Origin of the sequence: Tessaracoccus sp. MC1627, from assembly GCF_014164725.1 — a bacterium.
Classification (GTDB): Bacteria; Actinomycetota; Actinomycetes; order Propionibacteriales; family Propionibacteriaceae; genus Arachnia.
Genome location: NZ_JACJGA010000008.1, coordinates 57,672 through 171,713 on the forward strand (window position 1 = coordinate 57,672; position 114,042 = coordinate 171,713).

At 69.5% G+C, this 114,042-nt stretch carries 101 protein-coding genes and 2 tRNA genes (2 of these 103 running past the window's edge); 40 read left to right on the forward strand and 63 right to left on the reverse strand.

Annotated features, from left to right (window positions below):
* The 3 genes in view from H5399_RS15195 to H5399_RS15205 are tightly spaced (at most 47 nt apart) and all read right to left on the reverse strand, a layout consistent with a single transcriptional unit that may run on beyond the window.
* Positions 1-262 carry the 5' end (the start) of a homoserine dehydrogenase gene (locus H5399_RS15195; protein ID WP_182784137.1) on the reverse strand. The gene continues 1,043 nt to the left of window position 1, outside the view, so 262 of the gene's 1,305 nt are visible here — the first part of the coding sequence; it begins with the start codon at positions 260-262; the stop codon falls past the left edge of the window.
* Positions 259-1,662: a diaminopimelate decarboxylase gene (gene lysA, locus H5399_RS15200; protein ID WP_182784139.1), complete on the reverse strand. Its 1,404-nt coding sequence runs from the start codon at positions 1,660-1,662 to the stop codon at positions 259-261. The genes H5399_RS15195 and lysA overlap by 4 nt, the downstream gene beginning before the upstream one ends.
* Positions 1,663-1,709: 47 nt before the next feature.
* On the reverse strand, positions 1,710-2,204 hold the full coding sequence (locus H5399_RS15205) for a hypothetical protein (RefSeq protein ID WP_182784141.1): 495 nt from the start codon (positions 2,202-2,204) through the stop codon (positions 1,710-1,712).
* Positions 2,205-2,264: 60 nt separating this feature from the next.
* Here H5399_RS15205 and H5399_RS15210 point away from each other — a divergent pair.
* From H5399_RS15210 to galK, 5 genes are all read left to right on the forward strand, one after another.
* A tRNA-Arg gene (locus tag H5399_RS15210) sits at positions 2,265-2,336 on the forward strand.
* Positions 2,337-2,364: 28 nt separating this feature from the next.
* The gene (locus H5399_RS15215) at positions 2,365-3,690 is read left to right on the forward strand and encodes a glycosyltransferase family 87 protein (RefSeq protein WP_182784143.1); all 1,326 of its coding nucleotides are present in this window, start codon (positions 2,365-2,367) and stop codon (positions 3,688-3,690) included.
* A gap of 87 nt (positions 3,691-3,777) precedes the next feature.
* The gene (locus H5399_RS15220; RefSeq protein ID WP_182784145.1) at positions 3,778-7,509 is read left to right on the forward strand and encodes a multifunctional oxoglutarate decarboxylase/oxoglutarate dehydrogenase thiamine pyrophosphate-binding subunit/dihydrolipoyllysine-residue succinyltransferase subunit; all 3,732 of its coding nucleotides are present in this window, start codon (positions 3,778-3,780) and stop codon (positions 7,507-7,509) included.
* A gap of 4 nt (positions 7,510-7,513) precedes the next feature.
* Complete coding sequence (locus H5399_RS15225) at positions 7,514-7,693, forward strand: DUF6104 family protein (protein ID WP_182784147.1); 180 nt, start codon at positions 7,514-7,516, stop codon at positions 7,691-7,693.
* Positions 7,693-8,841 carry a galactokinase gene (galK, locus tag H5399_RS15230; protein ID WP_182784149.1) on the forward strand — a complete coding sequence of 383 codons (1,149 nt, stop codon included), beginning with the start codon at positions 7,693-7,695 and terminating at the stop codon, positions 8,839-8,841. Before H5399_RS15225 ends, galK begins: the two co-directional genes overlap by 1 nt.
* An 18-nt stretch (positions 8,842-8,859) precedes the next feature.
* Here galK and H5399_RS15235 read toward each other — a convergent pair whose 3' ends face one another.
* Positions 8,860-9,237 (reverse strand): hypothetical protein, encoded by a 378-nt coding sequence (locus H5399_RS15235; RefSeq protein ID WP_182784151.1) that lies wholly within the window; start codon positions 9,235-9,237, stop codon positions 8,860-8,862.
* A 168-nt stretch (positions 9,238-9,405) separates the two neighbouring features.
* Here H5399_RS15235 and H5399_RS15240 point away from each other — a divergent pair, with 168 nt between their 5' ends.
* Both H5399_RS15240 and H5399_RS15245 read left to right on the forward strand, forming a co-directional pair.
* Positions 9,406-9,657, forward strand: a complete 252-nt coding sequence (locus H5399_RS15240) for a WhiB family transcriptional regulator (protein WP_182784153.1) — start codon at positions 9,406-9,408, stop codon at positions 9,655-9,657.
* Positions 9,658-9,684: 27 nt separating this feature from the next.
* Positions 9,685-10,248, forward strand: coding sequence for a protein-L-isoaspartate O-methyltransferase (locus tag H5399_RS15245; RefSeq protein WP_182784155.1), 564 nt, complete (start codon positions 9,685-9,687; stop codon positions 10,246-10,248).
* A gap of 4 nt (positions 10,249-10,252) precedes the next feature.
* Here the strand turns inward: H5399_RS15245 and H5399_RS15250 are convergent, their stop codons facing one another.
* Positions 10,253-11,695 (reverse strand): sensor histidine kinase, encoded by a 1,443-nt coding sequence (locus H5399_RS15250; protein ID WP_182784361.1) that lies wholly within the window; start codon positions 11,693-11,695, stop codon positions 10,253-10,255.
* 97 nt (positions 11,696-11,792) lie between these two features.
* Between H5399_RS15250 and H5399_RS18655 the strand changes: the two genes are divergently transcribed.
* Positions 11,793-11,867: a 50S ribosomal protein bL37 gene (locus H5399_RS18655; protein ID WP_370585812.1), complete on the forward strand. Its 75-nt coding sequence runs from the start codon at positions 11,793-11,795 to the stop codon at positions 11,865-11,867.
* Between the two features lie 65 nt (positions 11,868-11,932).
* Here the strand turns inward: H5399_RS18655 and H5399_RS15255 are convergent, their stop codons facing one another.
* The 3 genes from H5399_RS15255 to H5399_RS15265 form a co-directional block, all read right to left on the reverse strand.
* On the reverse strand, positions 11,933-12,190 hold the full coding sequence (locus tag H5399_RS15255; RefSeq protein WP_182784157.1) for a mycothiol system anti-sigma-R factor: 258 nt from the start codon (positions 12,188-12,190) through the stop codon (positions 11,933-11,935).
* 14 nt (positions 12,191-12,204) lie between these two features.
* Positions 12,205-12,819 carry a sigma-70 family RNA polymerase sigma factor gene (locus H5399_RS15260; RefSeq protein WP_182784363.1) on the reverse strand — a complete coding sequence of 205 codons (615 nt, stop codon included), beginning with the start codon at positions 12,817-12,819 and terminating at the stop codon, positions 12,205-12,207.
* Between the two features lie 158 nt (positions 12,820-12,977).
* Entirely contained in the window at positions 12,978-13,673 is a 696-nt protein-coding gene (locus H5399_RS15265) for an SOS response-associated peptidase (RefSeq protein WP_182784159.1), read from the reverse strand.
* Between the two features lie 25 nt (positions 13,674-13,698).
* Between H5399_RS15265 and H5399_RS15270 the strand changes: the two genes are divergently transcribed.
* The 4 genes from H5399_RS15270 to H5399_RS15285 are packed head-to-tail and all read left to right on the forward strand — an operon-like array spanning position 13,699 to position 17,382.
* Positions 13,699-14,313 (forward strand): DoxX family membrane protein, encoded by a 615-nt coding sequence (locus H5399_RS15270; protein ID WP_182784161.1) that lies wholly within the window; start codon positions 13,699-13,701, stop codon positions 14,311-14,313.
* The gene (gene aroA, locus H5399_RS15275) at positions 14,313-15,569 is read left to right on the forward strand and encodes a 3-phosphoshikimate 1-carboxyvinyltransferase (protein WP_182784163.1); all 1,257 of its coding nucleotides are present in this window, start codon (positions 14,313-14,315) and stop codon (positions 15,567-15,569) included. The genes H5399_RS15270 and aroA overlap by 1 nt, the downstream gene beginning before the upstream one ends.
* A gap of 7 nt (positions 15,570-15,576) precedes the next feature.
* Positions 15,577-16,551: a ribosome small subunit-dependent GTPase A gene (gene rsgA, locus H5399_RS15280; RefSeq protein WP_182784165.1), complete on the forward strand. Its 975-nt coding sequence runs from the start codon at positions 15,577-15,579 to the stop codon at positions 16,549-16,551.
* Positions 16,552-16,581: 30 nt separating this feature from the next.
* Positions 16,582-17,382 (forward strand): inositol monophosphatase family protein, encoded by an 801-nt coding sequence (locus tag H5399_RS15285; protein ID WP_182784167.1) that lies wholly within the window; start codon positions 16,582-16,584, stop codon positions 17,380-17,382.
* Between the two features lie 276 nt (positions 17,383-17,658).
* Here the strand turns inward: H5399_RS15285 and H5399_RS15290 are convergent, their stop codons facing one another.
* The 7 genes from H5399_RS15290 to H5399_RS15320 all read right to left on the reverse strand — a co-directional run bounded on the left by H5399_RS15290 (position 17,659) and on the right by H5399_RS15320 (position 24,436).
* Complete coding sequence (locus H5399_RS15290; RefSeq protein WP_182784169.1) at positions 17,659-17,970, reverse strand: GIY-YIG nuclease family protein; 312 nt, start codon at positions 17,968-17,970, stop codon at positions 17,659-17,661.
* A gap of 347 nt (positions 17,971-18,317) precedes the next feature.
* Entirely contained in the window at positions 18,318-19,508 is a 1,191-nt protein-coding gene (gene serA / locus H5399_RS15295) for a phosphoglycerate dehydrogenase (RefSeq protein WP_182784171.1), read from the reverse strand.
* A gap of 59 nt (positions 19,509-19,567) precedes the next feature.
* A complete protein-coding gene (locus tag H5399_RS15300) occupies positions 19,568-20,341 on the reverse strand; it encodes an ABC transporter ATP-binding protein (protein WP_182784173.1) in 774 nt (257 codons plus the stop codon).
* Entirely contained in the window at positions 20,338-21,165 is an 828-nt protein-coding gene (locus H5399_RS15305; RefSeq protein WP_182784175.1) for an ABC transporter ATP-binding protein, read from the reverse strand. The genes H5399_RS15300 and H5399_RS15305 overlap by 4 nt, the downstream gene beginning before the upstream one ends.
* Positions 21,162-21,971 (reverse strand): ABC transporter permease, encoded by an 810-nt coding sequence (locus H5399_RS15310; RefSeq protein WP_182784177.1) that lies wholly within the window; start codon positions 21,969-21,971, stop codon positions 21,162-21,164. The genes H5399_RS15305 and H5399_RS15310 overlap by 4 nt, the downstream gene beginning before the upstream one ends.
* Positions 21,968-22,927, reverse strand: coding sequence for an ABC transporter permease (locus H5399_RS15315; protein WP_182784179.1), 960 nt, complete (start codon positions 22,925-22,927; stop codon positions 21,968-21,970). The genes H5399_RS15310 and H5399_RS15315 overlap by 4 nt, the downstream gene beginning before the upstream one ends.
* A 3-nt stretch (positions 22,928-22,930) precedes the next feature.
* Entirely contained in the window at positions 22,931-24,436 is a 1,506-nt protein-coding gene (locus H5399_RS15320; protein ID WP_220491055.1) for an ABC transporter substrate-binding protein, read from the reverse strand.
* Between the two features lie 118 nt (positions 24,437-24,554).
* Here H5399_RS15320 and H5399_RS15325 point away from each other — a divergent pair, with 118 nt between their 5' ends.
* Positions 24,555-25,721, forward strand: a complete 1,167-nt coding sequence (locus H5399_RS15325) for an aromatic acid exporter family protein (protein WP_182784180.1) — start codon at positions 24,555-24,557, stop codon at positions 25,719-25,721.
* 13 nt (positions 25,722-25,734) lie between these two features.
* Here H5399_RS15325 and H5399_RS15330 read toward each other — a convergent pair whose 3' ends face one another.
* Complete coding sequence (locus tag H5399_RS15330) at positions 25,735-26,712, reverse strand: LacI family DNA-binding transcriptional regulator (RefSeq protein WP_182784182.1); 978 nt, start codon at positions 26,710-26,712, stop codon at positions 25,735-25,737.
* Between the two features lie 572 nt (positions 26,713-27,284).
* Between H5399_RS15330 and H5399_RS15335 the strand changes: the two genes are divergently transcribed.
* Positions 27,285-27,683: a hypothetical protein gene (locus tag H5399_RS15335; protein ID WP_182784184.1), complete on the forward strand. Its 399-nt coding sequence runs from the start codon at positions 27,285-27,287 to the stop codon at positions 27,681-27,683.
* 1,151 nt (positions 27,684-28,834) lie between these two features.
* Entirely contained in the window at positions 28,835-30,253 is a 1,419-nt protein-coding gene (locus tag H5399_RS15340) for a plasmid pRiA4b ORF-3 family protein (RefSeq protein WP_182784186.1), read from the forward strand.
* A gap of 10 nt (positions 30,254-30,263) precedes the next feature.
* Here the strand turns inward: H5399_RS15340 and H5399_RS15345 are convergent, their stop codons facing one another.
* The 4 genes from H5399_RS15345 to H5399_RS15360 all read right to left on the reverse strand — a co-directional run bounded on the left by H5399_RS15345 (position 30,264) and on the right by H5399_RS15360 (position 35,142).
* A complete protein-coding gene (locus tag H5399_RS15345) occupies positions 30,264-31,415 on the reverse strand; it encodes a hypothetical protein (protein ID WP_182784188.1) in 1,152 nt (383 codons plus the stop codon).
* A 162-nt stretch (positions 31,416-31,577) separates the two neighbouring features.
* Positions 31,578-33,872, reverse strand: coding sequence for an ATP-dependent DNA helicase RecQ (locus H5399_RS15350; protein WP_182784190.1), 2,295 nt, complete (start codon positions 33,870-33,872; stop codon positions 31,578-31,580).
* Between the two features lie 128 nt (positions 33,873-34,000).
* Positions 34,001-34,077, reverse strand: a tRNA-Met gene (locus H5399_RS15355).
* Positions 34,078-34,140: 63 nt separating this feature from the next.
* Positions 34,141-35,142 (reverse strand): aldo/keto reductase family protein, encoded by a 1,002-nt coding sequence (locus H5399_RS15360; protein ID WP_182784192.1) that lies wholly within the window; start codon positions 35,140-35,142, stop codon positions 34,141-34,143.
* 48 nt (positions 35,143-35,190) lie between these two features.
* Here H5399_RS15360 and H5399_RS15365 point away from each other — a divergent pair, with 48 nt between their 5' ends.
* Genes H5399_RS15365 through H5399_RS15375 form a run of 3 tightly spaced genes read left to right on the forward strand, consistent with a single transcriptional unit; the run spans position 35,191 to position 38,397 of the window.
* Positions 35,191-35,775, forward strand: a complete 585-nt coding sequence (locus H5399_RS15365; protein ID WP_182784194.1) for a DUF1349 domain-containing protein — start codon at positions 35,191-35,193, stop codon at positions 35,773-35,775.
* A gap of 31 nt (positions 35,776-35,806) precedes the next feature.
* On the forward strand, positions 35,807-37,078 hold the full coding sequence (locus H5399_RS15370) for a pitrilysin family protein (protein WP_182784196.1): 1,272 nt from the start codon (positions 35,807-35,809) through the stop codon (positions 37,076-37,078).
* Positions 37,075-38,397, forward strand: coding sequence for a pitrilysin family protein (locus H5399_RS15375; RefSeq protein WP_182784198.1), 1,323 nt, complete (start codon positions 37,075-37,077; stop codon positions 38,395-38,397). The genes H5399_RS15370 and H5399_RS15375 overlap by 4 nt, the downstream gene beginning before the upstream one ends.
* A gap of 9 nt (positions 38,398-38,406) precedes the next feature.
* Here the strand turns inward: H5399_RS15375 and H5399_RS15380 are convergent, their stop codons facing one another.
* The 3 genes from H5399_RS15380 to H5399_RS15390 are packed head-to-tail and all read right to left on the reverse strand — an operon-like array spanning position 38,407 to position 42,831.
* Positions 38,407-41,280, reverse strand: coding sequence for a UPF0182 family protein (locus tag H5399_RS15380; RefSeq protein ID WP_370585801.1), 2,874 nt, complete (start codon positions 41,278-41,280; stop codon positions 38,407-38,409).
* Complete coding sequence (locus H5399_RS15385) at positions 41,277-41,792, reverse strand: PPA1309 family protein (protein ID WP_370585802.1); 516 nt, start codon at positions 41,790-41,792, stop codon at positions 41,277-41,279. Before H5399_RS15385 ends, H5399_RS15380 begins: the two co-directional genes overlap by 4 nt.
* Positions 41,785-42,831 carry a S16 family serine protease gene (locus H5399_RS15390; protein WP_182784200.1) on the reverse strand — a complete coding sequence of 349 codons (1,047 nt, stop codon included), beginning with the start codon at positions 42,829-42,831 and terminating at the stop codon, positions 41,785-41,787. The genes H5399_RS15385 and H5399_RS15390 overlap by 8 nt, the downstream gene beginning before the upstream one ends.
* A 103-nt stretch (positions 42,832-42,934) precedes the next feature.
* On the opposite strand from H5399_RS15390, the gene H5399_RS15395 reads away from it, so the two are divergent.
* From H5399_RS15395 to H5399_RS15405, 3 genes are all read left to right on the forward strand, one after another.
* Positions 42,935-44,269 carry a zinc-dependent metalloprotease gene (locus H5399_RS15395; protein ID WP_182784202.1) on the forward strand — a complete coding sequence of 445 codons (1,335 nt, stop codon included), beginning with the start codon at positions 42,935-42,937 and terminating at the stop codon, positions 44,267-44,269.
* Between the two features lie 206 nt (positions 44,270-44,475).
* Positions 44,476-44,637 carry a DUF5679 domain-containing protein gene (locus H5399_RS15400; protein WP_182784204.1) on the forward strand — a complete coding sequence of 54 codons (162 nt, stop codon included), beginning with the start codon at positions 44,476-44,478 and terminating at the stop codon, positions 44,635-44,637.
* A gap of 225 nt (positions 44,638-44,862) precedes the next feature.
* Positions 44,863-45,375: a hypothetical protein gene (locus H5399_RS15405; RefSeq protein WP_182784206.1), complete on the forward strand. Its 513-nt coding sequence runs from the start codon at positions 44,863-44,865 to the stop codon at positions 45,373-45,375.
* Here the strand turns inward: H5399_RS15405 and H5399_RS15410 are convergent.
* Positions 45,366-47,390 (reverse strand): ATP-dependent DNA helicase UvrD2, encoded by a 2,025-nt coding sequence (locus tag H5399_RS15410; protein WP_182784208.1) that lies wholly within the window; start codon positions 47,388-47,390, stop codon positions 45,366-45,368. The two genes, H5399_RS15405 and H5399_RS15410, sit on opposite strands and share 10 nt — an antisense overlap.
* Positions 47,391-47,491: 101 nt before the next feature.
* Between H5399_RS15410 and H5399_RS15415 the strand changes: the two genes are divergently transcribed.
* From H5399_RS15415 to recD, 3 genes are read left to right on the forward strand one after another with little or no spacing between them, the layout of a single operon-like run.
* Positions 47,492-50,530: an exodeoxyribonuclease V subunit gamma gene (locus tag H5399_RS15415; protein ID WP_182784210.1), complete on the forward strand. Its 3,039-nt coding sequence runs from the start codon at positions 47,492-47,494 to the stop codon at positions 50,528-50,530.
* Positions 50,527-53,688 (forward strand): UvrD-helicase domain-containing protein, encoded by a 3,162-nt coding sequence (locus H5399_RS15420; RefSeq protein ID WP_182784212.1) that lies wholly within the window; start codon positions 50,527-50,529, stop codon positions 53,686-53,688. The genes H5399_RS15415 and H5399_RS15420 overlap by 4 nt, the downstream gene beginning before the upstream one ends.
* Complete coding sequence (gene recD / locus H5399_RS15425) at positions 53,681-55,405, forward strand: exodeoxyribonuclease V subunit alpha (RefSeq protein WP_182784214.1); 1,725 nt, start codon at positions 53,681-53,683, stop codon at positions 55,403-55,405. The genes H5399_RS15420 and recD overlap by 8 nt, the downstream gene beginning before the upstream one ends.
* 14 nt (positions 55,406-55,419) lie before the next feature.
* Here recD and H5399_RS15430 read toward each other — a convergent pair whose 3' ends face one another.
* Positions 55,420-56,625, reverse strand: a complete 1,206-nt coding sequence (locus H5399_RS15430) for an amino acid aminotransferase (protein WP_182784216.1) — start codon at positions 56,623-56,625, stop codon at positions 55,420-55,422.
* 150 nt (positions 56,626-56,775) lie between these two features.
* Between H5399_RS15430 and H5399_RS15435 the strand changes: the two genes are divergently transcribed.
* Complete coding sequence (locus H5399_RS15435) at positions 56,776-57,918, forward strand: YbdK family carboxylate-amine ligase (protein ID WP_182784218.1); 1,143 nt, start codon at positions 56,776-56,778, stop codon at positions 57,916-57,918.
* Positions 57,915-58,649 (forward strand): glutamine amidotransferase, encoded by a 735-nt coding sequence (locus H5399_RS15440; protein WP_182784220.1) that lies wholly within the window; start codon positions 57,915-57,917, stop codon positions 58,647-58,649. The genes H5399_RS15435 and H5399_RS15440 overlap by 4 nt, the downstream gene beginning before the upstream one ends.
* Here the strand turns inward: H5399_RS15440 and H5399_RS15445 are convergent.
* Positions 58,637-60,037 (reverse strand): RNA polymerase sigma factor, encoded by a 1,401-nt coding sequence (locus tag H5399_RS15445; RefSeq protein WP_370585803.1) that lies wholly within the window; start codon positions 60,035-60,037, stop codon positions 58,637-58,639. The two genes, H5399_RS15440 and H5399_RS15445, sit on opposite strands and share 13 nt — an antisense overlap.
* A 184-nt stretch (positions 60,038-60,221) precedes the next feature.
* Here H5399_RS15445 and H5399_RS15450 point away from each other — a divergent pair, with 184 nt between their 5' ends.
* Complete coding sequence (locus tag H5399_RS15450; protein ID WP_182784224.1) at positions 60,222-61,154, forward strand: RNA polymerase sigma factor RpoD/SigA; 933 nt, start codon at positions 60,222-60,224, stop codon at positions 61,152-61,154.
* Positions 61,155-61,232: 78 nt separating this feature from the next.
* Here the strand turns inward: H5399_RS15450 and H5399_RS15455 are convergent, their stop codons facing one another.
* From H5399_RS15455 to H5399_RS15475, 5 genes are read right to left on the reverse strand one after another with little or no spacing between them, the layout of a single operon-like run.
* Positions 61,233-62,081 carry an acyl-CoA thioesterase II gene (locus H5399_RS15455; RefSeq protein WP_220491068.1) on the reverse strand — a complete coding sequence of 283 codons (849 nt, stop codon included), beginning with the start codon at positions 62,079-62,081 and terminating at the stop codon, positions 61,233-61,235.
* 21 nt (positions 62,082-62,102) lie between these two features.
* Positions 62,103-65,912, reverse strand: a complete 3,810-nt coding sequence (gene hrpA / locus H5399_RS15460) for an ATP-dependent RNA helicase HrpA (protein ID WP_182784228.1) — start codon at positions 65,910-65,912, stop codon at positions 62,103-62,105.
* Positions 65,909-66,781 (reverse strand): universal stress protein, encoded by an 873-nt coding sequence (locus tag H5399_RS15465; RefSeq protein ID WP_182784230.1) that lies wholly within the window; start codon positions 66,779-66,781, stop codon positions 65,909-65,911. The genes hrpA and H5399_RS15465 overlap by 4 nt, the downstream gene beginning before the upstream one ends.
* 9 nt (positions 66,782-66,790) lie before the next feature.
* Complete coding sequence (locus H5399_RS15470) at positions 66,791-67,195, reverse strand: pyridoxamine 5'-phosphate oxidase family protein (RefSeq protein ID WP_182784232.1); 405 nt, start codon at positions 67,193-67,195, stop codon at positions 66,791-66,793.
* A gap of 38 nt (positions 67,196-67,233) precedes the next feature.
* Positions 67,234-68,121, reverse strand: coding sequence for a hypothetical protein (locus H5399_RS15475; RefSeq protein WP_182784371.1), 888 nt, complete (start codon positions 68,119-68,121; stop codon positions 67,234-67,236).
* A gap of 73 nt (positions 68,122-68,194) precedes the next feature.
* On the opposite strand from H5399_RS15475, the gene H5399_RS15480 reads away from it, so the two are divergent.
* From H5399_RS15480 to H5399_RS15490, 3 genes are read left to right on the forward strand one after another with little or no spacing between them, the layout of a single operon-like run.
* The gene (locus H5399_RS15480) at positions 68,195-69,100 is read left to right on the forward strand and encodes an AEC family transporter (RefSeq protein ID WP_182784234.1); all 906 of its coding nucleotides are present in this window, start codon (positions 68,195-68,197) and stop codon (positions 69,098-69,100) included.
* Positions 69,101-69,144: 44 nt separating this feature from the next.
* Entirely contained in the window at positions 69,145-69,630 is a 486-nt protein-coding gene (locus H5399_RS15485; RefSeq protein WP_182784236.1) for a DedA family protein, read from the forward strand.
* Between the two features lie 35 nt (positions 69,631-69,665).
* The gene (locus H5399_RS15490) at positions 69,666-70,808 is read left to right on the forward strand and encodes a magnesium and cobalt transport protein CorA (RefSeq protein WP_182784238.1); all 1,143 of its coding nucleotides are present in this window, start codon (positions 69,666-69,668) and stop codon (positions 70,806-70,808) included.
* Positions 70,809-70,826: 18 nt separating this feature from the next.
* Here H5399_RS15490 and ilvD read toward each other — a convergent pair whose 3' ends face one another.
* The 8 genes from ilvD to H5399_RS15530 all read right to left on the reverse strand — a co-directional run bounded on the left by ilvD (position 70,827) and on the right by H5399_RS15530 (position 81,048).
* Positions 70,827-72,665 carry a dihydroxy-acid dehydratase gene (gene ilvD, locus H5399_RS15495; RefSeq protein ID WP_182784240.1) on the reverse strand — a complete coding sequence of 613 codons (1,839 nt, stop codon included), beginning with the start codon at positions 72,663-72,665 and terminating at the stop codon, positions 70,827-70,829.
* A 95-nt stretch (positions 72,666-72,760) separates the two neighbouring features.
* Positions 72,761-73,558, reverse strand: coding sequence for a sulfurtransferase (locus H5399_RS18660; RefSeq protein ID WP_182784242.1), 798 nt, complete (start codon positions 73,556-73,558; stop codon positions 72,761-72,763).
* A 76-nt stretch (positions 73,559-73,634) separates the two neighbouring features.
* On the reverse strand, positions 73,635-74,045 hold the full coding sequence (locus H5399_RS15505; RefSeq protein ID WP_182784244.1) for a pilus assembly protein CpaE: 411 nt from the start codon (positions 74,043-74,045) through the stop codon (positions 73,635-73,637).
* Between the two features lie 28 nt (positions 74,046-74,073).
* Entirely contained in the window at positions 74,074-74,796 is a 723-nt protein-coding gene (locus tag H5399_RS15510) for an amino acid ABC transporter ATP-binding protein (RefSeq protein ID WP_182784375.1), read from the reverse strand.
* 17 nt (positions 74,797-74,813) lie between these two features.
* On the reverse strand, positions 74,814-77,000 hold the full coding sequence (locus H5399_RS15515; protein WP_370585804.1) for an amino acid ABC transporter substrate-binding protein/permease: 2,187 nt from the start codon (positions 76,998-77,000) through the stop codon (positions 74,814-74,816).
* 131 nt (positions 77,001-77,131) lie between these two features.
* A complete protein-coding gene (locus H5399_RS15520) occupies positions 77,132-79,990 on the reverse strand; it encodes a vitamin B12-dependent ribonucleotide reductase (protein WP_182784246.1) in 2,859 nt (952 codons plus the stop codon).
* Positions 79,991-80,030: 40 nt separating this feature from the next.
* Complete coding sequence (gene nrdR / locus H5399_RS15525; RefSeq protein WP_182784377.1) at positions 80,031-80,546, reverse strand: transcriptional regulator NrdR; 516 nt, start codon at positions 80,544-80,546, stop codon at positions 80,031-80,033.
* A 163-nt stretch (positions 80,547-80,709) separates the two neighbouring features.
* On the reverse strand, positions 80,710-81,048 hold the full coding sequence (locus tag H5399_RS15530; RefSeq protein WP_182784248.1) for a hypothetical protein: 339 nt from the start codon (positions 81,046-81,048) through the stop codon (positions 80,710-80,712).
* A gap of 203 nt (positions 81,049-81,251) precedes the next feature.
* Between H5399_RS15530 and lexA the strand changes: the two genes are divergently transcribed.
* Positions 81,252-81,989, forward strand: coding sequence for a transcriptional repressor LexA (gene lexA, locus H5399_RS15535; RefSeq protein ID WP_182784250.1), 738 nt, complete (start codon positions 81,252-81,254; stop codon positions 81,987-81,989).
* A gap of 16 nt (positions 81,990-82,005) precedes the next feature.
* Here the strand turns inward: lexA and H5399_RS15540 are convergent, their stop codons facing one another.
* The 4 genes from H5399_RS15540 to miaA form a co-directional block, all read right to left on the reverse strand.
* Positions 82,006-83,916 carry an ATP-dependent DNA helicase gene (locus H5399_RS15540; RefSeq protein ID WP_182784379.1) on the reverse strand — a complete coding sequence of 637 codons (1,911 nt, stop codon included), beginning with the start codon at positions 83,914-83,916 and terminating at the stop codon, positions 82,006-82,008.
* A gap of 67 nt (positions 83,917-83,983) precedes the next feature.
* Positions 83,984-85,408 (reverse strand): GTPase HflX, encoded by a 1,425-nt coding sequence (hflX, locus tag H5399_RS15545; protein WP_182784252.1) that lies wholly within the window; start codon positions 85,406-85,408, stop codon positions 83,984-83,986.
* 75 nt (positions 85,409-85,483) lie between these two features.
* Positions 85,484-86,299 (reverse strand): diaminopimelate epimerase, encoded by an 816-nt coding sequence (gene dapF, locus H5399_RS15550; protein ID WP_182784254.1) that lies wholly within the window; start codon positions 86,297-86,299, stop codon positions 85,484-85,486.
* Positions 86,238-87,239, reverse strand: coding sequence for a tRNA (adenosine(37)-N6)-dimethylallyltransferase MiaA (gene miaA / locus H5399_RS15555; protein ID WP_370585805.1), 1,002 nt, complete (start codon positions 87,237-87,239; stop codon positions 86,238-86,240). The genes dapF and miaA overlap by 62 nt, the downstream gene beginning before the upstream one ends.
* 89 nt (positions 87,240-87,328) lie before the next feature.
* Between miaA and H5399_RS15560 the strand changes: the two genes are divergently transcribed.
* Complete coding sequence (locus tag H5399_RS15560) at positions 87,329-87,526, forward strand: antitoxin (RefSeq protein WP_182784258.1); 198 nt, start codon at positions 87,329-87,331, stop codon at positions 87,524-87,526.
* A 4-nt stretch (positions 87,527-87,530) separates the two neighbouring features.
* Here the strand turns inward: H5399_RS15560 and miaB are convergent, their stop codons facing one another.
* On the reverse strand, positions 87,531-89,021 hold the full coding sequence (gene miaB / locus H5399_RS15565; RefSeq protein WP_182784260.1) for a tRNA (N6-isopentenyl adenosine(37)-C2)-methylthiotransferase MiaB: 1,491 nt from the start codon (positions 89,019-89,021) through the stop codon (positions 87,531-87,533).
* A 66-nt stretch (positions 89,022-89,087) separates the two neighbouring features.
* Between miaB and H5399_RS15570 the strand changes: the two genes are divergently transcribed.
* On the forward strand, positions 89,088-89,966 hold the full coding sequence (locus H5399_RS15570; protein ID WP_182784262.1) for an aldose 1-epimerase family protein: 879 nt from the start codon (positions 89,088-89,090) through the stop codon (positions 89,964-89,966).
* Positions 89,967-89,972: 6 nt separating this feature from the next.
* Here the strand turns inward: H5399_RS15570 and rny are convergent, their stop codons facing one another.
* The 4 genes from rny to H5399_RS18260 form a co-directional block, all read right to left on the reverse strand.
* Positions 89,973-91,580, reverse strand: a complete 1,608-nt coding sequence (rny, locus tag H5399_RS15575; protein ID WP_370585806.1) for a ribonuclease Y — start codon at positions 91,578-91,580, stop codon at positions 89,973-89,975.
* 254 nt (positions 91,581-91,834) lie between these two features.
* Positions 91,835-92,356, reverse strand: coding sequence for a regulatory protein RecX (locus tag H5399_RS15580; protein WP_182784264.1), 522 nt, complete (start codon positions 92,354-92,356; stop codon positions 91,835-91,837).
* On the reverse strand, positions 92,346-93,389 hold the full coding sequence (gene recA / locus H5399_RS15585; protein ID WP_182784266.1) for a recombinase RecA: 1,044 nt from the start codon (positions 93,387-93,389) through the stop codon (positions 92,346-92,348). The genes H5399_RS15580 and recA overlap by 11 nt, the downstream gene beginning before the upstream one ends.
* Before the next feature lie 163 nt (positions 93,390-93,552).
* Positions 93,553-93,747: a DUF3046 domain-containing protein gene (locus tag H5399_RS18260; protein WP_370585807.1), complete on the reverse strand. Its 195-nt coding sequence runs from the start codon at positions 93,745-93,747 to the stop codon at positions 93,553-93,555.
* 163 nt (positions 93,748-93,910) lie between these two features.
* Here H5399_RS18260 and H5399_RS15595 point away from each other — a divergent pair, with 163 nt between their 5' ends.
* Complete coding sequence (locus tag H5399_RS15595; protein ID WP_182784384.1) at positions 93,911-94,669, forward strand: DeoR/GlpR family DNA-binding transcription regulator; 759 nt, start codon at positions 93,911-93,913, stop codon at positions 94,667-94,669.
* Between the two features lie 13 nt (positions 94,670-94,682).
* Here the strand turns inward: H5399_RS15595 and H5399_RS15600 are convergent, their stop codons facing one another.
* From H5399_RS15600 to H5399_RS17660, 10 genes are all read right to left on the reverse strand, one after another.
* Positions 94,683-94,958 carry a helix-turn-helix domain-containing protein gene (locus H5399_RS15600; protein ID WP_370585808.1) on the reverse strand — a complete coding sequence of 92 codons (276 nt, stop codon included), beginning with the start codon at positions 94,956-94,958 and terminating at the stop codon, positions 94,683-94,685.
* An 86-nt stretch (positions 94,959-95,044) separates the two neighbouring features.
* Positions 95,045-95,524 (reverse strand): CinA family protein, encoded by a 480-nt coding sequence (locus tag H5399_RS15605; protein WP_182784271.1) that lies wholly within the window; start codon positions 95,522-95,524, stop codon positions 95,045-95,047.
* A gap of 26 nt (positions 95,525-95,550) precedes the next feature.
* The gene (pgsA, locus tag H5399_RS15610) at positions 95,551-96,168 is read right to left on the reverse strand and encodes a CDP-diacylglycerol--glycerol-3-phosphate 3-phosphatidyltransferase (protein WP_182784273.1); all 618 of its coding nucleotides are present in this window, start codon (positions 96,166-96,168) and stop codon (positions 95,551-95,553) included.
* The gene (rimO, locus tag H5399_RS15615; protein WP_182784275.1) at positions 96,165-97,583 is read right to left on the reverse strand and encodes a 30S ribosomal protein S12 methylthiotransferase RimO; all 1,419 of its coding nucleotides are present in this window, start codon (positions 97,581-97,583) and stop codon (positions 96,165-96,167) included. The genes pgsA and rimO overlap by 4 nt, the downstream gene beginning before the upstream one ends.
* Before the next feature lie 14 nt (positions 97,584-97,597).
* The gene (locus H5399_RS15620) at positions 97,598-100,111 is read right to left on the reverse strand and encodes a DNA translocase FtsK (protein WP_182784277.1); all 2,514 of its coding nucleotides are present in this window, start codon (positions 100,109-100,111) and stop codon (positions 97,598-97,600) included.
* 69 nt (positions 100,112-100,180) lie between these two features.
* Positions 100,181-101,104 carry a thiamine-phosphate kinase gene (locus H5399_RS15625; protein WP_182784279.1) on the reverse strand — a complete coding sequence of 308 codons (924 nt, stop codon included), beginning with the start codon at positions 101,102-101,104 and terminating at the stop codon, positions 100,181-100,183.
* Position 101,105: 1 nt separating this feature from the next.
* Positions 101,106-102,221, reverse strand: coding sequence for a D-alanine--D-alanine ligase family protein (locus tag H5399_RS15630; RefSeq protein WP_182784281.1), 1,116 nt, complete (start codon positions 102,219-102,221; stop codon positions 101,106-101,108).
* A 31-nt stretch (positions 102,222-102,252) separates the two neighbouring features.
* A complete protein-coding gene (locus H5399_RS15635) occupies positions 102,253-103,047 on the reverse strand; it encodes a 1-acyl-sn-glycerol-3-phosphate acyltransferase (RefSeq protein ID WP_182784283.1) in 795 nt (264 codons plus the stop codon).
* Between the two features lie 26 nt (positions 103,048-103,073).
* Entirely contained in the window at positions 103,074-104,189 is a 1,116-nt protein-coding gene (locus H5399_RS15640; protein ID WP_370585809.1) for a cytochrome P450, read from the reverse strand.
* A 71-nt stretch (positions 104,190-104,260) separates the two neighbouring features.
* Positions 104,261-104,890, reverse strand: a complete 630-nt coding sequence (locus tag H5399_RS17660; RefSeq protein WP_220491056.1) for a helix-turn-helix domain-containing protein — start codon at positions 104,888-104,890, stop codon at positions 104,261-104,263.
* A gap of 68 nt (positions 104,891-104,958) precedes the next feature.
* On the opposite strand from H5399_RS17660, the gene H5399_RS15650 reads away from it, so the two are divergent.
* Positions 104,959-106,266 carry an MFS transporter gene (locus H5399_RS15650; RefSeq protein WP_182784287.1) on the forward strand — a complete coding sequence of 436 codons (1,308 nt, stop codon included), beginning with the start codon at positions 104,959-104,961 and terminating at the stop codon, positions 106,264-106,266.
* A 36-nt stretch (positions 106,267-106,302) separates the two neighbouring features.
* Here the strand turns inward: H5399_RS15650 and H5399_RS15655 are convergent, their stop codons facing one another.
* Positions 106,303-106,515: a hypothetical protein gene (locus tag H5399_RS15655; RefSeq protein WP_182784289.1), complete on the reverse strand. Its 213-nt coding sequence runs from the start codon at positions 106,513-106,515 to the stop codon at positions 106,303-106,305.
* An 85-nt stretch (positions 106,516-106,600) separates the two neighbouring features.
* On the opposite strand from H5399_RS15655, the gene H5399_RS15660 reads away from it, so the two are divergent.
* Entirely contained in the window at positions 106,601-108,340 is a 1,740-nt protein-coding gene (locus H5399_RS15660) for a histidine kinase (RefSeq protein WP_182784290.1), read from the forward strand.
* The gene (locus tag H5399_RS18665; protein ID WP_182784292.1) at positions 108,337-109,011 is read left to right on the forward strand and encodes a response regulator transcription factor; all 675 of its coding nucleotides are present in this window, start codon (positions 108,337-108,339) and stop codon (positions 109,009-109,011) included. Before H5399_RS15660 ends, H5399_RS18665 begins: the two co-directional genes overlap by 4 nt.
* 42 nt (positions 109,012-109,053) lie before the next feature.
* Here the strand turns inward: H5399_RS18665 and H5399_RS15670 are convergent, their stop codons facing one another.
* Positions 109,054-109,509 carry a MarR family winged helix-turn-helix transcriptional regulator gene (locus H5399_RS15670; protein WP_182784294.1) on the reverse strand — a complete coding sequence of 152 codons (456 nt, stop codon included), beginning with the start codon at positions 109,507-109,509 and terminating at the stop codon, positions 109,054-109,056.
* 90 nt (positions 109,510-109,599) lie between these two features.
* On the opposite strand from H5399_RS15670, the gene H5399_RS15675 reads away from it, so the two are divergent.
* Together H5399_RS15675 and H5399_RS15680 are read left to right on the forward strand one after the other, a co-directional pair.
* Positions 109,600-110,247 (forward strand): maleylpyruvate isomerase family mycothiol-dependent enzyme, encoded by a 648-nt coding sequence (locus H5399_RS15675; protein WP_182784296.1) that lies wholly within the window; start codon positions 109,600-109,602, stop codon positions 110,245-110,247.
* 4 nt (positions 110,248-110,251) lie between these two features.
* Positions 110,252-110,893: a disulfide bond formation protein DsbA gene (locus H5399_RS15680; RefSeq protein WP_182784298.1), complete on the forward strand. Its 642-nt coding sequence runs from the start codon at positions 110,252-110,254 to the stop codon at positions 110,891-110,893.
* Here the strand turns inward: H5399_RS15680 and H5399_RS15685 are convergent.
* From H5399_RS15685 to H5399_RS15695, 3 genes are all read right to left on the reverse strand, one after another.
* A complete protein-coding gene (locus tag H5399_RS15685; RefSeq protein ID WP_182784300.1) occupies positions 110,887-111,687 on the reverse strand; it encodes an MOSC domain-containing protein in 801 nt (266 codons plus the stop codon). The genes H5399_RS15680 and H5399_RS15685 overlap by 7 nt on opposite strands.
* A 176-nt stretch (positions 111,688-111,863) precedes the next feature.
* Positions 111,864-112,511, reverse strand: coding sequence for a response regulator transcription factor (locus H5399_RS15690; RefSeq protein WP_182784302.1), 648 nt, complete (start codon positions 112,509-112,511; stop codon positions 111,864-111,866).
* On the reverse strand, positions 112,508-113,629 hold the full coding sequence (locus H5399_RS15695) for a sensor histidine kinase (protein ID WP_182784304.1): 1,122 nt from the start codon (positions 113,627-113,629) through the stop codon (positions 112,508-112,510). The genes H5399_RS15690 and H5399_RS15695 overlap by 4 nt, the downstream gene beginning before the upstream one ends.
* Before the next feature lie 129 nt (positions 113,630-113,758).
* Between H5399_RS15695 and H5399_RS15700 the strand changes: the two genes are divergently transcribed.
* Positions 113,759-114,042, forward strand: partial view of an ABC transporter ATP-binding protein gene (locus H5399_RS15700; protein ID WP_182784306.1) — the beginning only. 439 nt of this gene lie beyond the right edge of the window; 284 of the gene's 723 nt are visible here — the first part of the coding sequence; the start codon lies at positions 113,759-113,761; the stop codon falls past the right edge of the window.

Below are 114,042 nucleotides of genomic sequence, written 5' to 3' on the forward strand. Positions count from 1 at the left end.
AGCGGGCGGGCTCGATCCCGCCGATCAACTCGATGACGATGTCGAGATCCGTGCGCGCAACCAGCGACTCGAGGTCTGTGGTGAGCAGCGCGGGGTCGATGCCGGGACGCTTCGCGTCCAGCCGCCGCACGCCGATGCCGACCAGTTCCAGCCGACGCCCGATCCGGGACTCCAACGTGGCGCCCTCGCTGAGGATGATGCGGGCCACCTGGGACCCCACCACGCCGGCGCCCAACAGCGCCACCTTGAGCGGCTTGCTCACTCTCCCACGTCCAATCTCATCAGGTCCTCAAGTGTCTCGCGACGCAGCATCACCCGGGTGACGCCGTCCAGTGCCGAGACGACGGGGGGCTTCGGGATCTGATTGTAGTTACTGGCCATGCTGCGCGCGTAGGCGCCCGAGCCCGGGACTGCGATGAGGTCGCCGATGGAGACATCTGAGGGAAGGAAGACGTCGCGGATCAGGATGTCGCCGCCCTCGCAGTGCTTCCCGACCACCCGGCTCAGCACCGGCCCCGCGCTGGAGGTGCGGTTGGCGATCGCCGCGGAGTATTCGGCCGCGTAGAGGGCCGGGCGGATGTTGTCGCTCATCCCGCCGTCGACGCTGACGTAGACGCGGGACCGGCCGCCCTCCAGATCCACCACCTTGACGGTGCCGACACGGTAGACCGCCACCCCTGCCGGGCCGCAGATCGCGCGCCCCGGCTCGATGGACAGGTGGGGGCGTTTCAGCCCGAACCCCCGGCATTCGAGGTCGATCATCTCTTCGAATCCGGCGGCGATGTCCGCGGTCGCCGCGGGGGTGTCGGCGGAGGTGTAGGCGATGCCGAACCCGCCACCCAGGTCCAGCTCGGCCAGTTCGACGCCGGTGGCGGTGCGGAACTGGGAGGCGAGCCGCATGGTGCGGCGGATCGCCACCTCGAAGCCGTGGGTGTCGAAGATCTGCGACCCGATGTGGCTGTGGATGCCGGCCAGATCCAGGTACTGCGAGCTGTGGCAGCGCACCAGCGCGGTGAGGGCCTGGCCCCCGGTGATCGAGAGGCCGAACTTCTGGTCCTCGTGGGCGGTGGCGATGTACTCGTGCGTGTGTGCCTCCACGCCCGTGGTGACCCGGACCATCACCTTCGCCCGGTGACCACCGTCGGCGCAGGCGCGTTCGAGGCGGGCGATCTCATCGAAGGAGTCGACGATGATGCGGCCCACGCCTTGGGCGAGGGCGAACACGATCTCCTCGTCGGACTTGTTGTTGCCGTGCAGGCCCAGGCGGGCCGCCGGCATGCCGCCGGCCAGCGCGATGCGCATCTCGCCCATCGTCGTGACGTCCAGGTTGAGGCCCTCCTCGGCCGCCCAGCGCGCCACCGTGCGGGTGAGCAGGGCCTTGCCCGCGTAGTAGACGTCCCACCCTGGGAACGCGGTGCGGAAGTCCGCGGCGCGGGAGCGGAAGTCCGCCTCGTCGATGACGTAGACGGGCGTGCCGTGCTCCTCGGCCACCTCCGTCAGGGCCACACCGGCGACGACGATGCGGCCCCGGTCGTCGCGGTGGGTCCCGCGCGGCCAGAGCTTGGTCTCCAACGCGTTGAGATCCGCGGGCACGTCGAGCCATTGCGGCCCCCCGTGCGCGGCGTCCGCGTGGATGGACCCGGCGATGTGCATGTGCGTCATGGCGCCAAGCCTGCCAGAGCGCCGCGCCCCGCCGCCATCCGCGCGCCTCAGGCCGTGACTGAGACGCTCGTGAGGCCGCGGAGCACCAGCTCCGCGGGGGCCTCCACCCGGCGACCGTCCGCGGTCACCATGAGGTCTCCGCACGCGGCGCCCAGGCACTCGTCGTCGAACCGCACCCCCCAGAGCGTGAAGAACTCCCCCAGCGTGATGTCGCGGTTGCCGTCGCCTTCGAGCCACACCTCGCCGCCGGGGTCGTGGGTGTGGACGGGCGCCTGGACCGCGCGCAGCCGGTCGGCTCCGATGAAGGCCGGGATGTCCACCGGCTCGCCGTCCACGGTGACCGTGAGGTCGAGCACCCACGGGTCTGTGTCAGTGCCCAACGGTTGTTCCGGGAGGCCGGCCGCACGGATGTAGGAGACGGCGTCACGCGGGGCGTCCCACGGCGGAGCCGTCTCCCGGAGCACCGCCGGGGCAGGGTCTGGGCGCGCCACGCACGCGGTCAGGATCAGGACCGTCAAGGATACGGAGAGGATCGTGCGCACCCGGCCACCGTAGCCGGAACTTACAGCCCCACTGAGGAGGTGCTAACCTTTCGTGGTCCAGCCCCCGTAGCTCAGGGGATAGAGCACCGCCCTCCGGAGGCGGGAGCCGAGGTTCGAATCCTCGCGGGGGCGCTCAGCGCCGGCTGGCAGGAGTTCCGAGATGACCCACACGCGGTCGCCGGCACCCGCCGGCCCGTTCACCAGGTGGCCGGTGGCCCTCGCGCTCATCGCGACGTTCATCCTCACCCGCTTCGTTTCACACCTCCTGCTGGGCCTGGACGCTGTTGCTTTCGTCGCCAACGACGTCTCCTACTACGGCTATCACCTCTTCCGCCTGGATGAGGGCGAGTCGGGGGTGATGACCGAGTACCCCGTGCCCGCGGTGTGGATACTTCAGGCCGTCTACCGCCTGGGCGGAGGGTGGCAGACCTGGACGGCGGTCTACGTGGGTGTGTTCGTCCTGCTGGACGCCGCCGTCGCGCTGACGCTGTACCGCCGCGACAACGCTGCCGGAGCGCTCTTCTGGATCCTGTTCACCGGCATCCAGGGACCCATCGTGTGGTTCCGTTTCGACCTGATCCCAGCGGCACTGGTGGCCTGGGCGTGCGTCTTCGTGACCCGGTTCCCGAGGCTGGCCGGCGGCCTCGTGGGTCTGGGGGCGGCGATCAAGCTGTGGCCGGCGCTCCTCATCGGACCGATGCTGGCCCCGCACCCCTGGCGGTCGGCCCGGGCGCGCGGCAGGGTGGTCGGCTTCGCCGTCGTGGGCTTCGGGCTTGCGCTGGCGTCGTTGCTCACCAGCGGGTGGGCCCGCTCCGCGTCCCCTGTCACGTGGCAGGGCGAGCGCGGTCTGCAGATCGAGTCGGTACCCGCCTCGCCGCTGATGTTCCTCAGAACCTTCACCGACAACCCGTCGTGGAACATCTTCCTGTCCCCCTACAACGCCCTTGAGCTCCAGGGTCCATACGTGGGGGGCCTCCTCACCGTGTCCACGGTGTTGACCGCACTGTCGTTGATCCTCGCCGGCTACCTGAGCTACCGGCTGATGCGTCACATGCACGACGACGACGAGCGCCTGCATGAGGCCATCCTGCTGGCCATCCTCACCATCGTGCTCGCCACGATCGTCGCCAACAAGACGCTCTCTCCGCAGTACATCCTGTGGCTGGGTGGCCCGGTGGCCGCGCTCCTGGTGGCCCGGACGAGTCACTGGCTGCGTCGTCCCCTCATCGTGTTGGCCGTCTCGTTGGTGATCGTGGGCCTGCTCACCCAGCTGACGTACCCGTGGGGCGCCTACGGGATCATGGCGATCCCCCTGGGGTCAGGGCCGGAGACCTCCATCCTGCTGCTGCGCAACCTCGCCCTTGTGGTGTTGACCGGGTACTCGTTCGCCCTCACCATCATGGCCAGCCGGCCTGCTCCGGACGTCTCCGAAGCACCGGGCGCGTCCATCCTCCCCGCTGGTCAGAGGTCCGCAACGCCCCTCTGATGTGGGTAAGCTGCCCGTAAGCAGCAGCCGCAGACGTCTGCGGCCACCAGGACTCACAGAGGGGATCGTGGCCACGGCCACTCACACATGTCAGCACCTGACTCACTGGACGCTTTCGGGGCAAATTCTTGGCTGATCGACGAGATGCGGGAGGCCTACGAGGCTGATCCCCACTCGGTGGCGGCCGAATGGCGCGAGCTCTTCGCCGCAGACGAGGCTCCCGCACCTCAGGCGCCCCCCTCAACACTGCCGGACCCCACCCCCAAGCCGGCCCCGGCCCCGGCACCGGCAACGACGCCCGCTCCCCCCGCTCCAGCAACGCCGGCCGCCGCCCCCGCGCCGTCGAAGTCCTCCAAGAGTCAGGTCGAACAGGTCCGCAAGGGCACCGGCTCCCCCGCGAATCCGGGTACCGGCTCCACGCTGTCTGCCAACGCGCCCAACCCGGCGCTGCGCCCGGCGCCGTCGGTGGTGGAGCCCAAATACACGGTGCTGCGCGGGGCGCCCATGCGCACCGCCAAGAACATGGAGTCGTCACTGGCCGTCCCCACGGCCACGTCGGTGCGTTCGGTGCCGATGAAGCTGGTCATCGACCAGCGCACCGTCATCAACAACTTCCTGCGCACCTCCAAGGGCGGGAAGGTCTCCTTCACCCATCTCGTCGGCTACGCCATGATCAAGGCCCTGCGCGCGCTGCCGGACATGAACAACGCCTACGATGTGGTCGACGGCAAGCCCACGCTGATCGAGAATCCCGGGATCAACCTGGGCATCGCCATCGACGTCAGGAAGGGCGAGACCCGCCAACTCCTGGTGCCCAACATCAAGGGCTGCGAGAACCTCAACTTCTTCCAGTTCTGGTCCGCCTACGAGCAGGTGGTGCAGAAGACCCGCGCCGGTGACCTTCAGGTCAGCGACTTCGCCGGGACCACCGCCTCCTTGACCAACCCCGGAGGCATCGGCACCAACCACTCCGTGCCGCGCCTGATGAGCGGGCAGGGCGTGATCCTGGGTGTCGGCAACATCGACTACCCGGCCGAGTTCCAGGGGATGAGCCCCTCCCGGCTGACGGACCTGGGCGTGTCCAAGGTGACCACCCTCACCAGCACCTACGACCACCGTGTCATCCAGGGCGCCACCTCGGGCGAGTTCCTCAAGAAGATGCACGAGCTGCTGCTGGGGCAGGACCGCTTCTACGACGAGATCTTCGAGGCCCTGCGCATCCCCTACGAGCCGCTGCGCTGGTCACCGGATGTGTCGGCGCACCGCGACTCTCAGGTCAGCAAGACCGCCCGCGTGCTGGAGCTGGTCAACGCCTACCGCACCTTCGGCCACCTCGTGGCAGACACCGACCCCCTGGAGTACCGGCAGCGCTCCCACGAGGACCTGCGTCTCGAGACCCACGGCCTCTCCATCTGGGACCTGGATCGGGAGTTCGCCGTCGGGGTGTTCGGCGGTCAGGACCGTGCGTACCTCCCGCTGCGCGACATCATCGGAATCCTGCAGGACTCCTACTGCCGCACGATCGGCGTGGAGTACATGCACATCGCCGATCCTCGCCAGCGGGCATGGTTCCAGCAACGCACCGAGCGGCCGCACACGCCGCTGGCGCACGAGGAACACATGCACGCCCTGGACAAGCTGAACGAGGCCGAGGTCTTCGAGACGTTCCTCCAGACGAAGTTCGTGGGCCAGAAGCGCTTCTCGCTGGAGGGCGGCGAGTCGCTGATCGTGCTGCTCGACGAGATCGCCCAGCAGGCCGCCAACGACTCGCTCGACGAAGTCTGCATCGGCATGCCCCACCGCGGGCGGCTCAACGTGCTGGCCAACGTCGTGGGCAAGAAGTACGCGTCGATCTTCAAGGAGTTCGACGGCCAGGTGGACCGCAGCGGCACGGGCGACGTGAAGTACCACCTGGGCGCCGAGGGCACGTTCGTCGCGGCCAACGGCGCCACCATCAAGGCCTCCGTCGCCGCCAACCCGTCTCACCTGGAGGCGGTCAATCCCGTGCTGCAGGGCATCGCCCGCGCGAAGCAGGACACCCTGGACGCCGACGACTACCCGGTGCTCCCGTTGACCCTGCACGGCGACGCGTCGTTCGCGGGCCAGGGGGTGGTCTTCGAGACCCTGCAGATGAGTCAGTTGCGCGGCTACAAGACGGGCGGCACCATCCACGTGGTGGTCAACAACCAGGTCGGGTTCACCACGGCTCCCACCGAGTCCCGCAGCTCCACGTACTGCACCGATGTCGCCAAGTCCATCTCGGCGCCCGTGCTGCATGTCAACGGCGACGATCCGGACTCCTGCATCCGGGCTGCGCGGGTGGCGTTCGACTACCGTCAGAAGTTCAACAGGGACGTGGTCATCGACCTCGTGTCCTACCGCCGGCGTGGTCACAACGAGGGCGACGACCCCAGCTTCACGCAGCCCAACATGTACGACCTGATCGAGCAGAAGCGCTCCACCAGGCGCCTCTACACGGAGTCGCTGATCGGCCGTGGCGACATCTCCCTCGCCGACGCCGAGGACGTCATGAACCGGTTCCGCTCCCGGTTGGAGAACGTGTTCCGCGAGGTGCGCGAGAGCACCGAGACCGACGACGACTACCGCAAGGTGCCCTACTACCCCACCAAGCCCGATGCCCGGCTCACGGAGATCACCCCCGAGATGCTGCGGACCATCGCCGACGTGCACACCCAGTTCCCGGACGGGTTCATGGTGCACCCGAAGGTGATGCCCCAGCTGGAGCGGAGGGCGCAGGCCATCCTGGAGGGCCCCATCGACTGGGCCACCGCGGAGATGATCGCCATCGGCTCGCTCCTGATGGAGCGCCGACCCGTTCGGTTGGCTGGCCAGGACTCGCGGCGTGGCACGTTCTCGCAGCGGTTCGCCGCCATCGTGGACCGGGTCACCAACGAGGCATGGGTGCCGCTCAAGCACCTCACCGGGGACCAGGGCACCTTCGATGTGTTCGATTCCCTGCTCAGCGAGTACGCCGCGCTCGGTTTCGAGTACGGGTACTCGGTGGCGCGCCCGGATGCGCTCGTGATGTGGGAGGCGCAGTTCGGTGATTTCGTCAACGGCGCGCAGATCATCTCGGACGAGTTCGTCGCCTCCGGCAACGCGAAGTGGACCCAGAAGTCCGGCGTCGTGCTCCTGCTCCCCCACGGCTTCGAGGGCCAGGGACCGGATCACAGCTCGGCGCGGCTCGAGAGGTGGCTCCAGCTCTGTGCCGAGAACGCGCTTGCCGTGTGTCAGCCGTCGACGCCCGCCAGCTACTTCCATCTGCTGCGCCAGCACGCCTACGTCAACTTCCACCGGCCCGTAGTGATCGCCACGCCGAAGTCCATGCTGCGCAGCAAGCTGGCCACCTCGATGCCGGAGGACTTCACCTCGGGCGCCTGGCACCCGGTCCTGGACGACCCCACCGTCGAGGATCCCGCCGGCGTGGAACGCGTCGTCCTCTGCTCCGGCAAGGTCCGCTGGGACCTGGTCGCCCGTCGCGACAAGATGGGCCTCCAGGGGAAGGTGGCCGTCGTCGCGCTGGAGCGCCTCTACCCGCTGCCCAGCGAAGAGCTGGCGGCCGTACTGCAGCGCTACCGGCATGTGGAGGACGTCCGCTTCGTGCAGGACGAGCCGGAGAACCAGGGCGGCTGGCCGTTCCTGTCCGCGCACCTCCCGAGGGGCGTCAAACGGCACCTGCCGGACTACGAGCTGCGGATGCAGCTGGTGTCGCGGGAGTGGTCATCGGCACCGTCGGTGGGGTCGCTGAAGGTCCACAAGGCCCAGGAGGAAGTACTCCTGGACGCGGCGCTAGGCTGATCCGGTGTACTTCACCGACCGCGGGCTCGAGGAGCTCGCTCATCGGCGCGGCCACGAGGAGTTCACCTTCGAGTGGCTCGCGGACCAGCTGCGCACATTCGTGGATCTGAACCCGGAGTTCGAGACTCCGGTTGAGCGCCTCGCCTCCTGGCTGGCAAGGCTGGACGACGAGGAGGACGACTGATGTTGAACCTGGAAGCGCTCATCGCGCGCTACCGCACCGTGGCCGGGGCGGATCCCGAGGGCCTGTGGTTCGCCCCGGGCAGGGTGAACCTGATCGGCGAGCACACCGACTACAACGACGGCTTCGTGCTGCCGTTCGCCCTGGAGCGCAAAGCCGTCATCGCCGGCGGACGCCGCGACGACGACCGCCTGGTGATGGTCTCCCTCGAGCTTGACGACGAGGTGGGTGTCGCGCTCGCTGACCTGGCCCCCGGCACCGAGGGGTGGGCCTCCTACCTGGCCGGCGTGGCGTGGGCCCTTCGCGAGGCGGGCCACGACGTGGGCGGGGCCACCCTGGTGATGACCTCGGACGTGCCCCTGGGTGCGGGCCTCTCCAGCTCTGCCGCCATCGAGTGCGCCACCGTCGCCACCCTGGCGGACCTGTACGGGCTCGACATCCCCAAGATGGACCGGGCCAAGCTCGCCCGGGTGGCGGAGAACGCCTACGTCGGCGCCCCCACCGGCCTGCTGGATCAGGCGGCCAGCACCTTGTGCGAGGCGGATTCCGGCCTGTTCCTGGACTGCCGGACGCTGGAGACCCAGCACGTTCCGCTGCCGATGGCAGAGCAGGGCTACGAGATCCTCGTGTTGGACACCAAGACCCCGCACAGCCACGTCGACGGCGAGTACGGGTCCCGTCGTGCCTCCTGCGAGGAGGCCTCGGCCATCCTCGGGGTCCCCGCCCTGCGGGACGTGACGGACCTTGAGGAGGCCCTGTCCCAGCTGGAGGACGAGACGCTGCGCAAGCGCGTCCGCCACGTCGTCACGGAGAACGAGCGGGTGCTGCAGGCCTTCGAGCTGGCCAAGCGCGGAGACCTGCCCGGCCTCGCGCCCCTCCTGGACGCCTCCCACGCCTCGATGCGCGACGACTACGAGATCACGGTGCCCACCGTCGACCTCGCCGTGGAGGCGGCACGGGCCGCCGGCGCCCTCGGAGCCCGGATGACCGGTGGCGGCTTCGGTGGCTGCATCATCGCCCTGACGCACGCGGGCGAGGCCGATGGGATCGGCAGGGCTGTCGCGGGGGCCTTCGCCGAGGCCGGCTACGGGACCCCGGAGTGGTTCTCAGCCACCCCGGCGCCCGGAGCCGGGCGGCTCCCGGGCCACTGACAGGGGCCTCACACCAGGTCAGGGGCGTCGTTCAAGCTCTCGACGGCCCACGGCGAGCACCGCTGTGACCGCCGTCGCGAGCACGAACGGGGCCACGATCAGGCTGCCGACGAACTGGGCCCGGTCCGCGGTGGTGAGGAAGCTGCCCACCACCATCAGGTGCAGCAGCGACGAGGCCACGATCAGTCCGAGCGCCCACGGAACACGCTTGACCACCAGCCAGGCGATCAGCAGCAGCCCCGCCCCGTAGGCGATCAGCACCGCCGCGATCCCGACGCCGAACAGCCTCGCGTTGGCCGCCACGGTGGCCACCCCGATGCCGATGGTGGCCACCCCCGCCGCGGCGGTCAGGATCACGCAGATCGCGAGCAGGGGGCTTCGGAAGACGGAGTTCACGCCCCGAGCCTGCCCGACTCGGACGAAATGCCACAAGTTGCCCGGCCATTGGGTGTGGATCACCGCGTGGCCAGCAGCTATTGCCTATCGTAGGTCGCGGGGGTAGCCTGCTTGAGCTTGACGGCTATCCTTGCCCTCGATCATCCCCAACACGAAGGAGCCCCCACTATGGATTGGCGCCACAAGGCCGCCTGCCTCACGGAGGATCCGGAGTTGTTCTTTCCTGTCGGGAACACGGGCCCGGCGCTGCAGCAGATCGAGGAAGCCAAGAAGATCTGCATGCGTTGCGTCGTCCGGGAACAGTGCCTGTCATGGGCGCTGGAGGCAGGTCAGGATCATGGGGTGTGGGGCGGTCTGAGCGAGGACGAGCGTCGGGCCATCAAGCGCCGCGCCGCTCGCTCGCGGTTGCGCAACTCCTGAGCCGTCCCTGCGCGGCACACTTGTGGGATGACGGACAGGCTTCAGAAGGCCTTCGACGCAGCCCCTCGGAGGCAGTTCCTCCCTCTGGATCAGCGCCACCTCAGTGACCTCGACGCCCCGCTGGCCATCGGCCACGGAGCCACCAACTCGCAGCCGTCCACAATGCGCTTCATGCTCGAACTCCTGGACGCGCAGCCCGGGCAACGCGTGCTTGACGTCGGCAGCGGTTCCGGGTGGACCACCGCGCTGCTCGCGGAGCTCGTGGGCGCCGATGGGCTGGTGATCGGCGTCGACATTACCCCTGAGCTGGTGTCGATGGGCCGCACGAACCTGGGCGGCGGGCGGCCGTGGGCCCGCGTCGAGCTGGCGCAACCAAGTGTGCTGGGGTGGCCCGCCGAGGCGCCGTTCGACCGGATCCTGGTGTCGGCCGATGGGGGCCGGGTCCCCCCCGAACTCGAGGACCAGCTCGCGCCGGACGGGCGCATGGTCCTCCCGGCGGACCGGGAGATGGTGGTGGTGCACAGGCGTCCCGACGGGGCCGTCCGTCGGCGTCGGGCCAAGGGCCTGTTCAGCTTCGTTCCTCTGCGCTGACCAGTCAGGCGACGACGGCGGGCACCTGAAGGGCGATCGTGGCCACCGTCCCCTGCGTGTCGTGCCGGTTCTCGATGGTCAGCGTGCCGTGCAGGTCCTTGATCAGGGTGGAGATGATCGCCAACCCGAGCGAGGTCTGATTGCCCAGGACGAAATCCTCCGGCAGTCCATGACCGGCGTCGACGATCCTGATCGTGAGAGCATCACCCACCCGCTCGGGCAGCACCTCGACATACCCGGAGGAGCCGTCCAGCCCGTGCTCGACGGCGTTCTGGCAGAGCTCGGTCACCACCATGGACAGAGAGGTGGCCATCTCCGCCGGGATCACCCCGAACGATCCACGTCGCACAGCTTTGACGATGCCGTGGGACGCCGCCAGGTCCCCCACCATGTCCAGGATCTTGTCGCACACCTCGTCGAAGGCCACCGCCTCGCCCAGGCTGTAGCTCAGCGTCTCGTGCACCATCGCGATGGAGGACACCCTCCGCATCGCGTCGCGCAGCGCCTCCTTGCCCTCGGGTGACGACAGCCGGCGCGACTGCATCCGCAGCAGCGCGGCCACCGTCTGCAGGTTGTTCTTCACGCGGTGGTGGATCTCCCGGATGGTGGCGTCCTTGGTGACCAGCATCCGGTCGCGGCGGCGGAGGTCCGTCGTGTCGCGGCAGAGCACCAGCATGCCGGCGGAGGTGTACTCGAGCCACAGCGGGAGCAGCACGAAGCGCATCGAGGCGCCCCGTGACTCGACGTCGAACTCCAGCGTGAGCCGGCCGTCGAGATCGGCGTCCACGGTCTGCCCCATCGATTCGACTCGGTCGCGCAGCTGGCGCGTCAGGTCGCGGAAGTGCTCCCCCTCGATGTCGCCGACGGCACCGAGGCGGCGGAAGCCGGTCACGGCGTTGGGGCTCGCGTACGAGATGACGCCGTCCGGCATCACCCTGAGGACGCCGTCGGCGGCGCGCGGCGCCAACGCCTTGTCCGACGGCGTGACCAGCGGGAACTCGCCGCGCATGAGCATCTGGGTGAGGATCTCGGCGGCCTCGATGAAGTTCTCCTCCAGCGCGCCGGTGGCCCGCATCCCCATCTGGTTGGTGTGGCGTTCGATGACCGCGATGGGACGGTCGTGCCGCAGCACCGGGATGGCCCACACATCCACTGGGATCCCGGCACCCAACTCGTTGTCGCTGGTCTCGGCGATGGCGTGCGTCATGAACGCGACCGTCACCTGATGATCGGGCTCGAACTCGATCGTCTCCCCGACGATGTCCTCCTCCAGTGCGGTCGGTCCCGTCACCGGCCGCACCTGCGCGGTGCACGAGAACACCTCGCCCTCCTCGGTGAGGGGCTTCCACAGCACCAGATCCGAAAAACTGAGGTCGGCCAGCAGATGCCACTGGGAGACGAAGGCGTCCAGCCACTCGTCGTCGGTCAGCTTTCCGAGGTCTCGCATCACGGACCCAGCTTGCCATGGATGGGCTTTAGCATGCGCGGGGGTCGATCTGGCACAATGTGGTGTCCTACAGCTACTGAAATACAAGGAGACTCTCATGGGTAAGACCGGACGCAAGCGTCGCGCTCGCCGCAAGAACAAGGCCAACCACGGCAAGCGTCCCAACACCTGAGCCGAGGCCCCGAAAACCAATAAGCCCCCGCGGATCCCTGCGGGGGCTGTTGCGTTGTCCTGTGATCAGTGGGTGCGGGTCACTCGCATCGTCTGGATCCGCGCACTCAGCGTGGCCGGCGCCTTGGCCGCCAGCTGACTGCGCTGGATCATCTCGGTGATCGTGGACTCGATCTCGAAGTTCTCCATACATCGCTCACAGGCGTGCAGGTGCAGCCGGATCAGGTCCGCGTCACCCTCGAGGAGCTCGTTGCGCAGGAACGAATGGACCTGCGAGAGCGCCTGCACGCACTCGTCCATCTCGTCGTGCTCGTGCGAGGACATGTCCGGATCCGCCATCACCGTCCCCCACTCCTGCGGCCGATGCCATTGTCACGTGCGTAATCTGCCAGCAGGTCCCGGAGCTGCGAGCGGCCCCTGTTGAGCCTGCTCATGACCGTGCCGATGGGCGTGCCCATGATCTCGGCGATCTCCTTGTAGGAGAAGCCCTCCACGTCGCTGAGCAGCACCGCCATCCGGAAGTTCTCAGGCAGCTGTGCGATGGCCTCGGCCACGGCCCCGTCCGGGGTCTGGTCCAGGGCCTCCATCTCGGCGCTGCGCAGTCCGGCCGAATCGTGCGAGGCCGCGCGGGCGAGCTGCCAGTCCGAGACCGCCTCGTCGCTGCTGGATTGTGGGGAGCGCTGCGCCTTGCGGTAGGCGTTGATGTAGGTGTTGGTCAGGATCCTGTACAGCCAGGCCTTCAGATTGGTGCCCGGCGTGAAGGTGCGGCGCGACGCGAACGCCTTGGCGTAGGTCTCCTGGACGATGTCCTCTGCGTCGGCAGGGTTGCGGGTCATTCGCATAGCGGCGGCGTAGAGCCGGTCCACATGGCTCAGCGCTTCCTCCTCGAACGCCTCTGCTTCGGCGTCGAGGGTGTCTGCGTCCCCGGGGGCCGCGGCGAGCTCGCTGTCCATCAGAAGAGAGAATAGCGCCCCCGCGACAATTGCCTCCGCCTCAGCCACCACGACGGCGTCAGCTGCGGGCCGGGCGAGCCGGGGCGCCAGGGGCTTGACGTTCATGTAGCACCACAACGCACACCCCCGGGGGTCTATTCCCGGCGGTGCCCACAAGGTCAGCCGGGCAGTGCCTCGATGAGCTGCGGGCCATCGGTGCCCACCGTGTTGACCGCCCGCGACACCTTCAGGTGTGCCAGCGACGTCGGCGCCTGCAGCAGCGACACCGCCGCCTGCGCGTCCGTCAACCCTGGATCCAGCCAGTGGTCCCAGGACTGGCGAGGGACGGTCATCGGCATCCGGTCGTGCACCCAGCCGAGCTCGTCGGTGGCCTCCGTCGTGAGGATGGTGGTGGAGGTCAGCCATCCGTCGGGCCCCCTCCAGAACTCATAGAGGCCGGCCATCACCAGAAGGCCTGACGACGGACGCAGGAAGTAGGGCTGCTTGACCGGCTTGGCTGCGCCCTCGGGCGTCTCAGAGCGCCACTCGTAGTAGCCGACGGCGGGCAGCAGGCAGCGGCGGGCCGCCGCCGCCTTGCGGTAGGCCGGCTTCTCGGTGACGGTCTCGACGCGGGCGTTGATCATGGTGGAGCCCGGAGCCTTGGCCCAGCTGGGCACCAGGCCCCAGCGGAGCGGCACCAGCTTGCGCGTCACCTGTCCCTCGGAGGCCCGGTCCAGGACGCCCGGAACCAGGTCCGTGGGGGCGATGTTGTAGCGGGGGGCGCACACCTCAGCCATCTCGTCGGCCACGAAGGAGATCTCGAACTCCTCGACAAGCTCATCGGGATTCGCGGTGGCCGCGTAACGTCCGCACATGCCTGAAGCCTAGTAGTGTGGCGGCATGAGTCTGCTGCGATTTGTTGCCCGGAGTCTGTTCGCCAGCTACTTCATCGCCGAGGGGGTGAAGGCTGTCACCAGGCCCGCTGAGCTCGCGCCCGATGCCGAGCGCTTCACCTCCGCTGTCTCGCCGCTCCTCCAGCGCGTGGTGCCGGCAGACGTCGCCTCGTACGTGCCTGAGAAGGCCGAGACGTGGGTGCGCCTCTCGGGCGTGGCGCAGATCGCCGGCGGCGCGATGTACGCCACGGGGATCGGCCGTCGCCTGGGTGCGCTGCTGCTGGCCAAGGCGTCGGTGCTGAACCTCGCCATCGCCCTGCCGGACAAGGACGCCACCAAGGTGGCCAAGGACGCGGCCCGGCCCGAGGTGATGCGCAACGCTGCGCTGCTGGGCGCCGCGATGCTCGCCGCGCAGGACACCGAGGGCAAGCCCAGCCTCTCCTGGCGGGCTGATCACGCCGCGAAGGTCACCGAGAAGAAGGCGGCCGCCCTGGGCGGGGACGTGAGCCGGTCGGCCCAGAAGGCCGCCGATCGCGCCGAGAAGCGGGCGAGGCAGCTCGCCAAGCGGGCACGCAGGTCGGCCAAGGCATTCAGCAAGAAGATCGAGGCCACCGTCAGCTGATGACGTACCCGCTACCCCGTGCCCTGACCCCCGTCGAGGGTCAGGTGCTCGTGCCCGGCTCGAAGTCGGAGACCAACCGGGCCCTGGTGCTGGCCGCCCTGGCAGACGCAGCCAGCACCCTGACTGGTGCTTTGGAGTCGCGGGACTCCGCGCTGATGATAGGTGCCCTCAGGGCTCTCGGCGTGCGAGTCGAGGACCGTGGGGAGACGCTTGTCGTGTCACCTCCCCAGCGCTTCAAGGGGGCCGCGCAGATAGACTGCGGGCTTGCCGGCACTGTGATGAGATTCGTGCCGCCGCTGGCGCTGCTGGCCGACAGTCCGTCGTCGTTCGTCGGTGACCCACACGCCAGCCAACGCCCCATGGGCCCGCTCCTGGACGGGCTGCGTCAATTGGGTGCGGTGATCTCCGGCGATGCCCTTCCCTTCACCCTCACCCCGCCCGCCGAGCCGCGTTCGACGGCCAACATCGACGCGTCGGGATCCAGCCAGTTCATCTCCGGTCTCCTGCTCGTCGGCGCCCGGCTTCCCCGCGGCCTGACGCTGAGACACACCGGAGACCGGTTGCCGTCGCGGCCCCACATCGAGATGACGGCAAGCATGCTGCGCGACGTCGGGGTGCAGGTGGTGGAGCAGGACGACAGGACCTGGCAGGTGTTCCCCGGCAGGATGGCGGCCCGCAGTCACACCATCGAGCCGGATCTCACCAACGCCGCGGTGTTCCTCGCGGCCGCTGCGGTCACGGGCGGGCGGGTCACCGTCCCCGGCTGGCCGAGGCGCAGCCTGCAGCCAGGCGCCGTGTTCCTCGATGTGGTCACGGCGATGGGGGCCACGGTGGAGCGCTCGGTGGGCACTGCGACGGTCGCCGGGACAGGGCGGCTCACGGGCATCGACGTGGACCTCACCACCGCCTCCGAGCTCACGCCCGTGGTCGCGGCGCTGGGGGCGCTCGCCGAGGGCACCACCAGCATCCGCGGCGTCGCCCACATCCGTGGGCACGAGACGGACCGGCTCGCGGCTCTGGTGACCGAGCTGCGCCGGCTGGGCGCCGAGGCAGAGGAGACCGAGGACGGGCTCCGGATCGTCGGCGGCGGGGAGCTCAGGCCGGCTGTCCTGCACACCTACGCCGACCACAGGATGGTGCACTTCGCGGCGCTCCTGGCACTCAGGGTGCGGGGGATCGAAGTCACGGACATCGAGTGCGTGTCCAAGACGATGCCGCACTTCGCGCGGGACTGGAACGGGCTGATCCGCCCGTGAGGCACCGGTGAAGTCCCTGCGCGAGGACGACCACAGCGGCTTCGACAGGCCCCGCCGTCGCTCAAGGCCCCGCACCAAGGAGCGGCCTGACTACTCGGAGCTCCCCGTGGCCCGCGTCATTTCCGTGGACCGGGGACGCTACCGCTGCACCCTCAACGGCAACGACGTCACGGCGGTGCGCGGACGGCTGATCGACCGCAAGGGCGGTGTGCTCGTCGGCGACAACGTCAGGCTGGACGGGGACTCCACCGGCGAGGAGGGCACCCTGTCGCGCATCGTGGAGGTGCTGGAGCGCACCACGGTGCTTCGCCGCTCCGCAGACGACGCCGACACCTTCGAGCGGCCCATCGTCGCGAACGCGGATCAACTGTTCATCGTCACGGCCCTTGCGGACCCTCCCCCACGGATGGGCATGATCGACCGGATCCTGGTGGCGGCCTTCGACGCCCGCATCAACCCGGTGCTGTGCCTCACCAAGGCGGATCTGGCCAGCCCCGTCGAGTTGCGGCACGCCTACGAGCCGCTGGGGGTTCCCATTCTGGTGACCGATCCGGAGGCGGACCTGACCGCCGTGCGGGAGGCCCTCCGAGACCGGGTGACGGTGTTCGTCGGGCACTCCGGGGTGGGGAAGTCCACGCTGGTCAACCGCCTCATTCCCGGCGCGGGGCGCGCGACAGCGGAGGTGAGCGAGCTGACCGGCAAGGGGCGGCACACCTCCACGTCGGCCATCGCGATGGAGCTCCCGGGTGGCGGCTGGATCATCGACACCCCAGGCGTGCGCTCCTTCGGCATCAGCCACGTGCAGACCACCTCGATCCTGGGCGCCTTCCCGGACCTGGCGGAGTTCGCCGAGGACTGCCCCCGTGGCTGCAGCCACCTCACCGGAGTGATCGAGTGCGCCCTCGACGATGCCGTCGCCGCGGGGACGCTGGCCCCTGAGCGGCTGGCCTCGTTCCGCCGGATGGGCCGGGCGTTCACCTGAATCGTGGGCCCGACGCGCTAGGTTTGGCCCATGGCTGTCTCGAAGGACCTCACAGACGATCTGCGCCTGGCGCACCTCATGGCAGACGACGCGGATTCGCTGTCGATGAGCAAGTTCAAGGCTCAGGATCTGAGGTTCACCAGCAAGCCGGACAACACCCCGGTGACGGAGGCGGACACCGCCGTCGAGGAGTCCATCCGCCGCACCCTCGCCCGCACCCGGCCCCGCGATGCGGTCCACGGCGAGGAGTTCAGTGACACCGGAAAGTCGTCGCGGCGCTGGATCATCGATCCCATCGACGGCACCAAGAACTACCTGCGTGGCGTGCCCGTCTGGGCCACGCTGATCGCCCTGGAGGTCGACGGGGAGATCGCCGCCTCCGTGGTGTCGGCCCCAGCGCTGAACAGACGGTGGTGGGCCAGCACCGGCGGCGGCGCCTACACGGGACGCTCGCTCCTCAGCTCGACCGAGCTGCGGGTGAGCCGCGTTGAAACCATCAGTGACGCGTCGCTGTCCTACTCGGACATCGCTGAGTGGGTGGACACCGGCCGCGGCCAGGGCTTCATCGACCTGATGCGCAGCTCGTGGCGGACCCGTGCCTACGGCGACTTCTGGAGCTACATGCTGGTGGCCGAGGGCTCCGTGGACGTGGCGTGCGAGCCGGACCTCGAGCTGTACGACATGGCCGCCCTCGAGGTGATCGTCCGCGAGGCGGGCGGCCGGTTCAGCAACCTCGACGGTGTCGACGGCGTGGGCGGCCCGGGGGCTCTGGCCACCAACGGTCTGCTCCACCACGCCGCCATGGAGTTCCTGCGCGCTCCCGTCGCTTAGTCCACCGACTCCTGAGGAGGCCCACGTCGCGAAGCGACCCCTCGGCCCCTCCCCCTCGCTCCCTGAGGAGGCCCACGTCGCGAAGCGACCGTCGGCCGTCTCGAAGGGTCGAATCGCAACCTGACAAGCGACCCCACCCAAGGGCCAGATACAACCCTTCGAGACGAGCCCCGCCGCTCCGCGGACGGCTCTCCTCAGGGAACGAAAGGCACGAGCCCCGCCGCTCCGCGGACGGCTCTCCTCAGGGAACGAAAGGCACGAGCCCCGTGAGAAATGTCAGCTCGCAGTTGTTCCGGCGGGGCCACTGTCGGCCGGACCTCCTCGACGCGCCAGCCGCGGCAGATCCTCGAATCGCCCGTCGATCAGCGCCTGCTTCTTCGCTCGACTCCAGCCGTGGAGCCTACGTTCCATGTCATAGGCCTCACCGATGTTCTCGAACTCCTGCGCCCACACCATCTTCACCGGTAGCCGCTTCGATGTGAATCGGGACCCGCCGAAGCCGTGCTCCCAGGCGCGCTGTTCGATGTTGCGCGTCGACCCGACGTAGAAGAACCCGTCGGCGCACTCGAGGATGTATGTCCATGCCATGTAGCCATCAGACCAGCGGCCCCGCGAGTCTTCAAGTGGTCAACCGGTGGCTGTGGATAACCCATGCGCTCCGCTGGACGGTCGCGTCACAACCCTTCGAGACGAGCCCCGCCGCTCCGCGGGCGGCTCTCCTCAGGGAACGAAAGGCACGAGCCCCGCCGCTCCGCGGACGGCTCTCCTCAGGGAACGAAGGCACGAGCCCCGCCGCTCCGCGGACGGCTCTCCTCGGGAACGAAGGCACGAGCCCCGCAGCTCAGTCCACCGATCCCTGAGGAGGCCTACGTCGCGAAGCGACCGTCGGCCGTCTCGAAGGGTCGAATCGCAACCTGACAAGCGACCCAGAGGCGTCAGAGGACGCGGACGCGCACCGTCTCGTCGAGCGCCTCAAGGTCCGCCAGCAGCCCGTCGTACTTCTCGCCCTGCACGTCGGTGACCACGTAGCCCAACTGGCCGCGGGTGGCCAGCGTCTGGGAACCGATGTTCATGTTGTGCGTGGCGAACAGCTGGTTCAGCCGCGCCAGGACGCCGGGCACGTTGTGGTGCAGGTGCACCACGCGCGCCGTCGACGTGGGGCCGGCCGGCACCTCGGGGAGGTTGACGCTCATCGATGTCGATCCGAGGGTCTCGTAGTCGTTGAGCTTGCCTGCGACGAAGCGGCCGATATCCACCTGGGCCTCCTGCGTCGAGCCTCCCACGTGAGGGGTGAGGATCACGTTGCTGAGTCCCTGCAGCTTGGAGACGAACGGCTCGTCCTTGGCCTTCGGCTCCGAGGGGAACACGTCGATCGCGGCGCCGGCGACGTGGCCGGAGACGAGGTTGTCGTAGAGCGCGTCAAGGTCCACCACGGCCCCGCGACACAGGTTGAGGAAGAGCGAACGCGGCCGCATCGCGGCGAACTGCTCCGCGCCGAACATGTCCTTGTTCTCGGGGCGACCGTCCACGTGCAGAGACACGGTCTCGGCCTCTCCGAGCAGCTCCTCGAGGGAGTCGACGCGGCGCGCGTTGCCGAGCGCCAGCCGGTCCACCAGGTCGTAGAAGATCACCCGCATCCCCAGCGACTCCGCGACAACCGACAGCTGAGAGCCGATGTTGCCGTAGCCGATGATGCCGAGGGTACGGCCGCGCACCTCGTGCGAGCCGACTGCGGACTTGTCCCAGATCCCTGCGTGCATATCGCGGTTGCGGTCCGTGAGCCGGCGGGCCATGGAGATGATCTCGGCGATGGCCAGCTCCACGACGGAGCGCGTGTTGGAGTAGGGCGCGTTGAACACCGCGACACCATGGTCCGTGGCCGCCTCCAGGTCGATCTGGTTGGTGCCGATGCAGAAGGCGCCGATGGCGCTGAGCTGCGGCGCCGACTCGAGGGCGGCACGCGTGACGTAGGTGCGCGATCGGATGCCGAGGTAGTCCACCCCCTTGAGGGCGGCCATCAGGTCCCGCTCGGCCAGCGCCCCGGGCCGGGAGTCGACCTCGTAGCCCTTGGCCTGGAGAGCCTTGACGGCGTCGGCGTGGATGTTCTCAAGTAGCAGTGCCTTCACGCTGGGCATTCTAGGGCCGCGCGACCCGGTGCCCCGAACCCGTCCGCTCGCGGCGTAGGTCAGAGGGTCAGGGTGGCGTCCACCAGGGCCGCGGTGTAGGGGTGCCTGGGCGCGCCCAGCACATCGGCGACGGTGCCCTGCTCGACGATCCGTCCAGCGTTGACCACCACCACCCGCTCGCACAAGTGCCGCACGATAGACAGATCGTGGGAGACGAGCACCAACGTGAGCGAGCGCTCCTGGACCTCCGCGGTGAGCAGGTTCAGCACCTGCGCCCGGACCGAGACGTCGAGCGCCGAGACCGGCTCGTCGGCCACCAGGAGCGACGGGTCGCTGATCAATGCCCGCGCGATGGCCACCCGCTGCCGCTGCCCGCCGGAGAGCTGGTGTGGGAAACGGTCCATCATCTCCTCCGTCAGCCCCACGCCGAGCAGCGCCCCGGCGACGACGTCCCGGGTGGGCTCCGGCACGTCGCCGCGACCGCGGAGCACGGGAGACCGCAGCGGTTCGGCCACGATGTCGCCCAGCCGCATCCTCGGGTTCAGGGAGGAGTTCGGGTCCTGGAACACCATCGACGCCGCAGACCGCAGGAAGCCACGGTCCCTCTCCTTCAACCCGACGATGGATCGGCCGTCGAAGAGCACGTCGCCGTGCGACGGCGGCTGCAACCCCAGCATCAGGCGCGCCATCGTCGTCTTGCCGGATCCGGAGCCGCCGACGATGCCGATGCGCTCCCCCCGACCGACCTCGAGGTCGATGCCGTGGAGCGCGACGAACGGCCTGCCCGCCCTGCGGTAGGTGACCTCGGCGTCACGCAGCTCCACCAGGCTCATGAGGAGACTCCAGGGTAGTAGTCCTCGACGCTGGGCAGCGGCTGCCCCGGCTGCACCCGGTCTATCCTCGCCGACGCGATGAGCCCCTGCGTGTAGGGGTGACGGGGCTGGGCGATGACCTCGTCGATGGTGCCCTGCTCCACGATCTCGCCCTGCAGCATCACCGCCACCCGTTGGCACACCTGCCGCACCACAGCCAGGTCGTGCGAGACGAACACCGCGGCCCGGTCCGCGAGCTGCTCGGCGAGGAGGAGCAGGATCTGGCGCTGCACCAGCACGTCGAGGGCTGTGGTGGGCTCGTCGCAGAGCACCAGGCCGGGCTGGTTGGCCAGCGCCATCGCGATCAGCGCCCGTTGCCGCTGCCCACCGGAGAGCTCGTGAGGATAGGAGTCGGCGATGCGGTCGGGCTCGGTGATGCCGACGCGGCCCAGCCAGGTGAGCACCTCGTCGTGGATGGCGCCGCGCCGCTCGCCGTGGTGCAGCGCCACCACCTCGCCCACCTGACGACCCACCTTCATGGTGGGGTCCAGCGCCGTCATCGGTTCCTGGAAGATCATGGAGATCTCGTCGCCGCGCAGCTTCTGGAGCTCGCGCTCGGGGAGGCCCACGAGCTCGCGCCCACCAAGCTTGATGCTGCCGGAGATGCGGGCGTGGGCTGGCAGCAGGCCCATGATGGCGAGCGCCGTCACGGACTTCCCGGAGCCCGACTGGCCGATGATGCCCAGCCGCTCACGCTCGTCGACGGCGAAGCTGATCCCACGCAGCGCCGGCTGCCGGCTTCCGCCGAATTCGACGCGGAGATCTGTGACCTCGAGGTAGCTCATCGGATCTCCCTCAGCCTCGGGTCCAGCAGGTCCCGCAGCCCGTCTCCGAGCAGGTTGAACCCCATGGTGGCCACCGCGATGGCCAGCCCTGGCCACAGCGCCAGCAGCGGGGCGTTGAAGATGTAGCCCTGCGCCTCCCGCAGCATCCGCCCCCAGGTGGGGGCCTCGGGACCGGAGCCGAGGCCGAGGTAGGACAGGCCCGCCTCGGCGAGGATCGCGATGCCGATGCTCACCGAGACCTGCACGCCGACGATCGGGGCGATGTTGGGCAGCACGTGCCGCCACGCGACGGCGAGGTGCGGGGTGCCGCTGAGCCTGGCCGCCTCCACGTAGCCCTGGCTCATCACCTGCAGCGTGGCCGCCCGCGCGATGCGCACGAATGCGGGGATCGAGGCGAGCGCGATGGCCATCATCGCGGTCCAGGTGGAGCCCCCCAGCGCGGCGGCGAAGAGGATGGCCAGCAGCAACGCGGGGAACCCGTACAGGATGTCGGCGAGGCGCGCGGGGATCTCTCCCAGCCAGCCGCGGACCATTCCGGAGACGATGCCCAACGGCACGCCGATCAAGGCCGCCACCGCCACAGAGACGATGCCGACGAGCAGGCAGATCTTGGCGCCGCTGAGGAGCCGGGAGAAGATGTCCCCACCCAGGCCGTCGGTGCCCAGCAGGTACGGCCAGCCGGGGGGCTGCAGCCCCGTGGACACCACTGCGTCGGGTGGGAACGGGGTCCAGACCAGGCCGAGGGCGGCCATCACGACCACGATCCCGATGAGCATGGCCCCCAGGTAGAGCGTGCCGCGCTTCATCGGGCGTCACCGCTTCGCCGCAGCCGCGGGTCGATGATCTGGTAGGCGATGTCGACGAGGAAGTTGATCACCAGCACCGCCCAGACCAGCAGCAGGACGATTGCCTGAACCACGCCGAGGTCGCGCTGCGAGACCGCCAGCAGGAGGGAGGATCCGAGCCCGGGCAGCGCGAACACCTGCTCGATGATGATCGCTCCCACCAGGAGTGTCGCGAGTTGCAGCCCGATGACGGTCAGTAGCGAGATGGCCGCGTTGCGCAGCCCGTGGCGCCACAGCGCTCCGGTGTATGACCACCCGACGGCGCGGGCCGTGCGGAAGTAGTCCTCATGGATCACCTCCAGGACCGAGCTGCGGACGTAGCGGGAGATGACGCTGGCCTGCACGATGGCCAGGGATGTGACCGGCAGGATCAGGTGCCGGATCCACTCCCCCACCGAATCCCAGTAGGAGACGTATCCGCCGGCCGGGAGCCAACGGAGTTGCACCGCGAAGAGGACCACGAGCCAGATACCGGCCCAGAAGGCGGGCACCGCGAGACCCACCTGGGAGAGGGCCGAGACCACCACCCCGTCGGCGTGGCGGCGACGGACGGCGGCATAGGCGCCCACGGGGAGCGCGATGAGGATGGCCGCCAGCATGCCGAAGAGGATCAGCCAGGCCGACACCTCCAGCCGCGACGCGATCAGCGGTGCAATGGGCCGGCGGCTGAAGTAGGACACCCCGAAGTCGAACCGCACCGCCCCCCAGAGCCACTCGAGATACCTGGCGAGGAAGGGGCGGTCGAGGCCCAGCTCGGCCCGCAGCCGCTCCGCCTCGCCGGGTGAGGCGTTGGTGCCGAGGATCACCTGGGCGATGTCGCCGGGCAGCGCGTTGGTGGCGGCGAAGATCAGCAGGGAGGCGAGCAGGAGGCTCGCGAGCAGCCACGCCACCCGCGCGGCCGCCCGGCGAAGGGCCATGGGTCAGCTCCTGGCAGCAATCGTGGTGAGATCGAAGGCGAGGCTGATCTGGTTGGCCTGGATGCCGGAGATCTCGGGAGTGGTGATGATGAGGTTGGGCAGCAGGAACAGCCAGCTGGCCGCCGCGTCGTCGGCCAGAATCCGGGCGGCCTGCCTGAGCTTGGCCACCTGCTCCTCGGGTGTGCCGGCGTCCGCCTCGGTGACCAGTTCCTGGAACTCGGGGTTGTCGTAGCCCCAGTAGTACTCGGGGTTGGCGAAGGCGCCGATGTCGCGGGGTTCGACATGGGCCACGATGGTCATGTCGTAGTCGTGCGCGGTGTAGACCAGATCCAGCCAGCGGGCGGGGAACTCCAGCTCGTCGAGCTCGACGGTGATCCCCACCTCCTGCAGCTTGGCCGCGATGTAGCGGCCGGCCGGGGGCCCGTAGGGAAGGTTCGGCACCCGCAGCCGCAGGGTGAGGCCGGTGGCGTAGCCCGCCTCTGCGAGGAGCTCGCGCGCCTTGGCCTGGTCGAAGGGGTAGGTGTCGGACAGGTCCTCGAACCAGGGGTCCGTGGGCGGCACCATGGAGCCGATCAGGGTGCCCTTGCCGCCCCATGCGGCGTCGATGAGGGCCTCACGGTCGATGGCGTGGTTGATGGCCTGACGCACCTTGAGGTCCTGCAGCGCGGGGGTGCGGTGGTTGAACCCGAGCACCACCTCGCCGTCGGTGGTGCCCTCGTGGACGGTGAAGCGCTCCTCGTCGTCGAACTGGCCGATGGCCTGGGGCACCGTCAGGTTGGAGATGATGTCCAGCTGCCCGGCGAGCATCGCGGTGTTCATGGCGTTGGGGTCCGCGTAGTAGCGGAAGATGACCGATCCGAACCTGCTGGGTGTGGCCCAGTAGCTGGGGTTGGCCTTGAGCTCCACAGAGGAGCCCTCCTCCCACGCCACGAACTGGAACGGGCCGGAGCCGGCGGGGGTGGTGTCCAGGTTGGCGGCGCCGGTGGGGTCCGTGACGATCCCGGCCGGGCCGGTCATCTCGTAGAGCCACTGGTTCGACGGCTGGTTGAGCGTGACCTCGACGGTGTCCTCGTCGAGGGCTTCGATGGTGTCCACGGCGGCCCACTTGCCCTTGATCTGGTCGGTGGCCGCGGCGCCCCGGTTTCGTTCGAAGCTCTCGACGACCGCCTCTGCGGTGACGTCCGTGCCGGAGGCGAAGCGGGCGCCCGAGTCGATGGTGAAGGTGTAGACCGTGTTGTCCTCGGAGGTGAGCCACTCTGAGGCGAGCAGCGGCCGGATCGTTCCCTCACCGTCGAGCTTCACCAGGGTCTCGTAGACGTTGTAGAGGAGCACGAAGGGCGTGCCCGCGCCTGAGACGGTGATCATGTCCAGACCGGCGGGCTCACCGGTGGCCCCGATGGTGAGGGTGCGCGCCTCCTCCTCTTCCTCGACGGGCGGGCGGGTGCAGGCCCCCAGTGCCGTCGACAGCATAAGGACCATGACGATCCCCAGGGTGCGGGCTCGGCGCATTTCTTGGGTTCCCTTCCGGCAACGGTCAACGGCTGGTTCAGTCTACCCACCGGGCACCTCTCACACCCGCGACGCTCTCCACGGGCGCAAACATGGCCGAGACGGCAGGATAGGCGCCATGGCGGAGGAGCAGGGGCACGGGTTCTCGTGGCACGACACGGGGCGCGCGCTGCAACGGGCCTCGATCAGGGCCTTCGACGTGTCGGAGCGCACCGCCAGGCGGGGGTGGCGCTCTCAGCAGCGGCGCGTGGGACGGTGGCGGTCGCGGCTGTTCATGATCCTGCAGATCTCGCTGGCGGCCGGAGCATCGTGGTGGATCGCCCGGCGTCTTCTGGGCCATGAGGAACCGTTCCTCGCCACGGTGGCCGCCATCATCTGTCTGGGTTTCTCCTTCGGCCAGCGTCTGGGCCGCGTGGTCGAGGTGGCCGTTGGGGTCACCATCGGGGTGTTCGTGGGCGACGTGTTCGTGCACTACTTCGGCACCGGCGTCTGGCAGATCATCCTGGTGGTGGCCGTAGCGATGTCCATCACCACCTGGCTGGGGGCGCGCACCCTGATGGTGACGCAGTCGGCGGTCCAGGCGGCGGCGGTCCTCACGGTGCTCCCCGGCGTCGACGCCGGCATCTCCCGGTGGCAGGACGCTCTGGTGGGATGCGCCGTGGCGCTCCTGTTCGCCACGGTGGCGCCCACGTCACCGATCGATCGTCCGAGAATGATCGCGGCCAAGGTTCTCCACGAGGCGGCCATCACGGTGCGCGCGATGGTGGGCGCCCTGCAGAGGCACGACGTCGACGCGGCGGAGCAGCTCCTGACCCGGGCACGCGCCACGGAGGGTGAGCTGTCCGCGCTGCTTGCCGCCTCGTCGGAGGGCATGGCCGTGGTCCGCACCTCACCCTTCCTCCGGCGGCATCGTGACGCCGCGCTGCAGGTGGCGGACCTCGTCGTCCCGCTGGACCGGTTCATCCGCAACCTGCGGGTGCTGGCGCGCCGGTGTGCGGTGGCCGCGCACCGGGGTGAGACCGTGCCGGAGGAATACCTGGAGCTCTTGGCCGAGTTCGCGCAGGTGATCGACGAGTGCGCGGCAGAGCTGTTCGCCCGCAGGCTCCCCACAGCCAAGCTGGACGCGCTGCGCGCGCTGGCCGAGCGGTCGGCCCACGTGCCGATCCTGCCGAAGCTCTCCTCCACCGTGGTGCTGGCCCAGGTCCGCTCGATGCTGGTGGACCTCTTGGAGTTGTGTGGGGAGGACTACACCGACGCCAGGGACGCCGTCCCTGACATGGACTGACGCAACCCTCGGCTCAGTTCCCGCGGGCCTCCAGGACCGGCTTGACCAACACGCCGCCCGCCTCCTCGTCGACTCCTGTCATCTGCACCAAGGCCTTCTCGAAGACCAGCCGGGCCAGTTCGTCCACGGGCTGCCTGAGGCTGGGGATTCCGATGGCCCGCGCCACCGGGCTGTCGTCGAAGCCCACCACATGCGTCCGAGTCACGCCCTGGTTCGCGAGGAAGGCCCCCAGCGCCAGCGCGTCTGAGGCGCAGACGGCGGCCGTCGCGCCGCGGGTCAGCAGCTCGGCCATGCCCGCGCCGCCCGCGTCCACCGAATCCTCGCCCTCGACGGTGAGCCGACGGGCGTCGTCGTCACCCAGCGCCATGGCAGCCTGCCAGCCCGCGCGGCGATCGGCCCCCACGGGTGAACCGTCGGACCAGCCGATGAACCCGATCTGCTCGTGCCCGCGGGCCTGCAGGAAGCGCACGGCCTCACAAGCCCCGGCGCGACCATCGACGTCCACCCACTGGCCGTGGTCCTCTGCGCCCCACGGCCGCCCGAACGCCACGAAGGCCACACCCGCTTCGGCCAGGCAGGCGGGGCGATCGTCGCCGGTCCAGGTGTCGGTGAGGATCCCCCCGTCGATCGCGAGGGTGGCGCGCAACTCCACAAGCCGCTCCACCTCCTCGTCCCGCGAATCGGCCGGAAACACGACGACGCGGTAGCCGCGCTCGTCCGCGACCGTGACGAGCTCGCGCAGGAAGTCGTCCATGAAGGCGCCGGAGATGCCGTTGCGAGGCGGGCTGAGCCGGATGCCCACGGCCATGGCGCGCTGGTTGCGAAGCGCTCGCGCCGCGGCGGAGGGCCGATAGCCGGAGTTGTCGATCGCGGCCTGGACCCGGGCCCTGGTCTCGGCCCTGACTCGGTCAGGGAAGTTGATGACGTTCGAGATGGTCTGGCGTGAGACCCTCAGCTCCGCGGCCAGACTGGCGAGCGTCGGCTTCTTCATTGGGCCTCCGTTGATCGTTCAAGGTGCCGCCATGCTCCAACCCCCGCCGCTCGGGTGTCAACGACAACGACCGAATCGTTACCGTTCTGACACCCACCGACGATGCCGTCAGGCACCTGGTCCTGCCACCCCACACTCGCAGTGACCGTCACGCACTGCTGGCCGAGAAGGTGGCGATCAACCGTTGGCTGAGGTGCCGCGAAGGAACTGGAACCCTTCCCGTTGGCTGAGGAGCCGCGCAGCGGCCTCGAGCCCTCCCCGACGGCTGAGGTACCGCGAAGCGGGCTCGAGCCCTCCCCGACGGCTGAGGTGCCGCGAAGCGGGCTGGAGCCCTTCCCGCTGGCTGAGGAGCCGCCGATCGGCGGCGAGGGCATTCACCGTTGGCTGAGGTGCCGCGCAGCGGCCTCGAAGCCTAAGAAACGCGAGCTGGCAAGCCAACTCACCCGACGCATCGAGGCCTCGACACCGTCGCCGCCCCCCCAGCAACCACCAGAAAAACTTCTCAAAGAATTTCTGCCCGGCGCCCCTGCTGGGAGCCAAAAATGTCAGTGGTCGGACATAGCGTGGAACCCATGAAGGACAAGGCACACGAGATCGCGGAGCAGTTGCGCTCCGCCGACGAACTGCGCCGCTTCGCCGAAGCCCAGACCCTGACCCTGCTGTGTGATCTGGCGGACCACTACGAGGTTGACTATGACCAGGTGCTGGAGGTGCTGGCTGAGCGCAGGGTGGTGGTCGGGGGTATCGGGACCCCGGCGGTCTCCGAGTTCATCGGCTTGGAACTTGCCGGGTTGCTGCGCTGCCCACCGATCGTGGCTGCCTCGAAGCTGGCTGATGCTTTGAGCTTGAAGCATCGCCACCCGCGGCTGTATGGGGCGGTGCAGGAGGGCCGGATCGAGGCGGCCAGGGCCTGTAAGGCGGCCGACCTGTGCCGCGAGCTACCCGCCGAGGGGGCCGACGCCGTCACCTGAGGCAACTGGAGAGGGGACGGCCCTCGCCCGCGTCGCGAAGCAACCGCAGGACGTCTCCAAGGATCGAGAACCCGCGGCCAAACGCAAGGGTGAGGGACGGCAGGGCGGCACCGCGCCGCGGTGCCCAACCCGACGATCACCCCGCTGGCATCCCGCTCAAGCAGACCCAACCCCAACGCCGCCCTTCCGGCCCGCACCCGGACAAGACCACGCCACAGGCACGACGAGTGCGGGGAGACGGGCGACGGTGCCCGGGCGGCCGCACCCCCCCCCCCCCCGGGCCCCGCCCCCCGGCCCCCCGCACCCGACCACCAGATCCCGTGAAGGTGGTAGTCACGACCCTTCGAGACGGGCCACGCCGCTCCGCGGGCGGCCCTCCTCAGGGACCGGGAAAGGACCGGTCAGGGACCGGGAAAGGACCGGCCACTAGAAAAGCTGGAGCTCGCCGTCCACCTCCACACCGACGCCCTCGGCCACCTCACCGGCACCGCCCGCACCTGGCGCGCCGACCAACCCAGACCAGGTCAGCTCTACTGGTCCAGTCCCCTGGGCTACCGCTACGAAGTCACCCCCAGCGGCACCCGCATGCTCGCCTAACGGCGGGACGACTCGCTCGGCCACGAGCAACCACCAGCACGGCGACGGGGACCACCCGTCGCGTACTTCACACGCCCAGAACCCGCCAGGTGGCGGTGGTGGCCAGGATCATGACCACTGGGACGATCGGCCACCATTTCCCCAGGCCTCTCCAGGCCAGCCACGCGGGGATCCCAAGACTGCTGGCGATTCCCATGCCCAGAAGGAGGAGATATCCGAGCCGCGGCGCAGTGTCCCGCGGGCGCCCGAGCCCTGTCAGCTCCAGCCTTACGGCCAAGAGGCATGCCGCGACGATTGCCGCGCCCAGCAGAGCTGAGCCGATTGCCGCCACGGCCCACGCGTGAGATCGTGCAGGCGCCATCATCGCTGAAGCGTCCCTTCCTGCTCTCACATCAGTAGCCTACGCACGTGAGGTAGCACCACCTCGGTTCGTCGGGCGAGACGACGGTCTCTCGCTGAGCGTCGGCCGAGAAGAGGCCCCACGTGGGCTTCAGGGCGCTGGTGGCTGCCCATTCCGGATCGGAGGAGCTTCCACGAGCCGCTAGCGTTGAGCCATGACCGGAACCGACCCAGCAGAAGCCGAGTTTCGCCGTCGATTCGAGCAGGCGGTCTCGGGAACCGAGCTGGCCGACCTACGACGGCTCGCCACGGTCCTGACCAGCGATCTCGCCACGCCTGTGCGCCCGGAACTCCGGCGGCCGCGGCTCGCGGGGCCAATGATCTATCACGTCCGCGCCGAGCTTCGCGATTCGAACCCGCCGATCTGGCGAACCCTCGCGCTCCGCTCAGATCTGCCTCTTGAGATGGTCCATCACACGCTGCAGATGGCGTTTGTGTGGAGTGGCGCCCACCTGTATCGGTTCTCGCTCGGCGGCGATCCTTTCGATCGCTCGGCCCAGATCTTCCTGTGCGAGTTCGACGTCGAGGAAGAGGATCCGGCCGACGGCGAATCCGCGGCCGCCGCCGACGTCAGGTTGGACGAGGTCCTCCAGCATCCCGGCGACGTCCTGAACTACGTCTACGACTACGGCGACCACTGGGACATCACCCTCCGCCTGGAGCAGGTTCTGCCGATGCTGCCGGGCGATGCCCCCGCGCTGGTGGTCGACGGTGCGCGAGCAGCCCCGCCCGAGGACTGCGGCGGGCTGCGCGACGCTGAATCGCTGGCCGAGTTCCTCTACGACCCCGAACTCTTCGACGCCGCCGAACTCAACGCCTGGCTGCTCGATCCCGGATTCAGGGCCACGATGACCTCGCTGCCGCACCGATTGGTGATCATGCTGATGAGCTTGTCGCACGACGAGGCGGCGCTTCAATTGCTCGAACGCCTCATCGATTTGCCGGAGATGGACGACGACCCGGTCCCGGTCGAGGCGTTGGCCCCGATCCAGTGGTTCCTCGACGCCGCGGCGGGCAACGGGTTGGAGATGACGAGCGCCGGCTACCTGAAGCCGGCGCGCGTCTCGGAGGCCGCGGCCATGCTTCCCGGCATGAGTGGATGGATCGGTGCGGTGAACCGGGAGGGATCGGCCCTCCCCCTGTTGCGCTTCCGTCTCACGCTGCAGCGCCTGGGGCTGCTGAGGGTGTACAACGGCAGGCTGAAGTCCACGAGGCTGGGGAAGAAGCTTCAGAAGGACCCGGCCGCACTGTGGGCGGGCCTGGCGGGACTGGTCATCCCGTCGGCCGAGGGCTTCGAACGCGACGCGGCCCTCCTCATGTTGGCCTACGCGGCCACCGATGAGAGGGGCGCCGTCCCCGCCGATGAGGTGGCCTCGATGCTGACCCGGCTGGGCTGGCAGCTCGGCGACCATGGACCAATCCTGGGCCACCACCTCTACCAGGAGCTCTCACCGGTGCTGCAGAACCTGGGTGACTCCCCCACGCTCCGTCAGCGCATTTCGGGCCTGGCGACGGGACCCTCAGGTTCCCGGCTCGCCAGGGCGGCCCTCATGGCCGACGGGCGCAAGGAGTGACCCGCCGGGCTCAGTAGCGCAGGATCGCGGCCAACTCGCTGTCCGCCACCACCTCCTGCGACGTGGCGTGGACCATGCCCCCGTACGCGAGCGTGTGCCTGGCCGCGGACTCCACCTCCTCGCACACGGCGAAGCGGTCGTCGGTCCCGAGACGGACGACGGGAGGGTCGCCGCCGTCCTCGACCCGCTCCCAGCACCACGGATCCGAGCGGATGAACAGCGTCTCGACGCGGCCCTGCTCCGCAGCGTCGCTCACCGCGTCCACATCACTGGACACCTGGCCGCCGGTGCCCTTCAGGTCGTGGAAACGCGAAATGAGCCGGGTCCGATCGGCTCGAAGCCGGCCCTCGACCAGCGGCCACGCCACCTGATGCAGCTCGTCGGCCGACAGCTCGTCGGGGCTGCGGAGCACTGCCTCGTCAAGCACCTCGGAGTAGGTGTTGAGCTCCCGGTAGGCGGACACGTTCTGCTCCAGGCCAACTAGCACCAGCGGGGCCGTCTGGCCGGCCAGTACCTCGCGGAGGCCTGCCTCCACCTCGCGGAAGAACCGCATCACATCGTCCTTCTTCGCCTCGTCCGCGCCCACGCCGTGGCCGTAGAAGACGGCCCTGCCCCCGCGCCCAGCGGTCAACGACCGGGCCATGGAGTCTGAGCGTCCGCTGGGCTCCACCACGTCTCTCAGGCTCGTGGGAACGTCGTCGAGTTCGATCTGGCGCACAGTGTGCCGGCTGCCATCCATCAGACGCACGGAGCCCTGGCTGATGGCCAGCAGCAGGAAGTGCGCGTCGCCGGAGAGCAGCCGCATCAGGGGGCCGGTCACGAAGTGCTCACCGACGGCGGCGAGGGTGGGCAGGGACGCCGGGATACGGACCATCTGGGAACCGGCCGGGGTGAGGAACATCGCCAGGCCGTCGCTCATGTACTGCCAGGCCAGGTTGTTGTTGAGCAGTTCGCGCGCTGGGGCCAGGAGGGCCTCGACGTCTGGCCGACGCATCTCCTCGAGCAAGACGGCCTCAGCACCGTGCACGAGGTTCTTCCACTGCACCTGATCAGCTTGGATTCCACTGCCGAAGCGGTGGGTGGGCAGCATCAGCGACACGTGGATTCCGTCGGCCTCGGACGCGACGAGCGACTGGATGTCCGAGCGGTTGAGTAGGTCCATGGATCCTCCTGAAGTCGGGATCCTTCCAGCGTACGACCATCGCCACGGCTCCGGTCCGGCCTTGGCAAGTTCGCCGGCGCGGCCCCGATGGGGCCGTCGATCCGTCTCTGCCGGGCCGCCCCGGAACCACTGGGCGGGCTCAGCGTGGGATCAGCCCTTCCGTCAGCCCACCGACCCGAGCGCCAGCGGGAGCACCGCAGTGGCCCCCGCCCGACGAAGGAGCCGCCCGGCCACCGTCATGGTCCAGCGCGAATCGACGAGGTCGTCCACCAGGAGGATCGGGCCGTCGAGACTCGCGAGCCGCTCTGTCATGGCCGGAGGCACGACGAAGCGGTCCCAGAGATCGCGGACGCGGTAGGCACTGTTGGTGGAGCCCCGAAGCCGTTCAGCGCCTGGGCTGAGCCCGAGCGGGCCGAGGACCTCCAGACGTCCGGCTGCCGCGATGCCCGTGGCGACCGACTCAACCAGACGAGGACGCCCGAGGCTCGGCACCCACGCCACCGCAACCGGACGCGCGTCCCATCCCCACTCCTTGAGGACGCGAAGACACGCCCTGCCCAGCTCGGGCGGCACCTCGGCGTCCATAGGGTTGCCGTCGCGGTCGGCCGCGAACAGCTCACGCAGCGGCCCGCCCCATCCCAGATCCGAGAGACGCGCGACCGCCCGCCCCGCCGCGAGCTGCTCCTCGGGCGGGATCTTGCCCTTGACCGGACGACCGTCGATGCGGACGCTCAGCCTGTCGAGCCCGGTGGGCCACAGCACGCGCGGCGCCAGCGGGACTCCGACCCGGTCCAGTGCCGTCTGGGCGCCCTGGCCGGCGGCCAGCGTCACCCCCGTCGGGTACCACGGACCGGCACAGGAGTCGCAGCGACCGCAGGCCGCGGCGTGCGGGTCATCCAGCTCCGCGGTCAGGAACGCCATCCGGCATTCGTCGAGCTGCTCGTAGGCGAGCATGGCGCGTTGCTCCTGCTGGCGGGCCGCGGCGATGCGCCCGTAGCGGTCGGCATCGTAGGTCCACGGGGCCCCCGTCGAGACCCAGCCGCCCTTCACGGACTCCACCGCACCGTCGACCGCCAGCACCTTGAGGAGCAGTTCCAGCGGACCCCGCTTGATGTCGACCCGGGCCTCCAGCGCAGCCACCGACAGGGGGCGGTCAGCCTCGGCGAGGGCTGCCAAGGCCGCGTCGGCCTTGCGCTGGGTGGGCATCGCGTTCGTCGCGAAGTAGTGCCAGATCGCCTGATCCTCGGCGCCCGGCAGCAGCAGCACGTCAGCGCTCTCGGTGGCGCGACCGGCCCGGCCGACCTGCTGGTAGTACGCAACGGGCGAGCTCGGCGCACCGAGGTGGACGACGAAGCCCAGATCAGGCTTGTCGAAGCCCATCCCGAGGGCTGAGGTGGCGATGAGCGCCTTTACCTCATTGCGTTTCAACGCCTCCTCGGCGACCAGACGCTCGGCCGGATCCGTACGGCCGGTGTAGGCGAGGACGCGATGGCCTGCCTTGGCGAGCAGCGCGGCCGTGTCCTCGGCGGCGGCGACGGTGAGGCAGTACACGATGCCGCTCCCCGGGAGCGCCGCGAGATGTTCGCTGAGCCAGGCCAGGCGGCGCCAGGGCGTGCCGAGATCAAGGACGCCGAGCCGCAGCGAGTCGCGGCCCAGCGCGCCGCGGAGGGTGAACACCTCACGCCCACCGGCAGCCATCTGTTCGGCCACATCGTCGACAACCCGGGCGTTGGCTGTCGCGGTGGTGGCCAGGACGGGGACGCCATCGGGCAGGTCCGCGATGAGGTCACGGATGCGCCGGTAGTCCGGCCTGAAGTCGTGACCCCAGTCGCTGATGCAGTGTGCCTCGTCGATCACCAGAAGGCCACAGGTCGCGACGAGCCGGGGCAGCTGTTCCGCCCGGAAAATCGGGTTGACGAGGCGCTCAGGTGAGACGAAGAGAACGTCGATCGAGTCTGCGGCCAGCAACTCCTCGATGTCGCGCCACTCGGTCACGTTGGCCGAGTTGATCGCCGAGGCTCGGACGCCTGCCCGTTCAGCTGCTGCCACCTGGTCACGCATCAGCGCCAGGAGGGGCGACACGATCAGCGCCGGCCCCGACCCGGCCCTGCGTTGCAGCAGGGCGGAGATGAAGTAGACCGCCGACTTTCCCCATCCCGTGCGCTGGACCACTAAGGCCCGACGGTGATCCGCCACCAGGGCTTCGATCGCCTCGTACTGCCCGGGGTGGAAATCGGCCTCCGCGCTCCCGGTGAGGGCCTTCAGGATCTGCAGAGCCTCGTCACGAAGACCGGCCGCCGATCGTTGCACCGCCCGGGCGGGCTCCCTGCGAACCGTGTCAGGCCGCCGTCGGGCGGGCGCCACGGGCTCACGCGCCCACGCCTCGTCGAGGTCGTCCGGCGGGAGGGTCTCCGGGTCTGGTGGTGGCTCGTCCAACCATGCGGGCGGCTGCGTCATGCCACCACCCTCCCATCCGCCGCTGACACTTGCACGTGAGCCTGCTCCTGCGACGCGCTGCGGCCACCGACGTGGCCCGGACAAGGAAGAACTCCCGCCCAGCCGAGGCTGGACGGGAGTTCTTCGTGTGGTAGCGGGGACAGGATTTGAACCTGTGACCTCTGGGTTATGAGCCCAGCGAGCTACCGAGCTGCTCCACCCCGCGTCGCTCTGATAACTATAGGGATTGTCCGCGGACAATCCAAATCGACGAGCGACGCGGGGGGGATCAGGGGCGCCCCTCCGGCACGGTGGTCTTCACGGGATCGCGCTCGACGATGCCCTCAAGCGCCTCGTCGATGCGCGCCATCAGCTCCTCGGGGATCTCCACCCCGCTGGCCTTGACGTTCTCGGCGATCTGCTCCGGGCGCGAGGCCCCGATGATGGCCGCCGCGACATTGTCGTTCTGCAGCACCCACGCCACAGCCAGTTGCGCCATGGTGAGGCCCAGCTCGTCGGCGATCGGGCTCAGGTTCTGCACCTTGGTCAGCACGTCGTCGCGCATCCAGCGGCTGATCATGCCCTGGCCGCCCTTGGTGTCGGTGGCCCGCGACCCCTCCGGCGCCGGCTGCCCCGGCAGGTACTTGCCGGTGAGCACGCCCTGCGCGACGGGCGACCACACGATCTGCGAGACGCCCACCTCCTCGGATGCGGGCACCACCTGGTCCTCGATCACCCGCCACAGCATGGAGTACTGCGGCTGGTTGGACACGAACGGGATCCTGAGCTCCTTGGCGTAGCGCGCAGCCTCGCGGATCTTGTCAGCCGGCCACTCCGACACGCCGATGTAGAGGGCCTTGCCCTGCCGGACGACGTCGGCGAAGGCCACCATCGTCTCCTCCAGCGGCGTCTCGACGTCGTAGCGATGGGCCTGGTACAGGTCCACGTAGTCCGTCTGCAGCCGTTGCAGCGAGCCGTTGATGCCCTCCATGATGTGCTTGCGTGAGAGCCCGACGTCGTTGGCGCCCTTGGGCCCGACCGGCCAGTAGACCTTGGTGAAGATTTCCAAGGATTCCCGACGCTCACCCTTGAGAGCCTCCCCCAGCACCACCTCGGCGGCGGTGTTGGCGTAGACGTCAGCCGTGTCGAACGACGTGATGCCGTGGTCCAGCGCCGCGCGCACGCAGGCTGTCGCGGTGTCGGCCTCCACCTGCGAGCCGTGGGTCAGCCAGTTCCCGTAGGTGAGTTCGGTGATCTTGAGTCCAGAATTGCCCAGATAGCGATACTTCATACAACAAAACCTACTCCGGTCGGCCAGCCCACCGATAGCGTCATCGCCATGGACACCTTGCCACTGCCGTGGACCTCCGGCACCTGGACCACCCAACCCGTCGACGTCCACGAGGACGGACCCGATCTCGTGGTCACCGCCGAGGAGGGCTCGGATGCGTGGCGTGTCACGTCCTACGGCTTCACCCACGACACGGAGCACGCTCTCGTCGCCCCCTTCCCGACGGACAGCGCCATGGAGGTGGTGTTCACCGCCGGATACTCCGAGCAGTTCGATCAGGCCGGCCTGTTCGTCGTGTCCGCGGCCGACTGCTGGGTCAAGGCGGGCGTCGAGTTCGCCGACGGCCATCCGCAGCTGGGTGCGGTGGTGACCAACCCGCTCTCCGACTGGTCGTCCGCCCCCGTCGACGCCTGGCACGGACGCCGGGTCCGGGTGCGCGTCTCGCGCTCCGGCGACGCGCTCACCATCCGCGCCGGCCTCGACGGCGACCCCCTCAGCCTCGTCCGCCTCGCCCCGTTCCCCCGCGACGCACGCGCCGCCGCAGGGCCGTTCACCTGCGCCCCCACGCGTTCCGGGCTTGTCGTCCGATTCCACGAATGGACCACGGGACCAGCCGATTCCGGGCTGCACTGACCCCTCGACGGCGTCGGCTACCCTTGCGCGCATGACCGAGGCCCTCCAGTACGAGCTCACCCAAGCGCGCCTCGACAACGGCCTCCAAGTGGTGGTGGCGCCTGATCCGGACGCGCCTGGTGTCGCGGTGAACCTGTGGGTGGAGGTGGGATCGGCCGACGAGGCGCCCGGCCGGACCGGGTTCGCGCACCTCTTCGAACACCTCATGTTCCAGGGCTCAGCGGGCCTGGCCAGCGGCGAGCACATGGCCACCGTCGAGTCCCTCGGCGGCACCGTGAACGCCACGACCTCCACGGACCGCACCAACTACTTCGAGACGGTCCCCCGCGGCGCGCTGGAGCTCGCGCTCTGGATGGAAGCGGACCGGTTCTCGTCCCTGGCCATCACGCCTGAGAACTTCGAGGCCCAGCGCCAAGTGGTCAAGGAGGAGAAGCGCCAGCGCTACGACAATCAGCCCTACGGTGACCTCCTGCAGCTGCTCACGGCGCAGCACTTCCCGGAGTCCCACCCCTACGGACATCTCACGATCGGGTCGATGGCGGACCTGGACGCCGCATCACTGGAGGACGTGTCCGGGTTCTTCGACGCCTGGTACCGGGCGTGCAACCTGCGCCTGGTGGTGTGCGGCCCGGTCGGCCCGGACGAGGCGCTCGATCTCGCCGGGCGCTACTTCGCAGACCTTCCCGCCCTCCCCAAGCCGGAGCGCCTGCCCATGACGGAGCGCCCCGTCGCGCAGGCCTCGACTGTCGCGGTGAGCCGGCAGGTCCCCCACTCCCTTGCCTACCTCTCCTGGCCCACTCCCCCCGCCTCACACGCGGATCAGCCCGCCATCGACCTGGCCCTGTCGATCCTCGCCGACGGCCACTCCTCCCGGCTGCACCGCGCCCTGGTCAAACACGCCGACGTGGCCAACGAGGTGCACAGCGCCTCGCTCACCCACCGCTCGGCGGCGTCGATCGCCGCCATCCTGGGCCGCCCCGCCGACGGAATCTCGCTCGAGGCAATGTCGGCGGCCATCCTCGAGGGGGTGGGCCGTCTCGCCGCCGATGGCCCCACCGATGCAGAGTTGGCCCGCGCCGTCGCCCAGTACGAGAGCGACTGGCTCTGGGAACTGGCCACCACCAGCGGCCGGGCCGACGCCATCAACGAGGCCTGGCTGATGCACGGATCGCCGCACCAGATCAACACCCACCTCGCGGACGTGCTGTCGCTCACCCCGGACCACATCGCCACCGCCGCCGGACGTTGGCTAGCACCATCGTCGGCCCACCAGCTCCACTACGCAGCCGAGGAAACCCGATGAACCGCCCCGACGTCACCCTCGGCACTCCCTGGCACTTCCCCACCCCCACCGTCAGCACGCTCGGCTCGGGGCTCACGATGTGGCACTTCGAGCTCCCCGGGCAGAACATCGCCACCTTCGAGGTGATGATTCCAGCACCGCTGGCCGCGGAACCCGCCGATCGTGAGGGCGTGGGCACCGTGGCGCTGCACGCCATCGACGAGGGCACCCGCACCCATCCGGACGGCGCCATCGGCGAGCTACTCGAGGACCAGGGCGCCACCCTGCACGGCACCGCCCGCCAGCGCTACACCACCCTCGGCGGGCAGGCACCATCCCGTCGGCTCCCCCAGGTGCTGCCCCTCTTCACGGAGGTGCTCAGCGAGCCCACCTTCGACGATCGCGACGTGGCCCACCACGTCGAGGCGCAGGTGGCCGGCTACGAGTCCACGCTCGCCTCCCCCTCCTCCGCGGTGAGGATGGCGCTTCGCCGCGAGCTGTTCGGGACCGGGGATCGCGGTGGACGCCCCGCCGCCGGCACCCCGGCCACCCTCGCCGCCGTGACACCAGCAGATGCACACGGATGGCACCGCGCGCACTTCTCGCCCCACGGGGCGACCCTTGTGGTCGCGGGGAACCTCACGGTGACGCAGGCCGAGGCCGCGCTTGGACCCTGGACGGCGCCGCCACCTGAGCCCACCCTGCTGGCGGCAGCCCCGGCGCGGGAGCCCCGGATCGTCGTGGTGGACCAGCCGGGGGCAGTTCAGGCGACGGTGGTGTTGGGCCGCCGGACCGTCACCCGTTCCGACCCGCGATGGGCCTCCCTGCGGCTGGCCGGCCACGCGGTCGCGGGGGCCTTCGCAAGCAGGCTCAATCTCGAACTCCGGGAGCGCCTCGGCTACAGCTACGGCATCGGTGGCGGCTTCTCCCCCGGCCCGGACGAGGGACTCTTCACCGTCGGCGGCAGCGTCCGCACCGAGGTCGCGGCCGACGCCGTCGCCCGGCTGCTGGAGGGCGTTGCGCTGCCAGAGGCGTTCGGCGACGACGAGATCGACGACGCGCGCAGGTACCTGATCGGCGTGGCACCCCTTGCCACCGAAACCTCCGCCGACATCGTCGCGCAGGCCTCCGCCCTGGCCGCGGCGGGTCTGGACCCCGGCTACATGAACCGCCACTTCTCAGACCTGGCGGCGGTCACTCCCGCCGACGCGACGGCCGCCTTCAGGGCGCTGGTGTCGCCGCGGAACGTGACTGTCGCGGTGATGGGAGACGCCTCCGCGTTGCTTCCGGCCCTTGCCGCCGTCGGGTTGGTCGCGGAGGTTGTGGACCTGCGCCGCTGAGGCGCCGGCTCAGCCGAGCGCCTCCGCGGCCTCCGCGATCTTCGCCTCCGCGGCCTTGACCTGGGCCTGATAGTCGGCGAGGTCGCCGTCGCGGAGCGCCTGCTCCGCCGCCTCGAACAGGGACTGAGCCTCATCCAGCATATTCCGGGCGCGCTGTTGGACGTCCGCGGGAACCGTCGGTTGTGACGGATCGACGGTGGGTTGCTCCTCCGTGGGCTGTTCGCCGGTGTCCGCACCGGCATCTCCCTGGAAGACCTGATCAAGCGCCGACTGCAACGTCTCGCCGATGCCGATCTGCTCACCGAAGCGCACCACGATGAATCGCAGCGCCGGGTAGGCGCCGGTGGTTCCGGTGGTCTGGGTGAAGATGGGCTGCACGTACAGCAGCCCGCCGCCCAGTGGCAGGGTCAGCAGATTGCCGTAAATGGCGGCGGCCGAGGCTCCCTGACGGTTGAAGGGCAACAGCTTGTCCGCGACCAACGGGTTGGTGGCGATGAAGTTGTACGTCTGTCCGGGGCCGGCGATCTGTTCGGCGTCCGAGAGCTTCAGCACCCTCATCCGGCCGTAATCCTCGGTCGTGGCGTCCGCGTTGACCGACATGTAAACGCTGAGGTTCTCGCGGTCCTTCGGCACGAACACGGTGGTGTTGGCGAAGTGGGGTGATTCGTCGCCGGGCCAACGGATCGTGAGGAAGTACGGCGGCTCCTTGAGACCCTGCTGCCCGGCACGGACCGGGTCGTTGGGCACCTGCCAGATGTCGGTCTGCCGGTACCACGTGTCTGGGCTGATGGTGTGGTAGCGCCCCAGGATCTCGCGCTGCGCCTTGAACAGGTCCTGAGGATAGCGGAGGTGTTCAAGGAGCTCCTGCGAGATCTCCGACTTCGGCGTGACCACACCCGGGTAGACCTTCTCCCAGGTCTTCAGGATGGGATCTGTCTCGTCCCACTCGTACAACGTGACGGTGCCGTCGTAGGCGTCCACGGTGGCCTTGATCGAGTTGCGCACGTAGTTGACCTGCTGACCCATCAGCAGCCTGTCGGCCGAGGTGCGCGAGTCCGAGATGGACTGGGTCCAGTCGCTGCGCATCGAGTTGGGGAAGTTGTCCGTGGTGGTGTAGGCGTCGATGATCCAGACCACCCGCCCGTCGACCACGCTGGGGAAGGGATCCGAATCCACCGTCAGCCACGGCGCCGCCTCCTGGACGCGCTGCACCGGCAGGCGGTCGTAGAGGATCTTCGACTCCTCGTTGACCCGGTCCGAGAGCATGAGGTTGATGTCGCCGAACCGCAGCGCGTAAGCAGCGCGCACCGCGATGTTGCCGATGCCCACGCCTCCGTCGCCGGTGTAGGTGTAGAGCGATTCCGTGCGGCCCTCACCGCCCGACGGGGTGTCCAGCTCAACGGGGTCCATGCCCTCCGGCGCTCCGACCACGACGTAGTAGTCGGTCTTCTCGCCGAAGTAGATGCGGGGCTCGTGCTCCGGCAGCGTCCCCACGGTGGGGATCCCGCCGGAGAAGAACACCGGCTCGCCGTTGGCCTCGCGCTGGTTGCCGTACGCCGCCACCATGCCGTAGCCGTGGGTGTAGACGGTGCGACGGTTGTTCCACGTGTCGCCGGACTCGACGGAGTCGAGGTCCAGTTCCCGGACGGCCACCACCGAGTCCGTTGCCTTGCCGTCGATGACGTAGCGGTCGATATCCAGGGTGTCGGGGAAGGTGTAGTAGCCGCGCACCTGCTGGAGCTGCTCGAACGCTGCCGGCACCACCGCGGGGTCGATGAGGCGGATGGCGGGCAGCGCCTCGGCGTCCTGCCGCAGCTGCCCCGCGCCGGCCGTGGTGGTGGCCTCGTAGTCCTCGATCTCCACGTCCTCGATGCCGTAGGCGTACCTGGTGGCCGCGAGGTTGTTGGCGATGTAGGGGCGCTCCTTCTCCTGCTCGTCCGGGATCACCTCGAAGCTCTGCACGATCCACGGGTACAGCATGGAGAGCAGAAGAGTGGACACCACCAGCAGCGCGATTGAGGCGCCAGGAACACTCCACCTGACCTTCCAGGCGTTGATGAACGCCAGGATCGCCGTGATCACGCAGATGGCGGCGATGATGGCGGCCACAGGCACGCGCGTGGTCACGTCGGTGTAGGAGAGCCCGGTGAAGATCCTGTTGGCGGTGATGCTCAGCGCGTAGCGGTCCAGCAGTGTGCTGGCGGCGATGAGCAGCATGACGATGCCCAGGAGGATGGACAGGTGCCGCTGGGCGCCCAGCCCGGCGGCGGTGTTGCCCCGGCCCCTCAGGGCCGACGAGGTGAGCGCCCCGGTCATGAAGTGCACGGCGGCCGCCGCGACCATCCCGACGATCATGGTGAACAGGAGGAACCCGACCACGAACCCCAGCCAGGGCAGCGTGAAGACGTAGAAGCTGGCGTCCAGATCGAAGTAGGGATCGGCCCATCCGAACGGGGTCGCGTTCCACCAGGCGAGGAACAGCTCGATCACGCCGGCGGCCGCCATCCCACCGAGGAGCCCGAGCACCACGGAGGGCACGGCCATGAGGACCTTCGACCTGCGGTCCAACGCGTCCCTCAACTGGATGAGGAACTCCGAGTCCAGGTTCGCCCGCCGCACCTTGGGGCGCAGCCGGTAGGCGATCACCATGTTGAAGAAGACCACCGAGAACATCAGCAGCCCGAACACGGCGAACAAACCGGCCCGCGCCGCAAGTTGGGTGGTGAAAACCGTCTGGAAGTTGATGCTGCGGAACCACAGATAGTCGGTGACGGCCCGGGAGGCGATGACGGCCACCAGCAGTAGGCCGCCCACGATCATGACGGTCCACAGGATGGGCCCGCGCCCGGCCGGGGCCTCGGGGTTGGCGGTGGTGGCGCTCACAACTCACTCCTGAAGGTATTGACGAGGGCGTCTGCCAGGCCGGGGACGAGGTCCTCGGCTCCCAGCAGATCATCGGGGTTGCTCACCAGCCGGGCCAGACCGTGGCGGGTGCCATCGCGGAGGACCCCGACGACGATGCGTACATCGGTCTTCTCCGGATGGGCGGCCACGAACTCGGCAGCAGCCTCAGGCTCCTGAGGCAGCTCGGCCTCGTGCTCGGGGGGAAGGAAGGCGCGTTCCATCGCCAGCGCGCAGCCCTCGACCGTGTCCGGCCAGAAGATGCCGGCCAGGCGCTCGACGACGTTCTCCGTGGCGTGGAACTCGTCCTGCTCGATGGCGGTGAGCGCGTCTGGGCTGCTCTCCGGCACCCGGCCGCGCAGCTGCGGCTCGACATCGAGCAGCGTGCGGGTGGTGACCAGGGCGAACAGGCGGGCCGGCTGGTCCCACCCTGAGGATGAGACGTGTCGCTCCACGTCCATGAGGGCGGCGATGAGCTTCGACGAGTCAGCCACAGGTGGGCACCTCCGCAGTCTTTCCTTCGTTGATGAGCTGGAGCGCCGCAATGGAGTCCTTCAGGGTGCCTACCCTGACCAGCATGACGTCTGTGGCCAGGTTGCCGACGTCCGAGCAGTTGTCCTCGGGCACGAGGAAGATGGTGGCTCCGTCGCGCTCCGCCCCCTTGATCTTTTCCCGCACGGCCCCGATCCTCGAGACCCGCCCATCGGGATCGATCTCTCCGGTGCCGGCCACCACCCCGTCGGCGATCAGGTGTCCTTCGGTGATCCGGTCATAGAGGCCCAACGCGAACACCAGCCCCGCACTGGGGCCGGTGACGCCCTGGTCCACGCCGAAGTCCACCTGGGGCGCGTACTGGAAGCCCGTGTCCAGGGAGATCCCCACCACTGGACGGCGGGCGTCGGTGTTGCTGGCGCTGGAGGTGACGCTCTCTGTGAGTTCCTGCCCGTCGCGGAGCAGCGTGAAGACGATCACGTCGCCGACGGCGTGAGTGGCCACCTGGGCGATCACATTCTCACGGGTCTTCATCTCGATGTCGTCAACGGCGGTGATCAGATCCCCGGGCTGAAGGCGGTCGACACTGGGGCCCGAGAGCACCACGCTTTCCACCCGGGGCAGTTCGGTCACGGCTACGCCGGCCGCCCGCAGTGCCGCGACGGTGGCGTTGATGCGCGACTTGTCCATCATCGCCACCGCCTCGTCCTGCACCTGCGACGACGACTTGCCAGGCGGGTAGATGACCTCCCTGGGCATCGCGTCCGAATCGTTGGCTGTGAAAACGAAGACAACCTCGGGAAGGCTGAGAGTGGAGTCCACCCGGGTGGTGGACACGGTGGTCATGAGCAGTTGACCGGCGGTGTCGAACGTGGGAAGGCCGGAGATCTCGATGACGGCGCCACCCTCCTCGGTGGTCTCCAGGACGTCGACGGTCTGCCCCGGGCGCCACGCCACATAGGGGACCGGAATCACGACCAGAGCCGCCGCCAGCATCACGAAAAGCAGGGAGGAAACGATCGCCATTGCGTTGCGCGACACCGAGACTCCCTTCATCGTCTTCCGCTTCACCCTAGCAACCGGCGGCAAGCCGTCGCGCGGCGCTTGCACGATGGGGAAGAATGGGCATCAAGGAGGTCTCCTGATGTCAAACCCTGACCCGTTCGGAGCGTTCGACTTCGAGCAACTACGCAAAATGCTGGAGTCGATGGGATTCGCCGACGCAGACCAGCTGAACCTTGAGGAGTTGCTCGCCCACGTCCAGCGGATGCAGCAGTCGGGATCCGGAATGTTCGGGATGACCAACGCCGATCTGGACCCGGACGCCGCGTGGCGCACCACGTTGACCGCGGCCAAGCAACTCGCGTCGGCCGCCGGCGCTGATCCGCTGCTCAAGCCGGAGGAGAAGGCCGCCATCGTCGATGCCGAGCGGCTCGCCCAGGCGTGGCTCACCCCGCAGACAGCCTTCCCCGAGACCGGTCGGCCTGCGCGTGCCATCACCCGCGGAGCATGGCTCGACGAGACGGGGGACGGCTGGCGAGCGGTGATCGAACCGATCATCGACGGCCTGGCGGAGGCACTCAAGCGCGGCACCGTCGACGACTCGGGCGGTGAGCTGGAACCGATGGGCAAGTTCCTTGCGCCGATGATGAAGCAGTCGGCGTCGCTGATCTACCGGGACCGGCTCAAGCGTGAACTGTCCAAGGTGGCCGGTGACATCCTCACCGGGACCGAGATCGGATTCAACCTGCTGGGCTCGGCTGACGTGGTGATGATTCCCGCCAACGTGGCGCACTTCACCGAGGATCTGGCCGCCGGCGACCGCGATGTGACCCTGTTCCTCCTTCTGCGCGAGGCGGCCAGGCAGCGGCTCTTCCATCACGTCGCCTGGCTCTCTCCCCAGCTCAGCGCACTGCTCGGCCACTTCGCCCGCGAGATCACCATCGACTTCGACGCCATCGCGAGCCAGTTTCAGCCCGAGAACCTGCAGAACCTGTCCATCGAGCAGGTGGTGGCGGTCGGCGAGACGGTGCGGGGCTCGTTCTTCCAGCCTGCGAGCACCCCCACCCAGGTGGAGATCCTGCAGCGCCTCGAGGTCCTGCTTGCCCTGGTGGAAGGGTGGGTGGACCACGTGGTCGGTCGGGCCACGGCCCCATGGATGCCCAACTCCCCTCAGTTGGAGGAGGTCATCCACCGCCGCCGCGCCTCCGCCACTCCGGTCACCAGCGTCTTCGCGGAGCTGCTCGGCCTCGACCTGCGGCCCCGGCTCGTGCGAGACGCGAAGAATCTGTGGGCCGCCGTCGAGCACCACCGCGGGATTGACGGCCGCGACGAGGTCTGGGGCCACCCGGACCTGCTTCCCAGTCGGGCGCACCTGGCGGATCCCCTCTCGTTCGCCGCCGGAGTCTCGCCCGCGGAGCCAGTTGAGGACGCCCTTGACGCTGAGCTGCGCAAGCTCCTCGGAGGCTCAGGGGCCTGAGTGTCTCGCCCAACCTTGACGTGGCGGATCCGGTGACGCTTAACTTGCCGGGAGAGTCCCGGTAGCTCGTTACGCAGGGGAAGGCGGATCGAGCTGCCGGGCTCCACCACGTCCGGACGGTGTGTCTCATTGTGAGCGCTCCGGGCGGCGCCTAGAGTGAACGGGGTTGCTGACCGCAGCAACCACCCAAAACAAGGAGGAAAAAAATGACGGCGGAGATCTGGGAAGGCTCTTTCTACTGCGTCAAGTGCAAGGAAAAGCGCGACGCCAAGGGCGAGGTTGTGGTCAACGCCAAGGGCACCAAGATGGCCAAGGGCAAGTGCCCCGAGTGCGGCACCAACCTCAACCGCATCCTCGGCAAGGCCTGAGCAAGGCCGGATCGAGCCCGATGCGGGCACTCAATGGGGCGGCAGCCGTCGGCACCGCCCCATTGTGCTGCCCTCACACCTCCGGGCCCAGACCCTCCCGAGGTGTTGTCCCGAACGGCCGCGGTGTTGTCCGGAACCGGCCCGGTGTTGTCCGACTCAGACGATGTGTTGTCCGTCGCCCCGCGGTGCCTGCTGCTGAGAAGCCTCGACGGCGAGGCTTGGCCCATGCACACCCAGCAGATCGCCGTCGTGGGGATCCCCACCGCCACCCGTCCACTGGAGGCCGCCCTGCGTCGGGCGCAGCTCCGGAGTACCCCCGTCGAGCCTGCGGCCGCTCTCCGCTCCCCCGGATTGATCTCCGGCTGCGCGCTCACGGTCTTCTGCTCCCCGCCCGGAACGCAGCCCACCCTTGAGGCGGAGGTCTACGCCGCGGAGGTCGGCGCGCTGCATGTCGCCTGGGATGCCTCTGGCGCGCTCGTCGGGCCGTTCGTCGCCCCCGGCCACGGCCCATGCCCGAGCTGCCTGGCCCAGGCCGGCTCACCGGCGGGCGGTGGAACACACCGGGCGCTGGTGAGCTGGGCCAGCTCCCTGGCCGCCCTCCAGGTCCGTGACGTACTCCGCGGCAGCACGGACCTGGTGGGGGTCGGCTGGGTCTGGCGGCTCGAGCACCCGGGGCTGAGCCTCACCGCGTGGACCAGGAAGGCGGGGTGCCCGACGGTGGGCTGCGCTCAGCCCTGATGGCTGCGCACCACCTTCAGCGCGCCGCCCCCGTAGCGCTCAACCTTCACCCGCCCGATGCCGGGAAGACGCAGCAGATCCGCCTCCGTGGCGGGGGCGGCCTCGGCGATGGCTTGCAGTGTGGCGTCGGTGAACACCACGAAAGCCGGCACGGACGCTTCGTCCGCGGCCGCCTTGCGCCAGGCCCGCAGCGCCTCGAACAGACCCTCGTCGTAGCTGACCTCACAGTCCGGGTGCCGGCTCAGCTTCCGTTCCGCGGCGGTATGGAGGTGGAGGCCGCAGACCCGACAGGTCCGGGAGCGGGCCGAGGTGGCCTTCTCCTTGGTCTTCCGGGCGACGGTGGAGGGTCCCGAGACCTGATCGGCGATGAATCGCGATCGGGTGGCGCTTCCCTTCCCGGCGGCCCAGCTGACCCGCAGCTCGCGCTTCGCCCGCGTGAAGCCGACGTAGAGCAACCTTCGTTCCTCGGAGAGGCTCGGCTCCTCCTGGCTCAACACGAACGGGATCATGCCCTCGCGCACGCCGACGATGGCCACACCGTCCCACTCGAGTCCCTTGGCGGCGTGCAGGGTGGCCAACGTCACCGCCTCGGCCACCGGGCCGGCCTGCCAGGCGGAGCGCTCACGCAGCCACTCCGCAGCCTCCGAGGCGGGCCATGTGCCCCTGGCGGCGGCCTCGTCGACAACCATGCCCCTCAGGGCGGACAGCGACTCCCAGCGCTCGCGCTGCCGGCCCTGGCCGGCCGGCGCCTCTGGACGCCACCCCAGCGAGCCGAGCACGGACTCCAGCACGGCAGGGGCCTCGGTCTCACCCCCACGCTCGACGGCCCTGCCGAACTCCAGCAGCGCCTGGCGCACCTCCGCCCGGTCGTAGAACTTCTCCGTGCCGCGCACCGAGTAGGGAATGGCCCTCTCACTCAGGGCGGCCTCGAGCGACGGGGACTGCGCGTTGATCCGGTAGAGCACGGCGAGCTCGGACCAGGAGGTGCCGGCCGCGTGCCGCTGCTTGAGCCAGTCCGCCAAAGCCCCTGCCTCAGACGCCTCGTCCGGGTGTCCGCTGAAGGTGGGCTTCGGTCCGGAGGCGCGCGTCGGGGTCAGCGCCCCCGGGCCGCCGGGCCGCACGCGCAGCACCTTGTTGGCGGAGGAGATGACCTCAGGCGTGGAGCGGTAGTTACGGAACAGCCGGAGCGTCTCGGCGCCCTCGATGCCCGCCGCGAACCCGAGGAGATACGAGGCATCCGCGCCGGCGAAGGAGTGGATGGCCTGGTTGGGATCCCCCACCACACACACGTCCTGCCTGCCGTCGACCCAGAGCGTGATGAGGCGGTGTTGCAGGGCGGAGACGTCCTGGTACTCGTCGACGACGAAGTGGCGGTAGGTCTGGCGGATGGTGGCGCCGATCTCCTCGTGCTCGGTCAGCAGGACCGCGTTGCACATGAGGATGTCGTTGAAGTCGACGGTGCCCTCCGCAACCTTCTGCTTCTCGTAGAGAGCCATGACTGCGGACACCTGGGCGGCGGAGGCGCCCGCCACCGAGCGCCTCTGCGCCACGTCCGGGTACCGGGACGCCGAGACGTTGCTGGTCTTGGCCCAGGAGATTTCGCTGTCCAGGTCCCTGACCAGTGGCGTGTCCGACTTGCCGAGCACCTGATGGGCGGCGCGTGCCACGAGACCGAACGTGTTCTCCGCCACGCGGGGGAACTCCACCCCGTACGCCTGGGGCCAGAAGAACTGGCATTGGCGCAGCGCCGCCGAGTGGATGGTGCGGGCCTGGGCCCCGCGGACCCCCAGCGAGGCGAGCCTGGCTCGCATCTCGCCCGCCGCGCGCGTGGTGAAGGTCACCGCCAGGGTGGCGGAGGGCTGGTAGCGGCCCTGGCTGACGGCGTGCGCGATCCGGTGCGTGATGGCGCGGGTCTTCCCGGTGCCCGCGCCTGCGAGCACCACCACAGGAGCGTCGAGGAGGGTGGCCACGCGGCGCTGCTCCGGGTCCAGGGCTTCGAGGATATGGTCGCGCATCCCCCCATTCTGGCGGGCGCCCCCGACAAACCGCACTTCACCGATGGCGTCGAGGCACCGATCCGGTTCCGTCGGTGGGGCCAGCTAAGGTGACTGGCGAGGTGGATGAGGGGGACTTCAGGATGGCGGTGACGGCGGTGCTGGGCGCTCGGTGGGGTGCGCTGATGGACCATCTCGTCGAGACGCTGCACGGTCTGGCTCTCGGCCCGTTCGACGCTGCGCGCGTCCTCGTAGCCACCCATGAGACGGGCCGCCTCGTCGGCCAGGAGGTGGCGGCCCGAGTGGGCATCTCCGCGGGCATCGACTACCTGACGCCAGCGGATCTCACCCGGCAGCTGGCCGACGCCGCGGGGGTTCACCGCGAACGCGGGAGGTGGCTCGGCACACCGCTTGACCTGGCGGTCCAGAAGGCCCTCGACGAAGTGGCTGACGGGTATCCGCTGCTGCGTGGGGCCCTCGAGGCAGACGCCCGGCGCCCCGGCCGGCGGCGCGCCACCGCCATCCGCCTCGCACGGCTGCTGCGCAGCTACGTCGAGCTGGCGCCGGAGCTCGTCGCCTCGTGGCTCGACGGCGGTGCCACGGGTCCGGGCGGAGCCGAGCTGCCTGAGGTGGCCGCATGGCAGCCTGAGCTGATGCGGGCGGCTGTGGCCCGGCTGGAGCTGGATCCCCTGGCGGTGCTGGCGGCAGTCGGGGACGCGGCGGGTCGCGACACCACGCCCACGATGCTGGTGGGCATCGACCACGTGAGCGCCTCCGAGCTGCGCGTCATCGAATCGCTGGCCTCGCGGCGGGAGGTGCGGCTCATCCAGAAGGCCGGTACCCCCGGGGCTCACTGGGCCGCCTCGCTTGCCACCCGCACGCTGCAACTCCCCGGTGACGAAGCCCCTGCGCCTCTGGTTGCGCTCCACGATTCCCATGGCGAGGCCCGTCAGGTGGAAGTGCTGCGCGACGAGCTCACCCGGCTGTTCGCCGCGGATCCCACGCTGGAGCCTCGGGACGTGGTGGTGGTATGTCCACAGCCGGAGCGTTTCGCCCCGCTGCTGGATGCCGCCTTCGCGCCAGGCGTGCGGGGCGCGTCCCATCCCGGACGGTCACTGCGCGTCCACTCCGTCGGCCTCACCCCACCCAATCCCCTGGTCCTGCTCCTGGTGGACCTCATGCGGTTGGGGGGCTCGCGCGCCACCGCCAACGGGCTGGTCGAGCTGCTGCTCCGCCCGCCTATCGCCCATCGCTGGCGGCTGACAGACCGGGCCACGATGGTCGAGCTGATCGGCGGCGCCGGCGTCCGGTGGGGTATGGACGCGGCGCACCGCGCGCAGTTCGGGCTCGGCGACGTCAGCCAGAACACGTGGATCCGCGGCCTGGACCGCCTGCTCGTCGGGCTCGCCGTGGCGCCCGGAGAGGACGCAGGCGTGGGTCTCAGCGGCACGGAGGTGGTCACCGCCTCAGACATGGACACGGTGGGGTCCCTCTGCGAGATCGTGTCGCGCCTCCGTCTCCTCGTCGCAGGCACCGCAGCTCCGGCCACCATCCCCGGCTGGGTGGCGCGTTGCCGGGCCGCTTTGGACTCGTTGGTGGGCCTCCCGCGCACCGAGGAGTGGCAGCTGACCGCCGCTGCGCGGGCGCTGACGAGGCTGGAAACCAACCACGCGGCAGATGACACCACCTTGACGCGTCACGAGTTCTCGCTCCTGCTGGCGGACGCCGCGGCCGGCTACCGGCGGCGTCCGGCGGCCGGGAACGGGTCCCTGGCGGTGGTGCCGCTCGGGGAGTTGCCACACGTCGAGTTCAGGGTGGTGGCGCTGCTCGGCGTCACCGACGACGCCGTCCCCGGCCGGGCGGGCGCCCCGGCGGACTGCCTGGACCTCGCGGAGGACATGCCTGATCCGCGGGCACAGCGACGGGAGCAGCTGCTCAGCCACGCCCGGTCCGCCGAACGCCTCCTCATCGTTCGCCAGGCCCGGTCGGAGCGCACGAACGGCCCGTCCGCCCTGCCGGTGGCCGTCGACTGGCTGCTGGAGCGGGTGGGAACCACCCCGGAGCCGCGGCAGCACCCGCCCACCGCCACCTCGGCCGGCAACTTCGTCACCGAGCCCAGCTTCGACTCAGCCGCCTACGCCGGGGCGTTGGCCCGGCGCCGCCGCCAGCCGCTGCCCCGGCGCCATGAGCGACGGCGAGCTGAGGCCCGCAGCCGGCCGGTCGGCGCCATCCCGGCCCAGGTGAGCCTGACCCAGCTCGCCCGTTTCCTCGCCGACCCGGCGCGCGCCTTCCTCCAGTCGGCGGCGGGGATCAACTTCCGGCAGCCGCCGGAGCTGACCGACGACATCCCGTTGGAGACGCGCGGCCTGGACCGGTGGGGCATCGTCAACAACCTCCTTGACGCCTGGAAATCCGGCCTCAGCGGGGAGTCCGTGGAAGTGGAGCTCAGGCAGCGGGAGCTACACCCGCCGCTGGAGGTCGGTCGCCTCGCGTTCCAAGCCGCCCGGACCGATGCCGCCGCGCTGTGGGCCTGCGCGCAGCAGGACTGGGACGCCGAGCTCACCGAACACGCCATCTCCCTGTCGGTGGAGGCCCCCGGTCTGGGCACGCTGCGTCTGGTCGACGAGGTCCGCACCCGCGGCGGGACCGCGGTCACCGTCAGCGCGAGCACCGGCGAGGAACAGGTCATCCGGCCCTGGCTGGAGTCGCTCGCCCTCGCCGCAGCCGGACACACCGCCCCCGCGCGGCTGCACCGCTTGGAGCGAGACTTCGGGCAGCTGAAGCCGCGGTCGCAGGACTTCGCGCCGACGGGTCCGGAGGAGGCCCTCGCCCATCTCGGCGTGATCACCGGTGCCTACATCCTCGGTCAGCAGCGGCTCCTGGCGGTGCCGGCCGCCGCCGCGCTCGCCTACGCCCGGGACGTCCACCAGGGCGCGTTCAACAAGGCTGAATGGGCCGGGCCGTTCCGCAGCTACCACAAGAAGTGGAGCTGGCCGGGGCCGTCCTGGACCCTCTTCTTCGACTCAGACGTGTCCGAGCTGTTCAAGGACCCGCCGCTGCCCCAGGATCCCCCGCTGCCCCAGGATCCCGGCACGCACCCCTCGGCCTTCGCCTCATGGGCGCTCGCCCTCTACACCCCTCTCGTGAGGACACAGTCATGAGCGGATCACCCTTCGACCTCACCGGGCCGCTCCCCCGGCGCACCACCTTGCTGGAGGCCAGCGCCGGGACCGGCAAGACCTACGCCATCGCCGCTCTCGCGGCGCGCTACCTCGCTGAGGACGGACTCGACGCGGGGCAGCTGCTCCTCATCACGTTCGGCCGGCACGCCACCGGCGAGCTGCGCTCCCGCGTGTTCGAACGCCTCACCGGCACCGTGCGGGGCCTCGATGAGGTCCTCGCGGGCGGCCGGCTCCCAGATCCGACGGACGCCGTCGCAGCGCACCTGGCCTCCTGGGATGTCGCGCTGCACCGCTCCCGTCTCGCGGATGCCGTCGCGCGGTTCAACGAACTGACCATCCTCACCACCCACTCCTTCTGTCAGGCGATGCTGCACGAGCTCGGCATCCTCGGGGACTGGGACCCGGCCGAAGAGGTGGGCGCAGACCCGATGGACCTCGTGCGACAGTGCGCGGCAGACACTTACCTGCGGCTGCATCGCACAGATCCGCAGCCCCCGCTGCTCCCCCAGGCTGCGCTGCGGATCGGTGAGGCAGCCTGCACCACCACTCTGGACCTGCTCCCCCCCGAGGGCCCCCACCACCACTTCGCCCAGGCCGTCCGCGGGCTGTACGAGGAGCGCAAGAGCGCCGAGGGCGTGTGCACCTACAACGACGTCATCACCCGTCTTCTGCGGCTGACCCGCGCGGAGGGCAGCGGGCAGGCCGTCGTCGCGGAGTTGAGGCGCAGGTTCAGCGTGGTGCTGATCGACGAGTTCCAGGACACGGATCCAGAGCAGTGGGCCATCGTCGAGCAGGCGTTCGTCAGCGATGGCCGCGCCACCATCCTCATCGGGGACCCCAAACAGTCCATCTACGCCTTCCGCGGTGCCGACCTGCAGAGCTATCTCGATGCCAAGGAGGCGGCGGACGTGCACAGCCTGGCGGTCAACCGCCGCAGCGACAAGGCGCTCGTCGACGGCGTCCTTGAGCTGTTCGAGGGGGTCAGCCTGGGTCATGAGTCGGTCGCCGTCGGCCCCGTGAGCGCGCATGAGACCCAACCCCGGCTCCAGGTGCCCGGACCGCACCGCCTCTGGCTACGCACCGCCACCCCGCGGCAGCTCGGGACGCACTCCTCCGGGGCAGCCATCGACCAGGATCTGGTTGTCACGGTGCGGAACCTGATCTCCCGAGCGGAGTTCACGAGGCGGGCGGAGCCCCGGGTCAGGTACTCCGACATAGCCATCCTCGTGCGCCGCGGGGCACGCGCCCGCGAACTTCGCGCCGTGCTGGAGAATGCCGGGATCCCGGCCGTGTTGACCGGGAGCCAGTCAGTCTGGACCCAGCCCGCGGCCCGCGACTGGGCAGCACTCCTCACCGCTATGTCGGATCCGGCCCAGGCCACGATCCGGCTGGCTGCCCTGACCGCGCTCATCGGCTCGCGCCTGGGTGCGCTGCTGGACCCGGCTTCCTCAGAGCCGGCCCGCGTCTCCACCCTGGTGCGCACGCTCGGCCTACGGTTCGCCGAGGGTGGCATCTCGTCGGTGCTGGGCCACCTGCGCACAGCGGAGGGTCTCGACGGGCGTCTCCTGGCCGAGCCGGACGGCGAACGCGAGTTGACTGACCTGCTCCACGTGGCCGAACTACTCGATGCCGAGGGCGCGACGTCGCTCAGTGGCCTCCTGGCGGTATTGGACGAGCGGGCCGTCGATGAGGACTCGGGGGACGCGATTCGGGTGGCCTCCGATGAGGAGGCCGTGCGTGTGATGACCATCCACGCGGCGAAGGGCCTCGAGTTCCCCATCGTTCTCCTGCCGGAGACCGACGGGGTGAAGGCGAGCCGGTCCAAGCCGTTCACGCTCGTGCACGAGGGCCGGCGTCATCTCTACGTCGGCCCGGTGCCCCGCTTCGACGACCCCCTGGCGCGGACCCTGGACGACCAGAGCCTGACGGAGGAGCTACGACTCCTCTACGTCGGCTTCACCAGGGCGCAGCACTTCTGCGTCGCCTGGCATGTCGAGACCTCCGGGAAACAGCGGGGCGGGCCCCTGGGCACTCTGCTGCGGGCCTGGGAACGACGGCGCCGCGGGGCAGTGACGGGCACCGCGGTGTACCGCACCGACATGGATCTGCTGCCGGAGACGCCCCGGTCATCCCCGCCGGCACCGCGCTCTGCGCCTCCCTTGGAGCTTGCGGTGCTCGAGCGCGACATCGACACCACCTGGCGGCGCACGTCCTACTCGGGGCTGACCCAGGGGCTCCATGAGCAGGCGGCGGCGCACGTCCTGACGGATGAGGCTGCTGTGGTCGATGTCGCGCTGCCCACCCCCGCGGGGCAGACGCTCGCCGCCCCCTCGCCCATGAACGGGCTCCCAGCTGGTGCCGCGTTCGGCACTCTGACGCACGAGGCCCTGGAACGCCTGGACTGGGGGCCGGAGTCCCTGGAGTCCTCTGCCGCCGCCGTCGTGGCGGAGCTCGGCCCGCAGCACGCCCTGGACCCGGGGCTGCATGACACGCTCAGCGCCGCTTTGGTGGCGGTGTGCCGCACCCCGCTCCTGCCGCTGAGCGCCGCAACGCTGGCCGACATCCCCACCGATCAGCGGCTCCCCGAGCTGGACTTCGATCTTCCGCTGGCAGACCGGGGCGCGCCCGCCACGCTGCGCCATCTCGCGGACCTCATGGCGGCCCATCTGCCGAAGGCGGACCCCCTGGCGGAGTATCCGCAGCGCCTGCGCTCATCAGACGCCGCGGACTCCGTGCTCAACGGGTTCCTCACCGGCTCCATCGACGCCGTCCTCCAGCTCGCCGACGGCCGTTTCCTGGTGGTGGACTACAAGACCAACAGACTCGCACCCGCCGGCGAGGCCGAGGTGACGGTGGGCCACTACGTGGCCCCGGCGATGGCGGAGGCGATGATGCAGGCCCACTATCCGCTGCAGGCCATCCTCTACTGCGTGGCGTTGCACCGCTACCTGTCCACCCGCCTTCCGGGCTACACCCCTGAGCGGCACCTGGGCGGCGTTGGCTACCTGTTCGTGCGTGGCATGGCCGGCCCCACCACCCCTGTGGTGGACGGCACGGCCTGCGGCGTGATGGCGTGGCGACCGTCGGCGGACCTGGTGGTGGCCGCCTCGGAGCTGCTGGGAGGCACCCATGCATGAGGTTCCCGTCGCGGCCACCGGCCTGCTCGCCAGCTTCTGCGCCGCCGGCATGCTCAAACCCATCGACTTCCATCTGGCGCGCCGGCTCGCGACGCTGGCCGGCGAGACCGACCCCGAGGTGCAGCTGGCCTTCGCGATGGCCGCGCGCGAGCTGCGGCTGGGGTCGGTGTGCGTGGATCTGTCCACGGCATCGCTCGCCCTGCTCCCCGAGGCGGACCTCGACGGTCAGGCCACCCCTGGGGATCTCCCCGTGCTGGCCTGGCCCGAACCGGGCGGGTGGGTCACCCGCGTGGCGGCCTCCCCCGCCGTCGGGGTCCCGGAAGCCGAGACGCGACCGTTCCGGCTGGACGGCTCCCTCCTCTACCTGGACCGGTACTGGAAGCAGGAGCGTCGATTGTCGCGGGCGCTGAGGCTGCGGAGCTCGACGGAGGCCCCCGCGGTCCCCTGTGCCGCAGTTGCGGCGGCGGCCGGCGAGACCCCCGATGAGTACCAGGAGGCGGCCGTCGCGGCCGCCCTCTCCCACGGCACCACTGTGATCACCGGCGGGCCCGGCACCGGCAAGACCAGCATCGTGGCCAGGATCCTGGACTCGCTCGCCCCCTCAGATCCGCGGGTGGCCCTGGCCGCCCCCACCGGCAAGGCTGCGGCCAGGCTGCAGTCGGCCGTCGCGGAGCGGCTCACGGGCAGCCTGCGCCTCTGGGGCGGCACACTGCACAAACTCCTCGGGGCGCGGCCCCGCTCCATGCATCTCGAGTACGGACCGGCCAGCCCACTGCCGTTCGACGTGGTGGTGGTCGACGAGACCTCGATGGTGTCGCTGGAGCTGATGGGGCACCTGGTGGCGGCACTGGCCCCCGAGACGCGCCTGATCCTGCTGGGGGATCCGCACCAGCTGCGCTCGGTTGAGGCCGGGGCTGTCCTGGCAGACATCGAACAGGCCGGCACGCTGGTGACAGAGCCCGGCGGCCACATCGCCCGCCTGCGCACGAATTTCCGCTCCAACCAGGAGATCAACCGCCTCGCGGAGGCCATTCTCGCCGGCGACCCCGCGGCTGCCCGTCAGGTGATCCAGGAATCCCACAGCATCGAGCTGATCGCCTTCGACGGCACGGCGGACCCCGTCTCCCTGCCCACCGTGCGCGAGGACGTGCTGGCCACCGCCTCCGGTGTGGTGGCCGCGGCCGTCCGAGGCGAGGCGGTGGGCGCACTCACGGCGCTCGGCGCCCACCGGGTCCTGTGTGGACATCGCGAGGGCCCGTTCGGCGTGGGGCACTGGGCGCGCTCCGCCCGCGCGTGGCTCGCCACCCAGCTGCCGGACTACGGCTTCGACGGCAGGCCCTACGCGGGGCAGCCGTTGCTCATCCAGCGCAACACGGACCTCTACCACAACGGCGACACGGCGGTGGTGCTCCAGGGAGCCGACGGCGACCTCGTGGCCGTGGTGGACCGGCCGGACGGGCCACTGTGGGTGGCGCCGGCCCTGCTGGACGACGCGGCGGACCTGCACGCGATGACCATCCACAAGTCTCAGGGCAGCCAGTTCGGCACGGTGTCGGTGGTGATCCCGCCGTCGGGCTCCGCCCTGCTGACCCGCGAGCTGCTCTACACGGCGGTCACCAGGGCGCGGGGACGGGTCCGCCTCTACGGTAGTTGGGAACGCCTCGAGGAGGCGATCGCCACCCCGGTGCGGCGGGCCAGCGGGCTGGCCCGACACTGACCCGCCTGGACCGATCAGCGCCCGGAGGTGCGCACCGCCGCGATGGCGTCGGCAACGTAGGCGAGGTTGCCGTCGTTGAGCGCGGCCACGCACATGCGCCCGGCGTCGGTGCCGTAGATCCCGTACTCGGAGCGCAGGGCAACCATCTGGGGCTTGGTCAGGCCCGAGTAGCTGAACATGCCGAGCTGTGCCGCGATGAACCCCATGTCGTTGACGCCGCGCGCCTCGAGCGCGCCCACCAGTCCGCGCCGCAGCTGCTTGATGCGGTCCCGCATCCCGGCCAGCTCGTGCTCCCACCCGCGCCGCAGCTCCGGGTCCTCCAGCACGGTGGTGACCAACGCGGCGCCGTGGGTGGCCGGGTTGGAGTAGTTGGTGCGGATGCAGATCTTCAGCTGCGACAGGACCCGTCGGGCCGTGTCCGGCGAGGACGTGATCACCGAGAGCGATCCGATCCGCTCTCCGTACAGGCTGAACGACTTCGAGAAGGACGTGGCGAGGAAGAACTCCAACCCCGAGGCCACGAACTTGGCGACGACGGCGCCGTCCTCCTCGATGCCGAAGCCGAAGCCCTGGTACGCCATGTCCAGGAAGGGCATCAGGTTTCGCTCGCGCAGCACCTCGATGACCTGGTCCCACTGCTCCGCTGAGAGGTCGTACCCGGTGGGGTTGTGGCAGCACGCGTGGAGCAACACGACGGTGCCGGGGTCCGCCAGGCGCAGATCGGTCAGCATGCCGTCGAAGTCGATGCCGTGCAGGGCCTCCTCGTAGTAGCGGTAGGAGTCCACCCTGAACCCGGCGCGCGTGAAGAGGGCGCGATGGTTCTCCCAGCTGGGGTTGGAGATCAGGACGGTGGCCGACGGCTCGATCTGCTTGAGGAGATCCGCGCCCACCTTCAACGCGCCCGTCCCGCCCAGGGTCTGCGCGGTGGCGATGCGCCCCTCAGCCACGGCCTCAGCCCCTGGGCCGAACACCAGCGACCTGACGGCCTCGCGGTACGCGGGCATCCCGTCGATCCCCAGGTACCCCTTCGGCTTGGACTCTGCCGCGATCCGCTGCTCGGCTGTGCGCACGCACTCCAGTAGCGGAAGCTTGCCCGTCTCGTCGAGGTAGACACCCACCCCGAGGTTGACCTTCTCCGGGCGTTGATCGGCGACGAAGGCCTCGGTGAGTCCGAGAATGGGGTCAGCGGGGGCAAGTTCGACACGATCGAACAGCTTCATGGTGGGCACCTCTTTCCTCGGTGGCCAGCCTAATGCCAACTGGCCTGCTGTCCAGATCCCCGCACACCGCCCGCCGCGAGGGGGCCCGAGGTGTCAGACTTGGGGCTCTGACTGTCGCTGCAACCAGCGCCTGCAGCGAGGAGGGGCTCAATGAGGATCAAGTTCGGGCAGTCCAAGCAGTCGACGATCGGCATCGAATGGGAGCTCGCCGTCGTCGACGCGCACACGATGGAGCAGGTGCCGGCCGCTGATGTGGTGCTGTCCAAGGTCGAGGACGCGGTCGACGGGCCGATCCGCTCCGAGTACCTCACGAGCATGATCGAGCTGGTCTCGGGAGTGCACGAGACCGTGCCCTCAGCGGTGCGTGAGATGCGCCAGCACCTGGACTTCGCGCTGGAGCTGCTGGAGCCGAAGGGGCTGACGCTCCTGGGCGCGGGTGCGCATCCGTTCGGCGATCCCACTCGACAGCTGCCCGGAGACAAGGCCCAGTACCGGCGGGTGACCGAGCGCAACGCGTGGTGGGGCCGGCAGATGGCCATCAACGGGCTCCACATCCACACCGGCATCGACCAGCGGGCCAAGGCGCTGCCCATCGTCTACGGCATGGCACGGTTCGCGCCCTACTTCATCGCGCTGTCCGCCTCGTCGCCGTTCTGGATCGGCGAGGACACCAGGTTCGCGTCCCAGCGCACGATGGTCTTCCAGCAGCTGCCCACCAACGGCCTCCCTTACCACATGAGCGACTGGGAGGAGTTGGAGCGGTACGCCTCGCAGCTCGAGGGTGTGGGCCTCATCCAGAACCCCTCTGAGATCAGGTGGGACGTGCGGCCCTCCACGTGGGGCACTGTCGAGAACCGCACGATGGACTCGGTGCCCACCCTGATGGAGCTCGGCGCGCTGACGGCCTTCAACCAGTGCCTGGTGGAGCGCATGTCCCGGGCCATAGCCTCGGGCGAGCCCATCGACCGCCTGCCGTTCTGGTTCATGCGCGAGAACAAGTGGCGCGCGGCCCGGTACGGCCTTGCGGCAGACATCATCACGCCCCGCAAGGATGAATACCTCATCCACATCAGCGACGGCATCCTGCGCTGGGTGGAGGAGCTGACCCCGATCGCGGACCAGCTGGGTTGCGCCGAGAACCTCGCCCACGTGGCCGACCTGGTCCGTCTCGGCCCGAGCTACCTGCGCCAGCGCCGGGTCGCCGCGGCCAACGGCGGCGACCCTGTGGCCGTGACCCGGGCGGTCATAGAGGAGCTACGCGCCGGCGCTCCCTCATTCAAGGAGCCCACATGAAGCCCTTCCTGCTGCTCAGCACCCGCCCGGAGGACGACGCCGCCCTGGGCGAGTGGGAGGCCATCGCTCGCCTCGCCGGCCTCCGGGATGACCAACTGCTCCAGATCCGCGTGGAGGAAGCCCCGATGGCGCCGCCGCGGCTGGACGAGTTCTCGGGGGTGTTCCTCGGCGGTGGACCCTACAACGCCAGCGACACGGACAAGTCACCGCTGCAGCAGCGCGTCGAGGCGGACCTCAGCCGCGTCATCGCCGAGGTGGTGGAGCGGGACTTCCCGTTCCTCGGCCTCTGCTACGGAGTCGGGGCGATCACCGCGCAGCTGGGCGGCGTGGTGGACCGCAGCGTCGGCGAGGACGTGGGCGTGGTCACCGCGACACTCACCGCCCACGGCCGGGAGGATCCCCTCTTCGACGGCGTCCCCCACTCCTTTCATGCGTTCACCGCGCACAAGGAGGGTTGCCGGGTCCCGGCTGCGGGATCCACCGTGCTCGCCACCGGCGCGGCGTGCCCGATCCAGGCGTTCCGGATCGGGCGGCGGGTCTATGCCACCCAGTTCCATCCGGAGCTGGATTCGGCCGGCCTGGCCGCCCGGATCCGCATCTACCGCGACGCGGGCTACTTCGACCCCGCCGACACCGAGCAGTTGGTGGCGTTCGCCGAGTCCTCGACGATCACCTCCGCCGTGCACGGCATGCTACGCAACTTCGTGGAGCTGGCGGCTCAGTCCAGGTAGTCCCGGAGGACCTGCGAACGCGACGGGTGGCGCAGCTTCGACATGGTCTTGGACTCGATCTGGCGGATGCGCTCGCGCGTGACGCCGTAGACCTTGCCGATCTCGTCGAGGGTCTTCGGCTGACCGTCGGTCAGCCCGAAGCGCATCGAGACCACCCCGGCTTCCCGCTCGCTGAGCGTGTCAAGCACGTCGTTGAGCTGCTCCTGGAGCAGCGTGAAGTTGACCGCGTCAGCGGGCACCACGGCCTCGGAGTCCTCGATGAGGTCACCGAACTCCGAGTCCCCGTCCTCACCCAGGGGCGTGTGCAGGGAGATGGGTTCGCGGCCGTACTTCTGCACCTCGACGACCTTCTCGGGCGTCATGTCCAGCTCGACGGCGAGCTCTTCGGGGGTTGGTTCGCGGCCGAGGTCCTGCAGCATCTGGCGCTGGACGCGCGCCAGCTTATTGATGACCTCCACCATGTGCACCGGGATGCGGATGGTGCGGGCCTGGTCCGCCATGGCCCGCGTGATCGCCTGCTTGATCCACCACGTGGCGTAGGTGGAGAACTTGTAGCCCTTGGTGTAGTCGAACTTCTCGACCGCGCGGATGAGGCCGAGGTTGCCCTCCTGAATGAGGTCCAGGAACAGCATCCCGCGGCCGGTGTAGCGCTTGGCGAGGGAGACGACGAGGCGGAGGTTGGCCTCGAGGAGGTGATTCTTGGCGCGGCGCCCGTCTTCGGCGATCCATTCCAGATCCTCGACGTCTCCGGGGCTGACCTTGGTTTCGGCAGAGTGCAGTCGCTCGTCGGCGAAGAGGCCGGCCTCGATGCGCTTGGCGAGCTCCACCTCCTCGACGGCGTTGAGCAGCGCCACCTTGCCGATCTGCTTGAGGTAGTCCTTGACGGGGTCCGCGGTGGCACCCGCGGACACCACCTGCTGCTCGGGCTCGTCGGCGTCGTCGGAGTCAGAGAGCGCGAAGCCCTCCTCCTCGACGAGTTCCTTGACGAGCGGCGCCTCGCTGGCTTCGTTGAACGTCGAGTCGTCCACCTCGTCGAGGGAACGCTTCTTTCCGCCGACCGTGAGAACCACGTCCTCCCCCTCGCGCTTGAACTGGACCTCGACCTCACCAGTGGAGGCCTGGGCGATGGTGGGCTCCTCGGCCTTCGCGGTCTTGCCGCGGCGAGTAGCGGTCTTGGGTGCGGCCTGGCCCGCGGTGGCCGGCTTGGCGGCCGCCCGTGTGCGACGGGTGGTGGCCGGAACTGCGGACGTCGCGCTTTCGGCGGCCCTGCGTGTGCGGGTAGGCTTGCCGGTTCCTTCAGCGTCCTGGGTCACATTGGTCCTCTCGCGGGCCACTAGGGATTTCAGCGCGTGCGTCGCCCCGCTTTGGTCAAGGGTGACGCGCCCCATTCTTGCACGCGAAAACCGGCCACTCAAACGGATCGGCCAGGGAAACCCCCACCCCTGGTCAGGGTTCGGGGCCGCGCGAGTCAGACCCAGGTCGCAGTTCTTCGTTCGAGTGCCCGCAGCGGGAACCCTCGGGGCCTCTCGCGCGTTGTTCCGGGTGACGACTGTGCGAAAGGTTTCCAGAGATATGATCACGACTGCGCGTACACGAACCAACGACGGCATCGACGGCAAGGATGCGGTGGGCCTCTACCTCGACGCCATCGCCAAGACTCCCCTGCTCAACGCCCTCGAGGAAGTAGACCTGGCCCGCGAGATCGAGGCGGGGCTCTATGCCCAGCAGATCCTCGACGGGGTTGCCACCTCCGAGGTGCAGGCCACCGATGACGAGCTGCAGGAGCTTGCCGTGCTCGGCGAGCGCGCCATGCAGCGCTTCATCCAGGCCAACCTGCGGCTCGTGGTCTCCGTCGCCCGCAAGTACGGGCGCTCCCAGATGCCCATGCTGGACCTTGTCCAGGAGGGAAACACCGGCCTGATCCGTGCTGTGGAGAAGTTCGACTACGCCAAGGGCTTCAAGTTCTCCACCTACGCCACATGGTGGGTGCGTCAGGCCATCTCGCGGGGCATCGCCCAGCAGGGCCGGATCGTGCGGCTTCCCGTGCATGTGGCCGAGCAGGTCAACCAGGTCTCTGCCGTGCGCCGCAACCTCGAACGCCAGTTGGGCCGCGAGCCGGAGCTGGCTGAGATCGCCGATGAGCTGGGCCTCGAGGAGTCCAAGATCGTGGACCTGATCCGCTACTCGCGGGATCACGTCTCCCTCGACGCCCCCGTCGAGGCCGACGGCGACACGGCTCTGGGAGACCTGATCGCCCGCGAGACCTCGCCCGGTCCGGACGAGATGGTGCTGGACGCCGAGGACCGTGCCCGGCTCGAGGGCATGCTCTCCAGCCTCGACGAACGGTCCCAGGACGTGGTGCGCCGCCGCTACGGCCTCCTCGACGGCCGCCAGGCCAAGCTCGCCGACATCGGCGTCCACTGGGGCATCACCGCCGAGCGGGTCCGCCAGATCGAGCGGCAGGCGCTGGCCACCCTGCGAGCAGGCCAGGGACTCGCTGCCTGACCCTGCGCATAGCTGGTTCCTCCGGACGCCGTGGCCCGTACCCCCTCCCCCGGGGTGCGGGCCACGGTTCGTCCGGGCTCAGGACAGGACCCGGATGAGCCCCTCCTGGGCGCACGACGCCACCGCCTGCCCGTCCTGAAACAACCGCCCCATCGCGAAGCCGCGCGCGTGGGACGCCGACGGCGAGGTCATGTCGTAGAGCAGCCACTCGTCGACGCGCACCGGGCGGTGGAACCACATGGCGTGGTCGATCGAGGCGGCCTGCATCGAGGGGGACAGGAACTCCACCGCGTGGGGAACGGTCGAGACGCTGAGCAGAGTGATGTCGGAGAGGTAGGCCAGCACCGCAGCGTGCAGCAGCGGATCCTCCGGCATCGGCTCCTTCGTCCGGATCCACGCCTTCATATTGCCGCCGCCCTCAACCAGGTCCGGCCTGGCCGCGAGCCGCACGTCGAGGGCGTCCCACTCCGAGACCAGCCGGACGCTGGCACCGAAGCGACGCTCCAGCACCTCGTGCAGCGAGGGGCAGGACTCCGGCACGCCGACGTCGCCGGGCGGGGACGCCGAATGGCTGAGGCCCTCCTCGGGCTTCTGGAATGAAGCGGTCATCTGGAAGATCACCGCATCCCCCTGACGGGTCACCACGCGCCGGTTGCTGAAGGTGCTGCCGTCGCGCATCACCTCCACCTCGAAGTCCAGGGGCTGGTCGATGGCCCCGGGGCGAAGAAAGTAGGCGTTCAGGGAGTGCACGAGTCGGTCCGGCGGCACAGTATGCGCGGCAGCCACCAGCGTCTGCCCCAGCACCTGCCCCCCGAAGAGCCGCTGCAGCAGCGTGGTGGGATGCGGTCCGCGAAACCGGTTCTCGCCGATGGTCTGCAGGTCGAACAACGCGATGAGCTCGGCAACGTCCTTAGGCACGGGCACCATCGTGCCACTCATCGGGCCTGATCATCGGGCCTGGCGGATGGCCTGTCTGATGCGTTTGGCGGAGACGGGCACCGCGGTGCGCAGCTGCTGCGCGAACAGGCTCACCCGGAACTCCTCCAGGAGGAAGGCGATCTCCTCGACGGCCGGGGGCAGCGGGCCGCTGGGCAGGGAGTCGGTCAGCTCGGCGTAGGCGTCCTCCACCTCGTCGATCTCCGCCTGGAGCCGGGCGTCGCGCTCCGGTTGCTCGGCCGCCGCGCGCAGCCTGGCGACCGCGGCCTGCGCGTAGCGGGGAAGGTGGGCCAACCATGGGTCCGGTGTGGCCGAGATGAATCGGTTGAACAGGAGGTTGTCCAGCTGCGCGGCGACATCGCGCCGCACCGGAGCCTGCTCAGGGAAACCTGGCAGCAGCAGCCGGGCCTGCGTGGCCGCAGCCAAGGCCTGCGCTGCGGTGGAGACCACCTGGCGGGTGCGCCCAGGGCACTCCTGACGCACGGCCAGGGCGACCCGCGCGTAGTCCGCCTCGGTCCGGACCTCGACGATGGGGCCCTGTTCAGCGGCGAGCTGCTCCCCCGCCTTCAACCAGGCGTCGGCGAGAAGCTCGGGCACCGTCGGGTAGGCCGAGTCCGCCAGGGACAGCTTCTCCTGCCTGCCCAGGTGTCCCACCACCCACTTCGTGGGGTCAGGATTGGTGAGGGTGAGGAGCCGGCGGACGCCCAGCGTGTGCGAGCGTGCGGCCTTCTGCGGGGAGTCCAGGACCTGCAGCCCCACGGTGGTGCCCTCATCGACGAGGGCCGGGTACCCCACCACCCCCCTCCCCACGGCGGTCTCCTTGGCGATGGCCCCGAAGGTCCAGGCCCGCTGGCCGGTGCTGGCCCGCTCCCCCGCGGAGGCGGTCAGCTTGGCCGCGACCTTCGGTGCCAGCCGGGCCGCCAACGCGTCCAGGTCGTCGCCGCGGGCGACCTCGCGGCCGTTGTCGATCACCACGAACGTGGGGCGCAGGTGGCTGCCGAGCAGCTCCGGGTGGAAGTCCGCGCCGTCGACGACGGTGCCCGTGAGGGCGGTGAGGGCCCGCCCGAGCGCGTCGGTGAAGCTCCCCTGTCCGACCTCCTCGCGTCCGGCGAGCCAGGCCAGCGCCTTGGCCGCGAAGTCCGGGGCGGGCACGAAACTGGTCCGCAGGGCCTTGGGCAGGGAGCGGATCAGCTCGGTGGCCAGCTCCCTTCTCAGTCCGGAGACCTGCCAGCTGAAGCGGGCGCCGTCAAGCTGGTTGAGGAGCTCCAGCCGCACGGTGATGGTGACGCCGTCGCCGCCTGCTCCCGGATCGAAGACGTACTGGATGGGTAGCTTGTGCTGACCCACGGCCCACCTGTCCGGGAAGTCCGATGGCCGAAGCTGGGTGGCGTCCACCACCGCGTCGTCGATCATGAGGGTGGGCCACTGCTCGCGCGGGATCCCGCGCAGCCACTTGTCCAGCGTGGCGCCCGAGACCACGTCTGGCGGGATGCGGGCGTCGTAGAACTCGTAGAGCGCCTCGTCGGAGATGAGGAGGTCCGGGCGCCGCATCCTGTCGGTCATCTTCGTGGCCTCGTCCAGAACTGCCCTGTTGGCCGCCACCAGCGGTTGTCGCGTCTCCCAGTCCCCCTCGACCAGGGCGCTGCGCAGGAAGATCTCACGCGCCTCGACCGGGTGCTCGGAGGCGTAGTTCGCGCGACGGCCCGCGACGATCGGCACCCCGAACAGCGTCACCCGCTCGCTGGCCACCACGCTCGCGGAGCGAGAGGACCATCGGGGCTCGGACAGGGTGCGGGTGAGCACGTGCCCGCCCACCTCCTCGATCCACTCCGGCCGCACCTCCGCCACCGTGCGCGCCCAGAGCTGAGACGTCTCCACCAACTCGAAGGCCATCACCAGCGGCGGGGTGGAGCGGGCCAGCGACGAGCCGGGCTGGATGGCGAACCGCGCCCCCCGTGCGCCCTGATACAGCGTGAGCGGGCGGCGCTTGCCCGGCTGCGGCTTGGCCTTCTCCTGCTCCACCAGCCCCACGTTGGACAACAGCCCGGTCAGCAGGCAGGTGAGCACGTCCGGCATCGGGCCCCGGCCTGAGGCGTCCAGGTCCAGCTCCTTGACGGCCTCCCGCAGCTGCGAGACCAGATCCTCCCATTCGCGGAACCGGATGAAGCTGAGGTACTCCTCGCGGCACATCCGCCGGAACGCGTTGCCGGAGAGCTCGTGGCGACGCTTCCTCAAATAGGTCCAGATGTTGAGCAGCACCTCGAAGTCGCCGCCCTCCAGGGTGGGCTTGGCGGGGCTGTCCTTGCGGGTGCCGCTGTGGGCGGTGTGGCGCAGGGGCGCGCCGTCCGTGGCCGGCTGGGCGGCGTCCTCGACGCCCCAGAAACGACGGTGGGACTGGTCCGCCTGCGCCTGGAAGGCCGCGGGACGCTCACGGACGTCCGGGACCGTCAGACCGGCCACCACCACGAGGACCGTGCCGAGGGTGTGGCGCCTGGACCCCTCGATCAGCATCCTGCCCAGCCGCGGGTCCACCGGCAGCCGGGCCAGCATGCGTCCGGTGCGGGTGAGCCGGACGTGGTCGTGGCGTTTGCGGGGGTGCAGCGCGCCCAGTTCGGTGAGCACCCGAACACCGTCGTTGATCTGGGAGACCACCGGCGCCTCGACGAACGGGAACGACTCGACATCGCCCAGACCGGCCTGCGCCATGAGGAGGATGACGGTGGCGAGGTTGGTGCGCAGGATCTCGGGTTCCGAGTACAGCGGCCTCGACTCGTAGTCCTCCTCGCTGTAGAGCCTGATCGCGATGCCCGGGCCGAGGCGTCCGCAGCGGCCGGCGCGCTGGTTGGCGGAGGCCTGCGAGACCGGCTCGATGGGCAGCCGCTGAACCTTCGTGCGCGCGGAGTAGCGCGAGATGCGGGCCGTGCCGACGTCAACCACGTAGCGGATCCCGGGCACCGTGATGGAGGTCTCGGCCACATTGGTGGCGAGCACCACCCGCCGGCCGCTGTGCGGCTGGAACACGCGCTGCTGCTCGGCGGACGAGAGCCGGGCGTACAGCGGCAACACGTCGAGGCCGGTGCCCAGCTTGTCGATGGCCTCGGCGGTGTCGCGGATCTCCCGTTCCCCACTGAGGAAGACAAGGATGTCGCCCACCGCGGACTCGGTGACGATCTCCTCCACAGCGGAGGCGATCGCGTCGATCTCGTCCTGGTCCTCCTCGAGCGGCCGGTAGCGCGTCTCGACAGGGAAGGTGCGCCCCGACACCTCGACCACGGGCGCGCCGTCGAAATGCTCCGAGAAACGGGCCGTGTCGATGGTGGCCGAGGTCACGATGATTCTCAGCTCGGGCCGCCGCGGCAGCAGCTGCTTGAGGTAGCCGAGCAGGAAGTCGATGTTGAGGCTACGCTCGTGGGCCTCGTCGATGATGATCGTGTCGTAGCGGCTGAGGAGGCGGTCGTGGGTGAGCTCCGAGAGCAGGATGCCGTCGGTCATCACCTTGACCCTGGTCTGCGCCGTCACCTTCCGGGTGAAACGCACCTGGTAGCCGACGAAATCGCCCAGCTCGACGCCGCACTCCACCGCGATCCGCTGCGCCACGGTGCGGGCGGCGATCCGCCTCGGCTGGGTGTGGGCGATCCGCTCCCTCCCCGCCAGGAGGCAGATCTTGGGCAGCTGAGTGGTCTTGCCGGAGCCGGTCTCCCCGGCCACCACCACCACCTGATGGTCGCGGATGAGCCCCGCGATGCGTTCGGCCTCCGCCGCGATCGGCAGCGACGCGACGACTTCGATGACGGGCTGGTCCGTGGGTGGCGGCAGCGTCATCGAGTGATGAAGAGCGGGCATTCAGCGTGGGCCATCAGCCCTCGCATCAGCCCACCGAGGCTGAAGCCCGGAATGTGGGACTCCCCCACCCCGAGCACCAGCAGGTCGTAGCCGGCGCTGCGGCTGACGAGCTCGTTGATGGGGCTGTCCGCCGCCACGAGGACCTCGTAGGCGACGCCGGGATGCTTCTCCGCGACAGTCTTGGCGATGGCCTCGATGCCGCCCTTCGCGAAGCGCACCTGCTCGTCGAGCTGGTTGGGGCTCAGCTTGCGGGCGAACAGGCCGACGGGGGGCTGGACGGCGTGCACGATCTCCAGCTTCGCGCCGAGCCGCTCGGCCTGAAGGAAGCCTGCCTCGAGGATCGTCTCCGAGCCGGGATCCGTCTGCAGGCCCACGCCCACGACTCCCTTACCGCCCACCGGATTCGGGTGGGCCGCTGCCGAGATGACAACGACCGGGCATGCCGCGTTGGCCACCACGGCCACGGAGGTGGAGCCCACGAACATGCGCTCCAGGCCGGTGGCGGCCCGGCGGCCCACCACGACGAGGTCCGCTACCTCGCTCAGCCGCGACATCACGCCGCCCGGCGAGCCCATCACCACCTCGGTCTTGATCTTGTCCTCGGCGAGGCCCATCTCCAGGGCGACATCCTTGGCCTGTTCGTTGGCGGTGGCGCCGGCGGACTGCAGGATCTCCGGGTCGTAGACGACGCCCCAGGCGCCTGCCATCAGGGTGTCGTCGACAGCGTTGACGAGCAGGAGTTCCCCGCCGTAGCGCAGCACGGTGCCGGTGCCGAACCGGACGGCGCGCAGACCGTCGTCGCTTCCGTCGACTCCGACCACCACCAGCGGTGTGGTGCGTTCAGTCATGGTGGACTCCTAACTCTTGAAGGTTCCCGAGACGACGCGGCCGGCGATCGTGCTTGCCGTGATGGCCAGCCCTACGGTCAGGCCGCCCTCGAGCCAGCTGATGCTGGAGACCGCGGCGTCCGCCGGCCCGCTGATCCCGCGCACGAGCACGGACCATCCCGTTGCGGTCTCCTGGTCGATCTCGTCGACCTGGAAGGCCACCTCCGTGGGCGCCGCCAGGCCCGCAAGGAACGACTCGTGCGTGGTGTGGAAGACGATGACGCCCTCGACGACACGGAAGTTGACCGGCACCACGGAGATCCCCTCGGGGGAGCTCCACGCGACGCGCCCGACCACCGCGTCCGAGACCAGCGCCCAGCACTCATCGGCGTCGAGCCGGGAGAAGTAGGTCACTGCCTGGGGGTCCGTCGTCATGACTCCACTCTAGTGCTCACCAGAGGCGGCTGCGGCCGTCAGAACGTGGTGCGGCCACCCAGCTTGGTGGCCAGTTCGTCGTCGATGCCGTCGGCGATCTGACTCAGGGCGGAGAGGGCCTGGTGGAGATGAGCCGGCACGAAGGGTTGGGCCGCCACCGACAGCTGGACGAAGACCCGGTCCCGGTGCAGCGCGAACCGCCCGTACCGGGACTCGACGTTGAGGTCGTTGAGCACCTCGCAGGCCCTCGACCGGCCCGTGACGTCGTGGACCAGCGCCGAGAAGAGGACCAGCTCGGCGCCGTCGGGGGTGGAGCGCAGGAACACCATGGTGGAGCCCACGCGGATGGCCACGTCGCCCAGCTCGTTGCGCAGCGTGGGGTGCCGGTAGGTCCGACGGAGCTCCTCGTCGACCAGCGAGTCCAGCTCCGCCCGCGACCCCGGCATGACGGCGGTCTCCTCCCGCGACAGCTTCCGTGGGGACAGCGGCGCCCATGCGGTGTTGCCCTGAAGGATCTCGGCGAGTTGGTCCGGTTCGAGGAAGACGGGGTGCAGCACCCCGAACACCCCCGTGAGCGTCTGGGTGGCCAGTTCCGCGAGGGTGGAGGACGACTCCTGGTCCGCCTCCGTGTGGTAGCTGTCCGAGCTCTCATCCGGCGCGCCCCAGCCCAGCTCCCGCAGGGCGGCGGCCTCCGCTGGAGAGGGCGCACCGTCGTCTGCGCCGATCACGTAAGCAGTCACCACCAGGGGCGAGGTCATCGAAAAACGCAGGCCGGGGCGCAGCGCGGCGGCGTCGGTGTTGGCCACGGAGATGGTGAGGTCTGCGCTGGCGTCCATCACCGAGAGCACCTCGTCGAGGCGGAGGGTGAACTCCGCCCAGGCGTGCCTCTGGGTGACGTCGAAATCGAAGTCCTGATAGTCGGCCATGGTGGTCACTCCACCTCCTCCTGCGTCAACCTAGCAAACACCAGCGTCCGCGCTGGTGCCTAGGCTGAGCGGCATGTGGGCAGCGCTCGAGGGATTCAGCACGATCGGCCTGGTGATGGCCGTGGGGTTCGTGCTGGCGCGCGCCCGCCTGGTGGGCCGCTCGGCCCAGCGGGCCCTGGGGGACGTGGCGTTCTTCGTGGGCCAGCCCGCCCTGGTGCTGGTCGCGGTCGCGGAGGCTGACCTGGAGCTCCTGTTCGGATGGCACGTGGTGGCGTTCGGCGGGGCCTGCATCGCCACCGGGCTCACGTTCGCGCTTGTCATGGCCCGACGGTGGCGCACGGGCCGCGCCGAAGCCACCATGGGGTACCTCGCCACCAGCTACGTCAACGCGGGCAATCTCGGCATCCCCATCGCCGCCTTCGTCCTGGGCGACCCGGCGTGGGCGGCGCCCGCCATGCTGCTCCAGGTGTTGGTGCTGCAGCCGACCGCCGTGGCCGTGCTGGAGTCATCCCCCTCAGGGCGGGGGCGCTCCGTGGTGCGCAGCTTCGTCACCCATCCACTGGTCCTCGGCGGCGTCGGCGGGCTGGCCCTCAACCTCAGCGGCCTGCAGCCTCCCGCCATGGTGTGGGCGCCCGTGGGCCTGTTGGCCGATCTCGGCATCCCGGCGATGCTTTTGGCGTTCGGCATGTCGCTGCATTCGAGCCCGCTGCCGCGTCAGCTGTCACGCAGAGCGGTGGCGGCGATCCTCACCAAGTCCTTCGTGGTCCCCGCCGTGGCGTTGCTGCTCGGACTCGCCCTCGGGCTGTCTGGCACCCCGCTGCGTGCCGCCGTCGTGTTGGCGGCGCTCCCCACGGCACAGGTGGTCTTCGTGCACGCCGTGCGCTACGGGGTGGGCGTGCGCCTTGTGCAGGCCACGACGCTCTGGTCCATGCTGCTCAGCGTGCCCGTGATCGTCGCGGCCGGGGCCCTCTTGCGGTGAGCCGGTAGACTGGCGGCTCCGCCGGCCATTCTTCTGGGAGCACCATGTTCGATCCCACCACATGGGACGCACCGTTCGCCGTCGTGGTGCTCGCGCTCTTCGTGATCGTGATGCTGCGCGCCAACGGCACCTACTGGTTGGGGCGGGCGCTGGCGGCCGGGGCCCGGCGCAGCCGGTGGGAGAGGCTCCTCGAATCGAGGCACTACGCCACCGGGGCACGGTGGCTCAACAGGTGGGGCGCGCCGGCGGTGTCGCTGTCGTTCCTCACCATCGGCATCCAGACCATGGTCAATCTCGCCGCCGGGGTGGCGCGGATGCCGCTGCGGCGCTACCTTCCCGCCGTCACCGTCGGCTGCATGATGTGGGCCTTCATGTACGGCACCGTGGGGTTCATCGGCTGGCTGGCCGTCGAGGCGCTGTGGGGCCGCTCCCCGGCACTGACGCTCGCGGTGCTGGCCTTGGCCGCTGCCGGCATCGTCTGGGCGGTGTCCCGCCGCGACCGCGTCCCGGCTGCGGTGCCCGCAGAGTAGTCTCACCCCGTCGAACCACTGCGGCAGGAGGCGTCATGGCGGACCAGGGTCGCACGGACCGGCTGCTGCGCTCGCTGCGCCTGCGGCCCACCGTCCCGTCCCCCGCCCGACCCGCCCCGGAGCCCGTCGCCGTCGACACTGTGCCCCGCACGGCGGCCAGCTGCATCGTCGACGCGGGGATCTACGTGGCGGGTCGGCGGATCGCCACGCCGGGCACGTTCGAGGAGGCGTTCCGGCTGCTCGACGAGCATCCCGAGGGATTCGCCTGGATGGGGCTCTACCGCCCGCGACACTCGGACATGTCGCTGCTGGCCGAGGAGTTCCGGCTCAGCCCCCTGGCCGTGGAAGACACCATCACCGCGCATCAGCGGCCCAAGTTCGAGCGCTACGAGGACGTGCTGTTCCTGGTCCTGAGAGCCGCGCAGTACATCGACCGCAGCGAGACGGTGGACTTCGGTGAGGTCCACGCCTTCGTCGGCGACCGGTTCGTGGTCACGGTGCGGCACTCGGAGACCCCGGACCTCACCCGCGTCCGTCAGGAGCTGGAGGGCACGCCGTCGGTGCTGGCCAAAGGTCCCAGCGTGGTGCTGCTCCGGCTGCTGGACGGGATCGTCGACGACTACACCCCCGTCGCGATGGGCATCGAGAACGACATCGACGAGATCGAGACCCAGGTGTTCACGGGCAGCTCGCGGGTGTCGCGGCGCATCTATCAGCTCTCCCGCGAGGTGATCGACTTCCAGCGCGCGGTTCGGCCCCTCAAACAGATCATCGAGGGAGTCCGGGGAGATCGGGTCTTCGCCTCAGCCGGCGAGCGCAGACGCCAGGAGCTCCGCGACATCGAGGACCACGCCATCGCCATGATCGAGCGGATCGACGCCCTCCGCGAGACCCTGAAGGGCACGCTGGACCTCAACATCTCGCTCCAGGCCCAGCGGCAGAACGAGGAGATCAGCAACATGACCGCCGCCAGCCTCAAGCAGGCGGAGGAGACGCGCCGGATCGCCGCCTGGGCGGGTGTGCTCTTCGTGCCGAGCCTGGTCACCGGCACCTACGGCATGAACTTCCACACCATGCCGGAGCTCGCCTGGGTGTGGGGCTACCCGTTCGCCTTGGCGCTGATGCTGGTCACCGGCGTGGGGATGTACACGGTGTTCAAGCTGAAGGGCTGGCTGTAGCGCTCCCCTCCACAGCCCTCAGGAGAGCTTGCGGGCCGCGCCCTTGTCCGCGGACTGCGCCAGCATGCCGTAGATCTTCAGGGCCGTGGAGACCTCGCGTTCGCGGGCCTTCGGCGCCCAACCGGCGGCGTCCTGCGCGGCGCGGCGCGCAACGAGAGTGGCGTCGTCCACGTTGAGCGTGATGGAGCGGTTGGGGATGGAGATGGTGATGGTGTCGCCGTCCTCGATGAGACCGATGGCACCGCCCGAGGCCGCCTCAGGCGACACGTGGCCGATGGACAGGCCCGAGGAGCCTCCTGAGAACCGGCCATCGGTGATCAGGGCGCATTGCGGTCCGAGGCCGAGCGCCTTGAGGTACGCCGTGGGGTAGAGCATCTCCTGCATGCCGGGGCCGCCCTTGGGACCCTCGTACCGGACGATGACGATGTCGCCGGGCTGGATCCGCTTGCCCAGGATGGCCTCCACTGCGTCGTCCTGGGACTCGGTGACGACGGCGCGCCCGGTGAACTCCCACTGGGACTCCGGCACCCCCGCGGTCTTGACGATGGCGCCATCGGGGGCCAGATTGCCCTTGAGTACCGCGAGACCGCCGTCCAGGGTGTAGGGGTGGTCGACGGAGCGGATGCAGCCGCCCTCGGCGTCGGTGTCCAGCGTTTCCCAGCGGTTGGTCGACGAGAATGCCTCGGTGGTGCGGACTCCGCCGGGGGCGGCGTGGAACAGCTCGACCGCCGCGGGGGTGGCCTTGCCGCTGCGGATGTCCCAGCTGCCGAGCCACTCCTCCATGGTGCGGGAGTGGACCGTCGACACTGCGTCGTCCAGTTTGCCTCCCCGGTACAGCTCGCCGAGAATGGCCGGCACTCCACCGGCGCGGTGCACGTCCTCCATGTAGTACTTCGGCGAATTGGGCGCCACCTTGGCCAGGCAGGGCGTGACGCGCGAGATGGCGTCGATGTCGTCCATGGTGAAGTCCACGCCTGCCTCCTGCGCGGCGGCCAGCAGGTGCAGCACCGTGTTGGTGGAGCCACCCATCGCCACATCCAGCTTCATGGCGTTGGAGAAGGCCGCCTTCGTGGCGATGGAGAGCGGAAGGACAGAAGCGTCCTCCTCGTCGTACCAGCGGCGGCACAGCTCGACGATCAGGCGGCCGGCCTCCTGGAACAGGCCCTTGCGGGCCGACGCGGTGGCCAGCGTCGACCCGTTGCCGGGAAGCGCGAGGCCGACCGCCTCCAGAAGGCAGTTCATGGAGTTGGCGGTGAACATGCCGGAGCAGGAACCGCAGGTGGGACAGGCGTTGGCCTCGATCCGGCCCAACTCGTCGTCGGTGACGCTCGGGTCCACGGCCGAGACCATGGCGTCGACGAGGTCCAGCGACTTCACGACGCCGCCCTCCTTGACCACGGCCTTGCCTGCCTCCATGGGGCCGCCAGAGACGAACACGGCGGGGATGTTGAGGCGGAGGGCGGCCAGGAACATGCCGGGGGTGATCTTGTCGCAGTTGGAGATGCACACCAGAGCGTCCGCGCAGTGCGCGTTGGCCATGAACTCCACCGAGTCGGCGATCAGTTCGCGGCTGGGCAGGGAGTAGAGCATGCCCCCGTGGCCCATCGCGATGCCGTCGTCGACGGCGATGGTGTTGAACTCGCGTCCGATGCCGCCCGCCTCGGCGATGGACTCGGAGACCAGCTTGCCCATGTCGCGGAGGTGGACGTGGCCCGGCACGAACTGGGTGAAGGAGTTGGCCACGGCGACGATCGGTTTGCCCCAGTCCGAGTCCGTGATGCCCGTGGCGCGCCAGAGGGCGCGGGCGCCGGCCATGTTGCGGCCGTGGGTGGTGGTGCGGGACCGGAGTGCCGGCATGAGGATCCTCCAAGGGCAGGCTTCGTACCCACCAAGGGTACCCTCCGGCCGTCACCGCGCCCGGTTGGTCCGCGGCCGACCTGGGTCCGCGGCGGCTACTCCCCCGTCGCGAGGGGACGGGACGTGTGGCTGTACTGGGACCAGGAGCCGGGGTAGAGCCGCCCCCTCCCGAGCCCGGCGTATTCCATCGCGATCAGGTTGTGGCAAGCGGTGATGCCCGAGCCGCAGGTGGAGATAACGGCGGCTGCGTCGTCGACGGCGGCGAAGCGCTCGCGCAGCTCCCCGGGGGTCTTGAATCGGCAGCCGTCGGTGAGGTTGCCGGTCATCGGATAGTTGCGCGCCCCGGGGATGTGGCCCGCCCTGGGGTCCAGATGCTCCGCTTCACCGCGGAAGCGTTCGGGTCCGCGGGCGTCGATGACGAACTCACCCGCCGCGGTCTCCTCGATGTCCGCCAGGGCGGAGTCCGGCCAGGACCTCACGGAGAACTCCCCATGGGGTCGCTTCGGCACCTCCGAGGTGAGGGGGCCGTCCCAGGCCTGGATGCCCCCGTCGAGGAGGGCTGCGTCGTGGCCGAGGATGCGCAGCAGCCACACCAGGCGGGCGGCCATCGCCCCGCCCGCGTCGTCGTAGGCCACGATCGTGTCCGTGTCGCTGATGCCCAGGTGGGCCAGTCCTTCGGCGAAGGTGGCCGGGTCCGGGAGCGGATGGCGCCCACGGGCCTTCGACGGCGGGTCCGCCAACACGTCGTCCATGGCGACGAACACGGCGCCGGGGATGTGCCCCGCGGCGTAGGCGTCGCGCCCCGAGCGTCCGTCGAGGTAGTGGCGCACGTCTGCGACGATCGCGTCGGGATGGGCGGCAAGCCAGCCCTGGTCAACCACTGGAGGAATCACGCGCCCAGCCTACGACCTTCACTCCATGGCTCGCCGCCCGCCCAGGACAGCCCGCCCCCGGTAGCAGCCGGGACGGTCAGCGCGCGGCCGACACCAGCGCCAGCAGCGCGGCGGCGTATGCCTCGGCGGGATCGTCGGCGATGAAGGAACGGGCGGGCTGGCTCGGGATCTCGATCACGACGGCATATTCGCCTGTCTGTGACCTGCCGAGCGAACGGAACGTGCCGCCCAGCAGCTCGCGCAACTGGTCCTCGCGCGGCAGCCACAGCGCCTTGTCCGCCGGCACCGAGTCCAACGCCCATTCGGTGGTGCCGTTGAAAGCCAGCAGAGTCCCCGTGGCGTGGTCTCTGGCCTCCACCACCATGTTGGCCAGCGTGAACACTTCGTCCTCGAGGTCGAGCGCCTGAACCAGGAACCGGTCCCCCTCCGCGGGTTTCCAGACCACCCCGGCGCTCGCCAACCGTTCGGCCGTCGAACGTGAAATCATCTCTCTTCTCCTTCGTGCCTGTGGCGGGTCACAGGACCTTGCTCAGGAAGTCCTGCGTCCGTGGTTCCCGTGGGGAGCCGAACAGCTCCGACGGCGGGCCCTCCTCCACAATGCTGCCCTCTGCCATGAACAGGACCCTGTCGCACACCTCGCGGGCGAATCCCATCTCGTGGGTCACGATCACCATGGTCATGCCCTCCGCGGCCAACGTGCGGATGACCGCGAGCACCTCCCCCACCATTTCGGGGTCGAGGGCGCTGGTGGCCTCGTCGAACAGCATCACATCCGGCCGCATCGCCAACGCCCGCGCGATCGCGACGCGCTGCTTCTGCCCACCTGAGAGCTGTGCCGGTCTGGCGTCCACCTTGTCAGCCAGCTGAACGCGGGTGAGGAGCTCGACCGCCCTGTCGTGGGCCTCAGCCTTGGACATCCGCTTGAGCTGGACGGGGGCCAGCATGATGTTCTCCGCGACCGTCATGTGCGGGAACAGGTTGAAGTGTTGGAAGACCATCCCGATCCGTTGACGGACCACGTCGATATCCGTCTTGGGATCGGTGAGGTCCTGACCCTCGAAGACGATGCGGCCGCTCGTGGGCTCCTCGAGCTTGTTCAGGCAGCGCAGGAACGTGGATTTGCCGGAACCGGACGGTCCGATGACGGTGACGACCTCACCCTCTCGGATCGAGACGTCCAGGCCCTTGAGCACCTCAAGCGTGCCGAAGGACTTGCGAAGGTCCTTGACCTCGAGCAGTGGACTGGTCTGCGTGGTCACTTGTTGAACCTCCGGTCGACGGCGTTGGACAGCATGGTCAGGGCCTTGATGACGATGAGATACAGCGCACCCACGATCAGCCAGATCTCCGCGGATCGGAAGTTGTTGGCGATGATCTGCTGACCCTGATAGGTCAGCTCGGCCAGGCCAAGGACCGCCAGCAGCGACGTGTCCTTCAGCGTGATGACGAACTGATTGATGAACGACGGCGTCATGATCTTCACCGCCTGGGGAACCACCACCTTCTTCATGGACGTCATCCACGGAAGGCCGAGTGAACGGGCCGCCTCGAGCTGGCCGGGATCCACCGACTGGATGCCGCCGCGGACGATCTCTGTCATGTACGCGCCCGCGTTGAGGGCCAGCGTCAGGATGCCGGCCACAAGGACGTCGAGTTTCACCCCGGTCAGCGTCGGCAGCCCGAAGTAGATGAAGAACGCCTGAACCAGCAGCGGCGTCCCGCGGAAGATGTCGACGTAGACGCTCGCGATGGCGTTGAGCACCGCGTTTCCGCCGACCTTGAAGAACCCGAGCACCAGACCGAGAATCAGCGCGAACAGCAGGGACAATGCGGTGGCCGCGATGGTCATCAGCATGCCCTTGCTCAGGGCGGGCAGGCTGGTGACGAGAAGGTCGATGAAGCCCAGGCGACCAGTCTCCGTCGGCGCCTGGAGGTAGGTGTCGAGCACGGCCTGGTAGGAGCCGTCGGCCTTCATCTCGGCGAGGCCGGCGTTGAACGCGGCGAGCAGTTCGGGGTTCATCCCCTTGTTCACGGCGAACCCGTACTGGCCTCCGGGCTCCTTGGGCGTCACGGCCTTGAGCCCGTTGCCCTGCTTGATGCCGTAGGCCAATACCGGGTAGTCATCGAAGACGGCGGCCGCGGTGCCGGCGTTGACCTCGGAGTACATGGTGTCTGCCTGGGGCAGCGCCTTGACTGTGAAGCCGTACTGGTCCTTGATCGATTCGGCGAAGGCCAACCCCTCCGAGCCCGTCTTGGCGACGACCGTCTCACCCTCGAGGTCCTCGTACGTTGCGATCGCAGAGTCCCCCTTCACCGCCATCTGGATGCCCGAATCGAAGTACGGATCGGAGAAGTCGAAGATCTCCCTGCGCTCGTCGGTGATCGACATGCCGGCGATGACACCCGCCACCTGGTTGGACTGCAGGGCCTGGAGGGCCGCGTCGAACCCCACCGACTTCACGTCGACCTCGAACCCCTTGCGCTCGGCGATGGCGTAGAGAAGATCGATGTCGATACCGGTCAGCTCACCGCTGGCGTCTCTGAACTCGAAGGGCGCGAACGTGGTGTCCGTGGCGATCGCGTAGGTCTTGCCGGCGACAAGCGGATCGATCCCGGAGGCGGGCTCGCCACCGGCACCGCCCCCGCCGTCGTCCAGGTACTCGTCGAGGATCTGCTGGTAGGTGCCGTCCTCTTTCATCGCAGCCAGCTGCGCGTTGAACTCGGCGAGCAGGGCCCCGTTCTGACCCTTGCTCACCGCGAATCCGTAGGACCCTCCGGGCTCCTTGGCGGTGACGGTCTTGAGTCCGTTGCCCTGCTTGATTCCGTAGGCCAGAACCGGGTAGTCATCGAAAACCGCCGCTGCCGTGCCGGCATTGACCTCGGAGTACATGGTGTCTGCCTGAGGAAGCGCCTTGACCGTGAACCCGTACTCACCCGCGATGGACTGGGCGAACCTCAGGCCCTCCGAGCCGGTCTTGGCGACGACAGTCTGATCGCGGAGGTCCTCGTAGGACGCAATGGTGGAGTCCTGCTTGACCGCCATCTGGATGCCGGACTCGAAGTACGGATCGGAGAAGTCGAACGTCTGTCTGCGCTCGTCGGTGATCGACATGCCCGCAATGACCCCGGCGACCTGCCCGGACTGCAACGACTGCAGGGCGGCGTCAAAGCCCACCGACTTGATGTCTACGGTGAAGCCACCGCGCTCGGCCACCTCGCGGATCAGGTCCATGTCGATGCCGGTCAGCTCGCCGCTGGTGTCGCGGAACTCGAACGGCGCGAAGGTGGTGTCGGTGGCGATCGCGAACGTCTTGCCCACCACATCGGGGTTGGGGGAGGGTGCCGCCTGCGCGACGGGCGCCGCGAGGAAGCCGCCGACCATCAGCACCGCGACCGCCGCGGAAAGCCTGCGCACGTGACCCGACAGATTCAGACTTCTCACAGTGGCGTTCCTCTCCCTGGGCGCCCTCGGTGGGCGCTGGCTGAACGATATCCCCATCAGAGAGGGCCAAGGCCTCGGATCCTGAAAGGGGCGGCCCGGCTCATCGCCGGACCGCCCCTCGCAGACTCAGATCAGCTGCAGCCGCTGGTGGAGCCGCAGCCCTCGCAGACGTAGCAGGAACCGCTGGGCCGCATCTTCGTGCCGCACGTCATGCACAAGGGGGCGTCGACCTCACGGCCGGTCAGCGACTCCATGAGCTCCGCCGTCGTGTGGGCCGTGGTGAAACCGGCCGTCGACGGCGCGTCGATCAGTGAGGGCTGACGAGCCCCGTCGACCTGGAAGTCATCGCCTGCATCGTTGCGCAGGGAGTCCGCCTCGGACATGGCCGCCTCGTCCTCCTCGGAGAGGTAGGACCCGGTCTCGACGTAGCGCGCGCGCTCCGAGGCGGTGTAGATGCCCAGCTCGGCGCGGTCGTCGAAGCTCAGGTAGTCCAGGGCGAGGCGTCGGAAGATGTAGTCCATGAACGACTGGGCGATCCGGATGTCCGGGTCATCGGTCATGCCGGCGGGCTCGAACTTGAGGTTGGTGAACTTCTGCACGAAGCTCTCCAAGGGCACCCCGTACTGCAGACCGATCGAGACCGCGATGGAGAACGCGTCCATGACGCCGGCCAGGGTGGAGCCCTGCTTGCCGAGCTTGAGGAAGACCTCGCCGATGCGGCCGTTCTCGTAGGCGCTGGAGGTCATGTAGCCCTCGGCCCCGCTGACGGAGAAGCTCGTGGTGCGCGACGCCCGGGACTTCGGGAGGCGCTGGCGCTTCGGCCGGTACTCGATCCGAACCTCGGGCTCGGCCTTCTTCTCCTCCTTGGTCTCCCCGTTGCCCTCGGAGAGGGGTTGGCCGACCTTGCAGTTGTCGCGGTAGACCGCCAGCGCCTTGAGGCCCAGCTTCCAGCCCTGCAGGTAGACGTCCTCGATCTCCTCGACCGTGGCCGTCTCCGGCAGGTTGACGGTCTTGGAGATCGCGCCGGAGAGGAACGGCTGGACTGCCGCCATCATCCGGACGTGGCCCATCGGCTTGATGGAGCGTGCGCCCATGGCGGTGTCGAAGACCTCGTAGTGCTCGGCGGCCAGACCGGGGGCGCCGATGACGTGGCCGCTGGAGCCGATGAACTCGACGATGCCGTCGATCTCCTCGGTGCTGTAGCCGAGGCGCTTGAGGGCGCGCGGGATGGTCTGGTTGACGATCTGCATGGAGCCGCCACCGACGAGCTTCTTGAACTTGACCAGGGAGAAGTCCGGCTCGACGCCGGTGGTGTCGCAGTCCATCATGAAGCCGATGGTCCCGGTGGGGGCCAGCACCGAGGCCTGCGCGTTGCGGAAGCCGTTCTTGGCACCGAGGGTGACCACCCGGTCCCATTCGCGTGCGGCGACGGAGTACAGGTGCCTGTCGTCGATGAGCACCCGCAGGTCGTCGTTGGCGGCCTGGTGCTTGCGCATCACGCGCTGGTGCGCCTCGGCGTTGACGGCGTACCCGTTGTAGGGGCCGACGATGGCGGCGAGCTCAGCCGAGCGTCGGTAGGAGGCCCCCGTCATGACAGACGTGATGGCCGCCGCGGTGGAGCGCCCGCCGTCGGTGTCGTATCCCTTGCCCATGGCCATCAGCAGCGCCCCGAGGTTGGCGTAGCCGATGCCCAGCTGGCGGAAGTTGCGGGTGGTCTCCCCGATGGATTCGGTGGGGAAGTCCGCGAAACAGATGGAGATGTCCATCGCCGTGATGATGAGCTCGACGGCCTTGACGAACAACTCCGCGTCGAACGTGCCATCCGGCTTGAGGAACTTCAGCAGGTTCAGCGAGGCGAGGTTGCACGACGAGTTGTCCAGGCTCATGTACTCCGAGCACGGGTTGGAGGCCGTGATGGGGCCGGTGACCGGGTTGGTGTGCCAGTCGTTGATGTGATCGTGGTACTGGATGCCGGGGTCGGCGCACTCCCACGCAGCGGTGGAGATCTTGCGGAAGAGCTCCTTGGCGTCCACCTCTTCGAGGACGGAGCCGTCGGTACGCGAACGCAGCCCGAAGGGGCCACCCTCAACCACTGCCGTCATGAACTCGTCGGTGACCCGCACCGAGTTGTTGGCGTTCTGGTACTGCACGGAGGTGATGTCCTTGCCACCCAGATCCATATCGAACCCGGCGTCGCGCAGGGCACGGATCTTGTCCTCCTCGCGCGCCTTCGTCTCGACGAACTCGACGATGTCCGGGTGGTCCACGTCCAGGACCACCATCTTGGCGGCGCGCCGGGTGGCACCTCCAGACTTGATGGTGCCCGCCGAGGCGTCCGCGCCGCGCATGAACGACACCGGGCCGGAGGCTGTGCCTCCGGAGCTCAGCAGCTCCTTCGAGGAGCGGATGCGCGACAGGTTGAGCCCGGCGCCGGAGCCGCCCTTGAAGATGAAGCCCTCCTCCTTGTACCAGTTGAGGATGGAGTCCATCGAGTCATCGACGCTGAGGATGAAGCACGCGCTGACCTGCTGCGGCGAGGGGGTGCCGACGTTGAACCAGACGGGTGAGTTGAAGGAGAAGTACTGGTTGAGCAGCATCCAGGTGAGCTCGTGGCCGAAGATCTCGGCGTCCTCCTCCGTGGCGAAGTAGCCGAAGTCCTGACCCGCCTTGGCATAGGACGTGACCACCCTGTCGATCAGCGTGCGCAGGCTCTCCTCACGCTGAGGGGTGCCCAGCGCGCCACGGAAGTACTTGGTGGTGACGATGGTGGAGGCGTTGACGCTCCAGGAGGACGGGAACTCCACCGCGCGCTGCTCGAAGATGTTCTCCCCGGTCCGCCAGTTGGTCTGCACCACGTCACGGCGGTCCCACTCGACCTCGTCGTAGGGATGGACTCCCTTCTTGGTGAAGACCCGCTCGATGGTGAGTCCCTTGCGCGGCGCTGCGTCCTTGGTACGCGTGGCGCGTGCGGCTGTCGCGGTCATAGTCATTCCCCTCGGTTTCCTGATGTGTAGCGCTGGAAGATGTGTGTTAGCTGATGAGTGGCTGCTGTGCCGAGACGGGCCCGACCACCGCGGCGGCGCGGCTCAGATCCTTCTCGGCCGCGCTCAGGCGCAGCAGATCGATCTCGCGTTGGAAATCGTCCACGGAGTCATAGTTCTTGTAGACGCTGGCGAACCGGAGGTAGGCGACGGAGTCCAGCTCCTCGAGCGGGCCGAGGATGGCCACGCCGATCTGCTCGGCCGGGATCTCGGCCTGGCCGGACGCGCGCAGCGACTCCTCGACTCGTTGGGCCAGAGCCGCCAGCTGCGCGGCCGTCACCGGCCTGCCTTTGCACGCCTTGGAGACCCCCATGATGACCTTGTCCCGGTTGAAGGACTCGACCACACCGGAGCGCTTGACGACGGTGAGCACCAACTGCTCGACTGTGGTGAACTTGCGCTCACAGACGGGGCAGACCCGCCTCCGTCGGATGGCTGACCCGTCCTCGGTTGCGCGCGAATCAGACACCTTGGTGTCTGTGTTGCGGCAGAACGGGCAGTGCATGACAGGCGGGCCTTCCCTGGTGGACAGCGGAGGCCCTACCTTGCCATGCTGCAGCCGGAACCACAACTTATAGGGGAAAGACACCGCTGTAACTACTAGATGTAGGGACAGCCTAGATCGGGGTCCGCCGGAGGGCAAGGGCGAAACGCCGACGACTTCGCACCTATCGGGAGGCCGTCACATGCGCCCAGGCCGGATCCCCCGCGACGTAGTCCGTCGCCGGATCCACCTGGGCCATGCCCACGAACTGGGCGGCAGACAGGGTGAGCCCGACGGCGGCCAGGATACCGACGAACGCCACCTTCAACGCCAGCAACGGCGAGGCCGTGGCCGGGCGGGCCACCTGGCACGAGGAGACAGTGCCCACGCGGCCAGGCGCGGCGGGCCTCGCCGGGCGGGCCAGGGGTCCCGCGAGCTCTGGCCGGCCGGCCGGGGACACGGTGACCACGCGACGCGCGCCGGCATGAACGACCTTGAAGCTGACTGCTTGTGCTGCGGTCATGACAACCTCTTTCCTGACCTAGAACGCCTGTTCGAAATAAACCTTAGCGCCTCCACCGCCGGAATGAAACACTCGTTCTATCCGGCGTGTCGCGGGAGCGATAGATGCAGTCCACACGAGCCCACTGACACTTTTTTCCGGGTCCCTTCGCGACACGCGTCGACATTTCGAACACACGTTCTCGCGAGCGGTAGGCTGCCGGCATGGCTGAAGAGACGAAGCGCCCACGACGAGGCCGCCCCACCAACGCATCCATCGAGGCCGAGCTCGGCAACATCGCCTCCTTCCCGGACGGGCCGGAGGATGTCCACGGGCTGACGAAGCGCCAGGTGGCCATCCTGCAGGTCGTCAAGCAGTCCATCGAGGAGCTGGGCTATCCGCCGAGCATCCGCGAGGTGGCCGCCCGCGCAGGGCTGGCCTCCACCTCGAGCGTGACCTACCAGCTCCGTGTGCTGGAGGAGAAGGGCTTCCTCCGCCGGGATCCCAACCGTCCCCGCGCCGTCGTGGTCACGATGCCCGGCGAGCAGCATCAGCTGGACCCGGCGCAGTCCTACGACGACGTCCCGAAGTCCGTCGCGGTTCCCCTCATCGGCCGCATCGCCGCCGGCGGGCCCATCCTGGCCCAGCAACAGGTGGAGGACGTGTTCGCTCTCCCCCGGCAGCTGGTCGGCGAAGGCCAGGTGTTCCTCCTGGAGGTGCGCGGGGAGTCCATGATCGACGCCGCCATCTGCGACGGCGACTGGGTGGTGGTGCGGCAGCAGTCGGACGCCAACAACGGAGACATCGTCGCGGCCCTGCTGGACGACGAGGCCACCGTCAAGACCTTCAAGCGCAAGGACGGCCAGGTGTGGCTGCTGCCGCACAACCCGGACTACTCCCCCATCGACGGCACCCACGCCCTCATCATGGGCAAGGTGGTCGCGGTGATGCGCAAGCTCTGAGGGCCTGCTTCAGCGGCTACTCCGAGCCGCGGAGGCGCCGCAGCGCGCGGACCGCGATGTCGCCGTCGGTGGTCATCCAGAACCCAGGCAGCGAGGACTTGAGGTACTCGCCGTAGCGCTTCGTGACGAGGCGCGGATCGAGTACGGCCACCACGCCCCTGTCCTCCAGGCGGCGGATGAGCCGGCCGGACCCCTGCGCGAGCAGCAGCGCCGCGTGGGTGGCTGCCACCCTCATGAATCCGTTGCCCCCGGCATCGTCGACGGCCTTCTTCCGTGCCTGCATCAGCGGATCGTCTGGGCGCGGGAACGGGATCTTGTCGATGATGACCAGCTGGCAGGTCTCCCCCGGCACATCCACGCCCTGCCAGAGCGACATGGTGCCGAACAGGGAGGTCTTCGGGTCCTCGATGAAGGTGCGGGTCAGCTCGGAGAGCTGCGCATCCCCCTGACACAGCAGCGGCAGGTCCGGAAGCTCCCGGCGGCAGTACTCCGCGGCCTGCTCGGCTGCGCGGCGCGAGGAGAACAGCCCCAAGGTGCGCCCCTCGGCCGCCCACATCAGCTGCGCGATCTCGGCGAGCGTCTCAGGGCTCATCCCGTCTCTGCCCGGCGGGGGAAGCCGCTTGGCCACGTAAAGGATCCCCTGGCGGGCGTAGTCGAACGGCGACCCGACGTCCACCCCGCGCCACGCGAAGTTGTCTGCGGGCTCGGCTTCGCCGGTGAGCCTGTCGTTGTAGTTGAGCCCGACGGAGCTGGCCGCCGCCTCGAAGGAGCCCCCGAGCTCGAGGGTGGCTGAGGTGAGCACGGCCGTGGTCTCCCCGAAAACCTGGCTCCGCAGCAGCCCCGCGACATTCAACGGCGCCACGTAGGCGGCGCGGCCGAGGATGTCGGACTCCGTCACCCAGACGACGTCCTCCTCGCTGACCTTGGCGATCCGCTCCGCCACGTCGAAGATCTCCTTCACGGCAGACGATGCCTGGGTGCGTTCGGCGTCGTCGGTGACCTTCCCGAGCGCACTGACCACCTTGCGGGTGACGTCGCGCAGCTGCGCGGCGGCGAACGGCAGCGGCGCGGAGGCCGACAGGATGCGCGTCAGATCGGACTCGGCCAGGGCCTCGCGCAGCACGTCCGCCTGGTCCAGGAAGTCCACCCCGAGGTCGTCGTCGAGCCACGGGAGGGCGCGGCGGGCGGTGCGCTCCACGACGCTAGGGGTCAGTTCGTCTGTGGCGGCGGTGGTGATCCGACTGACCAGCTCGTGGGCCTCGTCGATGATCACAGCGGAGTGTTCCGGCAGCGCGGTGCCCCCGTGCATCGCGTTGATGGCCAGCAGCGCGTGGTTGGTGACCACCAACTGCGCGCTGCGGGCCTCCTCGCGGGAGGCCTCCACGAAACACTCCGAGCCGAAGGGGCACAGAGCCACCCCTAGGCACTCACGAGTGGGGATCGAGATCTGCGCCCAGCCCTTGGCGGTGTGCGACGGCGCGTCGTCACGATCCGCCAGGCCCTTCCGCTCAGCCTCCTCCTCCACCCATTCCCTCAGCGCCAGCACCTCGGCGCCAAGCCTGGAGACGTCGTCGGCCTTGCCCGCAGCCTCGGCCAGTGCGGAGCTGCCCAGCAGCGAGTCCTGTTCGGCCGAGCCGCCTGCCCGCGCCCGGTACAGGCAGGCGTAGTTGGTGCGCCCCTTGAGGATGGCGGCCTTGGGCCGGGTTCCCGTCACCTCCTCGACGGCGTCGAGAGCGGTGGGGATGTCCTTGCTGGCCAGCTGCGCCTGGAGCGCGAGGGTGGCGGTGGCGACGATGATGCGCTCGTCGGTGTCCACGCAGCGGGCGAGCGCCGGAGCGAGGTAGCCGAGCGACTTTCCGGTGCCCGTGCCCGCCTGCACCAGCAGGTGGACCCGGCCCTCCAGCGTGTCTGCCACCGCGTCCGCCATCGCCTGCTGGCCCGGGCGGGCCTCGCCGTGGATCTCCCCGACGGCCGCGGCCAGGATGAGGCCGTGATCAGTCACGGACGAAGGCCACCAGCTCGTCGGCCAGGTCCGGGCGGACGCGTGCCGTGATGAGGGTGCCCTCAGCGGTGTGCTCCAGGGAGTCGATCACGGCGGTCTTGTGGACCTTGTCCACCAGGTCTCCCCGCTCATAGGGCACCATCACCGTGAGCTGCACCTCGGGACGCGGCAGCCGTGCGTCCAGCTCCGCGCGCAGCGGCTCAACGCCCAGGCCCGTGCGGGCGGAGACCACCACCGCGTCCGGATGGTTGGCCCGCAGAGCCATGATGGCGGCCTCGTCTGCCGCGTCGGCCTTGTTCAGCACCAGGAGCTCGGGCACCTGGGAGGCGCCGATCTCGTTGAGCACGGTGCGGACCGCGGCGATCTGCCCCTCCGGGTCAGGGTCTGAGGCATCCACGACATGCAGCAGCAGGTCCGCCTGAGCGGACTCCTCCAGCGTGGAGCGGAAGGCCTCGACGAGGTCGTGGGGCAGATGCCTGACGAACCCCACGGTGTCCGTCAGCGTGAAGACGCGGCCGTCGTCCGTCTCGGTGCGCCGCGTGGTGGGATCCAGCGTGGCGAACAGCGCGTCTTCGACCAGGACCCCCGCCCCGGTCAGCCTGTTGAGCAGCGAGGACTTGCCCGCATTGGTGTAGCCGACGATGGCCACCGACGGCACCTGATGGCGCCGCCTCTCGGCGCGCTTTCCCTCCCGCGTGGCGTCCATCTCCCGGAGCCGCCGCCGCAGCACCGCGATCCTGCTGTAGATCCGGCGCCGGTCCGTCTCGATCTTCGTCTCGCCGGGGCCACGGCCTCCGATGCCGGCTCCCCCCGCGGCGCGGCCACCCGCCTGGCGGGAGAGGTTTCCGCCCCATCCGCGGAGCCGCTGCTTCAGATACTGCAGCTGCGCCAGCTCCACCTGTGCCTTGCCCTCGGCGCTCTTGGCATGTTGGGCGAAGATGTCCACGATCAGTGCGGTGCGGTCCACCACCTTCACCTTGATCCGGTCTTCCAGGTTGCGCAGCTGCGCGGGCTCCAGTTCGCCGTCGCAGATGACGGTGTCCGCGCCGGTGGAGCGCACCGTTTCCGCGACCTCTTCCACCTTGCCTCGACCCACGTAGGTGGCCGGGTCAGGGTGGCTGCGCCGCTGGACCAGCTCTGCCAACACTTCGGAGCCGGCCGTTTCCGCGAGCAGCCTCAGCTCAGTCATCGCGTTGTCTGCGTCCTCCTGAGTGCCGGAGGTCCAGACGCTCACCAGCACCACCCGCTCGAGGCGCAGCTGGCGGTACTCGACCTCGGTGACGTCTTCCAGCTCGGTGCGCAACCCCGCGACCCTGCGCAGCGAGCGCCGGGCCTCAAGGTCTTCCTGGTCTCCGTCGAGGTCCGGCTCGGGTTCGGCGTCGAAGTCGAGCTGCTCGTCAAGTGAATGTTCTGTCATCGTGGGCCCCATTGTCCCAGCCCACACGCCGTAACCCAAGCTGCGGGAGCCTGGCTGTGGATAACCCGCGACGGATCAGATCCAGAACTCGCCGCGACCCACGATCACGGCGGGGCCGGTCAGCCGCGCCTCGCCGTCGACGAACTCGGCCGTCAGCTCCCCGCCGGGCACGGTGACGACGACTGGGCCGGGATGCCCGGAGCTGTTCCGGTGGGCGGCGGCTGCGGCCACCACGCCGGTGCCGCAGCTCATCGTCTCACCCACGCCCCGCTCGTAGACCCTCATCGCCAGCCGGCCGGGGCCCTCGACGTGCACGAACTCGATGTTGGCGCCCTCGGGGTAGGCCGACGCAGGCTCCCAGACCGGTGCATGATGCAGCTCCAGCCCCGGCAGGACCCCTTCGTCGACGAAGACCACGGCGTGCGGGTTGCCCACATCCACCTTCACCGCGGGCCACTCGAGGCCCTCGTGGAGCACCGTGACGGGGGTGTCGAGGACTGCGACGCGCCCGATGTCCGTGCTGATCAGGCCGTGCCGGGCGACATCGATGTGCTTGACTCCGGCGCGGGTGGCGACGTCGAAGGACCCGCTGTCCACCAGCTGTTCGTTGATGAGGTGCCGGGCGAAGACGCGAAGCCCGTTGCCACACATCTCCGCCACGGAGCCGTCGGCGTTGTAGTAGTCCATGAACCACAGACCGGGCTCGCCCTCCCAGTCGCGCACGCTACCGGCGCGGACCACCCGGATCACGCCGTCGGCGCCGATGCCCGAACGCCTGTCGCACACCACCTGGATGAACTGGGGATGCATCTCATGCATGCCGTAGGAATCATCGAGGATGATGAAGTCGTTCTTGGTGCCGTGACCCTTGTGGAAGCTGAAGCGCCGCATCGTGACCCTCTCCCGCGTGATCGGCCAATCCTAGCGCGGCAAGCACCGTCGCGACGTTGCTGGTGGCGGTTGCGTCCAGCCAGACGATGCGCGGGTCCCTGTGGTACCACCCGAGCTGCCTGCGGAAGAACCTGCGGGTGGCCGCCTTGACCGCCGCGCGCGCCTCCTCTGCGGTGCTCAGTCCGTCCAGGTGGTCCACCACCTGCCGGTAGCCGATGGCGCGCACCGCCGTCACCCCTTCGCGCAGCCCGACGTCCATTAGCCGCCGCACCTCGTCGACGAGCCCCTGGTCGAACATTGCATCGACCCGTTGCTCGATGCGCGCGTCCAGGGCCGCGCGCTCCAAGCTGAGGCCGAACTGGTGCACGTCGGGTAGCTCGTAGGTCCACTCCGGCAGGCTCGGCCGGTGGCCCCCGGTCAGCTCCGCCACCTCCAGCGCCCGCACGGTCCGGCGTCCGTTGCCCGGCTCGATCTTGGCCGCGGACTCCGGCGCGAGCAGGGCGAGCCGACGGTGCAGCTCCGGCGCCCCGACCCGGTCCAGCTCGGCCTCCCACCGGGCCCGGATCTCCGCGTCCGAGCCGGGAAAATCGAAGTGGTCCACGATGGCCCGGGTGTACAGGGGCGAACCGCCCACCATGATGGGCACCACCCCCCGGGCACGCAGCTCGGCGATGACCGACCGCGCCGCCGCCTGAAACTCGGCCACGGAGGCCCGTTCGGTGACCTCAGCGGTGTCGATCAGATGATGCGGCACCCCGGCCCGCTCCTCGCGGGTCGGCTTGGCCGTTCCGATGTCCATGCCGCGGTAGACCAGCATCGAGTCCGCGTTGACGATCTCGGCGGGACGGCCGGAGGCGATCAGGCTGAGGGCCAGGTCGACGGCGAGTCGGGACTTGCCCGTCGCCGTCGGGCCCACGAGCACGATGAGCGGCAGGGACACGCACGCCAGTGTGCCACGCTGCCCGCGTTCGGTTTGCGCGCCGGGCATGATGGAGGCGTTCTATTCACCTACCCCAGAAGGAGCACAACATGGGACTTTTCGACAACATCGGAGACCTCGCCAAGCAGCACGAGGAGCAGATCGAGGCGGGCATCGAGCAGGCCGGTGACCTGATCGACGAGAAGACCGGCGGCAAGTACGCTGGCCAGGTCGATCAGGCGCAGGCGTTCGCCAACGAGAAGCTCGACTCTGTCACGGGCGACCAGGCGCCCCCCGCCGGGTCCTGACGGGTCAGGCGCAGCCGGCGCTCACCGTTTCGGGCGCCGGCTCGCCCACCGCAGGCATCCCCAGCCCGATGCCCACGGGCTTCGGCTGAGCGGTGGCCGCCTCCCAGGCGTCGCCGCCCCGGGTTCGCCGCAGGTTCCTCAGGGGCTCGTCGGAGTTGAGGTGATGGGGCGCCGCGTGGGTGACCCGCACCGTCGCGATGTCCCCGGGGCGCGGGCGTAGCGCGGGCTCCGAGGGCACAGCCACGTGCACGAGGCGGTTGTCGCGGCCTCGGCCGCTCATCCGGTGTGTCTCCGAATCCTTGCGGCCCTCGCCGGTGGCGAACATCACCTCGATGTCGCTGCCTGCCAGGCGGCGGTTCTCCTCCCAGGCCAGGTCGTTGACGAGCTCCACCAGCCTCTCGTAGCGCTCCTGCGTGACCGCCTTCGGCACCTGGTCCGGCATGGTCGCGGCGGGGGTCCCGGGCCGGATGGAGTACTGGAACGTGTAGGCGGCGGAGAACCGGGCGCGGCGGACCACGTCCATCGTGGCCAGGAAGTCCGTCTCCGTCTCGCCGGGGAAGCCGACGATGATGTCGGTGGTGATGGCGGCCTCCGGCATGGCTGAGCGCACGCGGTCCAGGATCCCGAGGAACCGTTCGGACCGGTAGGAGCGGCGCATGGACTTCAGAATCCGGTCTGATCCGGACTGCAGCGGCATGTGCAGCTGGGGCATCACGTTGTGGGTCTCCGCCATGGCGTCGATCACGTCGTCGGTGAAGTCCTTGGGGTGGGGTGAGGTGAACCTCACCCGCTCAAGGCCCTTCACCTCCCCGCAGGCCCTGAGCAGCTTCGCGAACGCCTGCCGGTCCCCGAACTCCACGCCGTAGGCGTTGACGTTCTGGCCCAGCAGGGTGATCTCCTGCACGCCCTGCTCCACCAGCATCTCGATCTCGGCGAGGATGTCGCCCGGGCGCCGGTCAGCCTCCTTGCCGCGCAGCGCCGGCACGATGCAGAACGTGCAGGTGTTGTTGCAGCCCACGGAGATCGACACCCACGCGGAGTACGGCGACTCCCGACGGGTGGGCAGGTTGCTGGGGAACGTCTCCAGCGCCTCCTTGATCTCGATCTGCGCCTCGCGCTCCACGCGTGCCCGCTCGAGGAGCGTGGGGAGGGAGCCGACGTTGTGGGTGCCGAACACCACGTCCACCCAGGGCGCCTTCGCGAGGATGAGGTCCCGGTCCTTCTGGGCCATGCAGCCGCCCACGGCGATCTGCAGGCCCGGATGACGGGCCTTCACGCTGGCCATGTGGCCCAGGTTGCCGTAGAGCCGGTTGTCCGCGTTCTCCCGCACCGCGCACGTGTTGAACACCACGACGTCGGCTCCGGCGCCGAGCCCGTCGCCTGCCTGCGCGCGGGACAGGCCGGCCGATTCCAGCAACCCGCTGATCCGCTCCGAGTCGTGGACGTTCATCTGACACCCGTAGGTGATGACGTGGTAGGTGCGTGGGTCAGCCATGGTTCCACCATGCTAATCGCCCGCCTGAGGGCCACCCAATCATGGGCCTGCCGTAGGCTCGGCCCCATGACGCTCAACCCCACCGGCACCCAGTTCACCATCACTCACGGCCGCTTCGCCGCCGTCGTCACGGAGGTCGGAGCCACGCTGCGCAGCCTGACCTTTGACGGCCAGGAGGTGCTCTGGACCTTCGCCGAGAACGAGGCCCCCTCCGGCTCGATGGGGCGCCAGCTCCTCCCCTGGCCCAACCGGATCCGCGACGGCCGTTACACCTTCGACGGGGAGAGCTACCAGCTGCCGATCACCGAGGTGCCGCGCACCACAGCCCTGCACGGGCTCAACGACGGCGTCGCCTGGCAGCTCGTCAGCCACACGGCCGACGAGGTGATCCTCACGTCGCGCTACTACCCGCAACGCGGGTGGAACGCGGTGCTGGAGGCCACCATCGGGCACCGCGTCGGCAACGACGGGCTGACGGTGAGCGTCGAGGTGACCAACGTGGGCGCCACGCGCGCCCCCTACGGCTACGGCGCGCACCCCTACCTGGCGGCGGACCTCGCCACGGCGGAGCTCACCCTCCCCTTCGCGCAGGAGCTGCTGGTGGACCCGGAGCGGCTGCTGCCGATCTCCATCGCCGAGGTCACAGCGGAGCACGACTTCCGCGAGACGCGCGTCATCGGCGACACCGAGTTCGACACGGCGTTGACCGGCGTCGACGGCGCGTGGGAGCTGACGCTCACCACGCTCGGGCGCACCGTCACCCTGTGGGCCGACGAGACGCTCCCCTGGGGGCAGGTGTTCACGCAGCCTCAGCGCAAGGCTCTGGCCGTCGAACCCATGACCTGCGGCCCGGACGCGTTCAACGAGGGCCCCACCCACGAGGGTCTGATCGTGCTGGAGCCGGGGGCGTCGTCGCGCTCGGTGTGGGGCTTCCGGGTCAGCTGACCGGCGTCAGTGGGCGGTCTCCGTGGCGCGCGATTCGCGCACCACGGTGATCCTGATCTGCCCCGGATAGCTCAGGTTCCGCTCCACCTCCGCGGCGATGTCACGCGCCAGCGAGTGCGCCTGTGCGTCGTCGACGCTCTCCGGGGCCACCATGATCCGCACCTCGCGGCCTGCCTGCATGGCGTACGCGCGCACGACCCCCTCGTGCGCCATCGCGATGCCCTCGAGGTTCTCCATCCGCTCGACGTAGGCCTCGAGTGATTCGCGCCGGGCGCCGGGACGCGAGCCTGAGATGGCGTCCGCGGCCTGGGTGAGCACCGCCTCGACGGTACGGGGCTCCACCTCGTTGTGGTGGGCCTCGACGGCGTGGACGATGTCCTCGTGCTCGCCGTGCTTGCGCAGCAGCTCCGCGCCGATGAGGGCGTGGGGGCCCTCCACCTCGTGCGTGAGCGCCTTGCCGATGTCGTGGAGGAAGGCGGCCCGCTTGCACACCGCCACGTCCAGCCCGAGCTCCGCCGCCATCACCCCGGCGAGGTGCGCGCACTCGACCAGGTGGCGCAGCACGTTCTGTCCGTAGGAGGTGCGGTAGGCCAGCGAGCCGAGGATCGGGATGAGGTCCGGATGCAGATCCACGATGCCCACCTCGGCGAGAGCATCCTCGGCCTCCCGTTCGATCCGCTCGTGGATGCGGCGCTGGCTGCGCTCGAAGACCTCCTCGATGCGGGCGGGGTGGATGCGGCCGTCCGCCACCAGGTCCGTCAGCGTGAGCCTGGCCGTCTCCCGCCGGACCGGATCGAAGCTGCTCAGCAGTACCGACTCGGGAGTGTCGTCGATGAGGACGTTGACGCCGGTGATCTGCTCGAAGGCACGGATGTTGCGGCCCTCACGCCCGATGATGCGGCCCTTCATGTCGTCGCTCGGGAGATCCACCGTCGAGACCACGGACTCGCTGGTCTGCTCGGAGGCCACCCGTTGGATGGCGGTGATGACGATCGAGCGTGCCAGCCGATCCGCCTCCCGCTTTGCGGTGGCCTCGATGTCGCGGGCCAGCGATGTGGCGGTGAGCTTGGCCTGCCGCTCCGCCTCGACGATGATCTCCGCCTTCGCCTCGGCCACCGTCAGGCCGGCCACGCGTTCCAACTCAGCATTGGCCTGCTCCCGCTCCTCGCGCAGGGCCTCACGCTGCTCGCGCAGCTGGGCACGCTGCGCCTCCATCCGTTGGGCGCGGGACTCGAGGCCCTCTGCGTCTGCAGCCACCCGGTCCTCGCGCTCGTGAAGGCGTGACTCGCGTCTCTCCTGGGTGGCTCGGATCTCCCGCAGCTCGGCGCGCTGCGCGGCGAGCGAGATCTCCATCTCCGCACGCCGTCGCTCCACGTCCTCCATGGCTTCCCGGGCCCGGTCCTGGGCCTTCGCCAGCATCCGCTCCGCGTCTTCGCGCAGCGAGTTGGCGGCCACCTGGGCCGACTCCCGCATCGAGGCCATGTCGTCCCGGGAACGCCGCTCCCAGGAGTCACGCTCCGCCCGTGACCGCGCGGCTGATCGCCACAGGAACCACATCAGGACGAGGACGCCAACCAGGAGAAGGCCTGCAACGATCCAACCGAGCTCGCGCACGGCGCCTCCTTCGCTAGAACCACATGGTTCGCGGGCACCGCACATCTCCGGGCAGACACGCCCGACCTCATGGGTCGGGAAAAGGTTCGGAGCGCGCCAGCGCACTCCGAGGGTGGGCGTCATGCGGTGGCCGAGGCCACCGAGTGGTGTCGTTTCAGATTCACCGGCCGAAGCAGGCGAGAGTTTATGCGGGGTCCTGGAACCTTGCCCCCGAGCCTATTCCTGACCTGTGGAAAACTCAACAGTTGGCACGATCAAAAATCATCATCCGCGACGCCGGTCTCCTCGGACTCCCCCATCACCTCATCGACGACCGAGGCCACCACGCCCCCGTCGAACCCGCGACGGGCGAGTGCACCGTAGAGCCGGCGGCGCGCGACCGCCGGCTCCAGCGCAGCCATCGACCGCAGCCTGCGACGGGCCAGCGTGAGTGCGGCACGGCGCTCGTCGTCCCTGCTGAGCCCTGCCAACGCCTCATCGGCGACGTGACGCTCGATGCCCTTGGTCTGCAGCTCCTGCCTGATCCGCATCCGTCCTCGAAGACCGAACCCCGACCTGGACGCGGTGAGCGCTGCAGCGAACGACGCGTCGTCGATCAGGCCGACATCCGTGAAGCGCTCGAGTATCTCGTCTGCCACATCCTCAGGAACGTTGCGCCGCGCCATGGCGCTGCGCAACTCCTTCTCGGAGCGCTGGCGCACAGCCAGCTGGTCCAGCGCGATCTTGCGGGCCACCTCGAGCTGGGTGGCCCGCTCCGTGGGAACCTCAGAAGTCAACTTCGCCTGTCTCCGGGTTGATCCCCTCAGGGACCCCTTCCTTGTCCACCCCGAGGTGGAGGCGGATGCGGCGCTCGATCTCGGCCGCCACGTCGGGGTGGTTCCTGAGGAAGTTGCGGGCGTTCTCCTTGCCCTGCCCCAGCTGATCCGCGTCGTAGGTGAACCAGGCTCCGGCCTTGCGGATGATGCCGGCTTCCACGCCCATGTCGATCAGGCTGCCCTCACGGGAGATTCCCTCGCCGTAGATGATGTCGAACTCGGCCTGCTTGAAGGGCGGTGCCACCTTGTTCTTGACCACCTTGACGCGGGTGCGGTTGCCCACGCTCTCTGTGCCGTCCTTGAGGGTCTCGATGCGGCGGACGTCCAGGCGCACGGAGGAGTAGAACTTCAGGGCGCGACCACCGGTGGTGGTCTCCGGGCTGCCGAACATGACGCCGATCTTCTCGCGCAGCTGGTTGATGAAGATGGCGGTGGTGTTGGTGGTCTTCAGGGCGCCCGTCATCTTGCGCAGCGCCTGCGACATGAGGCGAGCCTGGAGGCCGACGTGCGAGTCTCCCATCTCGCCTTCGATCTCCGCGCGCGGGGTGAGGGCGGCCACCGAGTCGATCACGATGAGCGCGATCGCCCCGGACCGCACGAGCGTGTCCGCGATCTCCAGGGCCTGCTCGCCGTTGTCCGGCTGGGAGACCAGCAGCTCATCGGTGTTGACGCCGAGCTTCTGCGCGTAGTCGGGATCCAGCGCGTGCTCCGCGTCGATGAACGCGCAGATGCCGCCGCCGCGCTGGGCGTTGGCGATGGCATGCAAAGCCACGGTCGTCTTTCCGCTGGACTCCGGGCCGAAGACCTCGACCACCCGGCCGCGCGGAAGACCCCCGATGCCGAGCGCCACGTCCAGCGCCACGGAACCGGTGGGGATGATGTCGATGGGCTGACGGTTGTCCTCCCCCAGGCGCATCACGGATCCCTTTCCGTGGGCCTTCTCGATCTGGGCGAGGGCTGCTTCTAGCGCCTTGTTGCGGTCCGCTATGGCCATGGGATGAATCCTCTCGAGGACTGGACCGCGAACGGCCAGCTGCTGTGTGGTGTTGTCACTCTAGGAAACGGCTCGGACACTTTTTCAGCCGAGCCACCGCCTGTGGAGAACTGTTGTGGAACCCAGCCTAGGCGAACACTCGTTCGAATGCCGCGCGACACGCTCAACGCTGCGTGTCATCCAGTTCGAGGTGCAGCCATACGGCCCGCCAGATGCGCTTGCAGGGCAGCCCCGCCTCGAGCGCCTCCCGGACCGTGCGGCCCCCGAGTTCCGCGAGCACCACCTGATCCGCCCACACGGCGGCGTACCCGGAGGGCAGCACGGTGCCCATTCGCAGCCACAACTCCACCTCACGCACACCGCCACCGTAGCCGCCCACGCAACCCGCGTTCGACTCACGCGAGAGCGATGAGCGAGGGATGTAGACTCGCTCAGAAAGTTGAGCACAACGCTCAACCGGTGCGAAGGAGCCCGCTCGGATGAATGCGCCTGGACTGACCTCCCACAAGCGCTCAGACCGCATGGTGGCGCTGCTGGCGATGCTCAACGAGAACGGGCCGCTGGCTCTGTCGGACCTGGCCTCGACACTCGGCGCGTCGGCCGCCACCATCCGCCGCGACGTGGCCCTCCTCGCCGCACAGGGACTGCTGGAGCGCACGCACGGCGGCGCGCGGGCGGTCAAGGGCAGGGAACTGCCGGTGCGGCTGCGGGATGGGCGCAATCAGGACGCCAAGCGCCGCATCGCCCGCACCGTCGTCGGGCTCCTCCCTCCGGGGCGGCACGCCATCGGCCTCACCGGGGGCACGACGACGGCGGAGGTGCTGCGCGCACTGCACCACCGCAGCGATCTGACGATCATCACCAACTCGATCAGCATCGGCCTCGAGGCCGCCGAGCAGGGCCAGGCCCGGATCCTGATCGCCGGCGGCGTCCTCCGTCCGAGCTCACTGGAGCTGGTCGGCTCCCTGGCTGAATCCACCATGAAGCTGGTCAACGTGGGCACAGCCGTGGTGGGGGTCGACGGGGTCAGCGCCTCAGGTGGGCTGACCACACACGACGAGATCGAGGCGCGCACCAACTACGCGATGATCGAGCGCGCCGAGCGGGTGGTGGTGGTGGTGGACTCGACGAAGGTGGGTCACGTGACCCTGGCCAAGATGGCCGACATCACAGAGATCCACGCCCTCGTCACGGATGCGGGAGCGCCCGAAGACGAGCTGCAAGGCATCCGCGACGCGGGCGTCGAGGTCTACGTGGTGGAGGGACCACCCAGCCACTGAGCGGGCCCTCTGCTCAGGCGGCCACCGGCACGCGACGCATCCGCTGCGCCTCGAGGGCGGCCAACTTGCCGCTGATGGCGATCATCAGATCCGACAGCGACAGGTCCAGAGCGGTCGCGATGGCGAAGAGCACCTCGCTGGAGGCCTCCTTGTGGCCCCGCTCGATCTCCGAAAGGTAGCCGAGCGAGACCATGCTCGCCAGCGACACTTCACGCAGGGTCATGCCGGTGGACATCCGCTTTTCCCGGAGCGTCTCACCCATCACCTTACGAATCAGAATCGTCTTCACGGCTACCTACCCAACTGGAGGGCTCACTGCCCGTCCTCGGAGGGTGAAACCACGGCAGCTGCCGGTTTGTTCCCGATTGTTTGGATCTACAGAACGCGCAGCAGCATCTCGAAGGCGTGCTCGACCGCGGCGGCACGCACGGCCTCACGGTCTCCGTCGAACACCCTGAGCTCCGTGTACTGGGGAGCCGGCGACATCCCCACCCTGGGGCCGACGACGGCGAACCACACGGTGCCCACCTTGGCGCCGTCTGTCTCCGTGGGACCGGCCACGCCCGTGGTGGCGATGGCCCAGTCCGCATCGCAGCGTGCTTTGGCGCCCACCGCCATCTGGAGGGCGGTGAGCTCGTTGACGACCCCCTCCGAGTCGATCAGCTCCGGATCCACCCCGGCCAGGCGGGCCTTGAGGTCTCTGGCGTAGGTGATGAGGCCGCCGCGGTAGACGACCGAGGCGCCGGGCACCGAGGTGAGGGCCGCACCGATGCCGCCGCCGGTGAGCGACTCGCAGGTGGCGAGCGTCACGGACCGGTGGGTCATCTTCTTGATCACATCTTCTGCCGTGGTCACCAGGCCCCCTCGTCGCGTCCGTCCGGTCAGCCTACCTGGCCCGCCCTGCCCTGCTTGCGGATGTTCCAGGCGTGGCGGAGGTAGTCCGCGCCTGTGACGACCGTGAGGATCAGCGCGGCCCACATGAGCGCCCAGGCGATGAACTGGACGGCGCTCGGAAGGAACTGCAGCCCGACGCTGAAGACGATCAGCGCAAGGGTCTGGGTGAGCGTCTTGGCCTTGCCACCCTTGTTCGCGGCCATGATCCCGTACTTGGCGATGGCGGCGCGCACCCAGGTGATGCCCCACTCGCGCACCAGGATGATGATGGTGAAGAACCACGGCAGGCCCACCTGGCCGGGAAAGGAGTCCAGGATGGACAACGAGACGAAGGCGGCGCCGGTCAGCGCCTTGTCCGCGACCGGGTCCCAGAGCTTGCCGAAGTCCGTGACGAGGTTGTATCGGCGCGCAATGTAGCCGTCGGCCAGATCCGTCAACATGGCGACCACGAACACGGCGGTGGCGGCGAGGCGCCAGCCGAGATCATCCGGGGCGATGAACATGAGCACCACGTAGACGGGCACCAGCAGGATGCGGATCACCGTCAGCACGTTGGGGACGTTCAGGTTGCTCGGTTTCCCGACGGCCCGCTTGGGTTGGCTCATGTCGCCTCCGCGATCAGATCGATTCCGGCCGAATCCACCACGTGCGCGGCCACCAGATCGCCGACCGAAGCCTCGCGATCGAGCGTGACCACACCGTCGGTCTCAGGGCCCTGGTGCATCGCGCGCCCGACGATCTCATCGTCGATGCTCTCCACAAGGACGACGATATCCTCACCAACCCGGTCCGCGGCGCGCGCCTCGCAGACTTCGAGGGCCAGATCGGCCAGGTGGGCGCGCCGCGCCTCGATCTCGTCCTCGGGGAGGTGCCCTGGCAGCCCGACGCCCTCGGTGCCCTCCTCGTCGGAGTAGCCGAAGACGCCCATGACGTCGAGGTTCGCCTCGACGATGAACCCTCTCAGGATCTCGAGGTCCGCCTCGGTCTCCCCCGGGAACCCCGCGATGACGTTGCTGCGGATGCCGGCCGCGGGGGCATGCGCCCGGATCCTGCCGATGAGGTCCAGGAAGCTGTCCGCATCGCCGAAACGGCGCATGGCGCGGAGGACGGAGCGTGAGGCGTGCTGGAAGCTGAGATCGAAGTAGGGCACCACCTTCTCCGTGGTGAGCATGGCGTCCAGCATCCCGGGGCGGATCTCCGCCGGCTGCAGGTACGACACCCGGATCCAGTCCAGCCCGTCCACCCGGCTCAGCCGCGACAGTAGCGTCTCCAGCCGGTGCTCCGTCCCGAGGTCCTTGCCGTAGGAGGAGGTGTTCTCCGAGACGAGGAAGACCTCCTTGACGCCCTGCTCGACGAGCCAGCGTGCCTCCGCCTCGATCTCGTCGACGGGGCGCGACAGGTAGCTGCCGCGGAAGGCGGGGATGGCGCAGAACGCGCATCGACGGTCGCACCCGGAGGCGATCTTCAGGGACGCGGACGGCCCCCCGGCGAGGCGGCGGCGCAGCGTGCGGGGCCCCGAGGCCGGGGCCACACCGTCGGGCAGCGGGGAGTGCCCCGGCACCGCGACACCTCCAGCCGCGGCGGGACGGGCCGACGGCGTCAGCGGGAGCAGCAGGCGGCGGTCGCGGGGGACGTGCGAGGTGTGGTGCTCGCCGTCGAGGATGCCTCGGAGCCGGTCGGCGATGTCGGCGTAGTCGTCGAACCCGAGGACGGCGTCGGCCTCCGGCAGCTCGTCGGCGAGCTGGACGCCGTACCGCTCGGCCATGCACCCGACAGCGACGACGGCGCGCACCGTTCCGGCGTCCTTCAGCTCCGCGGCCTCCAGGAGGGTGTTGATGGAGTCCTGCTTGGCCTGCTCGACGAAGCCGCACGTGTTGACCACCACCGTCTCCGCGGCGCCCGGGTCGTCGACGAGAAGGAACCCACCCACCTCGAGGCGCGCGGCCAGCTCCTCGGAGTCGACGTCGTTGCGGGCGCAGCCGAGGGAGGCGATGTGGACGGAGTGGGTGGCTGTCTTCACCGGGCCATTATCCGCTACCCGGCCGCGAGGTTGGCCAGCACGTCGTCGAGGTCATCGGGCTTGACCAGCACGTCGCGGGCCTTGGAGCCCTCGGACGGGCCCACCACTCCCCTGCTCTCGAGGATGTCCATCAGCCGTCCGGCCTTGGCGAACCCCACCCGCAGCTTGCGCTGCAGCATCGAGGTGGACCCCAGCTGGAGCTCCACGACGAGGCGGCAGGCGTCCAGGACGAGGTCCATGTCGTCGCCGATGTCGTCGACCACCTTCTTCTCGCCCCCGCCCGCGACCGTCACGTCGTCGCGGTAGTTGGGCTGAAGCTGCGTGGAGACGAAGGACACCACATCCCGGATCTCGGACTCGTTGACCCACGCGCCCTGGACGCGGACGGGCTTGCCCGCCCCCATCGGCAGGAAGAGCCCGTCGCCCTTGCCGACGAGCTTCTCGGCCCCGGGCTGGTCCAGGATGACGCGCGAATCGGTCATCGACGACGTGGCGAAGGCCAGCCGGGAGGGCACGTTGGCCTTGATCAGGCCGGTGACGACGTCCGTGGAGGGGCGCTGCGTGGCGAGCACGAGGTGGATGCCTGCGGCGCGGGCGAGCTGCGTGATGCGCACCACGGACTCCTCCACATCGCGCGGCGCCACCATCATGAGGTCGGCGAGCTCGTCGACCACGATCAGCAGGTAGGGGTACGGCGCCAGGACGCGCTCCGAGCCCTCGGGCAGCTTGACCTGCCCGGCGCGCACGGCCTTGTTGAAGTCGTCGACGTGCCGGAACCCGAAGGCCGCGAGGTCGTCGTAGCGCAGGTCCATCTCGCGCACGGCCCAGGCGAGGGCCTCGGCGGCCTTCTTCGGGTTGGTGATGATGGGGGTGACCAGGTGCGGGATGCCCTCGTAGTGGTTGAGCTCCACCCGCTTCGGGTCCACCAGGAGGAGGCGAACCTCGTCCGGGGTGGCGCGCATCATGATGGAGGTGATCAGCGAGTTGATGAAGCTGGACTTGCCGGAGCCGGTGGCGCCGGCCACCAGGAGGTGCGGCATCTTGGCCATGTTGGCCACCACGAAGCCACCCTCGACGTCCTTGCCGAGCGCCACGGTGAGCGGGTGGTGGTCGTTCTTCGCCTTCGGGGAGCGCAGCACGTCGCCGAGCGAGACCACCTCCTTGTCCAGGTTGGGGATCTCGATGCCGATGGCGGACTTGCCGGGGATGGGGGTGAGGATCCGGATCTCGTTGGATCCCACCGCGTAGGCGATGTTGTCCGCCAGGCCCGTGACCTTGCTCACCTTGATGGCCGAGCCGAGCTCCACCTCGTAGCGGGTGACGGTGGGGCCGCGGGTGTAGCCGGTGACGCGCGCGTCGATCTCGAACTCGCGCAGCACGTCCCCGAGCTGGCGGACCACCTTGTCCGAGGCCTCCGTGCGCGACTTCGGCTTGGAGCCGGTGGCCAGCGTCCGGTCGTCGGGGAGCGTGTAGACCATGTCTCCGCCGAGCTGCAACTGCTCGGCCTTGGCGGGCGGGGGCGTGTGCGGCGGCGGATCGAGCTCGCGGTGCGCCTCGGTCTTGGGCCGGCCGGGAGCGGGCCTGACCTCGGGTTCGGCGGGGAGGAGATAGCCCTCGTCGTCGATGTCGTAGACGGCCTCCTCGGAGGGTTCGTCGGCGGGATCGGCCACCAGCGGCGTGTCGTAGGGCACGTCGACGCCCAGCTTCAGCTTGGGGCGCGACTCGTCCGCGTCGCCGTCGGTCTCGACGAGGGCACTGACAAGGCCCTTCGCCCCGGCAGCGAGCTCATGCAGCGGGCGCCCGATCACCACCAGCACGCCGAAGAGGGTGACCAGCACCAGGATCGGCACCGTGACCCAGACGGTCAGCAGTTCCACCAGCAGGCTGGAGGCCACGTGGCCGACGATGCCCCCGGCCTCACGCAGCGCGGTCATGTCGCTGGGCTGGGGCATCCCACGGTTGATGTGCACCAACCCGAGGACGCCGATGGTGATGAGGACCCAGCCGAGTCCCGTGCGCGGCGCGGCATCCACATCACGCGGATGGCGCAGCACCCGCCACGAGCCGTAGAGCAGCACCGCGGGGACCACCACCGAGAGCGAACCGAATACCGTCGAGATGCCGTCCCCCAGGCCCTGGCCCACCGGGCCGGGCAGGAGGAACCAGAACCGGGCCGCCACCACGATGCCGAGCGCCAGCAGGAACAGGCCCCAGCCGTCGCGGCGGAGCTTGGGGTCCACGTCCTGGGCGGCACCGCCGAAGCTGCGCGCGATCCAGCCGACGCCCCCGGCGAGCCCGCGGAACGTGGCGCCGATGCCGCGGGCCAGGGCCCGCATGGCGCGGCTGAAGCCGCCGGGGCCCTGGGGTGGCGCCGCCTTCGCGGGCGCGGGACGGCGCGACGAAGAGCCGGACCTCGACGGGGAGGCCGGCTTCTTGGTTGCCGTTGTCTTGCTGGAACGCGCAGCACTGGTCGAAGAGCTCGACTTCGTGCTGGCGCTCCGCGTGGGGGAAGAGCCGCGGGACGCCATGCGTCCCAACCTAGCCCAGGCCCGCCGCGTGGCCCGTATTTGCCCCGGCCGTTCGGCGGATCCGGCGGGTCAGGCGAAGTGGTCCCAGCCGAGGCTGCCGTCGAAGTGGGCGCCGTCGACGAGCACGCCCCGGCCCTCACGGACCACCCCGACCCTGCGCCATCCGACGGGGAGGGGGGCTCCGGGCGGGAATGTCGCGGCGAGTGCGTGGTCTTCTCCCCCGGCCATCACGAAGCCCAGCCCGGGCTTGCCTGTGGCCGCGGCCACCCGCTGGACCGCCTCGGGAACGGCGAGTGAGGAGGTGTCGACGTCGATGAGCACGTGGCTGGCCTCGGCGATGTGGCCGAGATCCGCCAGGAGTCCGTCTGAGACGTCGAGCATCGCGGTGGCCCCCGCCAGGGCGGCCGCGATCCCCTGCCCGTACGGCACGGTGGGGGTCAGCTGCTCCGCGACCAGCTCCTTGGGTGAGCCGAAGCCGCGCTGCAGCACCGCGAGCCCTGCACCCGCCCAGCCGAGGCGCCCGCAGACCGCCACCACGTCTCCGACCCGGGCACCGGCCCTGGTCACGGCAGGCCTGCCACCGAGGTCTCCGAGGGCCGTGACGCAGATGGCGATGTGCGCCGACGACGACAGGTCTCCGCCCACCAGGCTCACGCCCGCCTTGGCGCACTCCTCCTTGGCGCCCTCCTCGAACTCGGCCACCCAGTCCTGGTCCAGGTCCTTGGGAAAGGCCAGCGCCACCACCACGGAGCTGGGCCGTGCCCCCATCGCCTCCACGTCGGAGACGTTGACCGCCACCGCCTTGCGGCCCACCGCGCGGGCGGGCGACCACTGGCGCTTGAAGTGGACGTTCTCGATCAGCATGTCGGTGGTGACGACCACATGGCCGGCCAGGTCCAGGACCGCGGCGTCGTCGCCCACCGAGAGCACCACGTCGTCGCCGACGACGAGCCCCGAGGTGATCCGTTCGATCAGCTCGAACTCACCCGCCACGTCAGCGCAGCCCCACCGGGCGCGCCAGCGCCAGGTCGATCAGGCGGCCCACCAGCTCGGGATAGGTCATGCCCGTCTCCTGCCACAGGGTGGGATACATGGAGATCTGCGTGAAGCCGGGCATCGTGTTGACCTCGTTGATCCACGCGCCCTGATCCGTGACGAAGAAGTCCGCGCGGACGAGGCCCTCGGCGTCGACGGCGGCGTAGGCACGCTTGGCCAGGGCCTGGAGGCGTGCGGTGAGTTCCGGGGGGATGTCCGCGGAGGCGTCCAGCGCGGCGCCGTTCTCGTCGATGTACTTGGCCTCGAAGTCGTAGAAGCCGTCGGCCGCCTGGACCCTGATCTCACCGACGCCGGAGGCGCGGCAGCCCTCTGGGTCCTCCGGGTCTCCCAGCACCGCGACCTCGAGCTCCCGCGCCCCGGTGAAGCCCTGCTCCACCACGATCTTCGGGTCGAAGCGCTGGGCCTCGTCGATGGCCGCGTCGAGCTGGTCCGGGCCGGTGACCCGCGAGATGCCCAGCGATGATCCGCCGCGGGCGGGCTTGACGAACAGCGGGTAGGTGAGGTTCTCGTTGATCTCCCGGACGACGGCGGCCCGGTCGTGCCGGAGGCGGTGGCCCGACGCGGCCACGTAGGGCCACACCGGGAGCCCTGCGGCCTCGAAGGCCACCTTCATGAAGTGCTTGTCCATGCCGACGGCCGACGCAGTGACGCCGCTGCCGACGTACTTGATGCCCATCAGCTCGAACATGCCCTGGATGGTGCCGTCCTCGCCGAAGGGGCCGTGCAGGAGCGCGAACGCCACGTCCACCCCGTTGATGTCGACCAGCTTCTCGCCGGAACGGGTGGCCACCTCGCAGCCGTGCTCGCCCACCATCCACACCGCGTCGTGCTCGGGGTCCGCCACCTCGGGGACCTTGCCGTCGACGATCCGGTAGCCGGCGATCACCTCGAGTGGGACCTGCGTCCACCGGCCATTGCGGCTGATCCCCACGCCCACCACGTCGAAGCGACTACGGTCGATGGCCTTGAGGACGCCGGAGGCCGTCAGGCACGAGATGCCGTGCTCCGATGACTGGCCGCCGAAGATCAACGCCACGCGGATGCGGTCGCTCACTGGTCCTCCTAGGGGTGATGCGAGCGGCAGTCTACTCGGAGGGTCGCGGCTTCTTCGGCACGCGCCTGCCCACCCTGATGTCGAAGCGATCCGTGGGCGGCTCCTCCCCGCGGAGCTTGCCCACCATGTCCGTCAGCACGTCGAGGATCTCGTCGGTCACCGCGTCGAGCACGTCCGGGGTGGGCTTCATGCCCATGTAGCGGCTGAGGTCGATCGGCGGGCCGGCCATGATGGCCACGTCCTTGCGGCGGCCGAAGATCCGGCGGAACTCGAGCTTCTTCTGGCCGAGGATCAGGTTGGCCCCGATCTGGGCGATGGGGACGACGGGCGCCCCGGAGGAGAGCGCCAGGCGGGCGGCTCCCCGTCGGCCGGTCATGGGCCACACGTCCGGGTCTGCCGTGATGGTGCCCTCGGGATAGATGGCCACGGCCTGCCCCTCCTCCAGGGCTTTCGCCGCGTGGGAGAGCGAGTCCCCCGCACGGTAGGTGCCGCGATGCACGGGGATCTGCTCGCACTGGGTGGCCACCCAGCCGAGCACCGGCACCTTCCAGATGTCCGACTTGCCCAGGAATCGCGGCCACCGGCCGCTCCAGATCACGAACCCGCCCAGCACGATGGGGTCGAAGTTGGAGATGTGGTTGGCCACGAGGATGACGCCGCCGGTGGGCGGGATGTTTTCCTGCCCGGCCCAGGTCTGGCGGGCGAAGATCGGCACCCCGGACCGGGCGAGGTGCCCGATCAGGTGGTAGACCCAGGGAGCGGGCTCATGGTTGACCTTGCGCAGCGGGCGACGCCAAGGCTTCGCGACGGTGACCGGTTTCGTCATTGGGTCATCATGGCAGGTGGCCGCCCTCAGCCGTCGATCCTGAGCCGGAAACCGCGCAGCCAATATCCGGCGATGAGGTCGTCCCAGCCCACGTCGGGCTCCCGTAGGATCCGCGGCCGGCGTCGGAGGAGGCGGGTGAGGAGCACGTCGGATTCGAGGATCGCCAGCGGCTGTCCGGGGCACTTGTGGGCGCCGTCGCCGAAGCTGAGCCCGGCCTCGTTGACGCCGGCGGCGGTGTCGCGGTGGGGGCAGAGGTGGAGCGGGTCCTCGCCGACTGCGTCCGGGTCCGCGTTCGCGGTGCGCACGAAGATGTCCACCAGGTCTCCAGCGGCCATGGTGCAGGTCTCGCCGCGGTCGGTCACCTCGATGGGCTCCTGGACGCGGCGGTAGAGGTGCCCGACGACAGGCTCCAACCGGATGATCTCGTTGAGAATGGCGTGCCGCTCCGGCTGACCCGCCACCAGGTACCGCTCCCGAAGGGCGTCGTCGCCCAGCAGGTGCAGAGCGGCCATGCAGATGAACTCCCGGGTGGTCACCATCCCGGCGGTGCCGTACGTGACGCACTCGACGAGGATCTCGATGTCCGAGTAGTCCTCCGCGATGAGGTGGCTGATGATGTCGTCCTGGGGCTCCTTGCGCCGGGCGCGGATGGCGGGGCGGGCGTCCTGGAGGTGGAAGCGGGCGATGGGCAGGAGCCCGTTGAAGGCCGCCTTCGCCCATTGCAGATTGGTGCGGCCGAGGCCGGGCTTGGTGATGTCGAACGGGGGCTGGTTGAAGAAGCTCACCAGCCGCTTGGCCATCTTCTTCGGCGGCGCTGCCGTGAGCCCGACCACCTCGGCGGTCACTTCGACGGTGTAGTGGAGCGCGAGCTCGTCGAGCGTGATCTCCGGGCCCGCCTCGTCGAGCAGCCTGTCCGCGCAGTCCTCCATCTGCGTCTCGTAGCGTCTGGTGACCACCACGGGGGCGAAGAACCGGGCAACCTTCTTGCGCTGCTCGTCGTGCATCGGCCCGTCAGACATGAGGATGGGGTGGTGTGTGAGGTAGCCCTTGGGGATGGCCTCGGCGGTGAATCCGGCCTGGGTGGTGGCGTGCCGGGCGCGGAGCACCTGTTGGGCGGCGGCGAGCGACCTGATGCGCCACACTCTCTCGGTCCGCTCGACGCGCGGCCCGTCGGGCTCTCCGGGTCGCTCGACCAAGCGGTGTGCCCCCCGGCTCATCGCCCGGCCCCGATCGTCGCGGCGTCTCCGGGTACAGACGGCAGCGGGACGGCGCTGACGTAGACCCGCACCCGGCGCTCATCCGGACGGGCGGCCAGGTGGGCTGGGGTGGGGCCCGCGGCCTCGCGCAGGCCCTTCGCCTCCTCGGTGTGCCGCTCGACGACGGCCAGCAGTTCGTCGCTGAGCGCCTCGAGCTCGTCTCGGGTGAGCCACGCGCTGGTGGATCCCAGCACGCTGGCGTCCCGCCAGCCCTCAGGGTCGTCCTCCAGCGCCTCGACGGCGGCGTGCAGCGTGTCTGCCTGGTTATCGATCATCCACCGGTTGAGGGTCCGCACGGTGTGGGTATCCGGGTCTGCCACCTTGTCGTAGGAGAAGCCGACGGCGCGCCACCAGCGTTCGCGCCCTGTCCCCTCGCCCGCGACCTCCTCGACGAAGCCGAACTTCGCGAGCTGCCGGAGGTGGTAGCTGGTCTGGCCGCTGCTCTCCCCCGTCTCGCGTGCGAGGACGCTCGCGGTGGCCTGCCCCTGGTCGCTGAGGAGCCGATAAAGCTGCATGCGCAGGGGGTGCGCGAACGCCTTGATCTGTTGGGCCGTGGCCGGCCGGGAATGGGTCTTGCGCTCGGACATGATGCAGAGGTACCTTTGCAGAGAAATCTTTGCATAGCTTCTTCTGCATCAGTCTACTGGAGGATCTCATGGCCGTGCGTCCCCTGGATCGACGATTCCGCGTCCACCTGTCCACCGTCGCGCTGGCGAACCTGGCCGACGGCGTGGTCGCCACCGGCGTGCCGCTGCTGGCCGTCACCCTGACCCGCTCCCCGGCGCTCATCGGGCTGCTCACCGCGGCCGTCTGGCTGCCATGGCTGCTGGCCGGCATCCCGGCGGGGGTGCTGGTGGACCGATGGGACCGCCGTCGCACGATGCTGGTGGCGCTGACTGTGCGCGCCCTCCTCCTCGCCTCGGTCGCGGTGGTGGGCGCCGCGGGCGGGCTGAGCATCTGGTGGCTGGTCGGCTTCGCGCTGGCGTACGGGTTCACAGAGGTGTTCACGGACCTGGCCGCCCAGGCGCAGGTGCCCGCACTGGTCGGCCGGGACGGAGCGACGCTGCGGAGCGCGAACTCGCGGCTGCTCGCCGTCGAGCAGGCCGCCGGCGGGTTCGTGGCCCCGCCGGTGGCAGGACTGTTGGTCGCCGTCGGCGCGGCGTGGGTGACCGGGGTGCCGGCGCTCATCGTCGTCGGGGCGGTGGTTGTGCTGGCGCTGGGGCTCCGGGGCCGGTTCACCGCCCCTCGCCCGGCCGTCGACGGCGAGGGTGAGGCCGGCGCCGCAGCAAGGGCCGGGTCGCTCCGCCGCGAGCTCGGGGAGGGCCTCAGCGTCCTGTGGCGGCATCGGGTGCTGCGCCCACTGCTCATCGCCGCGGGCCTGTGGAACTTCGCCTCGACCGCGCTGTCCGCCGTCATCGTGCTGTGGATGGTGGGTCCGGGCTCGGCCGGCGGGCTGACGCCGCAGGAGTGGTCGCTGATCCTGGTGGCCATGCCCGTCGGCGGGCTGCTCGGCAGCGTGGTCGCGGGGCCACTCACGTCTCGATGGCCGGAGATGCGGGTGCTGGTGGCCTGCTGGGGATCCGCCGGCCTGATCAACCTGCTCCCCCTGCTGTGGCCGGCCGCCTGGTCCTTCGCCCTGTTCCTCATCTGCGCGGGAGTGTTCGGCGTCGTCGGCAACGTCGTCAGCGGGTCGCTCCGGCCGCGGATGGTCGAGGAGCGCCTCCTGGGCCGCGTGCACGGCGCCGCCCGCGTGATCGGCTTCGGCACCATGCCGCTGGGGGCCGTCGTCGGCGGGCAGGTGGCGCAGTGGTTCGGGATCCCTGCGGTCTTCGTCGCGGTGGTGGCGCTGATGCTGGTCTCGACGGCGATTGTCGCGGTGCGGGTCCCGCAGCCCGTCGTCGACCGGTGGGAGCTGCGGCCGACCCATGTCGGGGCTGGCGCACCCGACCACGTCGCCGCCTGATCGGATCTCGGGCCTGGATAGCCACCCGCCGGTCTGTCACTCGTGCGGGGCCGGCGGTGCGGCCTGCGCGCTGGGTCTGGGGGTCCCTGTCCCCGGAACGGAAGGATCGAGAGGGCCCAGTGTGGACACGGCGATGACGACGCCCGCCAGGAAGGCCATCGCCAGGACGACCACCAGGGCGAGCAGGCCGTCCCGAACGGCGTCGAGGAGCCGGAGGGAGGCACCGGTGGGAATCCGCATCGTGGTCATGCCCCAAGGGTCCGGCGCGCCGGACCTGAGATCATCCGTGCCAGCACGGATTCCCATCAGCAGCCGGGCGGCGCACACTTTTCCTATGGTGACTCTGCGTCGAGTGGCCGGCGCCGCAGTCCTCGCGGCTGCCACCCTCAGCTTCATCCCTCCAGTCCTGAGCGTGCAGGACGAGGGATGGCAAGCGGTGCCCACCCTCGTCCTGCAACTCCTGACGGCCGCCGCCGCCCTGCTGCTGATGCGCATCCCGGAACACCGCCCGGACGGCTGGTGGATGGCCGGCGCCACGACGTTCATCGGGTTGAGTGCGATCGACCAGGAGGCCTTCCACTGGGGGTACTGGATCCAGATCGTCTTCATGGTGAAGTACGGCGCGGCGGCCTGTCTGATCGTCCCCTTCCTGCGATTTCCGGATCACCCGGCATCACCGCGCAGTGTCCGCCGGCTGGGCCGCGCAGCATGGCTCGTGTTGGTCGGGCTGATGGTTCTGGCCGCGCCGCTCTGGAGCCCGTCCATGAACGCCTACCAGGGACCACCGATCGGGTGGCTGACGCTCTACCCCTGGGAGGCTGCCGCTCGATTCCTGCCTGCGGCAGTGCCGTGGCTCCTCCTCCCCGTCGTGGTCGCGTTCACGGTCCTCCAGTGGCGTCGGCAGCGGACGGCCGGCGGGCCCAACGGCCGCGTGGTTCGGCTCCTGGCGGTACTGACGACACTCATGGCGTGGGGCTACCTGGTGACGATCGTCCTCGAGCAGCGCGAGGCTGCATGGGAGGTGCAGAACGTGGCACGCGTGGGCCACACGACGTTCACCGCAGCCGCTCTCCTGACCATCCTTCTGGTTGCCGTCACCGTCACACTCCGCCGGGCGACGTTCCTCGACGATCTGTTGGCCACCGCCGGCCAGGCGCCAGCACTCGAGACCGTGCTCAGGAGGCATACGGCAGACCCCACCCTGCGGCTCAGGTTCCTGACCGACGACGGCTGGACGGACGCCACCGGACACCTGGTGGGGGACGAGCCTGCTCCCCCGGGCCGCGTGCTGCATCCGGTCGTGATGGAGGCGGGCCGGCCCGTCGTCGAGGCAGAGCTGGATGATCGGCTCGACCCGCGGCACCGATCCGTCGGGTCTCTGCTCGACGCGGCGGGGGTGGTGCTGACGCAATCACGGCTGTCCGTCCAGCAGGCCGCGCAGACGATCGAGCTGCGAGACTCGAGGGCGCGGATCCTGGACTCCGGCGTCCGGCAGCGGCGGCAACTGGAGCGAGACCTGCACGACGGCGCCCAGCAACATCTCCTTGCGGCCCAGGCGGCCCTGTCCCGCGCCGAACTGCTGCAGGGACCCGGCACGGCCACTCAGGCGCTGGAGGAGGTGCGTGAACGTCTCACATCCACGATGGCGGAGCTGCGAGGACTCGCGCGAGGTCTCCACCCGGCCATTCTGAGCCAGGCGGGCTTGGGGGCCGCCCTGGATTCACTGACCGAAATGTCCGACAGGGTGAGCGTGGAGGTGGCGCCGGAGCTGAAGGGGCGCCGATTCGCGCCGGTGGTCGAGGCCACAGCCTGGTTCGTGGCGTCCGAGGCGGTGGTCAACGCGCTCAAGCACGCTGACGGCACCGTGCGCCTCCGGGCCGTGGTGGACGGCGAGGAGCTGGTCTGCCAGGTGACGGACCAGGGTCCAGGTGGCGCGGTCATCGTGCCGGGCGGAGGGCTCGCCGGGCTGCACGACCGTGTCCGGGCAGCAGGGGGATCCTTCCACGTGGCGAGCAGCCCCAGCGGAACCGACGTGACAGCCCGGCTCCCCGCCACCCCGATCGGGCCGCAGTGAACCGGCCGCTCACCGTCGCGCTCTGCGACGACTCGGGCATCTTCCGTCAGGGGTTGGCGCTGCTGCTGGACGCCGCCGGGGTCACCGTGGTCGCGTCCGTCGCGTCCGGCGACGAGCTCTTGGCGACCCTCCGGCGAGCTCGGACCGACGCGGTGCTGGTGGACGTCCGCATGCCGCCGACTCACACGGACGAGGGGATCCGCCTTGCGGCACAGCTGCGCCGGGAGTACCACGACCTGGGGATCCTGGTCCTGTCGACCTACGCGGAACCCGTCTGGGCCATCCGGCTCCTGGAGAGCGTTCCCTCCGGGGTCGGCTACTTCCTCAAGGACCGCGTCGCGGACGCGCGCGCTCTCGTGGACGGCCTAGTTCGGGTGGCAGCGGGCTCGGTGGCACTCGAACCGCTGGTGGTCTCGGCCATGATGGGCGCCGCCAGTCACGCGGATCCCCTCATCCGGCTCTCGGACCAGGAGAGGCGCGTGTTGGCGCTGCTCGCCCAGGGGCACTCGAACGAATCCATCGCGCAGCAGATTCACGTCTCCGAGAGAACGGTGGAATCCCATGTCGCGGCGATCTTCCGTTCACTGGATCTGGCCCCAGACACAGCCGTCAACCGTCGCGTCCAGGCGACGGTGGCGTTCCTGGAGGCCAGCCGCAGCCAGGGACGCTGAGGGAGGCCTCACCGGCATGGCCGTCTCCAGCCGTCCAGGAGCTCAGCGCTGAAGCCCCGCAGGGTCCTGGTAGGGGTCGGTGATCTCGCGGAGCCGGGTGAGCGCCTCCCGGAGCTGGGCCATCCGTCGTCGCCCGAGGTGGGCGGTCCATTCGGCCTCGATGGCGGCTTCCTCGGCCCGAGCGATCGGGGCCGCCTCGCGTCCGCGGGGGCCGATCCTGACGAGGCGGACGCGGGCGTCGGCGGGGTCGGCGACGCGCTCGACATACCCGGCACGCTCAAGCCTGTCGATCAGTGCGGTCGCGGTCTGCTTGGCGACCTGCGCCTGGTCCGCCAGGTCGGAGATCCGGGTGCCGTCAGGTCCGATCCGCGCGGCGATCCGGGCCTGTGCGGCCGTGATATCGGTGTACCCGGCCCGATGCATAGCGGCGAGAATCCTGGTCTCGGCCGCACGGTGGGCGATGAACATCAACACCCCGACATGGAGTTCCTCGGTCATGACGGACCCCTTGATCTGATTCCATCAACGAACTATCGTTGGTTCCAACATCGTACTACATTCGGCCACCCCCAACAGAGAGACACGACGATGGACGACGACACGCTCTGGGAGAGGATCGACACCCAGCGGCTGCGGACCGCGGACCTGCTTGAGCAACTCACCGACGCCGAGTGGCGGCATCCCTCACTGTGCGGGGGGTGGACGGTCCGCGACGTCGCAGCCCACCTGACCCTGCAACAGATGGGGCTCGGTGATCTGTTGCGGATGCTGCCGAAGTACCGCGGTGGCGGCATGAACCGGCTCATCGACGAGTCCGCCCGCGCCAAGGCGGCCGCGCCGGTGGACCTGCTGATCGCCGACATCCGGGCCATGGTCGGCTCCCGCCGCCACAACCTCGGCGTGACGAGCCGCGACACCCTGATCGACATCATCGTCCACGGCCAGGACATCGCTCTCCCCCTCGGCCTGGACCTTTCGGTTCCGGTGGACGCGGCCGCCGAGGCTGCCACGCGGGTATCCACCCTCGGCACACGGATGGCGTCGGTGTTCCGTCCGGTGCCGTGGCGAGGCTTCCGGTTCACAGCCACCGACACCCACTGGTCAGTCGGCGAGGGCCCCGAGATCACCGGTCCCATCCTGGCCATCCTGTTGCTCCTCACCGGACGCCCCGTCGCGCTGCCCCGGCTGGAGGGCGAGGGTCTCGCTTCACTGCGCCAGAGCCTGGGGAGCGGCTGACCCCATGACCGGCCACACCGACCGGGTCACGGTCATCGACGTCTACGCCGATCCGGTCTGCCCCTACGCATGGATCGTGTCCCGCTGGCTCGAAGAGGTTGCCCCCTCTCGGCCTGTTGAACTGCGACACCATGTGATGAGCCTGCGCATCCTCAACGAGGGGCATCATCAGGGCACCGCCTACCAGGCCAACGTCACCCGGACCGCCGGACCGTCGCGGGTGTTCACGGCTGCTGCCGTCCACGTCGGCGAGGGGATCCTCCGTGATCTGTACACCGCCTTCGGCACGAGGTGGTTCGCCCGATGGAGGCGTCCAGACCCCGACGCGCTCCGCGGCACCCTGGAAGCCGCCCTCACTGATGTGGGGCTACCCGCCTGGCTTGTCGAGGCAGCCGACACCGACACCTACGACGGGGCGCTGGCGGACAGCCACGCGGACGCCGTGCGAGGTCTCGGCCGCGGCGCCGGCACCCCGATCCTCCACCTCGACGGCATGCCCTGGTTCGGACCCGTGCTCGACGCGATCCCCGACGGGCAGGAGGCCCTCGACCTCTACGACGCCCTCCTGACGCTCACGAGGCACGAAGCCTTCTCCGAGCTCCGGCGAGCCCGCTCCCGACCACCACGGCTCCCGAGCAGTCATTGAGGACCTCTGACCGGCCTGACGGTATCGCCCACGTGGACGCGACCTGCCTTCGTCACGACGCCGTCCACCCCGAACACGAGCTCGTTGCCCTGGCGGCGATAGTCCGCCAGGGCCTTCAACCCCTCGGTGCGACCCCTGCCCGTGTCGGGATCCAGGTCGATCACCCGGCAGCGAGCGATCGCGCGGCGCACCTCGACCTCGGCCTCTCCCAGGGCAATCCGACGCCCGATCCAGCCGTCTTCGAGGTGCGGCGCGTCCGTGTGCACGGTGAACGTGGCCCGCAGCTGCGCGTCGAGGACCGGCATCCCGGCCCTCCGGGAGAGTTCGACCACCGAACCGCTGGTGATCAGGCTGACGCTGGCTCCGTAGACCACGTCGCCCCCTCCTGCACGCGCCAGCACCACGTCGCGGCCCAGGAACGAGGAGTAAGCCTCGGCCCAAGGCCCGTCGACGATCTCGAGCGTCACCCGGCGCCCCCAGTAGTCGACAGTGCGGGTCGCGCCTGTGAACCCCGGTGCTCCCTCCACCACCGCCCCGGGCAGCGTGGCGGTCAACAGACCGTCGGCCCAGGTGGCGGTGGTCTGCATGAGGGTGGGGTTCTCGACGGTGCGGATCACCCTGCCGCGCACAGGGTCCACGAGGCAGAACACCCGGTCTCCCACCGGCCCGGCCAACGTCAGGTCCACGAATGGCCGCGGCACGTGGCGGGCCCCCTTCAGCGAGGTGAAGCCGATCCGGGAGACGTTCACGTGCGCCTCAGGCCGCCTGGCCTGCAGCGTCCGCTCATCTGTCACGCAACGATTGTGCCGCAGTTCACCGGTTGCGCCCGACCTCAGGCCGGGAGAACGAGTTGCCGGGCCGGGTGGATGTCGTAGTCGGCCGTGTAGTCGAACACGCCTCGCAGTTCGATGCGGGCGGGGTCCTGGTAGTAGGGGCCCTGCGCCCCGCAGGCAATCCGCGACTCCGATCCTCAGCCCTCGAGGAGGCCCAACTCCAGCGCCCGCAGCACTGCCCTGGTCCGGTCCCGTACCCCGAGCTTGAGGAACACGCTGGACAGGTGGTTCTTCACGGTCCCCGAGGCCAGGTGCAGGGCGGCCGCGATCTCCGCGTTCGAGTAGCCCGCCGCCGCTAGACGCAGCACGTCGGTCTCGCGCGCCGTCAGCGGCTCGGGGCGTTCGTAGGCCTCGACACCGGCGGGGTGGGCCGCGGCCGCGCGGAACAACCGGTCGGTGAGGCCGGGCTGCAGCAGCGTCCCGCCGGCCGCCAGAGTGCGGATCGCTCCTACGAGCTGGTCGAGGGTGACGTCCTTCAGCAGGTAGCCGCGGGCACCGGCGCGAAGTGCCCGCAGGACGAGCTCGTCGTCATCGAACGTGGTGAGCACCAGCACCGGCACGGTCGAGCCGCGCTCCGCCAGCGCCTCCAGGGTGGCGATGCCGTCGCGGCGAGGCATGCGAAGGTCGAGGAGGAGCACATCGACATCGGTGTCGGCCAGGAGCGCGAGGGCCGCGTCGCCGTCCTCCCCCTCGCCCACCACCTCGATCTCGTCACTCAGCCCCAGCAGGCTGCGGATCCCCTGCCGAACCAGCGTCTGGTCGTCGACGAGGCCCACCCGAATCATGGAGCCGGCACCCGGGCGGTCACCGTGAAGCCATGCCCCGGCGTGGACTCCAGTTCGAGCTCCCCGCCGAGTGCCTCGAACCTCTCCGCCATCCCGGTCAACCCGTGGCCGCGCTCGATGCGGCGCACCCCGGCTCCATCGTCATGGGCACGCAGCCTCAGCCCGTCGTCGTCGGACACCACCTCCACCTCGAGTTTCGTGCCGCCCGAGTGCCTCACCGTATTGGTGGCGATCTCCTGGACCGCCCGGACGACAGCGAGCCTGCGCGCGTCGTCGAGGGGCGACCGCTCCTCCACGCGCAGGTCGACGGAGAGGCCGAGCCGCTCCATCACGTCGCGCAGGGTGGGCTCGAGCCCGGTCCGGGTGTCGCGCAGCTCGCCGACGGTTGTCCGCACGTCCCCGAGGAGGTCCTTCGCGATGGTCCGGGCGCGGAGGACGTGTTCCCGCCCGGCCCCGCTCACCTGGTGGGTGGCCACCTCGAGCTCCAGGGCGAGGGCGGTGAGCTGGTGGCCGAGCACGTCGTGGAGGTCACGCGCGATGCGGAGCCGTTCCGCCTCCCGGCTCGAGGTGGCGAGCAAGGCGGTAGCGGCGTGGAGGTCTGCGTGCGCGGCGGCGAGCTGGGCTCGCGCAGTGGCCTCCCGCCGGGCGGTGGTGACCACGAGCGCGGCGAACACCTGGAACGCCAGATACGCGAGCGTCTGGAACACCACATCGCTCGGTTCCCACCCAGCAAGCACCCCACCGACGGGGATGACGAGGGTCTGCGCGGCGACCAGTGCCACGACGGCCCTTGACTGCAGGTCGAACGCCGCGACCGCCGTCGTCACCACTGACAACAGCGCGGTCCAGCCGAGGTGCGGCGCGAGGAGCCACATGGAGGAAGCCGTGAGGAACAGCACCGCGACCGTCACGCCGGCCGGCCACGGCGGCCGGCGGCGGATCAGTTCGGCACCCACCAGGAACACGCCGAGGTAGATGAGGTAGGCCGCCCACCAGGCGGCGATGATCACCGGGTCGACGCTGATCTCCGCGCGCGCGGCGAGCACGGCCACGCCCACCACCAGCACCGCCACGAGGCCGGCGCCTGCGCTGAGGACCTCCTCCGCCTTGTTCGCCACATCCCGATGCTACGAGAGCCGGGCGCGCCGGGGGACGTGCCGTTGGTCATGGGTGCAGCTGGTGCCGTCCGGCACATCCGCCCTCCCCCACCCGATCCCTAGCGTGGTGAGTGACGAAAGGAGAGCGCCATGACAGTCCTGGAGATGCAGGGGGTGCGGAAGGAGTACGGAGAGGTGACCGCCCTCGACGGGATGGATCTCGCCGTGGAGCAGGGCGAGATCGTGGCGGTGCTCGGCCCCAACGGGGCGGGCAAGACCACCACGTTTGAGCTTCTGCTCGGGCTGATCCGCCCGTCCGCCGGCTCGGTGCGGGTCCTGGGCGAGGAGCCCGGGCCCCGGGTGCGCGGCCGGATCGGGGCGATGCTGCAATCGGCCGGGCTCCCCGAGCAGGTGACGGTGCGCGAGCTCGTCCG

Bases quoted from the DNA above. Each gene is read 5' to 3' on its own strand.
- lysA (WP_182784139.1), bottom strand. From the start codon at position 1,662: ATGACGCACATGCACATCGCCGGGTCCATCCACGCGGACGCCGCGCAC.
- H5399_RS15215 (WP_182784143.1), top strand. From the start codon at position 2,365: ATGACCCACACGCGGTCGCCGGCACCCGCCGGCCCGTTCACCAGGTGG.
- H5399_RS15220 (WP_182784145.1), top strand. From the start codon at position 3,778: ATGTCAGCACCTGACTCACTGGACGCTTTCGGGGCAAATTCTTGGCTG.
- galK (WP_182784149.1), top strand. From the start codon at position 7,693: ATGTTGAACCTGGAAGCGCTCATCGCGCGCTACCGCACCGTGGCCGGG.
- H5399_RS15240 (WP_182784153.1), top strand. From the start codon at position 9,406: ATGGATTGGCGCCACAAGGCCGCCTGCCTCACGGAGGATCCGGAGTTG.
- H5399_RS15245 (WP_182784155.1), top strand. From the start codon at position 9,685: ATGACGGACAGGCTTCAGAAGGCCTTCGACGCAGCCCCTCGGAGGCAG.
- H5399_RS15250 (WP_182784361.1), bottom strand. From the start codon at position 11,695: ATGCGAGACCTCGGAAAGCTGACCGACGACGAGTGGCTGGACGCCTTC.
- H5399_RS15255 (WP_182784157.1), bottom strand. From the start codon at position 12,190: ATGTCCTCGCACGAGCACGACGAGATGGACGAGTGCGTGCAGGCGCTC.
- H5399_RS15260 (WP_182784363.1), bottom strand. From the start codon at position 12,819: ATGGACAGCGAGCTCGCCGCGGCCCCCGGGGACGCAGACACCCTCGAC.
- H5399_RS15265 (WP_182784159.1), bottom strand. From the start codon at position 13,673: ATGTGCGGACGTTACGCGGCCACCGCGAATCCCGATGAGCTTGTCGAG.
- H5399_RS15270 (WP_182784161.1), top strand. From the start codon at position 13,699: ATGAGTCTGCTGCGATTTGTTGCCCGGAGTCTGTTCGCCAGCTACTTC.
- aroA (WP_182784163.1), top strand. From the start codon at position 14,313: ATGACGTACCCGCTACCCCGTGCCCTGACCCCCGTCGAGGGTCAGGTG.
- H5399_RS15285 (WP_182784167.1), top strand. From the start codon at position 16,582: ATGGCTGTCTCGAAGGACCTCACAGACGATCTGCGCCTGGCGCACCTC.
- H5399_RS15290 (WP_182784169.1), bottom strand. From the start codon at position 17,970: ATGGCATGGACATACATCCTCGAGTGCGCCGACGGGTTCTTCTACGTC.
- H5399_RS15300 (WP_182784173.1), bottom strand. From the start codon at position 20,341: ATGAGCCTGGTGGAGCTGCGTGACGCCGAGGTCACCTACCGCAGGGCG.
- H5399_RS15305 (WP_182784175.1), bottom strand. From the start codon at position 21,165: ATGAGCTACCTCGAGGTCACAGATCTCCGCGTCGAATTCGGCGGAAGC.
- H5399_RS15310 (WP_182784177.1), bottom strand. From the start codon at position 21,971: ATGAAGCGCGGCACGCTCTACCTGGGGGCCATGCTCATCGGGATCGTG.
- H5399_RS15315 (WP_182784179.1), bottom strand. From the start codon at position 22,927: ATGGCCCTTCGCCGGGCGGCCGCGCGGGTGGCGTGGCTGCTCGCGAGC.
- H5399_RS15320 (WP_220491055.1), bottom strand. From the start codon at position 24,436: ATGCGCCGAGCCCGCACCCTGGGGATCGTCATGGTCCTTATGCTGTCG.
- H5399_RS15325 (WP_182784180.1), top strand. From the start codon at position 24,555: ATGGCGGAGGAGCAGGGGCACGGGTTCTCGTGGCACGACACGGGGCGC.
- H5399_RS15330 (WP_182784182.1), bottom strand. From the start codon at position 26,712: ATGAAGAAGCCGACGCTCGCCAGTCTGGCCGCGGAGCTGAGGGTCTCA.
- H5399_RS15335 (WP_182784184.1), top strand. From the start codon at position 27,285: ATGAAGGACAAGGCACACGAGATCGCGGAGCAGTTGCGCTCCGCCGAC.
- H5399_RS15340 (WP_182784186.1), top strand. From the start codon at position 28,835: ATGACCGGAACCGACCCAGCAGAAGCCGAGTTTCGCCGTCGATTCGAG.
- H5399_RS15345 (WP_182784188.1), bottom strand. From the start codon at position 31,415: ATGGACCTACTCAACCGCTCGGACATCCAGTCGCTCGTCGCGTCCGAG.
- H5399_RS15350 (WP_182784190.1), bottom strand. From the start codon at position 33,872: ATGACGCAGCCGCCCGCATGGTTGGACGAGCCACCACCAGACCCGGAG.
- H5399_RS15360 (WP_182784192.1), bottom strand. From the start codon at position 35,142: ATGAAGTATCGCTATCTGGGCAATTCTGGACTCAAGATCACCGAACTC.
- H5399_RS15365 (WP_182784194.1), top strand. From the start codon at position 35,191: ATGGACACCTTGCCACTGCCGTGGACCTCCGGCACCTGGACCACCCAA.
- H5399_RS15370 (WP_182784196.1), top strand. From the start codon at position 35,807: ATGACCGAGGCCCTCCAGTACGAGCTCACCCAAGCGCGCCTCGACAAC.
- H5399_RS15375 (WP_182784198.1), top strand. From the start codon at position 37,075: ATGAACCGCCCCGACGTCACCCTCGGCACTCCCTGGCACTTCCCCACC.
- H5399_RS15395 (WP_182784202.1), top strand. From the start codon at position 42,935: ATGTCAAACCCTGACCCGTTCGGAGCGTTCGACTTCGAGCAACTACGC.
- H5399_RS15400 (WP_182784204.1), top strand. From the start codon at position 44,476: ATGACGGCGGAGATCTGGGAAGGCTCTTTCTACTGCGTCAAGTGCAAG.
- H5399_RS15405 (WP_182784206.1), top strand. From the start codon at position 44,863: ATGCACACCCAGCAGATCGCCGTCGTGGGGATCCCCACCGCCACCCGT.
- H5399_RS15410 (WP_182784208.1), bottom strand. From the start codon at position 47,390: ATGCGCGACCATATCCTCGAAGCCCTGGACCCGGAGCAGCGCCGCGTG.
- H5399_RS15420 (WP_182784212.1), top strand. From the start codon at position 50,527: ATGAGCGGATCACCCTTCGACCTCACCGGGCCGCTCCCCCGGCGCACC.
- recD (WP_182784214.1), top strand. From the start codon at position 53,681: ATGCATGAGGTTCCCGTCGCGGCCACCGGCCTGCTCGCCAGCTTCTGC.
- H5399_RS15430 (WP_182784216.1), bottom strand. From the start codon at position 56,625: ATGAAGCTGTTCGATCGTGTCGAACTTGCCCCCGCTGACCCCATTCTC.
- H5399_RS15435 (WP_182784218.1), top strand. From the start codon at position 56,776: ATGAGGATCAAGTTCGGGCAGTCCAAGCAGTCGACGATCGGCATCGAA.
- H5399_RS15440 (WP_182784220.1), top strand. From the start codon at position 57,915: ATGAAGCCCTTCCTGCTGCTCAGCACCCGCCCGGAGGACGACGCCGCC.
- H5399_RS15445 (WP_370585803.1), bottom strand. From the start codon at position 60,037: ATGGGGCGCGTCACCCTTGACCAAAGCGGGGCGACGCACGCGCTGAAA.
- H5399_RS15450 (WP_182784224.1), top strand. From the start codon at position 60,222: ATGATCACGACTGCGCGTACACGAACCAACGACGGCATCGACGGCAAG.
- H5399_RS15455 (WP_220491068.1), bottom strand. From the start codon at position 62,081: ATGGTGCCCGTGCCTAAGGACGTTGCCGAGCTCATCGCGTTGTTCGAC.
- hrpA (WP_182784228.1), bottom strand. From the start codon at position 65,912: ATGACGCTGCCGCCACCCACGGACCAGCCCGTCATCGAAGTCGTCGCG.
- H5399_RS15465 (WP_182784230.1), bottom strand. From the start codon at position 66,781: ATGACTGAACGCACCACACCGCTGGTGGTGGTCGGAGTCGACGGAAGC.
- H5399_RS15470 (WP_182784232.1), bottom strand. From the start codon at position 67,195: ATGACGACGGACCCCCAGGCAGTGACCTACTTCTCCCGGCTCGACGCC.
- H5399_RS15475 (WP_182784371.1), bottom strand. From the start codon at position 68,121: ATGGCCGACTATCAGGACTTCGATTTCGACGTCACCCAGAGGCACGCC.
- H5399_RS15480 (WP_182784234.1), top strand. From the start codon at position 68,195: ATGTGGGCAGCGCTCGAGGGATTCAGCACGATCGGCCTGGTGATGGCC.
- H5399_RS15485 (WP_182784236.1), top strand. From the start codon at position 69,145: ATGTTCGATCCCACCACATGGGACGCACCGTTCGCCGTCGTGGTGCTC.
- H5399_RS15490 (WP_182784238.1), top strand. From the start codon at position 69,666: ATGGCGGACCAGGGTCGCACGGACCGGCTGCTGCGCTCGCTGCGCCTG.
- ilvD (WP_182784240.1), bottom strand. From the start codon at position 72,665: ATGCCGGCACTCCGGTCCCGCACCACCACCCACGGCCGCAACATGGCC.
- H5399_RS15505 (WP_182784244.1), bottom strand. From the start codon at position 74,045: ATGATTTCACGTTCGACGGCCGAACGGTTGGCGAGCGCCGGGGTGGTC.
- H5399_RS15520 (WP_182784246.1), bottom strand. From the start codon at position 79,990: ATGACTATGACCGCGACAGCCGCACGCGCCACGCGTACCAAGGACGCA.
- nrdR (WP_182784377.1), bottom strand. From the start codon at position 80,546: ATGCACTGCCCGTTCTGCCGCAACACAGACACCAAGGTGTCTGATTCG.
- H5399_RS15530 (WP_182784248.1), bottom strand. From the start codon at position 81,048: ATGACCGCAGCACAAGCAGTCAGCTTCAAGGTCGTTCATGCCGGCGCG.
- lexA (WP_182784250.1), top strand. From the start codon at position 81,252: ATGGCTGAAGAGACGAAGCGCCCACGACGAGGCCGCCCCACCAACGCA.
- H5399_RS15540 (WP_182784379.1), bottom strand. From the start codon at position 83,916: ATGGCGGACGCGGTGGCAGACACGCTGGAGGGCCGGGTCCACCTGCTG.
- hflX (WP_182784252.1), bottom strand. From the start codon at position 85,408: ATGACAGAACATTCACTTGACGAGCAGCTCGACTTCGACGCCGAACCC.
- dapF (WP_182784254.1), bottom strand. From the start codon at position 86,299: ATGCGGCGCTTCAGCTTCCACAAGGGTCACGGCACCAAGAACGACTTC.
- H5399_RS15560 (WP_182784258.1), top strand. From the start codon at position 87,329: ATGGGACTTTTCGACAACATCGGAGACCTCGCCAAGCAGCACGAGGAG.
- miaB (WP_182784260.1), bottom strand. From the start codon at position 89,021: ATGGCTGACCCACGCACCTACCACGTCATCACCTACGGGTGTCAGATG.
- H5399_RS15570 (WP_182784262.1), top strand. From the start codon at position 89,088: ATGACGCTCAACCCCACCGGCACCCAGTTCACCATCACTCACGGCCGC.
- recA (WP_182784266.1), bottom strand. From the start codon at position 93,389: ATGGCCATAGCGGACCGCAACAAGGCGCTAGAAGCAGCCCTCGCCCAG.
- H5399_RS15595 (WP_182784384.1), top strand. From the start codon at position 93,911: ATGGTGGCGCTGCTGGCGATGCTCAACGAGAACGGGCCGCTGGCTCTG.
- pgsA (WP_182784273.1), bottom strand. From the start codon at position 96,168: ATGAGCCAACCCAAGCGGGCCGTCGGGAAACCGAGCAACCTGAACGTC.
- H5399_RS15620 (WP_182784277.1), bottom strand. From the start codon at position 100,111: ATGGCGTCCCGCGGCTCTTCCCCCACGCGGAGCGCCAGCACGAAGTCG.
- H5399_RS15635 (WP_182784283.1), bottom strand. From the start codon at position 103,047: ATGACGAAACCGGTCACCGTCGCGAAGCCTTGGCGTCGCCCGCTGCGC.
- H5399_RS17660 (WP_220491056.1), bottom strand. From the start codon at position 104,890: ATGTCCGAGCGCAAGACCCATTCCCGGCCGGCCACGGCCCAACAGATC.
- H5399_RS15650 (WP_182784287.1), top strand. From the start codon at position 104,959: ATGGCCGTGCGTCCCCTGGATCGACGATTCCGCGTCCACCTGTCCACC.
- H5399_RS15655 (WP_182784289.1), bottom strand. From the start codon at position 106,515: ATGACCACGATGCGGATTCCCACCGGTGCCTCCCTCCGGCTCCTCGAC.
- H5399_RS15660 (WP_182784290.1), top strand. From the start codon at position 106,601: ATGGTGACTCTGCGTCGAGTGGCCGGCGCCGCAGTCCTCGCGGCTGCC.
- H5399_RS15670 (WP_182784294.1), bottom strand. From the start codon at position 109,509: ATGACCGAGGAACTCCATGTCGGGGTGTTGATGTTCATCGCCCACCGT.
- H5399_RS15675 (WP_182784296.1), top strand. From the start codon at position 109,600: ATGGACGACGACACGCTCTGGGAGAGGATCGACACCCAGCGGCTGCGG.
- H5399_RS15680 (WP_182784298.1), top strand. From the start codon at position 110,252: ATGACCGGCCACACCGACCGGGTCACGGTCATCGACGTCTACGCCGAT.
- H5399_RS15690 (WP_182784302.1), bottom strand. From the start codon at position 112,511: ATGATTCGGGTGGGCCTCGTCGACGACCAGACGCTGGTTCGGCAGGGG.